We start from the raw sequence: 102,746 nt of genomic DNA, 5'->3' as shown, positions 1-102,746 counted from the left end.
GGAATAAGCCCGGCCGTGCACAGCGTCCTCGCTGTGTTGTTGCCTGTCAGCCCCGAAGGACCAGCAGGACTTTCAAAGGAACCGCGTCCCGGCCATGAAGGCCAGGGACGGGGTATTTTATAGTCTGGCGTTGACTTTTGGCACGCTGTTGAGTTCTCAAGGAACGGACGCTTCCTTTGGCCCCGTTTCCGGGCCCTCCGGGCGCTTCCCTTCGGTGTTCCACCACTCTATCAGGAGTTTTTCCGCTCCCTTACCGCTCGTTTCCGTGGCCACAATGGACACACGGGCACACAGAAGCGGATCCGGGAAAAGGATCATATCCGATAGGTGCCGCCCCTCGCCTTGCCAGCAGTTGACTGCGGGCCTCGGTCGTGGGCAGGGATCCGACAGTACAGCTCCCGGCGGGGCGAGGCAAATCGATTCCGGGACCGTCGCCCGCGCATAGGAGGGGCCTCGGTGGCTGCGCCGGGTGGCCCTCACGCGTGCGGAATCAGCAGTTCCTATGACATACGCTTCTGGCCAGCGCGCCGTCCAGGACAGGCAGTGACGGCGTGTGATGAATCTTCACCCCTGGGAGGCTTCCCATGACCACCGTGACGTCCCCTCTTGCCGGACGCGCCATCGGACTCGCGGCAGTGCCCGATCCGGTCTTCTCCGGCGCGATGGTGGGACCCGGTACCGCTATCGACCCCGTGCGTGAGCCTTCGGCCGCGGTCTCGCCCGTTGACGGCGTCATCGTCTCGCTCCACCCCCACGCGTTCGTCGTCGTCGACGCCGAGGGGCACGGCGTGCTGACGCACCTCGGCATCGACACCGTGCAGCTCAACGGCGAGGGCTTCGAGCTGCTCGTCAACAAGGGCGACACGGTCACGCGCGGCCAGGAGGTCGTGCGTTGGAACCCGGTCGCCGTCGAAGCGGCCGGCAAGTCGCCGATCTGCCCGGTCGTCGCGCTCGAGGCCACGGCCGACTCGCTCGGCGATGTGCGCGAGGACGGCGACGTCAAGGCGGGCGACCAGCTCTTCAGCTGGCAGTAGCCGGCCCCGTCCCTGAGGACAGACAGGGACGGCACGTACGACATCCACCGCGGCGGTCGAGCCGCCGCATCAACGGAGACGGGTGAAATGGAGACAACGCTGCGAGGCGTCGGCGTGAGCCACGGTGTGGCGATCGGCGAGGTGCGGCACATGGGCACGGCGGTGCTGGAGCCGCCGGCGAAGCAGATCCCGACGGACGAGGCGCCGCGCGAACAGGGCCGCGCCCGCCAGGCCGTGGAAGCTGTCGCCGCCGACCTCATCGCGCGCGGCAACCTGGCCGGTGGCGAGGCCCAGCACGTGCTCGAGGCCCAGGCCATGATGGCGCAGGACCCGGAGCTCATGGCGGATGTCGAGCGGCGCATCACCGTCGGCAGCACCGCCGAACGCGCGGTCTACGACGCCTTCGCCGCCTACCGCGCGCTGCTCGCCAACGCGGGTGAGTACCTGGCCGGCCGGGTGGCCGACCTCGACGACGTGCGGAACCGTATCGTCGCGCGCCTGCTGGGCGTTCCGATGCCGGGCGTGCCCGACAGTGACGAGCCGTATGTGCTGATCGCGCGGGACCTCGCACCCGCCGACACCGCGCTGCTCGACCCGACCCTGGTGCTCGGCTTCGTGACCGAGGAGGGCGGGCCGACCAGCCACAGCGCCATCCTGGCCCGGGCGCTGGGCGTGCCCGCGGTCGTCGCCCTGCCGGGCGCCGGTGAGCTGGCCGAGGGCACGGTCGTGGCCGTGGACGGCAGCACGGGTGACGTCTTCGTGGAGCCGAGCGACGAGAAGCGCGCGGAGCTGACGAAGGCCGCCGAGGCGCGGAAGGCCGCGCTGGCCGCTTCGTCCGGCCCGGGTGCGACGTCCGACGGGCACAAGGTGCCGCTGCTGGCGAACGTCGGCGGTCCGGCCGATGTGCCGGCCGCGGTCGAGGCGGGTGCGGAGGGCGTGGGCCTGTTCCGTACCGAGTTCCTCTTCCTGGACGACAGCCAGAAGGCGCCTTCCGAGGCCAAGCAGGTCGAGGCGTACCGCAAGGTCCTGGAGGCGTTCCCCGAGGGCCGCGTGGTCGTGCGGGTGCTGGACGCGGGCGCGGACAAGCCGCTCGACTTCCTGACGCCGGCCGACGAGCCGAACCCCGCCCTGGGTGTGCGTGGTCTGCGCACGCTGCTGGACCACCCCGAGGTGCTGCGGACGCAGCTCACCGCGCTGGCCAAGGCCGCCGAGGGGCTGCCCGTCTATCTCGAGGTCATGGCCCCGATGGTGGCGGACCGCGCGGACGCGAAGGCCTTCGCCGACGCGTGCCGTGAGGCGGGGCTGCGGGCCAAGTTCGGCGCGATGGTGGAGATTCCCTCCGCCGCGCTGCGGGCCCGCTCGATCCTGCAGGAGGTCGAGTTCCTGTCGCTGGGCACCAACGACCTGGCGCAGTACACCTTCGCCGCCGACCGGCAGGTCGGTGCGGTGTCGCGGCTCCAGGATCCCTGGCAGCCGGCGCTGCTCGACCTGGTCGCGGCCTCCGCCGAGGCCGCGAAGGCCGAGGGCAAGAGCTGCGGTGTCTGTGGTGAGGCCGCGGCCGACCCGCTGCTGGCCTGTGTGCTGACCGGTCTGGGTGTGACCAGCCTGTCCATGGGCGCCGCCTCCATTCCTTATGTGCGCGCGACCCTGGCCAAGCACACGCTCGCGCAGTGCGAGCGTGCCGCTGCCGCCGCCCGTGCGACGGACTCCGCCGAGGAGGCCCGTGTGGCCGCGCAGGCGGTGCTGTCCGGCGAGTGAGCCGGTGACGTGGTGACGCGTCGTCAGATGTGGGAGGTGCCCCGCCGGGTCGGCGGGGCACCTTTCGCGTTTCAGGCCGTGGGGCGCCCGTCTCCTTCCGTGGGCTCGGTGAGACGCAGGCCCGCGCGGTAGTCGACGCCGGGCTCGGGCGGCACCGGTTCGCCGGTCCGGGCGTCGGTGCAGTAGGCGGCGAAGACCTCCGCCTCGCTGAGCGGCCTGAGCCAGCCGTCGCGCAGGCTCCAGCCCCGGACGGTGTCGCGGCGGCCGGGCGCGGCGGTGCGCAGGACGACTCCGCCGGGCCGCTCCGTGGCGATGCCCGCTCCCAGGACCGTGCAGAACACGAGGGCGGCGGCTTCCCCGAGGCGTAGTTCGCCGTCGTCGCCGTGCTCCGCGTGGAGGACGGCGACGAGCGGGGTGGCGCCTTCGGCGGGGACGCTGCACACGAGGTGGTGCGCGCCGGGGCCGGCCGCCGCGATGAGCTGCCGCAGGGCCTGGGTGGCGCGGGCGAAGGCGGCCCGGCCGATGTCCTCCCCGCAGGAGGCGCAGTCACCGCGGGTGAGCAGTGACGAGGCGTACTCCCATGTGGCCTGCTGCTCGGCCTCGTTGACGAGCTGGGGCAGGAGTCTGCCGATCGGCTGGCCCTCATAGGTGACGCTGGTGCCCGCCGCCGCGACCTCCGCCGTATAGCGGGTGCGGCTGGCCGGGGTGTCGGGGTCGAGGCGGGCGTCCGCGCAGAACTCCTCGTAGTCGACGGGGTCGAAGAGGGTCACGGTGGTGTGCGTGCCCTGGGCGGCGAGTGACCGCAGCAGCCCCTCCATCTGCCGCAGATACGTCGCGTGGTCGTCGAACAGGAAGGATCCGTACCGCCTCATGGCGGCGAAGTCCTGCTCGTCTGCCAGCACGGCCACCGTGCTGGGCACTTCTCGGCGCAGTGCGCGCCGCGTCGCCGGTCGTCGGTTGCCGCCGTTCCTGGTGTTCGCCATGGTTCCCCCTCAGCGCGGACGATCAATGCTCACTCACCGTAACCGGTGGCACTGACAACGCCGTTGTGCCGCGGTCGCGCACCAGGTGACGCTGAGCGTGGCAGACGGCGGCGAGAGCGGCGCCGAGGCCGAGCCAGCCGGCCGGTCCGGTGGCGATGGCGCAGGTCATGGCCAGGGGGCCGACGCTGCGCTGGGCGGCTTGGGCGAGGCCGTGGACGCCGAGGTAGGCGCCTTGGGCGGTGGGTGGGGCGAGGGCTACGGACAGTTCCCAGGAGACGGTGGCGTGCAGCATCTCGGCAACGGTGAAGGCGGTCGCGGCAAGGGTGAGGGCGAGGATGGCGAGCCAGGGTGTCGCGACGACGGAGGCGGCGAGGGCGGCGCCCCCGGCGAGGAAGGCCGCGCCCAGTGGGAGGAGGGTGGCGCGTGCGGCGCGCGGGGTGTTGCCGAAGCGGGCGAGGGGGACCTGGAAGCAGACCACGAGCAGGTTGTTGAGGACGAGGAGGAGTGGTACGGCCTGGTGCGGTGCGGTGGTGGCGGTCACGGTCCACAGCGGGAGGCCGATCTTGAAGACGGAGTCGTCGAGGAAGAGCAGGGTCTCGCTGGCGGTGTAAGCGAGGTAACGGCGGTCGCGCCAGGGGTTGTTGGGGCTTATCGGGGCGGGTGCGGTTTCCGCGTCGGTCATGGCCTCCCGGGCCGGTGGGGCGGAGGGGATTGGCGGTTCGGCGCAGCGGAGGGTGAGGAGCGCGCAGAGGACGAAGGAGAGGGCGTCGCCGGTGAGCAGCCAGCTGTAGACGGTGGTGGTGCCCAGGGTGAGCGCGCCGGCCGCGACGAGGCCGCCGACGGCCCATCCGGTGTTGGAGACGGTGCGGTTGATGGCCTGGTAGCGGCTGCGCTCCTCCCCCGCGACGCGGGTCGCGTACAGCTTGGTCAGGACGGCGGAGGTCCGGTCGCCGAGGCTGCCGACGGTCGCGATGGCGAGCAGGAGGCGCAGGTCGGTGGTGGCGAGGAGGCCGAGTGAGGCGAGGGCGCGTACGGCTTGGACGACGGTCAGCAGGGAGCGCAGTGGTACACGGTCGGCCAGGAGGCCGCCGAGCGGAGGGCCCGCTATGCCGATGGCGCCCGACAGACCGACGAGGAGGCCGATCTCGGCGGCGTCGAGCCCCGCGACGAAGGTGAAGTAGAGGGCGGAGGTGGCCCCCCAGAGCCCCGAGCCCGCCTTGTCGGCGAAGGTGACCGCCATCATCCGGCGGCCGTCCGGTCCCCCCGGTATCCGCATGTGTTCCCCCTTGACCGAGCAATTGTATTGATACATAGTTAGATCTGTGGCAACACAATATGAGATCAGGGGTACGAACGCCAAGGAGATTTCCGCCTCCGTCGAACGGGGCGTCGCGGACGGGTCGTTGCCCCCGGGCAGCGCCCTGCCGCCCGTCCGGGCGCTGGCGGAACGGCTGGGGGTGAGTCCGGGCACGGTCGCGGCCAGCTACAAGGAGTTGCGCGGGCGCGGCATCGTCCTCACCCGCGGACGCGGCGGCACGGTGGTGGCCGAGGCCCCGGCGGTCGCCTCGCGGCGCCCGCCGAAGGTCCCGGCGGGCCTGCGTGACCTGGCCGGCGGCCATCCGGATCCGGTGTTCCTGCCCGACGCGGCGCCGTCCGTGTGGGTGTCGCCGGGCGCGCGTTCGCACCGCGCCTCGCCCCGGCTGCCGCGTCTGGAGGAACTGACGCGCGCGTGGTACGAACGCGACGGCGTGCCCAGTGGCGATGTCACCTTCGCGCACAGCGCGCTGGACTGCGTGGCCCGGCTGCTCTCCGTCGAGCTGCGGCCGGGGGACGCGGTGGCGATGGAGGATCCCGGCTACCACCACCTGCTGGACCTCGTGTCGGCCCTCGGGCTGCGGTCCGTGCCGGTCGCGGTGGACGACGAGGGCATCCGCCCCGACGCGCTACGGGCCGCGGTGCGCGCGGGTGTACGGGCGGTGATCTGCGGTCCGCGGTCGCAGAATCCGTACGGCGGGTGCTTCTCGGCACAGCGGCGGGACGCCCTCGTCGAGGTGCTCGCGGAGGCACCGGACGTGCTGGTGATCGAGAACGACCACGCGGCGGAGATCGCTGGGGTGCCGCTGCACAGCCTCACCGCGGGCGGCCTGACGCGCTGGGCTCAGGTCCGCACGGTCACCAAATACCTGGGGACGGACCTGCGGTGGGCGGCGATGGCGTGCGACGCGGTCACCTTGGCCCGGCACGACGGGCGGCTGCTGCTGACGTCGGGCTGGGTGAGTCACGCCTTGCAGGAGACGGTGGTGAGCCTGCTGACGGACCCCGCCGCCCAGGATCTCGTACGACAGGCGAACGCCGCCTACACGCTGCGGCGGCGGACGCTGCTGGACGAGCTGGCGCGGCACGGGATCGCGGCGCACGGAGCGAGCGGCCTGAACGTCTGGGTGCCGGTGCGGGACGAGGCGGCGGTGGTCAACGGGCTGCGGTCGTCGGGATGGTGGGTGGCCGCGGGGGCGCGCTTCCGGCTGGCGGCCGGGCCGGGGGTGCGGGTCACCGCGGCGGAGCTGCCCCCGTCGGAAGCCGGGCGGTTCGCGGCGGACTTCGCGGCGGCGCTGGGGGAACGGCAGGCGACGTACGGCGGGTGAGGCGGGTGGGCGGGTTTCCCCGCCCACCCCTTCCGTGGCCGGCGGTCAGGAGGGAGCGGATCCGCCCGTCACGCCCGCTCGCGGCCCAGCTTCTCGTAGAAGTGCAGCAGCGCGACGTTGTCGACCGAGCCGGGGTTGACCGCCTTCTCCAGGGGCGTGCCCTGGAGAAGGCGCTTGACGGGGACCTCTATCCGCTTGCCGGTGAGCGTGTGCGGGATGCCCGTGACCTCGATGACCTCATCGGGGACGTGACGCGGTGAGAGCTGCTCACGGATGGTGCGCTTGATGCGGCCGAGGAGTTCCTCGTCCAGCGTGGCGCCGGGTGCGAGGTGGACGAAGAGCGGCATCCAATAGCCGCCGTCGGGCCGTTCGACGCCGATGACGAGGGATTCGCGGATCTCGGGGAGCCGCTCGACGGCCTCGTAGATGTCCGAGGAGCCCATGCGGACGCCCTGGCGGTTGAGGGTGGAGTCGGAGCGGCCGTGGATGACGACGCTGCCGCGCGAGGTGAGGGTGATCCAGTCGCCGTGCCGCCAGACGCCGGGGAACATCTCGAAATAGCTGTCGCGGTAGCGGCTGCCGTCGGGGTCGTTCCAGAAGCGGACCGGCATGGACGGCATGGGGGCCGCGACGATCAGCTCGCCGACCTCGTCGACGACGGGCTCGCCGTGCGCGTCCCACGCCTGGAGGTCCGTGCCGAGGCAGGGGGCCTGGAGCTCGCCGATGTGCACCGGGAGGGTGGGCACGGCGCCGGCGAAGCAGCTGCACACGTCCGTGCCGCCGCTGACGGAGGCGATCCACATGTCGGCGGCGACCTCGTCGTGGAGCCAGCGGAAGCCGTCGGGGGGCAGCGGTGAGCCCGTGGTGGCCACGCATCTGACGCGGGAGAGGTCGAAGGTGCGGCCCGGGTGGACGTCGGCCTTGCGGCAGGCCATCACATAGGCGGCGGAGGTGCCGAAGAGCGTGGCTCCGGTGCGCTCGGCGACGCGCCACTGGGCGGCGGTGTCGGGGTGGCCGGGGCTGCCGTCGTAGAGCACGACGGTGGCGCCCACCAGGAGGCCGGAGACGAGGAAGTTCCACATCATCCAGCCGGTGGAGGTGTACCAGAAGAAGCGGTCGCCCGGGCCCAGGTCGCAGTGCAGGGCGAGCTGCTTGACGTGCTCGACGAGGATGCCGCCCTGGGACTGCACGATGGCCTTGGGCAGACCGGTGGTGCCCGACGAATAGAGCACCCACAGCGGGTGGTCGAAGGGGACCTGCTCGAAAACGGGCTCCACCGTGCCGGAGGTGAGGGCGTCCCACTCCAGCGCTCCCTCCGGAGCCGGGGTGCCCAGCAGCGGGATGTGCACCACGGCGCGCACCGTGGGCAGCCCCGCCCGCAGCTCGGTGACGGTGCCGGCCCGGTCGTGGCGCTTGCCGCCGTAGTGATAGCCGTCGACGGTGAACAGCACGACCGGCTCCACCTGCTGGAAGCGGTCGAGGACGCTGCGGGCCCCGAAGTCGGGGGCGCAGGAGGTCCAGACGCCGCCGACGGCCGCGGTGGCGAGCAGGGCGACGACGGCCTGCGGGATGTTGGGCACATACGCGCTGACGCGGTCACCGGGACGGACCCCGAGCCGGCGGAGCTCGGCGGCCAGCGAGCCCACCTGGGCGCGCAGCTCGGCCCAGGTCACCGGGCTCGGGTCGTGTGTCTCGTCGGTGTGCAGCAGGGCCGGCTCATGGGCGCGGGCGGGGTCCTCGGCGGTGCGCAGCGCGTGCTCGGCGTAGTTGAGCGTGGCGCCGGGGAACCATACGGCGCCGGGCATCGCGGGATCGGCGAGGACCCTCTCGTACGGGCTGGAGAAGCGCACGTCGCACCACTCGGTGACGGCCTGCCAGAAGCGCTCCAGCTCCGCCACCGACCAGCGGTGCAGGGCGGCATAGCTCGCGGCGGGGTCGCCCGGGGCGGGGGCGGGCGCGCCGTGGTGCTCGGCGGCCCAGCGGTGGAAGCGGGTGACCTGTGCGCGGGCGACGCGGTCCTCGCCGGGGCTCCAGAGGGGCTCCGGTCGGTCGGCGGGCTGCGGTGCGGTGGTCATCGTGGCTGCTCCCGGCTGTACGCGTCGTGGGCGTCGCCGCGCACGCCGTCTGGGTGCCGTGCGTGACGCGGCTGAGCAGGACGATGCCATGTGATCGACTCGGGCACCAGCCCTGTGGATAACCCGTGAGCGGACCCACTGGTGTCCGGTGGATCCCCCGGGGGTGAACGAGTGTTGAACGGAGCGCCGCCCCGAGGGCGGCGGTGGCAGGCTGAGCAGCATGGATGCGCGTGATCTGCGGCGGTTAGTGAATACGGTCGGGACGGCACGGGGCCTGCGGTCCCTGCGGTGGGCCTGGCGCAGGCGGTGGGCGGACGCGGCGGGTCTGCCCCGGCGGGGCGCGGAGCGGGCACGGGTGCCGGGGGCCGTGCAGGGGGCCGAGCCGCTGCCGGGCGGCGGGGTGGTGCGGTTCGCGCGGTCGTCGCTGCGGGTGCGGGTGGCCGTGGGCGGCGCGGTGTTCTGCGGCTGGGACGGCGCGGAGCCGGAGCCGTCGTACGCCTTGGCGGGACAGGTGCCGGAGGCGGACGAGCGCGCGGTGCTGGAGCCGGACACCGACGGCGGCTGGCGGGTGGTGTCCGAGCGGGTCCTGGTGGTGGTGGGGCGCCACGGCGCGGTGGAGGTGCGGACGCCGGGCGGGGTGGTGCTGCGGCGCGATCTGCCGCCGCGGTGGTGGGAACCGGTGGATGCGGCGGCCCGGGAGCCGGTGGAGGCGCGGTGGACGCAGCGGTCGGAAGTGGCGGCCGACGCGCGGTTCTTCGGTCTGGGGGGCAGGGCGGCGGGGCCCCGGCTGCGGGACGGCGCGTACCGCCTGTGGAACACCGACCCCGGCGGCGCCTTCGAGCCCGGTGACGATCCGCTGTACATCACGATGCCCGTGCAGTTGGTGGTCGCGGACGCGGGTACGCATCTGGCCTTCCACGACAACACCTGGGACGGCCGGGTGACGTTGCGCGAGGGCGAGGAGGGCGCGGGGTCGGGTCACGACCGGCCGGGGAGCTGCGAGGTGCGGATGGAGGGCGGTCCGCTGCGCTCCTGGGTGGTGGTGGGCACGCCCGCGCGCGTGCTGCACACCTGGTCCTCGCTGACGGGGTCCCCGGCCCTGCCGCCGGCCTGGGCGCTCGGCCCGCAGCACGCGCGCTGGGGGTTCGGCAGTGAGCGGGAGGTGCGCAGGGTCGTCGCGGGGTACCGGGAGCGCGGGCTGCCGCTGTCCGCGGTGCACCTGGACATCGATCACTATCAGGGGCATCGCGTCTTCACGGTGGACCGGCAGCGGTTCCCCGATCTGCCCGGTCTGGCGGCCGAGTTGCGGGAGCAGGGGGTGCGGCTGGTGTCCATCGTGGATCCCGCCGTGCGGGCCCGGCCGGGGGTCGCGGTGTACGACAGCGGCACGGCGGCCGGTGCGTTCGTGCGGGACGCGCGCGGGCGGGAGGTGCGCGGCGAGGTGTGGCCCGGTGAGTCCGTCTTCCCCGACTTCACCGATCCCGGGGTGCGCGAGTGGTGGGGCGGGCTGTACGCGGAGCGGCTGGCGCAGGGCTTCTCCGGGGTGTGGCACGACATGAACGAGCCGGTGTCGTTCGCGGCGTTCGGCGATCCGTCGCTGCCGCGTTCCGCCCGGCACTCGCTGGAGGGGCGGGGAGGTGACCACCGGGCGGCGCACAATGTGTACGGGCTGACCATGGCGCGCGCGGGTTACGAGGGGCTGCGCGGACTGCGGCCGGAGGAGCGTCCGTTCCTGTTCTCCCGGTCGGGCTGGGCGGGCATGCAGCGCTACGGCGGCACGTGGTCCGGTGATGTGGCGACGGGCTGGCCGGGGCTGCGCGCGTCACTGGCGCTGGTCCTGGGGCTGGGGCTGTGCGGAGTGCCGTATTCGGGCCCGGACGTCGGCGGTTTCACCGGTCATCCGTCGCCGGAGCTCTTCCTGCGCTGGTTCCAGCTGGGCGCGTATCTGCCGCTGTTCCGTACGCACGCGGCGCACGACGCGGGCCGCCGGGAGCCGTGGGAGTTCGGGACGGAGGTGCTGGAGCACGCGGGTGCGGCGCTGCGGGAGCGGATGCGGCTGTTGCCGTATTTCGTGACGCTCGCGCACCTGGCCCAGCGCACGGGCGCGCCGTATGTGCGGCCGGTGTGGTGGCGTTCACCGGAGGACCGTGCCCTGCGTGACTGCGAGGACGCGTTCCTGCTGGGTGATTCGCTGCTGGTGGCGCCGGTGCTGGAGCAGGGCACCGACCGGCGGGCGGTGCGGCTGCCGCGCGGGCGGTGGTACGACACGGCGACGGGACAGGCGCACGAGGGGCCGGGGCAGGTGCTGCTGGACGCTCCCCTGTCGCGCGTCCCGGTGCTGGCGCGGGCGGGTTCGGTGATCCCGGTGACCGGGGCGGACGGTGGGGTGGAGCTGGAGGTGTGGGCGCCGGCGGCCGGTCGTACGGGCGGCGGGGTGCTCGTGCCGGACACGGGCACGGGGTGGGCCGCGCCGTCGGTCGTGCGCTTCACGACGCGGCTGCGCGACGGTGTGGTCGAGGTGGAGCGGGAGGGGGCGGAGGATGTGGGCTATCCGGTGCGGGTGCGGGGTGAGACGGGCGGCGCTCTCCCCCGGCCCGCCCGTTCCCGGGACCGGAGTTCGGCGCCGGAGGCGCCGTAAGGGGCTTTCCGGGCCGCGCGGTCGCCCGGCCTTCCCCCGCGCTCCCGGCCCCTCGGCCATCCCGTGCGCGCACGGTCCCCCGGCCTTCCCGTACGCGCACGGTCCCTCGGCCTTCGCGTACGCTCCCGCGCTCCCGATCGGCTCACGGCGGCGGGGTGCGCAGCGGGCGGATGCCCCAGGGGCCCTTCCGCGCGCGCCCGCGCTCTGCTACCTGGAACGTCATGTCGAGATTCTCCGCGGCGCTGCGCGCCCTCGCCCTCCCTCTGGCCGGCCTCTTGGCGCTCTCCGCCGCCCCCGCCGCGCGCGCCCGGCCGGTGGAGGCCGGACCGCCCGCCGGTTTCGTGGCACTGTCCGACGTCGATCCGACGATCCTCCAGGAGGTGCGGTACGCCACCGCGCACAACTTCACCAGCCACCGTGTCGACGGCTACCGGCGCCCCGTGTGCCTCCTGACCCGCCAGGCCGCCCAGGCGCTGCACCGGGCGCAGCGCGCCCTGCTGCCGCGGGGTTACAGCCTCAAGGTGTACGACTGCTACCGGCCGCAGCGTGCGGTCGACGACTTCGTGGCCTGGGCGAAGGATCTCGCGGACGAGCGGATGAAGGGGGAGTTCTATCCCCGGGTGGACAAGTCGCGGCTTTTTGACGACGGTTACATCGCCGCGAAGTCCGGGCACAGCAGGGGCAGCACGATGGACCTGACGCTGGTGCGGCTGCCCGCCCGGCCGACGCGTCCGTACCGCCCGGGTGAACGGCTGGTGCCCTGTTACGCGCCGCAGGAGCGCAGGTTCCCCGACAACTCCGTCGACATGGGGACGGGGTTCGACTGCTTCGACACCCTCGCCCACACGCTGGATCCCAGGGTCGGTGGTGCGCGGCGCGATCACCGGCTGCTGTTGAAATCCACGATGGAGCGGGCCGGTTTCGTCAATCTGCCGGAGGAGTGGTGGCACTACACGCTCCGCGGGGAGCCGTTCCCTGACACCTATTTCGACTTCCCCGTGGGGTGACGGCGGCGCTTGACGCTCCCGTACGCCAGGTGAACACTGCCCGTTCGAGCAGTGTGGGCCAGCGCAGTCCTCCGAGGAGACGCCATGACGGGCTCGTACGTCGCCGCGATCGACCAGGGCACCACCTCCAGCCGCTGCATCGTCTTCGACCGGGACGGGTCGGTCGTGGCCGTGGACCGGCGTGAGCACCGGCAGATCTTTCCCCGGCCGGGCTGGGTGGAGCACGACGCGGCCGAGATCTGGGCGAAGGTGCGTGCCGTGGTCGCGGGCGCGCTCGCGGCGGCGGGTCTGCGGGCGGAGGAGCTGAGCGCGCTGGGCATCACCAACCAGCGGGAGACGACGGTCCTCTGGGACCGTTCGACGGGCAAGCCGGTGCACAACGCCCTCGTCTGGCAGGACACCCGGACGGCCGCGCTCTGCCACGACCTGGGCGGCGCGGACGGGCCCGACCGCTTCCGGGAGACGACCGGGCTGCCGCTGGCCAGCTATTTCTCCGGGCCCAAGGTGGCCTGGCTGCTGGAGCATGTGCCGGGACTGCGGCGGCGGGCGGAGAACGGGGAGATCGCGTTCGGCACCGTCGACTCCTGGCTGATCTGGAATCTGACCGGCGGCACGGACGGCGGGGCACACGTCACCGATGTGACGAACGCGGGGCGCACCCTGCTGATGGATCTCGGCACCCTTCAGTGGGATCCGGCGATCCTGGCCGAGCTGGGCATCCCGGAGGCGGTGCTGCCGGAGATCCGGTCCTCGGCCGAGGTGTACGGGAGGGCGGTGGGTCCGCTGGCCGGGGTGCCGGTCGCGTCGGCGCTGGGTGATCAGCAGGCGGCGCTGTTCGGGCAGACCTGCTACGAGGTGGGCGAGGCCAAGAACACGTACGGTACGGGCAGTTTCCTGCTGCTCAACACGGGCGAGCGGCCGGTGCCGTCGAAGAACGGGCTGCTGACAACGGTCGGTTATCAGCTCGGCGGGGAGGCGCCCGTCTATTGCCTGGAGGGGTCGATAGCGGTCACCGGCGCGCTGGTGCAGTGGTTCCGCGACCAGCTGGGCCTCATCCGCTCCGCCGACGAGATCGAGCCGCTGGCGGCGAGCGTGCGGGACAACGGCGGCGCGTACGTCGTGCCCGCCTTCTCCGGGCTGTACGCCCCGCACTGGCGCTCCGACGCCCGTGGTGTCATCACCGGGCTGACCCGCTACGTCACCAAGGCGCACCTGGCGCGGGCGGTGCTGGAGGCCACCAGCTGGCAGACCCGTGAGGTCGTGGACGCGATGTTCCAGGACTCCGGGGTGCCGATCACCTCGCTCAAGGTGGACGGCGGCATGACGGCCAACTGCCTGCTGATGCAGCACCAGGCCGATGTGCTGGGGGTGCCGGTGATCCGGCCCGTGGTCGCCGAGACGACGTGCCTGGGCGCCGCGTACGCCGCCGGGCTCGCCACCGGTGTGTGGGGCGGCCTGGACGAACTGCGGGCGCACTGGCGGCAGGACGCGCGGTGGACGCCCCGGATGGACGCGGCGGAGCGGGAGGGCGAGTACGGGCGCTGGCGCAGGGCCGTGGAGCGCAGCTTCGGGTGGCTCGACGAGGGTGCCCAGGGGGAGGGTGCCTAGATGATCAAGTCCGATGCCGGGGCATCCGTGCAGGGTGATGAGGTCAGCTGCGCGGCAGCTTGAGAAGGAAATGTTTCCCCAGGTCAGCGGCCCTTTCCCTGGAGGTGCTGGGCTGGGCTGGACGACTCCCGGGTTGACATGCAGGTAAATGCTTGCATGATGGTGGGTGTGAGCGATGAGATGGACAGGGTCTTCAAGGCTCTGTCCGATGCGACCCGCCGGCGCCTGCTGGACCGGCTGCGCGAGAACAACGGCCAGACTCTCAGCGAGCTGTGCGACGGCCTGGCGATGTCCCGCCAGGCGGCCACCCAGCACCTGGGCCTGCTGGAGGCCGCGAACCTCGTCAGCACGGTCAGAAGAGGCCGGGAGAAACTCCACTACCTCAACCCCGTACCGCTCCACGAGATCCAGGAGCGGTGGATCGACAAGTTCGAACGCCCGCGCCTGCGGGCTCTGAGCGCACTGAAACAGAAAGCCGAGCACGCCATGTCCGCCAAGCCGCAGTTCGTCTACACCACCTACATCGAAGCCACCCCGGACAAGGTCTGGGAAGCCCTGACCGACCCCGGGATGACCGCCGCCTACTGGGGCCACAGCAACGTCTCGGACTGGCAGCCGGGTTCCGCCTGGGAACACCGCCGCACCGACGGCTCCGGCGTCGCCGATGTGGCGGGCGCCATCGTCGAAGCCGTCCCGGCCAAGCGCCTCGTCATCACCTGGGCCGTCCCCGGCGAAGACCGCCCGAACGGTCCCTCCACGGTCACCTTCGACCTCAAGCCGCTCGGCGACACCGTCGTCCAGCTCACCGTCACCCACGAGAACCTGCGCGACGAGGCCGAGCGCCGCCAGGCCGCCGGCGGGTGGACGGCGGTGCTGTCCAACCTCAAGACCTATCTCGAGACGGGCAAGCCGCTGTCCTCGCCACTGTGGTCCTGATCCGCGCACGGGGCCGACCGCGCCCTCTCCCCACGCCCGCACAGCGACAACGCCGGCATGGACGTTCCGTCGACGGCACCCTCAAGGGCCAGGTGGGCCTCGAACAGCGCGGAGCGTCTCATTCCGTGACGCCGGTGGCGATGGCGTGTTCGACGACGGAGATCAGGACGTGCTTCACGGACTCGCGCTCGCGGGCGTCGCACATGACCACCGGCACGCCCGGGTCGAGGTCGAGCGCCTCGCGCACGTCGCTCTCGGGATAGCGGTCGGCGCCGTCGAAGCAGTTGACGGCGAGGGTGAAGGCGATGCCGCGCCGTTCGAAGTAGTCGACGGCCGCGAAGCAGTCGGCGAGGCGGCGGGTGTCGGCGAGGACGACGGCGCCCAGGGCGCCCTGGGCGAGCTCGGCCCACAGGAACCAGAAGCGGTCCTGGCCGGGTGTGCCGAAGAGGTAGAGGACCAGGTCCTCGCGGAGGGTGATCCGGCCGAAGTCCATGGCGACGGTGGTGGTGTGCTTGGCCTCGACTCCCGTGAGGTCGTCGACCGGGCGCCCGGCCTCCGTGAGCGCCTCCTCCGTGCGCAGGGGCCGGATCTCGCTGACCGCGCCGACCATGGTGGTCTTGCCGGCGCCGAAGCCGCCGGCGACGAGCAGCTTGAGGGCGAGCGGGGCGGTGGCGGTGCGGGCGGGCGTCATGGCGGCCTCCTTCGGGGGTGATCGTTCCGCATCGGTCGTGATCACGACAAGTTTTTTGGGCTCCCCCGATGGACGGCGCGCCCGCCGCCTTCGCCTGCGTCCCGGCGTCCCCGGCCGCCGCACGGTGTGCGGCGGCCGGGCCGTCACAGCGTGCGGAGGGCCTCGATGACGTCCCTGAGGACGGTCTCGTCGGGGAGCTCCGCCGGTGGTACCGGGCGGGTGACCCGGACGAATCCCGCCTCCAGCAGGTCACCGACGAGCACCCGCAGCACACCGACCGGCAGGTCGAGTCCGGCGGCCAGCTCCGCGACGGACTGCGGGCGCGTGCGCGAGAGTTCGACGATGTCGAGGTGCTCGGGCGAGAGCGTCCGGTCCGCGACGGCCTGCGCCGCGCCGGACGGCCCGGCCAGGGACTCGTCGGCGATGACCACCGCGATGAGGTCGAGTTCGCCGCCGTCCGCGCCGCGGGTCCGGCCGCGGGTCATGGCGTACGGGCGGACCACCGGGCCCGCCGCGTCGTCGTACCACCGCACCGCGGCGTGTGCGTCCGCGGCGGTGCGGTGGCCGTCGTCCCCGGTCATGCCGGCCGTCACCCGTCGGCGGCCACGCCGGTCCGCGGAGCCGTGGCCAGGTGCGCGCCCACGCGCTTGACGAGCAGCGTCATCTCATAGGCGACCAGGCCGATGTCGGAGTCGGCGTCGGCGAGCACGGCGAGGCAGCTGCCGTCGCCGGCGGCGGTGACGAACAGGAAGGCGTTGTCGAGCTCGACGACGGTCTGGCGGACCTGGCCGGCGTCGAAGTGCCGGCCCACGCCCTTGGCCAGGCTGTGGAAGCCGGAGGAGACGGCGGCGAGGTGCTCGGCGTCCTCGCGGGAGAGCCCCTGGGACTTGCCGGTGGGCAGGCCGTCGCCGGAGAGCACCAGCGCCTTGCGCACGGTGCCGACGCGCTCGACCAGGTCGTCGAGCAGCCAGTTCAGGTCGCCGGTGGCTGCCGGCCGCCGCTCGTGCGCGCCGGGCGGTGTGCCGTCGGTCCCGGTGGTGCGTATCGCGGCCTTCGGTGCGGTCATGGACCGTCCCCCTCGTGTGTGGTTCCTGGTGCTGTGGTTCTCGTGCCGGTTCCATGATCCTCCCGCCCGCGCTGCCAGCCGCGCTGGAGGGCCGCCATGCGGGCCCGTACCTCCTCGGCGTCGCGCTCCGCTTCCGCGGCGGCGCCGTGCGAGGGGGCGTCCCGCGGCCAGCGGACGGGGTCGTTCCGCAGCTGTGGGGCGAGGCTGGCCTGGCGTACGCGCCGGGGCAGCCCGCCGGTCGGGGTGCGCTCGTCGTCGGCGTCCGGGCCGCTGCCGCCGGTGCTCAGGGCGGGGGGTCTGCGGCGGGGCAGCGGCTGCGGTCCGTCGCCCGCCAGGTGGTGCTGTGCCTCGCCGTCGTCGGGCCCAGTGTCGAACGGGCAGAGCGGAAGCTCCGGTTCGGCCGTGGCGTGCCGGTGCCGTCCGGGCAGCGGGGCGGGGCCGGGCGCGGCGAGCGCCGAGAGCGGCGACAGGGGCGTCGTCGGCCGGTCCTTCGGCAGCTCCCGCGCCCCGGTGTCCTCGTCGTCCGGTGCCGCGCCCTTGCCCGCGGCGGTGAGCAGCGCGAGGGGGACGAGGACGACCGCGGTGGTGCCGCCGTACGGGGAGGGCTGGAGCGAGACCTTCACGCCGTGGCGACGGGCGAGCCTGCTCACGACGAACAGGCCGAGGCGGTCGGTGTCGGACAGCTCGAACTCGGGGGTCTCGGCGAGCCGGAGGTTGGCTTCGAGCATGAGGTCCGGTGCCATGCCGAGTCCGCGGTCGTGGATCTCGATCGTGAAGCCGTTGGGGACCCGCTCCCCCAGCACCTGGACGCCGGTGTGCGGCGGGGAGAAGACGGTGGCGTTCTCCAGGAGTTCGGCGAGGAGGTGGGTGAGGTCGCCGACGGCCGGGCCGTGCACGGCGAGGCGGGGCAGGCGGCGCACCTCGACGCGTTCGTACGCCTCGACCTCGGCGACCGCGGCCCGTACGACGTCCATCAGGGGCACCGGCCTGCGCCACTGCCGGGCGGGGGCGGCGCCCGAGAGGATGACGAGGCCCTCGGCGTGGCGGCGCATGCGGGTGGTCAGGTGGTCGAGGCGGAAGAGGTCGGCGAGTTCGCCGGTGTCCTCGGTGCGGCGCTCCATGGCGTCGAGCAGGGTCAGCTGGCGGTGCAGCAGCACCTGGCTGCGGCGGGCGAGGTTGACGAAGACGTCGGAGACGCCGCGGCGCATGTCGGCCTGTTTGACGGCCGCTTCGACGGCGGCGCGCTGGAGGGTGTTGAGCGCCTGGCCGACCTGGCCGAGTTCGTCGGGGCCGAAGTCGCGGCGGGGCACCTCGGCCTCCACGTCGATCTGTTCGCCCGCGGCGAGGCGGCGCATCACGGCGGGCAGCCGGACGCCCGACGCCTCGTGTGCCTCCTTGCGCAGGGCGCGCAGGTCCCGGACCAGGCCGCGGCCGACCTTGAGGGAGATGACGAGCGAGCAGACGAGGGCGGCGAGCCCGAGGACGCCCGCGGCCGCGGCCCTGACGAGGACGACGGTGGCGGCGGGCTGGACGCGGTCCGCGTAGCGGTCGATGGCCTGGGTGCCCATCCGGCCGAGCTCGTCGAGGACCGTCCCGGCGGCGGAGTTCCAGCGCTGGGGGTCGACGGCGTGCGGGGCGCGGTCCGCGCCCGCGAGGACGACGGCGTCCTCGGTGGAGCGCAGGGTCTCGGCGGTGCTGCCACGCCAGTAGTCCTCGTAGATCTTCTGGTCCGCGAGCGGCATGACGGCGAGGCTGGTGCTGTAGAGGACCTGGCGTTCGGCGACGCGGTCGGAGAAGGCGCGCAGGTCCTGGCGGCTCATGCCGCCGGCGGTGAGCGCGGAGGCGAGGAGGGCGTCCTCGCGGGAGAGGGCCTCGCGGGCGCGGGCGATGCCCACGAGCGCGCGGCCCTGCTTGTCGAGCTCGGCGTCCTGGAGGGCGCTGAGGGTGCTGAGGAACGCGTAGTAGGGCTCGACAAGTTCGTTGTACGCGAGGAAGGCGCCGTGCCGGCTGATGGTGTCGTCCTCGGCCCTGCGGCGCACGCTGTCGAGGTCGCCGAGGCTCTTCTCGATGGCGGTGAAGCGGGCCGCGGCCTGGGAGGTCAGTTCGCCGCGGACGTCGCCGTCGGCGCCGGAGCGCAGGGCGGCGACGGCCTTGTCGGTGGTGCGCTGCCGTGCGCGCAGGTCGGCGAGGGCGTCGGAGCGGCGGGGGTCGGCGAGGTGGACGAGGGTCTGGCGGCGTTCCTGCTGGAGGGCGCGGACCATGTCCTCCGCGGGGTAGCCGACCTTGCGCATGACGTCGGCGACGGTGAGCAGCTGGGCCGCCTCGCTGCCGGTGATCACGGTGGCGAAGGCCCAGAGGGCGGTCAGCGACACCATCGGCACGAGCAGCAGCGCCACGATCTTCCGGCGGATCGACTTCCCGCGAAAGCGCATGGCCTCCCCAACGTCAATCCCGGCGCCCCGGGGTGGTGTTCCGACAACAATGCGGCGTGAGCCTACTACTGCGTGGTACGGGTCTCGAAGGCCAGTGCGGGGGCCGAACCGCGGGTGTGGCGGCGGTGGGTCCCTTGTTGTCCGGTGATTCCAGGACTTTTCGGCCTGGCTGGATTGCCCTCCCCATGGGAACCTTTGGGCACCGTCGTTCGCTCTTCATGCGGGGACCGGTGTCAGCACGGGGGGCGGTTCGGGTGGCGTTATGCCCGGCCCCTCTCCTTTTGATCCCGTTCGGTCCCTCTGGTGAGCGTCTTTTGGCAGCAGCCCCACAAGGGCGGCCACTGGGGGAGGTGAGCGGTCATGGACCCGAATCGCGACATCCCGTCGCACCGGAGCCGCCCGCTGTGGGTCGAGGAGCCGGCGCGCCGGCCGCGGATGCCGGATCCGGTGCGCACGGCAGCGGTGCGCGCGGCCTTGATCGGCGCGGTGACGCTGGTGGAGGCGATGATCGCCGCGCTGTTCGCGCTGGCCGGTTCGTGGCTCGCGCTGCCCGCGCTGCTGTGTGTCCTGGCGAGCGTGGTGGCGGCGACATGGGCGGTGCTGGATGTGTGGGTCACGCGGCAGGTGTGGCGGCAGCGCCATGGTGTGGTGTCCGTGCCCAGCAGTTCGGCCCGTCCGGTGCGCCGGGCCCGCCGCCCCCGCTTCCCCTGATCGTCAACTGCCGGGTAGGTTCGGCAGTTGACGGGCGTACGCCGCCGGTCGGGGCGGCCGGGTCGAATGGGGGCGGCACGATGGTGGAGCGCGAGCAGGCGGTGCACCGCATTCCGGAAGTCCTCCGGGACAGCGGGTGGACCGTCTGCCTGGTCGGCGAGGAGCAGTCGGGCAAGCTGGCCCAGGTGACCGCGGGTCTGCGGCGCCGCCCGGACGGCTCGGGCTCCGGCAAGCTGATCACCTCCGGCTTCTCCTACTGGGGCCTGGAGTCGACCGTGGCCTGGGCCCACGCGTGCAACGACCTGTACTACCCGGTGATGCGCGAGAGCATCGCCTCCTTCAGCCGCCGCTGGCGCGGCATGGGTGAGCTGCTGCCGGAGGGTCCCCTGCACTATGTGAGCCTCGGTCCCGGCACGGGCCAGAAGGACCAGGCCCTGCTGCGGTCGCTCGACGGCCGCGGCCGGTGCGGCTGTTACATCCCGGTGGACGTGAGCGCCGAGATGCTGCGCCTCGCGCAGCGCGAGGCGCTCCAGCACCTGCATGTGCCGGTGGCCGATGTGCTGCCCGTGCAGCTGGATTTCTCCCTGCCCGCGAATCTCGACCGCCTGAGCACGCTGATCCGCCGCACGGTGGGCGAGGAACCGGTGGTCTATTCACTGCTGGGCAACACACTCGCCAATTTCGACAGCGACACCCAACTGCTGGCGCTGCTCGGCGAGAAGCTGCTGCGCCCGCAGGACCGCTTCCTGCTGGAGGTCGCGAGCACGGCCGGGCAGGACGAGCCCGCGGCCCGCGCGGCCGCCCAGGAGTACGAGAACAGCCCGCGCTTCCGGGAGTTCGTCACCAGCGCGCTGATGCAGTACACGGACCTCCAGATCGACCTCAACAGCATCACGTACGAGGGGCTCGTCGAGGACGACCGGGCGCTGCTGATCAAGGTGGTCTACCACAACCGCACAGGGGCGACGCTGGAGCTGACGCTGCCCGACCGCAGCACCGTGCCCTTCCCCGACCAGGACACCATCCGGCTGCTCCTCAGCCGGAAGTACACCCTGAGCGGCCTGGAGAAGATGCTGGTGGACGCGCGGCTGGCCAAGGTGGGCGAGACGCACGAGACCGGGCACACCGCCTTCGACCGGCCCGCGTTCGGAATGGCGCTGCTGCTGCTCCAGTCCGGTGACGCGCCCCGGCCCGGGCGGGCCACCGGGCCCAATCCGTTCGGCGACTGAAGCGGCCCGGCGACCACGGCAGGCTGAAAGCCCTTTGTTCCGGCCCCTCCTGGGATGCTCGATAGGACACCTGATGGGTATCGTCAGCCGGCTCAGCCGGCAGTTCTTCGCTGCCGCCACCATCGCCTGCCTGGTGACCGCGCTCGGCATCTGCGTCTGGTGGGTGTGTGTCGCCCGGGGCCAGGGCAGCCACTTCGAGCCGGCCACCTCCGGGCTCGCGCTGGTCGCGGCCATCACCGGGGTGTACGCGGAGCGGCGGGCCGCCGCCCGGGAGCGGCGCGCGCAGGCGCTCTACGCCCTCGCCGGCGAACTGGTGAAGAACACCGAACTGCTCGACGGCGAGGGCTTCGCGCCCCTGGACCCCGAGGCGCCCAAGGCCCGCGTCTATCCCCGGCTGGTGCAGTCCGCGACCGACGCCGCGCTGGTGTCCGGGGTGTTCTCCGAGCCGGGTCACGACGCGCTGATCGCCCTGCTCCACCACTGGCGGGACGCCGTGCACGACTTCAACCGGCGGCTGGATCTCACCGAGCTCCGCACCTACGTGGGGGCCGTGCCGCCCGAGGAGTTGCTGGCGATCGACGCGGCGATGCACCGGGAGGGCGGCCAGCTGGACAGGGTGCGGAGCTTACGGGTGCGCGTGGAGGCCCTGCTGCGGGAGCGGTACGGGGAGGGGGCGCGCTCGCTTCCCCCCTCCCCGTGACCGGGCTCCTCCCGCCCCGCCGGCCAAGCCGCCGGTCACGCCCCCGCCGGCACCTGCTCCTCCGCCGCCGGGCGGCGGTACATGCGGGTGGCCGTGATCTGCCCGTGCACCTGCTCCTCGTCCGGGTCCTGCTGCTGTGGCAGGCCAGGGCGCAGGTGTTCCTCCACGCTGATGTACTTCAGGCCCGCCCGGAGGTCCGCGTCGTTGCGCAGCCGGATGACCAGCGGGAACTCCGCCAGGGCCGTGGTGTCGAACAGGCCGGTGGTGTAGAGCAGCTGGACGCCCAGCGCGTCCGCGACGGCCCGCTGGAGCTCCAGCAGATAGGTGGCGTTGGCACGGCCGATCGGGTTGTCCAGGAACAGCGTGCCCGCGTACCGCTGCTTGTCGCGGCCGCGGTCGTTGCTGCGCAGGGCCGCCATGGTGCAGTACAGCGCGATGGCCGCGGTCAGCAGCTGTCCGCCGGAGAAGACGTCTCCCATCTGGCCGACCGACACCCGCTCGGCGCGCAGCACCGCGTCCGGCTTGAGGATCTCGACGGCGACGCCGCGCGGCTGCAGTGCGGCGGCGACGCCCCGCAGCAGCAGGGACATCCCGTCGCGCCGCAGGTCGGAGTTGCGCTTGACCGCGGAGCGGGTCGCCTCGTCGATGACCTCGCCGAGGCGCTCGGTGAGCGTGGCCTGGTCGGGGTCCTCGAAGCGGATGCGCAGGAACTCCTGGCCGGACCACTCCCCCAGGCCCTCGGGCAGCCGGGAGAGCCGCTGGGCGGAGCGCAGGGTGGTGAGCGAGGACTCCACGAGTCCGCGCAACCGGTCGACGATGCTGTCGCGGTTGCGCTCCAGCTGCTCAAGCTCGTCGGTCAGCACCCGCAGCCGGGGCGCGAACGCCTCGGCCCAGGCGGCCGCGTGCTCGGGCAGGGCCGCGGCGGGCAGCTCGCGGATCTGCTGGCGGGCGGGGGTGCGCACCTGCTCGTAGCGGGTGGAGTTGGCGTGCCGCACGAGGATGTCGCTCGCCTCGCGGACCGCGGCCTCGGCGGCCGAGAGCTCTCCGGCGCAGCCGCGCAGGGAGCGGCGGGCCTCGCCCGCGGCCTGCCGGGCCTCCTCCAGGGAGCCGGTGTACGGCTCGGGCTCCTCGGCGTCCTCCTCGGGGGTGTTGTCGCGCAGCAGGTCGCGCAGGAGGGCCGCGGTGTCGTCGAAGCCGGTGGCGGCGTCCTCGGCGGCGCGGTGGGCGCGCAGCAGGTCGCCGTGCGCCCGGCGGGCGGCCTCCAGCGCGTCGGTGCGCGCGGCGAGTTCGGCGGTGGCGGTGCGCAGCAGTTCCTTGGCCCGGTCGGCGTCGGCGGGCACGAGCTCCTCGGGGAGTTCGGTGTGCGCGTCGCCGTCGGCGGGCGCCAGGCGCTCGGCCTCGCCGCGGAGGCGGCCGAGCTGCTCGCTCGCGGTGGAGGCGCGGGTCTCCAGCATCTGGACGAGCTGTTCGGCGCGGGCGGCCGCGGCCTGGCGGGAGGGGCCGTCGGCGCCGTCGGTGCCCTCCAGGAGCTGGGCGGCGCGGGTGCGGACCTTGTTGGTGAGGCGGTCGAGTTCGGCGAGGGCGGCGCTCTCGTCGCTCTCGGCGCGGGCCTGTTCTGCGCGCAGGTCGGCGCCGACGCCGACCTTCTCGTAGAGCTGGGACGCGGCGCGGTACGCCTCGCGCAGGGCGGGCAGGGAGGCGGTGGGCGGCTCCACGGCGTCGGAGACGTCGTCGGGGGCGCCCGCGATCTCGGCGCGCTCGGCGCGCAGCGCGCGGGCGGTGCGGCGCGCGTCGTCGGCCGCGCGCTGGGCGGCGCGGCGGTCCTCGTCGGCGGCGCGGGCCCGGTCCACGTACGCGGCGGCGCGCTCCTCGGACTCGGCGGCCTCCTCGGCCAGTTCGCGCAGGCGCGTCTGCCAGGAGGCGCGCTCGCGGAGCCGGTAGGCGAGTCCGGCGAGGGCGTCGGCGACGCGGCGGGAGCGGGCGGCGACCTCCTGGCGTTCGTCGCGCACCCGGGCCGCCTCGGCGGCGCTCTCCTCGGCCTCGGCGCGGGCGGTGCGCAGCTCGGCCAGCCGCTCGTGGGCGGTGTCGGCGGCCGTACGGGCGCGCTCGGCCTCGGCGGCGAGCTCGGCGAGGCGGCCGGCCGGGCAGCCCGCGCGCCACGACGTCAGCCGGGCGGCGAGGGTGCGGTCACCGGCGAGGCGTGCCGCTATGGCGCGGATCTCCTCGTCCCGGGCCGTGGCGCGGGCGCGCAGCGCGTGGCGCTCGTCGTCGGCGGCGCGCTCGTCGTGCATGGCCGGGTTCGGCGGCACGAGGAAGACGCCGGAGCCGCCGGGGTCCTGGGCGTCGCGCGCGGGCGGCGGGGCGAGCAGGGCGGCGGCGGTGCCGACGGCGACGGCGGAGCGGGGCAGCAGTGAGGCGGCGCCGAGGACTTCGCGGGCCCGGGTGTGCGAGTCGGCGTCGGTGATGACGACGCCGTCGACGAGTTCGGGGCGGGCGGCGAGCACGGCGGCGTGGTCGGCCGGGTCGACGGCCTGGGCGAGGTAGCGCCAGCCGGGCAGGGCGGGGATGCCGTGCTCGCCCAGATACTCCACGGTGGCCAGCACGTCGGCGCTGGGGGGCAGCAGCCCGCCGTCGCCGAGCGCGCCCAGGATCCGGGCGTCGTCGGCGGCGGCGGTGCGCAGGTCGAACATCTGCCGTTCGGAGATGGCGACGCTCTCGTCGAGCATCTCGCGCAGGGCCTCGGCGTTGCGGTCCACCTCCTCGGCGGTGAGGGGGCCCGTCGCCTGGCGGCGCGCGCCGTCAAACGCGCCCGCGGCGGTTCCGCCGCCGGGGCCGGTGCCCTCGGCGGAGCGGCGCGGGGCGGGCGGGCGTTCGCCGCTGCCGCTCTCCTGTCCGGGGGCGGCGCCGCGCTGGCCCGGCACCTGGCCGGAGGCCATGGGCTCGGGCAGGCCCAGCAGTTCGATGAGCCGCTGCTCGGCGCCGAGGGCCTCGGCGGCGCGGCGCTCGGCGTCGTAGGCGGCTTCGGCGGCGGTGGCGGCGTCGGCGGCGCGGGCGGCGGCGAGTTCCGTGCCGGCCAGTGCGGCGGCCGCCTCCTTGGCCTGCTCGGCGGACTGCCGGGCGCTCTCGCGGGCCGCCTCGTAGGCCGCGACGGCCGGCTTCTCGGCGTCGCTCGCGGCGAGCGCGGCGCGGGCGGGGTCGGCGTCGGGGGCGGTGTCGTCGAGCCAGCCGGCGCGGACGGCCTCGGCGGTCTCCTGCTCGACCTCGGCCAGGCGCTGGCGCAGGTGACCGGCCTCGCTGCGGGCGCGCTGGGCCTCGGTGGCGGCGGCGGTGGCGTCGCGGTGGGCGGCCTCGCCGGCCTCCTGGAGCGCGGCGGAGCGCTCCTCCTCCTCGTTGGCGACCCGCTCGCCTTCGTCGGCGGCGCTGTTGAGGGCGCGTACGAGATCGGTGGCGGCCTGGGCGCGGGCGGCGAGGGCGGGGGCGGCGTCGCGCTCGGCCTCGCGGATGGCGGCGGCCACGCGCGCGGAGCGGTCGGCGGCGGCGCGGTGGCGCAGGACGGTCTCGGCGGCCTGCCACGCGGAGTGCAGGGTGCGGGCGTCGTTGAGCTCGCGGCGCTGGGCGGCGGCGGCCTTCTCGGCGGCGGCGAGCGCCAGGGAGGCGTGCCGGTAGGCGATCTCGGCGGCGACCAGGGAGCGGCGGCCGCGCTCGCTCTCGGCGTCGGTGACGGCGTGCGCGGCGGCGGCGACCTGTTCGGCCAGTTCGGCGGTGCGGCCGCGCTCCTCGGTGCCGCGCGCGGACAGCGTGCGGGCGAGGGCGCGGGTGCGGCGCTCGGCGCCCGCGTGCACGCCGCGGGCCTGGTCGCGTTTGACGGCGGCGTCGGCGATGCGGGAGAGCAGGTCGAGGGAGCCGGCGGTGAAGTCCCGTTCGGCGGTCAGCTCGGCCCTGCGGCCCAGCTTGTGGGCGAAGCCGTGCACGAGGTCGGCGAGGCCGTCGGTGTCGCGGGTGTCGGTGACGGCCCGCAGGAGCAGGTCGGTGAAGTCGGAGTCGTTCTTGACGGCGAAGAGGCCGGCGGCCTCGCCCTCGTCGGCGTTCATCTCGCGCTGGTAGCGGAAGAGTTCGGGGTCGAGGCCGAGCTCGCCGAGGTGTTCGTTCCAGCGCTCGTGGATCTCTTCCCAGACCACGTCGAGGTTGGGGTACGCCTTGCCGGCCTCGGTGAGGGCGTCGCGGAAGCCTTTCATCGTGCGGCGGCGGCCGCGGGCGCCGGAGGCGCCGTCGGCGGCGCGCAGGGCGGTGGACTCGGCGACGGGCAGCGAGTCGAGGCTGAGCCCCGGGCCGGGGCGGAAGGAGTACCACGCCTCGGCGAACTTCCGCGGGTCGCCCGAGACCTGGCGGCCGCGCCACTCGCTGACCTTGCCGACGACGACGGACTCGCCGGTGAGGACGTGCTGCCACTCCAGGGCGACGTGCCCGCAGTCGTCGGCGAGGAGGAACTTGCGCAGCACGCCGGAGCTGGCGCCGCCCAGGGTGTTGCGGTGGCCGGGCAGCATGACCGAGAAGATCAGCTTGAGGAGGACGGACTTGCCGCCGCCGTTCTCCAGGAAGAGCACGCCCGCGGGTGCGGGGCGGCGGGGCGGGCCGGTGGGCTCGTCCTCGAAGAACTCCGCCTGCGCGGGCGCGGGGTCGGGCACCGGGGCGCCGACTCCCCGCAGGTCCAGCACGGTGTCGGCGTAGCGCGCACCGGCGGGCCCGATGGAGTAGAGGCGGACCCGGGACAGCTCGTACATGGCGGACTCTCGTTGTCGTGACGGGCGGTTGGTCAGGAGGCTGCCGGCTAGCGCCGGGTGGTGTCCCCGTGCTCGAAGAACGGCAGGCCGGCGTCGGCCACCAGGTCGAGGGCGTCGGCGTCGTCCGGCGGCAGCAGGCTCGGGCTGCCGTCGCCGACGGGCACGATGCCCAGTTCCAGCAGCTCGGACATGGCGGCGGTGCCCGCCATGTCGCGGACCTGGAGCTGGTAGCGGGCCGTGGTGCGGTACGCGCCGCCGGCGTCGTCGCCGGTGCGCTGGAGGAAGCCGGAGTCGACGAGGAAGGCGACGGCCTTGGCGATGATGCCGGTGGTGGAGCCCGCGAGGCGGCGGGCGTCCTTGGTGGCGCCGGTGGCGCTGCGGCGGGCGTAGACGCGCCACGCGGCTTCCAGGCCGGGGGCGTCGCTGGTGGGGTCGGTGTTCTCGCCCTGTTCCGCGGCGCGTTCCTCCAGCCTGCGGCACGCCTGGCGGACGAAGGCGTCGATGCCGTTGACGGTGACACGGCCGATGTAGCCGTCGTCGGCGAGGTCCTCGGGGCGGGGGAAGGCCATGGCGGCGACCGCGAGGTGGGCGAGGCCGTGCAGGAAGCGGTCGGCGGAGTCGACGGTCGCGCGGCGGGCGTAGTCGCCCATCCGAACGGCGAAGACGGAGTCCTCGGCAGCGGTGACGGCCATGCCGGCGCGGGTGGAGACCTCCAGGACGACGAGCCCGAGGCCGGCGGCGACGGCGTCGGCGAGGCGCGCGAAGGCGGGGTCGTCGCGGTGGCGGCGCAGCAGCTCGGTGTATTCCGCGTCGCGGGCGGGCTGGAGCTTGGGCTGGAGCCCGAACGCGATCAGCCGGGCGGCGTCGGCCGCGTCGGCGGGGGTGACGCTGCCGCTGGGGGCGGGGGCCTCGCCGTCGGCGGCGGGCTCCGGCTGTGCCGCGTCGTCGATGTCGTACTCGGTCACGGTTGCTGCTCCTGTGAGTGCTGCTGCGGGTTGACGGCCGGCCGGGTGCGGCGGGGCGCTCCGGCGGACCCGCTCATGACGCCGCCTCGCGGTCCGCCGCCATGCCGGCCGCGTCGAGCAGGGCCTTGCCGACGATGAGGTCGGCGCCGCCGAACTCCGGGTCGTCGAGCTCCGTGCCGTCGTCGACGGCGAAGAGGAGGGTCGGCTCGCCTTGGCGGTAGGCGGTGCCGACGGGCGGGCTCGCGGCGTGGACGGCCAGGAGGGCGACGAGGTAGGGCAGTTCGGGGTCGGCGCGGCGCGCCTCGGCGAGCAGTCCGGACAGGCGGCGGGGTGCGTCGGCCGGCAGGTCGAGCAGTTCCATGGCGCTCGCGAGCTGCGCCTCGCTGAAGCGGCTGTCGTCGGGGGTGGTGATGAGGTCGGGTTCGGGCATCTCCGCGCCGAGGTGCTCGCGCTCCACGGGCGGGGTGAGCAGCAGCTCGACGAGGTCGCCGACGCGCACGGACGCGGGGGTGCGCAGGCCCGTGCCCTTGGCGAAGAAGGCGTCGGTCACCCGCCCGGCCTGTTCCACGGGGAGCGGCAGGAGGGGTGCGAGGAGCTGGCCGTAGAGGTCGAGTCCGGAGCCGGTGGCGGAGGGGGCGAACGCCTGCCGGTCCTGTTCGGCGCGGAAGAGGGGGCCGGCCTCCAGCAGCCTGGACTGGAGCTGGGTGTGGCGGCGGATGCAGTCCTTGACGATGTCGACGAGCTCGGCGGCGCGGCGCTTGTGCTCGGGGTCCTCCGCCTCGTCGCGTGCCTTGCGGATGTTGGTGAGGATCGCGTTCTCGTGGCGGTAGCGGTCGGCGACGTGGTCGAGCGCCTCGGCGATCATGTCGGGGACGGTGCGCAGCCAGTCGACGGCGCGGACGTTGCGCCGGGTGGCGTCAAGGGTCTTGCGGAGGGTCTCGGCGTACTGCACGGTGCGGTAGCGGGCCTGTTCGGCGGCGAGCTGGGCGTCGGCGAGGCGGCCCCGGCTGATGAGGACCTCCAGCTTCACCTCGGCGGCGATCTGGGCGCTGGTGACGTCGGTGTCGAGGGCTCCGACGAGGACGTTGACCGCTTCGTCGGTGGTGCGCAGGAAGACCGTGCCGCCGTGGCCGGGGACCTCTTCGATGAGCTTGAAGTCGTAGTCGCGGCGGACGTACGCGCCGTCGGCGCCGAAGGTGCCGTAGACGGCGCGGAAGCCCCGGTCGACGCTGCCGACGTTGATGAGGTTCTCCAGGACCCACCGGGCGACGCGCTCGTGCTCGGCCGCGGGGCGGCCGGGTGCCTGGGCGCCGACGCGCGGGAGCAGCCGGGACACTATCTGCTCGTGGTCGGCGCCGGTGTCGAAGTCCATGTTGAGCGTGACGAGGTCGATGGCGGCGAGCGCCACCTCGGCCATGGCGTAGCCGCCGTACTCCCCGGCCAGGTTGGCCTTGCGCGCGTCGAGGTCGTGCAGGGGCGCGGTGCAGGCGAGCGCGCGGAGCCTGCGGGCCAGGCCCTCGTCGGCGGCGGGGCCCGGGGCTGGGCGCGGGGGCCCGTTGAGCTGGGGCGGAACGGCCGCCGGGGCTGGAGAAGTCACGTCGCACAGAGTAGGCGGTCACACCGACAACGGACGAAACGGCACGGGTGAAATGCCCGTACCGTCCTAGTGTGTGATGCCGCCGGCCACGCGGATGTCCTGGTCGCGCCCGGCGGCGGTGATCGCGATCACACGCAGCGCCGCGGCTGTGGCGGCCACGGGGAGTGACGGCAGCGCCCGGTCGGTGACCTGTTCCGGCGCGTACGGCACGTGCACGAACCCGCCGCGCAGTCCCGGGTGTTCGGTCGCCGCGAGGTGCATCAGCCCGTAGAAGACGTGGTTGCAGACGAAGGTCCCGGCGGTGTGGGAGAGGGAGGCGGGCAGGCCCGCTTCGCGTACGGCGGCGACGCACGCCTTGACGGGGAGGGTGGCGAAGTAGGCGGCCGGGCCGCCCGGGACGACCGGTTCGTCGAGCGGCCGCGCGCCGGCGTTGTCGGGGATGCGGGCGTCGTCCAGGTTGACGGCGATACGTTCGACGGTGACGTCGGGGCGGCCGCCGGCCTGGCCGACGCAGAGCACGACGTCGGGGCCGGTGGCGGCGACGGCCGCGCGCAGGGCGTCGAGGGCGGAGCCGAAGACGCAGGGCAGTTGGGCGACGCTCAGTTCGACGCCCTCGGGCGGGTGCTCGGCGGCGGCCCGGACGGCCTGCCAGGACGGGTTGACGGCCTCTCCGCCGAAGGGTTCGAATCCGGTCAGCAGCACCCGGGTCATGGCCGCTCCTCCGCTGGGGTTCGTGGACATCGTCAGAAGGCGAACAGGGACATGATCACGATGTTGCAGCCGAGCAGGGCGACCGCGGTGGGGAGTTGAGCCTTGATGGGGCCGTACTGGTCCTTGAGTTCCAGCAGGGCGGCGGGTACGACGTTGTAGTTGGCGGCCATGGGCGTGACCAGGGTGCCGCAGAATCCGGCCAGCATGCCGATGGCGAGGACGGCGGGCGCGCTGCCGTGCTCCTGCACGACGAGGACCGGCCAGCCGACCGCGGCGGTCATGACGGGGAAGGCGGCGAAGCCGTTGCCCATGACGACGGTGAAGAGGAACATCCCCACGCAGTAGACGACGACCGCGAGGTAGAGGGAGTGGTCGGGGAGCACGGCCGTGGTGATCCTGCGGACCTGGTCGCCGACCCCGGCGACGGAGAAGATCGTGCCGAGGGTGGCGAGCAGCTGCGGCAGCAGCATGGCCCAGCCCATCGTCTCCAGGATGGAGCGCCCGGCGTGCACGGGGGTGGAGAGCTTCCTCTCGCCCAGCAGCGCCATGCCGACGGCGAGGGCGACGACCGCGCCGATCCCGAGGCCGAGGATCGTCTCACTGCCCTTCTGGAGGACGGGCTGCCCGCCCACGGAGAGCTTCTTGACGCCGACGGCGCAGATCAGGGCGACGACGGGGATGGTGAGCGCCGGGACGAAGAGCTTGCCGCCCAGGCGCCGCGCGCTCGCCGCCCGCTGCCCGGGGGTGGTCGTACGGGCCGTGCCGCGGCCGGTGAAGCCGAATCCGGCGAGGCAGACCATGGCGAGGACGGCGGCGCCCAGGGGTTCGGCGGGTGCCGACTTGTCGGCCACCCAGGTGCCGTAGACGAAGCCGAGGCCGAGGAGGCCCCAGAAGGCGGCGGTGCCATGGCGCCTGGGGTTGGTGCGGTCGCTGAGCATCTGGGCGGCCATCAGCAGGAAGATGGCGCCGACCAGCCAGTAGAACCACTCTGCCTTGATCACTTGACGGCTCCCGCCGGCTTGCCGGTCATCGTCGTGCGGGCGAGCGTGCGGTCCAGGCGCAGCAGCCGCCAGCCGTGGACGGCGAGGGCGCACAGGGCGGTGGGCACGGCCCACAGCGCGAGGTCGAGCGGTTCCAGGTGGGTGTGGTAGGTGGTGTTGACGAAGCCGGTGATCAGCAGGATCGAGCCGACGGCCAGGAAGACGTCCTCGCCGAAGAAGAGGCCGACGTTGTCGGCGCTGGCGGCGAAGGAGCGCACCTTCTCGCGGACCTTGTCCGGCAGCGGCCCGTGCAGGCGCTCGGCCGCGCCCTCCGCCATGGGGGCGGCGAGCGGGCGGACGGTCTGGGCCTGCCCGAAGACGCTGTTGAGACCGAGGGCGGCGGTGAGCTGGCGCATCAGGAGGTAGAGGGCGAGGAAGCGGCCGGTGGTGAGCGAGCCGAAGCGGGATATCAGGCCGCGGGCCTGTTCCTGGAGGCCGTGGCGCTCCAGGAGGCCGATGACCGGGAGGGTGATCACGAAGATCGTCACCGGGCGGCTGGAGGCGAATCCCTCGCCGAAGGCGGCGAGGACCCGCTGGGGCGACAGGCCGCCGAGAAGGCCGGTGGCGATGCCGGCGCCGCCGACCACCAGCAGGGGATTGCGTCTCGTGGCGAAGCCGATGACGACCACGAGGACGCCGAGGAGAACGATCATGCGCCCTGCCTTCCGGGTGCCCGGACCTCATTCGAACGAGTGAGGCAACTTGGCGAGGAGGCTAAGATATTGTTGAACAATCCTCAAGAGGCTTGACTCACGATTCCGCAACGCCCGCCGGTCCCGATCCGCCCTTGAACCCCGCGCCTCGCACGCCCCGGCTCCGCACCGCCCGTCACACCCGTCGAACCATGGGGGACGCCATGGCACTGTCCACCGCCCAGCGCGTGGCCGACACGCTCCGCGACCGCATCGAGGGCGGCGGCCTGCCGCCCGGCACCCAGCTGTCGGAGGAGGCGCTCGGCCGGGAGCTCGGGGTCTCGCGCAACACCCTGCGCGAGGCGTTCCGGCTGCTCGTCCACGAGAGCCTGGTCGTGCACCGGCTCAACCGCGGCGTCTTCGTACGGGTCCTGGAGCCCACCGACGTCACGGACATCTACCGCGTGCGCGCGGCCCTGGAAACCGCCGGGGTCCGGGCCGCCGCGAGCGCGGCCCCCGCCCTGCGCGCCGCGGTCACCGGCGCCGTCGCCCGGGGCGAGCGCGCCGCCGCCGCCGGCGACTGGCCCCAGGTGGCCTCGGCCGACCTCAGCTTCCACCGGGCGCTCGCCGCCCTCAGCGGCAGCGCCCGCATCGACTCCGCGATGGACCTGCTGCTCGCCGAACTGCGCCTGGCCTTCCACACGATGCCCTCGCCCCGCCGCTTCCACGAGCCGTTCCTGCTGCGCAACCGCTCGCTCGCGACGCTGCTGGAGAACGGCGACCACGGCCGCGCCGAGGCCGAGTTGACCACCTATCTGGATGACGCGTGCCGCCTCATCCTCGACACGATGCGGGAGGCCGCCTCATGACCGGACCGGAGCACGACACCGACCCCCGCCCCGTCCTCGACCTCAACGCCGACCTCGGCGAGGGCTTCGGGCGCTGGCAGCTGACCGACGACGAGGCCCTGTTGTCCGTCGTCACCAGCGCCAACGTCGCCTGCGGCTTCCACGCGGGTGACCCCTCCACCATGCGCCGGGTGTGCGAGCGCGCGGCCGAACTCGGCGTCCGCATCGGCGCCCAGGTCTCCTACCACGACCTCGCGGGCTTCGGGCGGCGCGCCATGGACGTGCCCCCGGACGAGCTCGCCGACGAGGTCACCTATCAGATCGGCGCGCTGCGCGTCTTCGCGCGGGCGGCCGGTTCGGACGTCAGCTATGTGAAGCCGCACGGCGCGCTCTACAACCGCACGGTCACCGACGCCGAACAGGCGCGGGCCGTCGCGGCGGGTGTGCTGCGGGCGGGCGGCGCCCTGCCCGTACTCGGCCTGCCCGGCTCGCGGTTGCACGAGGCGGCCGCGGAGGCCGGACTGCCGGTGGTCACCGAGGCGTTCGCCGACCGCGCGTACACCGCCGCCGGGTCGCTCGTCCCGCGGCGCACGCCCGGCGCCGTGGTCCTCGACCCCGAGGCGGTCGTCGCCCGGTCGGTGCGGATGGCCCGCTCGGCCACCGTCACCGCCCTCACCGGCGAGGACGTGACCGTACGGGCCCGCTCGCTGTGCCTGCACGGCGACACCCCCGGCGCCGCCGGCAACGCCCGCCGGGTCCGCGCCGCCCTGGAGGCCGCGGGCGTGCGGGTGGAGGCGTTCGCGTGAGCACGCCCGCCATGGAGCTGCGCGCCCTGCCCGTCGGGCGGCACGCGCTGCTCGTGGAGGTCGCCACCGGCGACGACGCCCAGGCGCTCCACGCCGAACTGCTGCGCCGCCGCGCCGCGGGCACCCTCCCGCCCGTACGCGAGATCGTCCCCGCGGCACGCACCGTCCTGCTGGACGGCCTGGCCGAGCCGCGGGCCCTCGCCGCGGACCTCGCGCGCTGGAGCGTGCCGCCGCTCGCGGCCGCCGAGGGCACCCCGGTGGTGCTGCCGGTCCGCTACGACGGCGAGGACCTCGCCGAGGTCGCGGCGCTGTGGGGCGTCGCGGAGCAGGAGGTCGCGGAGATCCACTCCGGCCTCGAATTCCGGGTGGCGTTCTACGGGTTCGCGCCCGGCTTCGGCTATCTGAGCGGGCTACCGGAGCGGCTGCGCGTGCCGCGCCGGGCCACCCCGCGCACGGCCGTCCCCGCCGGGTCCGTCGGCCTGGCCGGCACGTACACCGGCCTCTATCCGCGCTCCTCCCCCGGCGGCTGGCAGCTCATCGGCCGTACGGACGCGGTGCTGTGGGACGTCGCGCGCGAACCGGCGGCGCTGCTCTCGCCCGGCACGCGCGTGCGCTTCGAGGTGGTCGCGTGAGCGGCGCCCTCACCGTCGTCCGGCCCGGCGCCCTGACGACCGTCCAGGACCTCGGCAGACCCGGCCACGCGCACCTCGGCGTGGGACTCTCCGGCGCCCTCGACCGGCCCGCGCACCGGCTCGCCAACCGCCTCGTGGGCAATCCCCCGGAGTGCGCCACGCTGGAGACCACCGTCAACGGCTGCGCGGTGCGGCCGGACCGGGCGGTGACCGTGGCGGTGGCGGGCACGCCCTGCGCGGTGCGGGTCGACGGACGCCCGGTGGCGTGGGGCGCGGCCGTGCGGGTGCCCGCGGGCGCCGTCCTGGACGTCGGTCCCGCCGTCGGCGGGGTGCGCGCGTACGTGGCCTTCGGCGGCGGTGTGGCCGTGCCGCCCGTGCTCGGCAGCCGCTCCCGGGACCTGCTGTCGGGCCTCGGGCCCGAGCCCCTCACGGAGGGCGCGACGCTGCCCCTCGGCGCGCCCCAGGGGCCCTCCGAGGGCGCCGACGCGGTGCCCTGGGCCGGGCCGCCGTCCGGCGGGCTGGTCCTCCCGCTGGTACTCGGCCCGCGCGACGACTGGTTCACCGCCGACGCGCGGCGCACGCTCTCCGGCGGCGGTCACCGCGTCTCCCCTGCGAGCAACCGCATCGGCCTGCGGACGGAGGGGCCCGCCCTGGCCCGCGCCCGGGAGGGTGAACTCCCCAGCGAGGGGATGGTCCTCGGCGCCGTCCAGGTGCCGCCGGACGGGCGCCCGGTGGTCTTCCTCGCCGATCACCCGACGACCGGCGGCTATCCCGTCGTCGGCGTCGTCCCCGAGCCGGCGCTGGCCGCCGCGGCGCAGGCCGCGCCCGGCACGCCCGTGCGCTTCGTGCCCGTACGGGCCTGAGCACGGCCGGAGGGGCCGTCCGGCCCCCCGGCCGCCGTGGCCGCCCCGGTCGTGGCCGCGCCGGTCGTGGCCTCAGCCGTGGCCGCGTCAGTCCACGCCGCGGATGATGTGCGACTCCGCGTCGACCTCCTCGGTGGTGGTCTCGGGTGTCTCCCGCGGCGCGGCACGGCGGGCCCCCACGGTCTCCTCCCGGCCCTCCGACCGGCCCGGCACGTGGTCGCCCTGCGTCTTCAGCTGTTCCACGACGGCTTCCTTTCGCACGCTGTTCCCCTGGTCCACCCGAGGGCGCCACCGGCTCACGCGTCCGGAATGCGATGCCCGGGTTTCCCCAGCGTGACCTGTCGAAACAGAAGCCACCACATCGGATATAGCCAGATACGAACTACCCCCATTCGGGTGGCAAAAGGGGACATTGGCGATAAAATGCAGGGAGGTCCGAACTGACACTGAAAGAAGAAGGTGGCTGACGTGACCGCCCCAACCTCACCCCGGATCGAACACCACCCGGACATCCTGGCGCTCCGCGCCCACTCCGAGGAAACGACCAGCACCCCCGTCGCGCAGGGCGTCGAGGCCCTCGCCCTGCTGTGCGGCGTCTATCTCGCCGCCTCCCCATGGATCGCCGGCTTCAGCGGCGCGACGACCCTCGCCGTCAACAACCTCATCACCGGCGTCGCCTTCGCCTGCCTCGCCGGGGGCTTCGGACACGCCTACGAGCGTACCCACTCCATGAGTTGGGCCGGGCTCTGCATCGCGGCCTGGACGATCGTCTCGCCGTGGGTCGTCGCCGGGCACGCGTTCGCCACGCGCGCCGTCGTCAGCAACGTCATCGTGGGAGCGGTGGCCTGCGTCGTCGCACTGGCCCTGGCCGGCCTCGGGATGTCGCGCACGGCAGCGGCGCGGCCGGGACTGCGGCGACACTGAGCAGCGGGGCGGAAGCGCCGGGTGAGCACGCCCCCGTGCGGCCGCCCGCCCGCTCCGCCTCCGCTCTCGGTGTCCAGGCAGGACCAGGCCGATTCTTGTCGTCCGCGGACCCCGCCGCCCGCACCCCGGGTGACGGGGCCCTCCCACGCGCCCCCTCTACACCAGCTTCCCGGTCATCGCGAAACGGGCGTTCACCCCTGGGAATGAAAACCCGGCTGATCTTCGGAATTGATGACTCCGCCGGACGGGAACAGGCAATGCTCCCCTCTCCCCGGTCACTCCCATCTCAAGAGGTGCGCGCCATGACGACCGTACGAGCCGCCGTGTTCGAGCTGTTGCGGGCCCGCGGCGTGACGACCGTCTTCGGCAATCCCGGCTCGACCGAACTCCCCTTCCTCCAGGACTTCCCCGACGATTTCCGCTATGTCCTCGGTCTCCAGGAAGCCGTGGTCGTCGGCATGGCCGACGGGTTCGCGCAGGCCACCGGGACCACCGCGGTCGTCAATCTGCACACCGCCCCGGGCGTCGGCAATGCCATGGGCGCGATCATCAATGCCGCGGCCAACCACACCCCGATGGTGGTGACGGCCGGACAGCAGGTGCGGGCCATGGTGACCATGGAGGCGCTGCTGACCAACGTGGACGCGACGCTGCTGCCCAGGCCCGCCGTGAAGTGGGCGTACGAGCCGCCCCGCGCCCAGGACGTGCCCGCGGCCCTCGCCCGCGCCTTCCACCTGGCCGAAACCGCTCCCCGGGGCCCGGTGTTCCTGTCACTGCCGATGGACGATTTCGACGTCGAGCTCGACGCGGCGGAGGCCGAAGCCGCACGTCAGGCCGCGCGCCGCGGCGTCACCGACGCCACCGCGGCCGACGAGCCCGCGATCGAGGCGCTCGCCCGGCGGCTCGACGCGGCGGTCAACCCGGTGCTGGTGACGGGCGGTTCCGTCGACGCCGAGGGCGCGTGGGACGCGGCCGTCGCGCTCGCCGAGCGGCGGGGCCTGCCGGTGTGGGCCTCCCCCGTCGAGGGGAGGGCGGGCTTCCCGGAGGACCACCCGCACTACCGCGGCGTGCTGCCCCCGGCGCTGGCACCGCTGGCCAAGGCCCTGGAAGGGCACGACCTGGTCCTGGTGGCCGGGGCGCCCGTCTTCCGCTACTACCCCTATGTGGCCGGGCCGGTGCTGCCCGAGGGAGCCGAACTGGTGCTGCTCACCAGCGACCCCGGCGAGGCCGCCCGCGCCCCGGTGGGCGACGCGCTCGTCGCCGGCCTGCGCCCCACGCTGGAACGGCTGACGCGGCTCGTACGGAAGGCGGAAGGGCCCGCACCCGTGCCCCGGCGGGAACCCCCGGCGCAGGATCCCTCCGAGCCCATGTCAGCCGTCACCGCGCTCGCCGCCGTCGCGAGCGCCGCCCCGCCGGACACCCTGTGGGTCAACGAATCCCCCTCCAACCTCCAGGCGTTCCGCGAGCTGATCCGCGTGGGCAGGCCCGGCTCCTTCCTCACCACCACCGGCGGCGGGCTGGGTTTCGGCCTCGCCGCGGCCGTCGGCGCGCAGCTCGGGCGGCCGGAGCGGCCGGTGGTGGCGGTGGTCGGCGACGGCTCCGCGCAGTACGCCATCACCGCGCTGTGGACCGCGGCCGCCTGCCGGGCGCCGGTCACCTTCGTGATCCCCGCGAACGGCGAGTACGCGATCCTCAAGTGGTTCGGGCGCTTCGAGAACACCCCCGGCGTGCCCGGCCTGGATCTCCCCGGGCTCGATCTGTGCGCCCTCGCCCGCGGTTACGGCGTGACCGCGCACCGCGCGACGGACGCGGCGCACCTCGCCGGGCTGGTCGCCGCGGCCACGGCCGCCGACGACGGTCCCGTCCTGATCGAGGCGCCGGTCACCACCGTGCCGCCGACCCTGTGACCGCTCTCCCCCGCTCCGCCCGCCCCACCTGTGCCTGACCGTGCCCTGGAGTTGCCCATGACCGTATCCGTCGAGAAGCCGCTGCTCGCGGCGCTGGCCGAAGCGCTGCCCGAGGGCACCGTGCTGACCGGGGACGACGAACTCGCCCCGCACAGCCGGGACGCGGCGCCCTTCAGCGAGGCGGGCAGACCCGCGGTCCTGGTGCGCCCCGAGACCGTCGAGCAGGTCCAGCACGCGGTGCGCACGGCGCGGGCGTACGGCGTGCCGGTCGTCCCGCAGGGCGCGCGCACGGGGCTGGCCGGTGCCGCCAATGCCGTCGACGGCTGCCTGTTGCTGTCCATGGTCCGGATGAACCGCGTCCTGGAGATCGACCCGGCGAACCGGCTGGTGCGCTGCGAGCCCGGTGTCGTCACCGCGGACCTCGCGGCAGCGGTCGCCGGGCACGGCCTGTGCTATCCGCCGGACCCGGCCTCCTGGGAGCGCTGCACGATCGGCGGCAACATCGCCACCGGCGCGGGCGGGCTGTGCTGTGTGAAGTACGGGGTCACCGCCGACTACGTCCTCGGGCTGACGGTCGTCCTGGCCGACGGCGAGGTGCTGCGCGTCGGCCGGCGCACGGTCAAGGGTGTCGCCGGATACGACCTGACCCGGCTGTTCGTCGGCTCCGAGGGCACCCTGGGCGTCATCGTCGAGGCCACGCTGGCCCTGCGGCCGCCCCCGCCGCCCGCGCTGGCGCTGCTCGCGCGGTTCCCCTCGGCCACGCACGCGGGCGAGGCCGTGGCGGCGATCATCGGCGCGGGTCATGTCCCGTCCGCCCTGGAGCTCATGGACCGTACGACCACCGAGGCGGTCGCGGCGCTGGGCCACCCGCTGCTCAAGGGCGGCGCGGCGGCCACGCTGATCGTGGCGAGCGACGCGCCCGACGCCGCCGAGGCGGTGCGGGCGATGGCCGTGCTGTGCCGGGAGGCCGGGGCGCTGTCCGTCACAGCCGCCGCCGACGGCGAGCAGTCCCGCGAGGTCCTGGACGCCCGCCGGATGGTGCTGCCCGCGGTCAGTGCCCATGCGGGGCAACTGCCCGGTGATGTGACGGCGTTCATCGAGGACGTGGCGGTGCCGCGCGCCCGGCTGGCCGAACTGACCGACCGGATCGAGCACATCGCCGGCGAGTACGGCCTCTACATCTCCACCGTCGGCCACGCCGGTGACGGCAACCTCCACCCCACCGTCGTCTTCGACCGCTCCGACGCGGACGCCGTCCGGCGGGCGCGGGAGGCGTACGACGCGATCATGGCCGCCGGTCTCGAGCTGGGCGGCACCATCACCGGCGAGCACGGCGTCGGCACCCTCAAGCGCGACTGGCTCGCCCGTGAACTACCGCCCCGCAACCTGCGGTTGCAGCGGGACGTCAAACGGCTGCTCGACCCCGAGGGGCTGCTCAACCCGGGGAAGGTCCTCGCATGATCCACCTGTACAGCACCACGGACGCCGGCACGGAGCTCGGCACCGCGCTGCCCACCGCGTCCGCGGGCGAGAACCTGCGGCTCGCCGTCACCTATCTCCTGCCCAACTACCTCAAGGGCGTCTTCCGGGGCCGGCCCCGCGTCGCGGCGCTGGTGGCCCGGCTGGACGCCGGCCGGCACGCCGTGGACACCATGCGGCGGATGCGCCGCGCGCACGGCCGCGGACCGGTCATGGTGCGCGGCACCTCCGGGCCGACCCTGCTCGTCCTGGACGCGGAGGACGCGCGGCAGGTGCTGGCCGGGCCGGTGGAGGTGTACGCGGTGGACACCTGGGAGAAGGTGACCGGCTTCGCGGGGGTGCAGCCCGACGCGCTGGTCGCCTCGCACGGCGGGCAGCGCGCGGTCCGCAGGGCGTTCAACGACTCCGTCCTGGACGCGGGCTGCCCTGTGCACCGGCTCGCGGACCACTTCCTGCGGGTCGTCGGCGAGGAGGCCGCGGCCCTGCTCGGCCCGCGCGCGCTCGCCGGGCTCGACACCGCCGCGTTCCGGGAGCGGTTCGACCGCGTGGGGCGGCGCTGTTTCCTGGGCGAGGCCGCCGCGGACGACGAGGAGTTCTCGCTGCTGCTGGGCGAGCTGCTCGCCGAGGCCAACTGGATGGGTGCCCGGCGCTGGCGCGCGGCCCGCGCCCGGCGGGTCCGGCGGCGCATGATGCAGCGCCAGGCCCGCTATCTGGCCGAGGCCGACCCGCGCGCCCTGACCGGGCTGTTCGGCGGCGCGCCCCGGGGGCCGGAGACGGCGCCCGAGGCCCAGGTCTCGCACTGGTTCATGGCGCTGGCGGTGGTGCAGGCGGCCACCGTGCAGGCGCTGGCCCTGCTCGCCACGCACCCCCGGCACCACGAGCGCGCCCTGGCGGAGGTCGAGGCCGCCGACCGCAAGCACGGCCCCCGCACGGTGGCCGGCTTCTGCGACATGCCGTACGTACGCGCCTGCGTCCAGGACGCGGCGCGCCTGTGGGCGCCCGTGCCCAGCCTGATGCGGCGGACGACCGCCGAGACGCGCTGGCGGGGTGCGGTGGCACCGGGGGGAATCAACATCCTGGTGCCCGCCGGCTTCCACGCGCGCGACGGCGAACGGATCGACTACGCCCACCGGTTCGCGCCGGAGAAGTGGCTCGACGGCACGGCGGAGAACGACTGGGCGATCAGCCCGTTCAGCCGGGGCGAGGCACAGTGCAGCGGCACGGAGCTGGGGCTCCAGCTGGCCACCGGCTTCGTCGCGGAGCTGCTGCGCGGCGGCGAACTGGCCGTCTCCGGCGTCCGCCTGAGCCCGTCGCGTCCCCTGCCGCTCACCTTCGACACGACGCACCTGCGCATCGGCGTCCGCGCGGCGGCGCGCCCGGACGAGGAGAGGGAGGACGCGTGACGGCGGAGAACACGGTCCCGGCCGAGGAGCCGGAGGCCGTACCGGAGGCCGCTCCCGAGGCGCCCGGGACACCCACGCGGGAAGCGCCGGCGGTGCGGTCCCTCACGCCGGAGGCGCCCGAGGAGTCCCCCGCCCTCGACACCGCGGAGCTCGCCGCCCTCGCCCGGACGCTCAGTGAGGCCGCCGGGATCGTGCGGGAGGCCGGGCGGGCCGTGACCGCCGTGGCCACCGATCCCGCGCTGCTCAGGTCGGTGGGCCGGTCGCCGCGCAGCGGTGCCCGCGCGGTGGGCGCCCTGGCCCGTACGCTCGTCGACCCCGCCGGGCTCGGGTACGCGCCCGACGGCGGCGGGGTGGGCCGGGCGGCCTGGCTGGGCGGGGTGCTCACCAGCAGGCGGAGCCTGGCGCTGGACATGGCGGTGGCCGCGCTCAAGCTGCGGATCCGGCTGTGCGCGGTGCGGCACCGGGAGTTCGTGGAGGAGGGGCCGGTGCGGCGGCTGCTCATCGCCATCGACTCCGACCGGCAGCTGCTGGCCCTGCGCATCCTCCGGCAGAACGTCCGGGCGCAGGGCGCCCAGCGGGCCCTGGCCGCGCTCGCGCCCGCCCTCGCCGAGGTGATGGCGTGGAACGCGCTGGTGGACGAGAACCCCTTCAACGACAAGGCGGCCTGGTGCATCGTCACGGGCACGCGGGCCGACGGCGACCCGCTGCTCGGCCTCGGCATCAGGGCCTGGGCGCGGTGGGACCGGGGCGCGGGCCGGGCCGTGGCCATGCCGCCGGACCCGGAGTTCCTGGCGGGTCTCGACCTCGACGGCGGCATCAGCGGCCAGTTGCGGAACCTGGCCGCTCTCGGCAACGACGGCCGGACCCTCGTGCAGCGCGTCACCGGTCCCGACGGCATCACCCGCTATGTGGTGCTGCTGCCCGGCATGGCCTTCGGGCTGCCGCGCAACCCCACCCCGCAGGACCTGGTGGGGGCCGTCACCGCGGTGGGCCGCAACGACTCGCCGTACACGCGGGCCGTGCGCAAGGCTCTCGCGCTCACCGTGCCGGACGGCGCGGAGATCGCGCTGATCGGGCACAGCCAGGGCGGGGTGACGGCCATGAGCCTGGCCGAGCTCCCCCAGGTCACCGACCGCTGGCGGCTGACGCATGTCGTCGCCGTCGGCTCGCCGATCGACTTCAAGCGCCCGCGCGACCCGCGGACCCAGGTCGTCAGCATCGTCAACGAGCACGACGTGGTGCCCAGTCTGGAGGGCCGCAGCCCGGTGTCGGTCTTCCCGCTGCCCGCCGGCTGGCTGGAGATCACCTGGGCGGACCCCACGCACGACTTCCCGCAGTGCCACAACGTCGACGTGTACGCGCAGGGGCTGGACAAGGTGGTCCCGGAGGCGCGGGACCAGGTCGACGAGCTGCTCGCGCCGTACCGCGGCCGGGTGGAGGAGACCGTCGTCCTCCGGCTCCACGACCGCTGAACCCGCCGCCCGCACGGATTCCCCGCCCCCGGCCCCTTCTGATGGAGAGCTCTTTCGATGACGCCCGTCCCGCGCCCCCGCCGCGAGTGGCACTCCCTGCCGTTCCCGCTCGCGCTCCTGGAGATCAAGAGACAGCGGGAGCTGCTGCGCGCGCACAATCTCTACGACACCTACGGCGCGGGCGGCGAGCGGCCCCGCACGCCGAGCCCTGAGCTGCTGCCGTACCGCAGTTACGACGGTTCGGGCTATGACCCGGCCGACGTCGACATGGGCCGGGCGGGCACCCGCTTCGACCGCAACTGCCCGCTGCCGCAGACCTTCCCGGAGGACGAGGAGAAGGGGCTGTTCAGCCCCGGCCCGCGCGAGGTGAGCAGGCGGCTGCTGGCCCGCCGTTCGGGCTTCCGGCCGGCGCCCACGCTCAACATGCTGGCGGCGGCGTGGATCCAGTTCCAGAACCACGGCTGGTTCAGCCACGGCGACAACCGCGTGGACGAGCCGCTGGACGTCCCGCTCGCGGCGGACGACGACTGGCCGTCCTGCCCGATGCTCGTACGCCGTTCCCGTCCCGACCCGGTGCCGCACTCCGACCCGACGCGGCCGCCGACGTACGAGAACACCGTCAGCCACTGGTGGGACGGTTCGCAGATCTACGGTTCGAGCGAGGAGCGGTGCCGGGCCCTGCGGACCGGTGAGCGCGGCAAGCTGGCCGTGGTGGGCGGGCGGCTGCCCGACGAGGTGCGGCCGGGCCTGTCGGGCATCGACCTGACGGGTTTCAACGACAACTACTGGGTCGGGCTGTCGCTGCTGCACACGCTCTTCGCCAAGGAGCACAACGCGATCTGCGACCGGATCGCGGCCGCGCACCCCACCTGGGACGACGAGCGGCTCTTCCAGACGGCCCGGCTGGTCAACGCGGCGGTCATGGCGAAGATCCATACGGTGGAGTGGACCCCGGCGGTGATCGACCGGCCGGTGACCCGGGCGGCGATGCACATCAACTGGTACGGCGTGCTGCCCGCCCGGGTGCGCGGCCGCGTCAGGCGGTTCGGCAGGGGCGAGACGGTCTTCGGGATCCTGGGCTCGCCCACCGACCATCACACGGCCCCGTTCTCCATGACCGAGGAGTTCGTGACCTCGTACCGGCTGCATCCGCTGATCCGGGACGAGTACGCCATCCACTCGCACCGCACGGGCGCGCTGATCGAGCGCACGGACTTCGAGCCGCTCCAGGCGCTCGCGACGCGGAAGGCGGTGGACCGCTGGGGCTGGTCGGACCTGCTGTACTCCTTCGGCATCATGAACCCCGGCGACATCACCCTGCACAACCACCCGGACTGTCTGCGCGATCTCTCCCGGGTCTCCGGGGAGCGGGTCGACCTGGGCACGGTGGACATCCTGCGCGACCGCGAGCGCGGCGTGCCCCGCTACACCGCCTTCCGCGCGGCCCTGCACCGGCCGCCGGTGACCGACTTCGAGGAGCTGACCGGCGGGAACGTGGGGCTGGCGGCGGAGCTGCGCGAGGTCTACGACGGGCGGCTGGACCGCGTCGACACCATGGTCGGGATGTACGCCGAACCCCGGCCGCGCGGCTTCGCGTTCAGCGACACCGCGTTCCGGGTCTTCGTGCTGATGGCGTCCCGGCGGCTGAAGAGCGACCGCTTCTTCACCACGGACTACCGGCCGGAGGTCTACACCCCGGAGGGCCTGGAGTGGATCGACCGCACCGGGATGACCGACGTCCTGCTGCGCCACCACCCGGAACTGGCGCGCCCGTTGCACGGGGTGCGGAACGCGTTCGCGCCCTGGCGGATGCTGCGACCCGGAGGGATCAACTGATGGAGCGGAACGACTCGGCGGCGGCGCCCTGGTCGCGGCCCGTCCGCGCGGAGGCCACGCACCTGCTGGAGCAGGCGCGGCGGCTGCGCGCGGGCGCGCTGACGGTGTCCCTTCCCGACCCGGAGGGCGCGGCGCTGCGCAGGCAGATCCTCGGTCACGCGGTGCGCGCGGAGTCCGCGGCGCGGTCCCTGGAGCGGGCGGCGGACGCGCTGGCGGATCACGAGCGGGTGCTGTCCGCGCTGGAGCGCAGGCGCCGTGAGAACGGCGGGGCGACGCAGATCGAGTGACGCCCCGGGGCGTGGAACGCCGGACGGGCCGGATCTCTCCGGCCCGTCCGGCGTCAACGGGACCCGTGTCCCGGCCGTGTCACCCGGTCCGCGCGTACCAGCGGTCGCCGCGCGACTCCGCCAGCCCCTGGTCGGCGAAGCCGGTCACGTGTTTGAGGACCGTGCGCGCCTGATAGCCCACCGCCTCGGCCAGCTCCTCCAGGGACGCGCCCGCGGCGCCGTAGGTCCGCAGCCCCTCCCACGTACGGGCCATGTGCCTGCCGAGCTCGGGGACCACCACCGGGCGCGGCGGTGCCGTCGTGGCGCGGGGCCGCGGGGTGAGGTTGACCTTGCGATGCCGACGGCCTTTCTGGCGCTTGCTCATGGATGTACCACTGCTCCGTCCCGTAGAGGATCGTCTCCGTGACGACAACTCGGCGCGGCGGCGGGCGGTTACGGCCGTTCCACCGGGTGTGCGAGACATCACGCAGCGCGAGCGGTCCGACCACCCCCGGGGTGTGCCGGGACGGTATGTGACGCTTGGGGCGTGCGCATACTGATTGTCGAGGACGAGGTGGGGCTCGCCGATTCGCTCCGCCGGGGGCTGGCCGCGGAAGGTCACGTCGTGGACGCCGTCCACGACGGGCCGCGTGGCCTGGAGGCGGCGCTCGCCGGAGCGTACGACGTGATCGTGCTCGACGTGATGCTGCCGGGGCTGAACGGCTACGAGATCTGCGGCCGCCTGCGCAGGCTGGGCCAGTGGACACCGGTGCTGATGCTGACCGCCAAGGACGGGGAGTACGACGAGGCGGAGGGGCTCGACGCGGGGGCGGACGACTATCTGTCCAAGCCGTTCTCCTTCGTGGTGCTCAGCGCCCGGCTGCGCGCGCTCGGCCGCCGCGGGGGCGTGGAGCCGGTGCGCCTGCTGCGGGCCGGCGACCTTGTCCTGGACACGGCGGCGCGGGCCTGCCGGCGCGGGGAGCGGGAGATCGAGCTGACGGCGCGGGAGCAGTCCGTGCTGCGCTGCCTGATGCTGAGCGCCGGGCAGGTCGTGGCCAAGCGGGACATCCTCGACGAGGTCTGGGACTCCCCCGCCGACACCGACCCGAACATCGTCGAGGTGTACGTCTCCTCGCTGCGCAGGAAGATCGACGCTCCCTTCGGCCGCCGGGCGATCGTGACCGTGCACGGCGCGGGCTACCGGATCGCGCCCGACGGTGGCTGACGCCGGCCGCCGCTCCCGGCTGCTGCCCCGCACCGTCCGTGGCCGCGCCGCCGCCGCGGCCGCGCTGGCGATGGCGCTGGTCCTGGGGGTCGGCGGCAGCTGGCTCTACGCCGTGCTGCGCACCAATCTGCTGGACGACACCAACGGCCGCACCGAGCTCGCCGCCCGCGAGGTGGCCGCGCAGGCGGACGCGAGCAGGCTGCCCGCGCTGCTGGCGGCGCCCCGGGCGGGCGTCGACGTGGTCCTGGTCCTGGACGGGCGCGGCGAGGTGGTGGCCACGACCCGCCCGTCCGCGGGCCCGCTCGCGCGCGAGTTCCGGGCGCTGCGCCCGCCGCCGGGGCAGGACGTGGCGTCGCGTGTCCTGCCCGGTTCGCGGGCGATGGGCGGGGAGCGCGGTGACGTGGTGGTGGTGCGGGCCTCGTCGGGCGGACGGGAGCGCTACGTCTACGCGTTGACGGTCCTCAACGACGTGGACGGTGCCACGCACGCGATCGCCCTGGGCCTGCTCGCGGGTTCCCCGCCGCTGATCGCCCTGGCCGCGCTCATCGCGTGGGCGGTGACGGGGCTGGCGCTGCGGCCGGTGACGAGGATCCGTACGGAGCTGGCGGCGGTCACCCCGAGCGGGCTGGACCGGCGGGTGCCGGAGCCGGCGGCCGGCGACGAGGTGGCGCTGCTGGCCCGTACGGTCAACGCCACGCTGGACCGGCTGGAGCAGGCGGTGGGCCGGCAGCGGCAGTTCGTCGCCGACGCCTCGCACGAGCTGCGCAATCCCGTGGCGGCGGTGCGCTCGCAGTTGGAGGTGGCGCTGGCGGCCCCGGGTGGTCCGACACAGGAGTCGGTGCGGGCCGCGCTGGCGGAGACCGTGCGGCTGCAGCGGGTGGCCGCGGACCTGCTGCTCCTGGCGCGGCTGGACGCGCGGGTGCCCTCGGCCGGGGAGCCGGTGGACCTGGCCCTGCTGGCGGCCGAGGAGGCGGCGCGGCGGCCGTCCGGGCGGGTGCCGGTGGCGGTGCGGGCGGACGCTCCCGTGCCGATGCGCGGCCGCGCGGGGCAGTTGGAGCGGTTGCTGGCCAATCTCGTCGACAACGCGCTGCGGCACGCCGCGAGCGGGGTCACCGTGCGCGCGGCTCTCGCGCACGGCGGTGCGGTGGCCGTGCTGGAGGTGGCCGACGACGGTCCGGGCATCCCGGAGGACCGGCGGGAGCGGGTCTTCGAGCGCTTCGTGCGGCTGGACGCCGCGCGGGACCGGGAGAGCGGCGGCAGCGGGCTCGGGCTGGCCATCGCCCGCGAGATCGCGCACGCGCACGGCGGGACGCTGACGGCCGGTGAGCGGGCGGGCGGCGGCGCGCTGCTGGTGGCCCGCTTCCCGCTGGGCGGCTTGACCGATTCCTGAAGGTTCGCTCGGAACCTTCAGGTTTTCTTCAGCGCCCGCGGTCCAACATTGATCAGTGTGACCGTGGAATCCGTGCAACTCGAGGGCCAGGACGAACGGCCGGCGACGCCGGAGCGCCCGCTGGCGTCCCGGCGGCGCAACCGTGAGGCGCTGCTGCTCGGAATGGCCGTGCTCATCAGCTGCTTCGGCTATGTCTACGCCGGGCTGTCGGTCAACGGCTCCTTCCCGCGCGGCTTCCCGGGCTTCGCGGCGAGCATGGTGTGCCTGGCGGTGGTACCGCATCTGGCCGTGCGCCGGTGGGCGCCCTTCGCCGATCCGCTGATCCTGCCGGTGTCGGTGCTGCTGTCGGGGCTCGGGCTGGTGCTGCTCTTCCGGCTGGACTTCGCCTACAGCGCCCGCTTCAAGACGGCGGAGCCGACCGCGTCCGGACAGTTGCTGTGGACCGTGATCGGTGTGGCGGTGTGCGTGGGGGTGGTCCTGCTGCTGAAGGACCACCGGTGGCTCCAGCGCTACATCTATGTGCTGATGGCCGTCGCGCTGGTGCTGCTGATGGCGCCCGCGTTCTTCCCGGGCGACACCTATGGCGCGAAGCGGTGGATCTTCGTGGGGCCGCTGTCGTTCCAGCCGGGCGAGTTCGTCAAGACGATGATCGCGGTGTTCTTCGCCGGCTATCTGGTCATCCACCGGGACGCGCTGGCGCTCACCGGGCGGAAGGTGATGGGGGTGCGGCTGCCGCCGGGCCGGCAGCTCGGGCCGATCCTGGGCGTGTGGGTGCTGAGCCTGCTGGTGCTGGTCTTCGAGCGGGACCTGGGCACTTCGCTGATCTTCTTCGGGCTGTTCGTGGTGATGCTCTACACCGCGACCGAGCGCATCAGTTGGGTGCTGTTCGGGCTGGCGATGGCCGTGGTGGGGGCGACGGTGGTCGGTTCGACCGAGCCGCACGTCAAGGGCCGCATCGTCGCCTGGCTGCACCCCTTCGACATCTTCCTGCCCCTGGAGCGGCGGCCCAAGGGGCTGATCTCCAGTCAGCTCGCGGACGCGCTGTTCGGCTTCGGCAGCGGCGGGGTGACGGGCACGGGCCTGGGCCAGGGCCACCCGGAGCTGATCGGCTTCGCGGGGCGCAGCGACTTCATCCTCACCACGGTCGGGGAAGAGCTGGGGCTGGCCGGGACGATGGTGGTGCTGGTGCTGTACGGGCTGCTGGTGCAGCGCGGGCTGAGCGCGGCGCTGGCCTCGCGGGACCCGTTCGGCAAGCTGCTGGCGGTGGGGCTTTCGGCGGCCCTCGCCCTCCAGGTCTTCGTGGTGGCCGGGGGCGTCATGGGCCTCATCCCGCTGACCGGCAAGGCGCTTCCGTTCCTCGCCAAGGGCGGCTCGTCCCTGGTGGCGAACTGGCTGCTGGTGGCGGTGCTCCTCAGGATCAGTGACGCGGGCGGCCGGGCGCGCCAGGAGGCGGCGCCGGTGCCGCGGGCGCGCTCCTGAAACGGCGCGGAAGAGCGAGCGCTCAGCGGGGCCCCGACGCACCGTGGCCACTGCACGCAAAGGCATTTACCGTGAGGTTGGCAATGGCGCCACATCCCGTACGGGAAGGGGTACGCATGACCACCGCACATGTCGAGCCCGCCACCTATCCGTTCAACGAGGCTTCCGGTCTCGCCCTGTCCGAGCTGTACGAGCACGCGCGCGACGGTGAGGGGCTGCTGCGCGTGCGGATGGAGCACGGTGAGCCGGCCTGGCTCGTGACCCGTTACGCCGACGCCCGGCTCGTGCTCGGTGACCGGCGGTTCAGCCGGGCCGCGGCCGCGCACCACGACGAGCCACGCCGGACTCCGGGGCGGCGGGAGTCCGGGATCCTCAGCATGGATCCGCCGGACCACACCCGGCTGCGGACCCTGGTGTCGAAGGCGTTCACCGTGCACCGGGTCGAGAGGCTGCGGCCTGCCGTGCGTGAGCTGGCCGAGAGCCTGCTGGACCGGATGGTGGCGGCGGGGCCGCCCGCCGACCTGGTCGAGAGCTTCGCGCTGCCCCTGCCCGTCGGGGTGATCTGCCAACTGCTGGGCGTGCCGGCCGAGGACCAGGGGCGCTTCCGCGTCTGGAGCGACGCGGCGCTGTCGACGAGCGCGCTGAGCACGGAGGAGATGGCGGCGACCAGAGACGAGTTCCGCGCGTACATGGCGGAGCTGGTCGAGGCACACCGCGTACGGCCCGCGGACGATCTGATGACCGCGCTGATCGAGGCGCGGGACGTGGACGACCGGCTCACCGAGCTCGAACTGATCGATCTGATCGACGGTCTGCTCATCGCCGGTCACGAGACGACGGCGACCCAGATCCCCAACTTCCTGTGCACGCTGCTGGATCACCCGGGGCAGTTCGAGCGGCTGCGCGCGGAGCCGGAGCTCGTGCCCACGGCGGTCGAGGAGCTGATGCGCTTCGTGCCGCTGGGCGTGGGCGCGTCGTTCGCCCGCTATGCCACGGAGGACGTCGAGGTGGGCGGCACGCTGGTGCGCGAGGGCGAGCCGCTGCTGGTGGCGGTCGGCGCGGCCAACCGCGACGCTCTGCGCTTCACCACGCCCGAGTCCCTCAACCTCGGCCGCACGGGCAACCAGCACCTGGGCTTCGGGCACGGCGTGCACCACTGCCTGGGCGCCCCGCTGGCCCGGCTGGAGCTCCAGGAGGCGCTGCGGGCGCTGGTGTCGCGGGTGCCGGGCATCCGGGCGGCGGGCGACATCGAGTGGAAGACGGAGATGCTGGTCCGCGGGCCGCGCACGATGCCGGTGGGGTGGTGAGCGATGGTCTGGCAGGTGTCGGTGGACCGTGAGCGGTGCCTGGGCTCGGGCATCTGCGCGGCGCTCGTACCGGAGCTGTTCGAGATGTCCGAGGAGCGGTCGCGGGTGCGCCACGGTGAGACGGCGCCCGACGAGACGGTGCTGGACGCGGCGGAGTCCTGTCCCGCACTGGCGATCTCGGTGAGGGAGGGGGCGCGGACCTTGGGGCCGCGCCCTTAGCCACGGCCGGGGGCGGCGCCTCCCTACGAGGAGGCGTCCTCGAACGCCGTCCGGCGGCGGACCTGGTCCTCCTGGGCCAGACGGCGCAGCAGTTCGAGCATCGGGCCGGAGAGGGCCAGGACCACGACCGCCTGCTCGGCCAGGGTCGGGGAGTCCTCGAAGGCGGCCGCCCGCTCCAGGTCCAGCCGGGCGATGGAGCGGGCCAGTTCCGCGTAGGCGAGGAGGCGTTCGGGGCGGTAGTCCGCGTCGAGGCGCCGGAGCTCCCGGAGGACCGTGGTCAGGCCGCTGATGTGCGGCGAGGTGCCGGGGATGTGCCAGTCCATCGCCGTGATCAGACCGGAGACGTCCGCGGCCGCGGCGGCCTCGGCCGCCGCCGCCGCGGCCGCGCCCCCGGCCGGGGCCTGGGCGACGGGCACGGGCAGGGCGTAGCTGATCGCCTTGAGGGTGCCGTCGGCGCTGTCGGCCCGGTCGACCGCGGCCAGGACCTCGCGGGTGGCGGCGATGGAGAGGCCGCCCAGGGTGGTCAGGGCCTTGATCAGCCGCAGCCGCTGGACGTGCTCGTCCCCGTACTCGGCCAGCGTGGCGGCTGTCGCCCGGCCGGCCGGCAGCAGACCTTCCCGACGGAAGTATTTGATGCTGGCGACCGGCACGCCGGTCGTGCGGCTGAGCTCCGAGATCTTCATGCGGCTTCCTCGTCGGTGAAGTGGCCGGGCACCCCGCGGTCGCGATCAGACACCCCTATCCGATACTGTCACTATCCAGCACTGGATACCTCCAGTATCTAGTAACTCTGTGTGATCGAACCGGAGCGTTCATGTCTTCCCCTCCGCCCTCCTCCGCGCTCCGCAGTCCGCGGCTGTGGATCGGCTCGGGCCTCATCCTCGCGGTGATCGCCGCGCTGTTCTCCCTCCTCTATGTCGGCGGCAACGTCAGCCCCAAGAGTCACCTGCGCGACCTGCCCGTCGCCCTGGTGAACGAGGACAAGGGTGCCGACGTCGCCAAGGGCAAGCACCTCAACGCCGGTGACCAGGTCATCTCCGGGATCAAGAAGTCCGCGGAAGGCAACGACAGCTTCGACTGGCAGGTGCTCGGCAAGGCCGAGGCCGACAAGCGGCTCGGCCAGGGCAAGCTGTTCGGCGCGATCGTCGTGCCGGAGAACTTCACCGCCTCGCTGACCGGGCTGCTCAGCCCGCAGCAGACGAAGGCCGTCCGGCCGACGATCACGGTGCTGACCAACCAGTCGGCCGGCAGCTTCGGCTCCTCCATGGCCAGCACGGCGACGCAGAAGGCCACCCACGGCGCCTCCGCCCAGCTCGGCAAGGAGCTCCTCAAGCAGGCGAACGCCCAGGGCGGCAAGCTCGCCCCGGCCGCCCAGCTGATGCTCGCCGACCCGGTGAACGTCGAGGTCACCGACGGGCACCCGCTCGGCACCCACAGCGCCATGGGCCTGAGCGCCTTCTACTACGCCCTGGTCCTGGTCGTCTGCGGCATGCTCGGCGCCAACGCGCTCGTCTCGCAGGTCGACACCTTCCTCGGCTACGCGCACACCGACTTCGGCCCCATCCGCCAGCGCAACCCGCTGCGCCACACGAGCCGGGTGCGCACCCTGGCCATCGACTCCGTCCTCATGGTCGGCCTCTCCGTGCTGATGGGTTCCCTGGTGGAGCTCGCCACGGTCGGCATCCTCGGCATGGACGCCTCCCACCTCGGCCTGCTGTGGGTCTACTCCGTGGCCACCGTCGCCGTCGTCGGCATCGGCGCCCTGGCCCTGCTGCGCGCCTTCGGCCTCCCGGGCATGCTGCTCTCGACGATCGTCTTCGTCGCGATGGCCGTCCCGTCCTCGGGTGCGACGGTGCCGCTGCAGGCGCTGCCCGACTTCTTCCGGCTGCTCTCGGAGTTCGAGCCGCTGCGCCAGATCACCGGCGGCCTGCGCTCGATCCTCTACTACGACGCCCAGGCCGACGCCGGCCTGACGCGCGCGTGGGTCTCCATGGGCATCGCCCTCGTCGTCGCCGCGCTCTTCGGCTTCGGCGTGACGCGCTTCTACGACCGCAAGGGTCTGCACCGGGAGCCGCCGTCCGCGAAGTCCGTCGATGTGGAGCCGGAGCCCGCGAAGGTCTGACCGCTTCCCCCGCGAAAACGGAACGTGCCCACCCCCCTTCAGCGGGGGTGGGCACGTTCCGTTTTCGCGCGACGGAGCCGCCGCGATGCGACGGCCCGGCGGCGGACCCGAGCGGCCCGGCGCGATCGCGGCACACTCCGCCCCTCAGGCACCGCCACCGGCGGCCTGCCCGTACGTGCCCGGGTCCCACGGCCCGTCGCTCAGCGGAAGGCCCAGTTCAGCAGCGGCGCGCACGAGCGGTTCCGGCCCGGTGACCAGCCCGGCCTGCCCCGCGGCGCGCACCACTCTGCGGCAGACCGCCCCGCTCTCCTCCAGCAACGGCACAAGTCCGGCGTGATCCCAGAGGCTGCCCCACGGGTCAAGGTTCAGGTCAACCGTCCCGGAGGCCACGGCCAGCATTCCCCGGAATCCGCCATGCAGGCTCTCATGAGAAGCGCTCCCGGCGATCTTCCCGAGCACGCCGTCCAGCCCGATCTCCCGCCAGCGCCGCAGCGATGCGTACGTGACGGTGGCGTCCGCCAACCGGCCGGTCCCCGAACAGCGCAGACGTTCTCCGTCCGGCCCCCACGCGCCCTGCCCCGCCACCGCCCGCCATACCGCGCCGTCGTGCGGGGTCACGACGACACCGACCACGGGACGCGAGGCGTCGAGCAGCCCGACGATGACCGCGTACTCACTTGAACTCCGCAGGTAGCAAGCGGTGTTGTCCAAGGGGTCCACGACCCAGCAGCGCGGCCCGTTCCCGACCGGCCCGGATTCCTCCCCCAGGAACCGGTCCGCGGCGAACTCTTCCAGGATGACCGACCGGATCGCGCGTTCGGAGGCAACGTCGGCCTCGCTGACGGGAGAACCGTCCGCCTTGTACCGGACCTGCGCGTCAGCGCGATGACGGCGCAGGACATCCGCCGCGGCCTCGGCCGCGGCAACGGCCACTTGAAGCGACTTCTCCCCATTCATTTCGCCCAGCCCTTCGCGGCAGCCGACAGCCGACAGCGCCGACCAGCCTACGGACGCGTGGCACCGGCAGCGGCGCGGCCGACGACCGCCGCGGGACCGCCTGCGCTCGTATCGGGCCCCTTATCCTCACCGGCGCCGGGACGAGGGACAAGCAGAACAGGTGTACATGGGACCTTCTGGGTACATTCCGGGCGCCCGGGCCAACCCCCTGCGCCCGGTCCCAGCGAAAGGGCACCCTGAATGCCGGAATTCCCCTTCCACCGACTCCGAAGCACCCTGCTCGGCACCGTACTTCTGGCCATGCTCAGCGCCCTCGTCGTGACCGTACCCGGACAGGCGAAAGCACCGGAGAGACCCGTCGTCGCCACCGACCACGGGCAGGTCCGCGGCGTGGCGCACGGCACGTACGACACCTTCGACGGCATCCCCTTCGCCGCTCCCCCCACCGGCGCGCGGCGCTGGCAACTGCCCGCCGCGGCGGCGAAGTGGAAGGGCGTACGCGACGCGGGCGCGCCCCGCTCGCGCTGCGCGCAGCTGTCGCCGGACGAGCCCGGCAAGGTGCTCGGCTCGGAGGACTGCCTCTATCTGAACGTCACCGCGCCCAAGGGCCGCGCGGCGGGCCGGGGCCGGCCCGTCATGGTCTGGGTGCACGGCGGCGGCTTCACCTCGGGCGGCGGCAGCGACTACGCCGCGCAGCGGCCCGCGGTACGCGGCGACGCCGTGGTGGTGACCGTCAACTACCGGCTGAGCGTGTTCGGTTTCTTCGGCCACCCGGCACTGGGCGGCGCGCCCGACTACGGCCTCGCCGACCAACAGGCCGCCCTGCGCTGGGTGCGGGCCAACGCGGCCCGCTTCGGCGGCGACCCGCGCGACGTCACCCTCTTCGGGGAGTCGGCGGGCGCGCTCAGCACCTGCGCCCACCTGATCTCACCCACGTCGGCGGGACTCTTCCACAAGGCCGTGATCCAGAGCGGCTCGTGCATGACCTCGATGCCCGCCGGAGCCACCGCACCCGGCAGCCCCGCCTACAGCCCGTGGGCGCCGCAGAGCCGGGTGCAGGACGCGGGCGCCACGGCCGCCCGCTCGCTCGGCTGTCTGGTGCCCGGAGCCGAGGCGCTGCGCTGTCTGCGCGCGCTGCCGGCGGCGAAGCTGGTGACCCCGGAGCTGACGCAGAAGTTCTCGTTCGTCTCCTACGGGAACGCGCTGCTGCCCGAACGGCCCGAACGGGCGCTGGAGAGCGGCCGCTTCCACCGGGTGCCGGTCGTCCAGGGCAGCAACCACGACGAGATGCGCCTCTTCGTCGCCCTGTCGCTGGCCGACCACCCCATCCCGGACGCGAACGTCTACCGGGCCCGGCTGCAGGGCTCCTTCGGCAACGCGGCGGCGGCAGTCGAGGAGCTCTACCCGGCGGCGAAGTACCCCTCGCCCGCGCTCGCCTGGTCCGCGGCGCTCACCGACCGCGCGTGGACGTGCACGACCCTGCGGGCCGACCGGGCGCTGGCCGCGCGCGTACCCACGTACGGCTACGAGTTCAGCGACCCGAACCCGCCGGTGATCCCTGGGTTCCCGAAGGTGAAGGACTTCCCGTACGCGGCCGCGCACGCCTTCGAGCTGCCGTACCTCTTCGACATCCCGGTCGAGCCGGCCTTCACGGCGGCGCAGCTGGAGCTGTCGGAGCGGATGGTCGGCTACTGGGCCCGCTTCGCGCACACGTCCCGCCCGGACCTCCCGGGCGCGCCGCGGTGGCCGGCCTTCCGGAACGACGCGCCGCTGGTGCTGAGCCTGGCTCCGGGTGCCGACGGGATCCGGGTGGTGGACGCGGGCGCCGAGCACCACTGCGCCTTCTGGGACGCGCACCAGGCGTGATCCCCCGCCGCGGGGCACGATGAGGGCATGCTCCTGGCCGAGATCGCCCGTGTGTCCGCGGCCGTCGCCGCGACGAGCTCGCGGTCGGAGAAGACCGGCCTGCTGGCCGGTCTCTTCCGGACGGCCGGACCCGAGGAGGCGCCGGTCGCCCTGACCTATCTGGCGGGGCGGCTGCCGCAGGGCAGGGTCGGGATCGGCTGGAGCGTGCTGCGCGACGCGCCGCCGCCCGCCGCGGCGCCTTCCTTGACCGTCCGGGACGTGGACCGGGCGGTCGAGGCGTTCGCGGCGGTGGCGGGCAAGGGCGCGAAGGCCGAGCGGAAGCGGCTCGTCGACGCGCTGATGGGCGCGGCCACGGCGGAGGAGCAGCGGTTCCTGCGCGGGTTGCTCGGCGGTGAGCTGCGGCAGGGCGCGCTGGACGCGCTCGCCGTCGAGGGGCTCGCGGCCGCCGCGGGTGCGCCGCCCGAGAACGTACGCCGGGCGGTGATGCTCGGCGGCGGCTCCCCGGCGGCCGTGGCCCGGGAGCTGCTGGCCCGCGGCCCGGCGGCGCTGGCCGACTTCCGCCTGGAGGTGGGGCGGCCGGTGCAGCCGATGCTGGCGCAGACGGCCAAGGACGTCGACGAGGCCCTGGACCGGCTCGGGCCGTGCGCGGTGGAGGAGAAGCTGGACGGCATCCGGGTGCAGGTGCACCGGGACGGCGACGGCGTACGGATCTTCACCCGCGCCCTGGAGGAGATCACCGAGCGGCTGCCGGAGCTGGCCCGGGTGGCGCGGGAGCTGCCGGCCGGGCGGGCCGTGCTCGACGGCGAGATCATCGCCCTGGACGACGCGGGACGGCCGCGCCCCTTCCAGGAGATCGCGGGCCGGGTCGGCTCCCGGCTGGACGTGGCGGGCGCGGCGCTCACCGTCCCCCTCTCCCCCGTCTTCTTCGACCTGCTGGCCGTGGACGGCCGCGACCTGCTGGCCCTGCCGGTCTCCGAGCGCCACGCGGAGCTGGCCAGGGTGGTGCCGGAGCCGTTGCGCGTACGGCGGCTGGTCGTCGCGGACCCTTCCGACGACGGTGCGCGGGCGGCGGCCCGGGACTTCGCGGCGGCGGTCCTGCGGCGCGGCCACGAGGGCGTGGTGGTCAAGGCGCTCGGCGCCCCGTACAGCGCGGGCCGCCGCGGCGCCTCCTGGCTGAAGGTGAAGCCCGTCCACACACTCGACCTGGTGGTCCTGGCCGCCGAGTGGGGCCACGGCCGCCGCACCGGCAAGCTCTCCAACCTCCACCTGGGCGCCCGGCTGCCGGACGGCTCGTTCGCGATGCTCGGCAAGACCTTCAAGGGCCTCACCGACGCCCTCCTGACCTGGCAGACCGAGCGCCTGCGCGAGCTGGCGGTCAGCGACGACGGCTTCGTGGTCCGCGTCCGCCCGGAGCTGGTCGTGGAGATCGCCTACGACGGCATCCAGCGCTCGCCCCGCTACCCGGCGGGCATCACCCTGCGTTTCGCCCGCGTGGTGCGCTACCGCGAGGACAAGAGGGCGTGGGAGGCGGACACGGTGGAGGGGGTGCGGGCGGCGCACGCGGTGGTCGAGTCCCCTGAGCCTTGACCTCACTTGCCCGCCCCAAAGGAGAGAGTGCCGGAGCCCACGGCCCCGGCACTCCCCGAAAGCTTGCGCCTTCCCTAACCCTGCTTCAGCTCCCGAGCCGTGTTCTCCCACTCCTCGAACACCGCCACGCTCCCGAAGATGGTCTGGATGGATGCGCCGATCTTCCGGCTCGGCTTCCGCAGCCGCCGACTGGTCATGCTGAGCATCTCGATCACAGGCCCGATCTCTTCCGCACCCGTCGCGGCGCCCCGGATATCCTGGGACGTCTCGATCACCTGGTCGAGCAACTCGTTCACTTCCTCCGGCAACTCGCTCCGCGGCGTCTTGCGTGCCCACTGGAAGAACACGCTGAGGGCGTCGAAAACGGCGTTCATCCGCTCGGCGAAGCGTCGGGCTGCCGCTTCCAGATCGTCGGACGGTCCTTCGATGGCCTTGGCGAAGCGATTCATAGCCGCCAGTTGGGCACTCATAGGAACCCCCGGCAAGGTCGCCCGGAGCATGTCCTCGCCCATCAGCTCGGCCATGGCCCCGAGGTCCTGGAACGCCGATTCCACTTCCGCCAAGTCAACCGGGATCGCCTCCATCTCCGTCACGGCGGAGACCATCAGCTCGAACAGTCCAGGGGCATCTTGCTCCGTGGCGACCACGTCCGCGCTTTCGGCAGTTGGAGAAGGCGCGGACAGCAGGACGCGTGCGGGCAGCATGAGGGGACCCGCTCCGGCGAGCCCTTCGGCGAGTGCTGCCGCCAGCCCCTGCCGTGCTTCGACCGATCCGAGAGGAAGAGCCGGGAACTCGATGGTCGGGAGTGCTCCCGCGCCGAAGGGCACGGTGCCGGTCTCGCCGAGGTGCACGGCGTACCGGCCGATCGCGTGCCGGATGCCGAGCCCGTAGACGGTCTCAGGGCTGCCCCCGGTGAGGTCGGCGACGACGATGTCCTCTTCGATGAGGTGGCGGATCAACCGCTCGGACAGCAGACCGGCGCCTGCGACGTCGTCGGCCCGGATCAGGGTCAGGCCGAACTGCTCGCAGACGGGCCGCACGACGTCCTCGTAGAACATTGCGGACCGTTGCCGGATTTCATGGGCTGTTCCGTCGGCGGGCGTACGGGCGTTGCCCAGCGGCCCGATCGCAAAGCATGTGGGCATGTCAGATCTCCTTCGGAAAGACTTGGCTTGCCGAGATGTTCATGTCCGGCCAGAACCGGAGCGGCATCAGTCGAAAAGCGTCAACGCCACGCCGTCAGCAAGGTCGTCGGCATAGACGGGCCGCTCCTCGATGCCCAGTGCGCGCATGAGGTTCACGGTGAGAACCCGATGGCGGTGACCGACACGAACGGTCTCGCACGGAAATTTGCCGAGGCCGACCAGTCGGTAAGCAGTGCCCAGGCACATGCCGAACGCCCTGGCGGCGGTCCTCAGATCCACACTGACCGGAAGGTCGAAGATCTCCCGAAAAGTCAGGGGAGTCACGTCACACTCCCTCATCCGCGCCTCCTCGCGGTCCGCAGCGAAAGCGCTCCGACTCGGCGTCCCCTCCGGAGCTGGTGTGTGTCGGCGACGGTGTCGGTCAGTCCCCATTCCTGCGCCAGAGCGCCGATGCGCACGCCTTCGGCCCGGTCCGCCGGAACGGTGATCCGCAGGGCTGCGGCGAGGCCGTCATGCCTGTCGGGACCGTCGAACACCATCTGCCAGGTGCCGTCCGGCTCGTATCGCGTCCCGGCGACGGCGTCCACGTCCTCCACGGCCACCTCGACACGGGCACGGCGTGCGGCGTTCCACGCCTTCGTGCACGCGGAGCGCAGCAGCGCAGACCCTGGGTCCGCAGTATCCGGTCCGATCACCTGCAGTGTTTCGAGGTAGGCCGTGACCAGTTCCGCTTCGGCGTCCTCGCGATCCACCCCGAGCCGGTCCGCGATCCTGAACGAGGTACGCCGCAACCCGGGAAGGGCCAGCCACACCGCGCTCAGCCGCCAGCCGCGCGGAGCCGGGTCGCTCTGCGCCAGAGCGACCACCTGGCGCCACAATCCCGTCCGCACGGCAGAGTCCGCCGCGCGGTCGTACAGCATTGGGCGCACCTCTGCCAGTGAGAGCGAGGGGCCCCTCCTCTCCGGTCCGCCGTCGAGCCGCAGGTCGGATACCGGATCTGTACCCGTGAAATTCCGCTCGATGGAGTCGAAGAGCCTGGGCCGAGAAGGTAATGCCATCGTCATCCTCCTGATCACTCGCTCTCCCGAGCCGGGCTCTTGCCGCGCCACTCGGTCAGGGATCGCTCCGCGAGCTGCCGACCGGGCATGGCGTCTCCGCCGCGTTCGATGGACAGGAGCAGGCGCAGAAATCCCGGTTGGCGAGCGTCGACAAGCCGGGCGAACAGTTCCTCCACCGCCCCATCCGGCTGCGGTGCGTCTTCCGTCTCCCGGCACCAGACCAGCAGCGTGTCCCGCATCGAGTGGTACGTCGTCGCCTCGTTGAGCGCATGCCAGACGAGTTCCGCGACGCGCGTGGCCGCTTCCCCGCCGAGGAGCAATTGACCGCCGAACCACGACCAGTCGCGTTCGACGAGCAAAGGAAAGGCAATGGCTGCCAACAGGTCCGCGACATCCTCGTTCTGCGTCCAGGCCGCCAGGTGGCGCACGATCGTCTCCTTGACCGTGGGATCCCCCGCCTCGAACCGCTGCACCAGGACTTCCGAGACGCTCAAGGTCACTGCCATGTCATCGGCGTCGTCGCCCGGCTTGTCCACAAGACTGCGCAGCAAGGCCAATGCCTGCTCGGCCCCGAGGTCGCCCGTGCCCGAACGGCAAGCGTGAACAACAGTGGCGCGTAGCGCTACTTCAGGCGCGTTGCTCCACTCCTGGAGCAACGCGTACGCCTTGTCGGCGACTGTGGCATCGAGTACCGCTGCGCCGAGAGCCCGGGCCGCGACGTCGACGCCCGGCTGCCGGGAGGACAGGGCGAGTTCCCGGATCAGACCGAAGGTCTGCCCCCGGGTCCGTACGGCCATCTCCGTCACGGCACGCCCGGCACATTCGAGCCCCTCTTCGTCGTGCCCCGTCTTCCCCAACCAGTCGTGCAGCAGAGGCAGCAAGCCGGTGTGTTCACGGCACACGAGATCCCAGACGGCCTCGCGCAGCGCCGGCCACAAGAAAGTGACGGTCTCCCCCGGGCTGCCACCCCCACGGGCTTCGCAACGTGCCCCGGCGCTACGCAGGATGTCCCGCAGCGACCGCTGCCGGGCAAGGCCGTGCCCTCGCTTGCCGGCCGGGTCCGGGAGGTTGTCGGGTTCCGGTGACAGCTGGTTTCCTGCTAGCGCGAGAAGATCCGCGGCCCGCTCGACGATGGTGGCCCGGTCCAGACCTCCGTAGACGCAGACCGACAACAAGTGGGCCAAGACTTCCGGATCTCCCTCCGCCCGAGCCAGGACTTCTGGTGCTTCCGTCGAGGCCAGGCGGGACAACACCTCGGAATGATCGACTGCACCTCCGACCCCCAGGCAGGCCACCGTCCGTGCCGCCTGTGCCGCACATCCGGGTGGCAGTTCGGGGGGCAGGATTTCGGAGAGGAATTCCGGCCCCAGCGGCTCCAGCAACCGGGCTCGAACTTCCATATCGGGACAGATATCCGCGAAGTGAGCGGAGAAGACGTCGCCCGGATCAGGCGGCTCGTGGTGTACCACCTGGGCCCCGAAGTCCCGCTCCAGCGCCCTGACAAGGCCCGGCGATTCCGGCAACACGATGATCAGCCGTGCCCCCGCTGTTGCCAGGAGCCCTTCCAGGTGGGAGAAGTCCCAGGGCTTGAGCGCGAAGGGGTCGCCGGGCTCCATGACCAGGTAGCCGTGCACCCCTTGGGACCGGGGACGCCAGCGGGCCAGATCCACCGCTCCGTCCACCTGGACGAGCGCAGGATCGTCGAACCCATGGGCCAGCAGATTGAGCGCCAGCGTGAATCGCCCGGTACCCGGCATTCCGACGAGCAACAGGATGCCTGAGCCGAGTGCGGCGAGCCCCTCCTCGAACGCAGCGGGGGCGATGAAACGGCGTCGGGCGTCTTGGAGTTCCTTGGCTCGCACAGGCCCCTGGCGCATCCGGGTCGGTGGCCCGTCCCCGGCAGTTGAGGATGCGTACTGCGCATTACGCTGATCACCATGCACCACACCAGTGTTGAGCGTGCTGTGCGGGCCGGCCAGCACCAGCATCCGCTGGTCTCTGATCAGTTCGGGGAGAAGTGAGGCCAGGGGGTCGTCGGCAGAACCTGTTTCAGATCCCATCGTCCGCTCCCCGGACATAATCACCAGCAACCTTGACGTCGGTCACATGCTGTCCGCCGTGGACGCAACCGGTGTTGATGATGCCCCGGTCAGCACTCAGCGCCATGGTGCGCGAGGCCCCGGACGTCGTCTGCCCATCAGCAGGGGCCTCGGTACGCTGCGGGGGTCCGAGCAGTTCGCTCAGTCGGCCGAGGACCTCCGAGCCGGGGGCGCACTCCGCCCGGCGCAACATCTCAAGGAGCGCTTCTCCTCCGTGGTGCTCCCCCGCCGACTCGTCGGCCCGGCCGGGCAACGGGTGAGTCATGTCGCGGTCCAGGGGAACGACGGTCGGTCGCCCACGGCGGGTGTCCCCTGCGTGTTCCACCGCGGTCTTGTCGTGTTCTCGCATGGCTTCCTCCGGGAGAGGGCCGGTCGGGCCACATGAACCGCCCGGCACATTTCCTTGGTGATCCGAGACTCCCGCTCTGCCGGGGTCATCACCGCTCCCGCAGTGCACAAAAAAGGTGACCTCGGCCACCGAAGACGCAATCGAAAAAGGAACGGGCGACCGAACATGTGTCGGTCGCCCGTTCCTCTCATGGAAAAGGCTGGATTCACCAGCCTGTGGAACGTCACATCCCTCTTCAGACGCCGGGAACCCGGCGTCCCAGCGAGGCGATACGGTCACGCAAGAGTTCTGAGATCTCCTTTCGTTCCTGTTCAGTCAGCGTGCCGAGCAACGAAGCCATTTCCTCCTGCCAGTCGGCCCCCGGCGCCAGCAGGCTCTGGTGCCCCACGGCCCAGTCCAACACCTGGCTGACCTGGTCCGGGTGCCTGAGCAGCCAAAGTGCCGCCAGAGAGACCGGACCGTTGTGCAGTGCCTGGAGACAGAACTCGTACTCACCACGGCGGTTGGCCGTCCATGAATACCGGACGGCGTCACCTTCCGCCTGGCCGAGATGGAGCTCTTCGCCGGTCTCCCGGAGGCGTACGTCGAAGACCTGATAGCTCAGACCCGCCTCTGCCAGCCCTTGTCGCGTGCCCAGGTGTTGCATCACCTCCGGCGCCCCGAGGCCGCTGCCCGCGACGGCCTGCGCCTCCACGAGGTGACGCAGCGCCCGTGTGAGGTGAGTGCGGACCGCTTCCCATCCGTAGACGATCCGGGAGCGCACGACCCGCACCGGATCATGCACCCACCAGGACACCCACAAGTCCACCGATTCCGCGCCGTATACCGTGGGGAGTGCCACTGCCTGAGTGCCCATGCGCTCCGTCAGGTCCACGTGGAAGGCATCCACGTAGGTACCGCGGAGCCCAGGTGCACCCGCCTCGTCGGAAATCGGTACATCCGCCCCCGGCTCGCCCTGATCTCCCCGCCGGCCCAGGACGAAGTACCTGCCTTCGGTGTCCTTCAGCACCAGAGCCCGCTCCCTGGTGGCCGACCAGCGGTGGCTCAGAATTTCGCGCCAAGGAGCTCTCGTAGCGCGAACGAAGAGACGCTCATCCAGATCGTCGCTCATGCCGCCCCTCTCTCCGTCCCCGATTCGTAGAACACCCCGTCATGAGCGGAGCGATGCCCTGCCGCCCCGTTGCGCCATCCGCGCAGTGCCTGACGGGCGATGTCACGGCCCGCCAGCCCTTCCGTATCGCTCCGGTCCACTTCGACGAAGAGTCTCAGCGCACCGTGCTCCATGGGGCTGGCCAGCGCGGCGAACAGATCCTCCACCGCCCGTGCCAGGCCCTCATCCCACCGCCCGCCGTCGCACCACCGGAGCAGAGCCCAGCACGTCGCGTCGAAAGTGACATCGGAGTTCAGGGCTGTGCGAATCATGTCGATGATCTGCCGACCGCATTCGGTCCGGCCCGCGAGTTCCTGCTGGAACCACCGTGGGTCCTGGAGGAGCTGGGGGAAAAGCACCAGCAGCGACTCGGCACCCTGCCGCTCATCAGCCAGCCACTCGACCAGTTGCTCGAACACCAGTCGCTCGTTGCCTGCCTGGAACAGTCGAGATATCGCGGCCCGTACCGCGAAGCGGACAGCGGAACCCCTGGCTTCCTTATCGACCCCGGCGACGAGTGTGCGCAGCAGGCTCAGAGCGAAATCCGGTCGGGACAGACCGAAATCCGCACCGCAGGCCAGCGCCACCGTGGCCCGGAGGTTCGAGTCCCGTGCCCTGCTCCAACCGCTGAGCCGATAGCGCACCTCGGCCACCAGCACGGGATCCTCCGCGGCGATGCCCAGCGCATGGGCAGCGATGAGGTGGCTGGTGGTGCGTTCCGATTCGGCCAGGGCCTTGATGTGCCGCAGCGCCCTGCGCCCTCCGCCCCAGGCGGTGGCCATGCCCATCACCCGGCCTACCGGCTGGGTCAGCTCGCTGTTCCGGTCGACTTCGCGCAGCCAGCTCACGAGCAGTTCGGACAGCTGGCCGTACTCCCGCCACACGTGCCTGAGCACCGCCTCGGCCTGCCGGTGCCTGACAAAGGTGACCGGCTCCACCACGTGGGCGTAGGCCCCTTCCGCACGGATCTTCCGTGGCTCCCGTTGGGCTCTCACAGCATGCAGCAACTCCTGCAGGGGGCGGCGGAAGACGAAGTCGGGGTTGGGCCGTGGCTCTCGCCCAACGTTCTCCCCGCCCGTCGGCGCCACAACCGACGCGAGTCGCCCCGCCGCCAACTCCAGCAACCTGTCCGACTCTTCGCGGACGATCCTGTGGTCCAGCCCCTCGAATACGCAGGCGGCCAGGAGGAAGGCCAGGGCGTCCGGGTCGTCCCGCAACCTTCCGATGAGCTCCGGCACTTCCTCCTCGGCCCGATAGCTGAGCCGGTCCTGAATGCTTCCCAGCACATCGGGGTTGCCGTCGGCCGACACCACAGCCGACACCAGCTCGGCCACCTCCGCAGGTACCAGCCCCGGAGCCAGCAGTTCTTGCAGGAGCCCGGATTCCAGTGCGCCCAGCAGTCGGGAGCGCTCGGAACCGTCGGGTACCAGGGCCTCGAAGCGCTTATCGAAAACCCGACGGGGGGAGGGCGGTTCACAGCGGACGAGCCGCACGTGGAGGTCGTGTTCGAGTCCGCGCAGGAGATGAGGGTCGTCCGGCAGGACGATCACCATGCACGCTCCGGCCTTGTCCAGGAGGGATCGGAGGTTGCCGAGCATGCCCGGCTTCAGCGGATGGGACGGGAAGAGGCCGTCCATGAGGTAGCCGCGGGCGTCGGGGTGCGTGGGCCGCCATCTGTCCAGCTCCGTCACGCTGTCCAGGGCCCGTAACGACGTCGTGCCCCCGCAGCACCGCCGCAGCAAGTTGAGCGCCAGCGTGCGGCGGCCCGAGCCCGGAGTGCCCGTCAGAAAGAGCAGGCCCTTCTTCAGCTCGTCGTAGGCAACCGGGAAGCAGTCCGGTTCCACGAACCCGAAGGCCGCGTCCTCCACCTCGGTTCGCGGGATCGGGCCTTCATGGACTCTGGTCGTACGGCCCTTCGCCTGCTCCCCGTCCGAGCCGTTCCTCACACGCTGATCTCCGTGGACGGATCCGGCATTGACGTTTCCGTACGGAGCGAAGACAACGGACCACGGGTTCCCGGAACCCGCTGCCATGGCCTTGAGAAGCTCATTGACCTCCTCATCGGGGTCCGCGTCGAGCGGACTGGGCTGAGGAGGGTGCTCGTCAGCTGGTTCAGCTCGGCCCGGCAGAGATTCTCCGTCCGTTCCGTCCGCCGCGGTCACGAGCGGCCCTGGTTTTTGTCACCATGCACCCGGTCCCCTTGGAAGCCCCGGACACGGCCGGCTTTGTTCCCACCTACGTGGTCCCCGGCGATGTGCTGATTGCTCACACTCTGACCACCGTGCACCGTACCGGTATTGATATTGCCGTTCGGCGCCTTGTTCGTCATCCGCCCGCCTTCGGATCCGCCACGCCGACTCACCGAGTGGCCGTCCTTTTCGGCCTGTTCGTCTACCGCAGAGCCAAGAATGTGGCGATCGTGCAGTGGTCCCGAGGGTAGCGGCACGTAGATCCAGGCCCGTTGGGCGAACTGCTTGCCTTCGACGGTCGCCGGCACCTCGATGAAGTGATCCAGATGACGCCCTGTGTAACCACTGGCGACGACGTCCTCGTAACAGCGGTCCGACAGAATGGCCGCCACATGCGTGATGTTCTCCTTGGAGGAGGCCAGCACCGCCTTGACGGGGCGGGAGTCGAGCAGGCGGTGCGTGTCGTTGCGCGCCGTCCCATTGCCCCCGAATTCGTCATCGGTGTCAGGCAGCGGACCGATGTGCAGACTGACTCGGAGCCTGATCGGCACGACTCCGAGGGAATGGACGTTGAAGTCGGTCAGCACTTCCTGGAGGGTGAGCAGCCAGGGATGGACAACGAAGGGCATCAACGACGGGTCGAATCCCAGCACATAGCCGTCACCGGTGGACGCGGGGAACTTGCGCTCGTTCCACAGCTCGGCCAAACCCGCCCTCTCCAGCGAGGTCCTGATCAAGTCGGGCACTGCCCGGCTGATCACCTCATGCTCGATGGCCGGGTGACCGGTGAAGCCTTTGGCGTCCACGGCGACGATTCCGCGGTACGGAGGAAGGAGGCGGCTGCGGGTGTAGGGCGCCGCGGTGGCCCTGGGCAGTTCGGCACCGTGATCGTGCATCGTCAAACTCCTCTGTGAAGATCCGTCCGGGCTCGAAACCGGCCCGGACGGACGGGGACGCGCTGGGAGCGCTGTGCCCTTCGAGCTTCACGGAAGTGCGGGGAGCGTTCCGCTCCCACAGTGCAGAAGAACGGTGACGGGCATCACAGCCTAATCACTCAGTGGCGCGCCCCCGGACCACACATCGCAGATAGACCTCATCGGCGACCTCGATGCGCGTCCGCTCAGCGCGCACCCGTTCCGTCCCGAACCGCTTCAGCACCCCACTGACGGAGTTCCGTCCGACTCCCAGATGCTGCGCCAGCTCTTCCCTGGTGATGGAGAACGAGCGCGCGCCGGAGATCTCGACAAGGCGGAGAAGTGCCAGCGCGAGCCGCCGACCGATGTCGCCCTCGCACGCCTGGGTCTGCTCACGGACCCGGCTCACCGCATACTCGGCAAGCTGACTCGCCAGATTGTGCCGTTTGACGAAGTCCCGGAATTCCTCTGCGGGAACCACAGAAACTTCACATTCGCTAATTGCGCGAACGTGGGCCAGTCGCCCCCCACCATCCTGCACGGCCATCTCACCCAGCACCTCACCCGGCCCTCGGAAGGCCAGCAGCCGATCCCTGCCGCCGGATTCACCGCGAACCACCTTCACCATGCCGCGGATCAGCGCAAGCACATGCGTTCCAGAGTCACCCTGCCGTAACAGGGTCGCACCCGCCGAGTGTCTCTTTCGTGGGAAGCACGTCAGCCCCTCCCACGCCTCGCCCGGCACGAGATCACGAAGGATACGCGCCGGCGAGACATAATTCTCTTCGCTCATGCGATCACGCTAGATGAATTCTGTGAGCTTCGAGGCGGAATACTTTGTTCCCTTCCTGGCAATCTCCTATTCGCATGCGACAGAACCCAAATTCTGGACAGCCGGGGCGCCGGGGAAGGCCAGTGCGCGATCAGTGTGAGTGCAGGAGTCAGGGCCGCCCGGACCCGCCAATCGCTATAGTGGTCGGAGACCGCCCTTGACCTGCGTAAAGCAGGCAGGGAGCAGACACCTCAGGAGTTTCTCCATGCTTCGCACCATGTTCAAGTCCAAGATCCACCGCGCCACGGTCACCCACGCCGATCTGCACTACGTCGGGTCCGTGACCATCGACGCCGATCTCATGGACGCCGCCGATCTACTGCCCGGCGAGCTCGTGCACATCGTCGACATCGACAACGGCGCGCGCCTGGAGACGTATGTGATCGAGGGCGAGCGCGGGTCCGGGGTGATCGGGATCAACGGGGCCGCCGCGCATCTCGTGCACCCCGGGGATCTCGTCATCCTCATCAGCTACGCGCAGGTCGAGGACGCGGAGGCCCGCGCCCTCGTGCCCAGCGTCGTGCATGTCGACGCCGACAACCGGATCGTCACCCTGGGCACGGACCCGTCGGTCCCGGCCCCCGGCACCGAGCGCAGCCCGCACGCGGTGGGCACGGGCGGGAGCTGAGGGCCGGGAGCCGGGGGCGGCCTCCTCGCGGTGGTCCCGTGCCCGCGCGGCCGGAGGCGGGCCTCCGCACGACCGCCCTATGCGGCCGGCTTCTGCAGCCAGCCCGCCTCGGTGGTCCAGAACATCTGGCGCGCTCCGAGGTAGTCGCGGGCGAAGCCGGTGAATCGTTCGCGGGTGTACGGCTTGCCGGTCTTGGGGTCCTTGGCGTTGATGTCGGGTTCCTGGACGGCCATCGCGACGAGGGGAAGGGCGGCCTTGTACGCGTGGAGGAACTTGTAGGAGTTCTCCATCTGGTACGGGCGGTCCGGCAGGGTGTCCGGGCCGCCGATGCCGATCTTCTTGTCCCTGGCGAGGTCGAACATTTCCTTCATGCGCTTGTGGTCGTCGTCGTCCGGCAGGAAGTTGACGTACTGGATGAACTGCGTCTTGGCGAAGACCTTCTTGCCGAAGCGCATGTTGTCGATCTCGGCGTCGATGTAGGACTTCGAGGTGTACTTGGTCTGATCCGTCTTGGTGTCCACCTCGACCGCGGTCTCCGGAAGGTTCACCCCGGCGAGCTTGCCGTCGAACTTCTTCGCCATCGCCTTCAGCATGGCCTGGAAGTCCGTTCGCACGCCCTTGTTCCACTGCGCGACCATGGCCCCGTGGGTGGTGGGGTTGTCGGGGTTCTCATCGATCGTCGGCGCGACCCCGCTCTCGTCCTTCACATACTGGGGGACGTTGGCGTCCTTCATGGCTACGTCGAAGAACCGGTCCTGAACCTGGACGAACAGCTGCTTGTGGCGTTGCTGGAGATACGTCAGGGCATGGTCCAGTCGCGACCACTTGTACTCCCCCTTCTTCCCCTCAAGGGCCTTCCAGGGCACCACCACCTGCACGCCGCCGATGTCCTTACGGTCAATCATGGCCTTGACCTTCGGATTCTGGCCGGACGTGGCATCCTCGAAATCGCCGAGCGACATGTACAGATTGTCCGTCACCTTGCCGTGGGAAACGGCGGGGGCGGGAGCCGCGGCGGCGACCCCCGCGGTGGCCGTCAGGGCGACGGCCGTGAGGACAACAGATCCGACTGCACCACGTGACATCATCATGAGCGGGACGCTATGGGAACGTTCTTAGCGAAATATAAGAGCGTCCCTCCAACTGGTGCGGGCGGCCCGGGCGGTCGGTTCACCATGGGGCAGTGGCCACGTCGCCGTGCCCCTCGCGGGGACCGTCTCACCTCATACGCCGGGGCCGGCCGACGGGTGGTGTCATGCCGGGTCCAGCTGGTCGGCGGCCAGCACCCACAGGTCACCGGTGCCGCAGGAGATACGGCGGCCGGTTCCCGGTGGCGGCTGTGTCAGCGCGGTGCGGCGCAGCCGCCAGCGTGTTCCGTCGATCGTCGCGACCGGGCCCTGCACCCGGGGATGGTGACCGGCGATGTTCCACGCACGCACCTGTGTGTGGATGTGCGTGGCCGGTTCGGACCAGTCCACCGTGGCGTAGTCGTCCGAGAAGAATCCGGCCCAGGTGGCCTCGCGCCGTGGCTGGGGTTCGCCGGCGTCCCCGTCCGCGAGCCGCCGCAGCACGTGCGGCAGCATCGCCGAAGCGGCCTCCAGCACTCGTGAGTTGACGCCGGTGAACGACCACATCCGGTCGTCCAGAGGGATGGTGGTGCGGGCCAGTACGGCTCCGCTGTCCAGCTGGGCGTCCATGCGGTGCCAGGTCACGCCGATCTCGCGTTCGCCGTTGCGCACGGCCCATCCCACGGGGTTCGGCCCCCGGTAGGAGGGCAGGTCGGAGGGGTGGCAGTTGATCGTTCCCAGGCGGGGGGCGGACACCGCGGCGGCGGGCAGCTTCCTCGGGTAGCCGTAGCTGACGGCTGCGTCCGGGGCGTAGGCGCGGAGGAGTGTGGTGATCGATTCCGGGCCGGCGGGGACGGCCAGGTCCACTCCCGGTGGCAGGTCGTGCTCGCCGAGCACGTGCCCGGGCCAGTCGGCGGGGCGCCGGTAGCCGATCACCACCGGGACCTGGTGGCCGAGCGCGCGCAGCGCTTCGACCAGTGGCGGAGCGGTCTGTGGCAGCGCTGCCACGACAGCGATGCGCAAGGCGGGGACGGTCTCCACAGCGGGGTCGGCCGTGGCAGCGGGGTCGCTCGCGGAGGTCATCGGGCGACCTCGGCGGTGCGCAGCGAACGCGGCTGCGGATCGGTCCAGTTCGTCTCGATCCAGGCCAAGCAGGTGGGCCGGTCGGCGCGGGGGTGCACCTCGTGCCAGCCGGCCGGGATGGTCAGGTGAGCGGGCCAGAGGCTGTGCTGGTCCTCGTCGTTGGCGAGCACGAGGAAGGTGCCGTCGGGGTCGTCGAAGGGGTTCACGGGGCTCCTCGGTGGCGGCGGCGCGGATGGCCGCCACCTTGTTCTGTGGTCGGTCGGGGAAAGCCGTGGAGGGGCGGCTGGGTAGGCGCCGGTCCGGTCCCGCCCCGGCAGCGGGGCGGGACCGGTGGCGTCAGGTGTTCGCGGGTGCGAGTGCGGCGGCCAGGGCGGCCGGGGTGGCTCGTCGCATCACCTGGGCCAGGGTGGCGGCGGGGTTGAGGTGGTCCCGCAGGCGCTGGAGCAGGCGGGCGGCGAGGAGGGAGTGCCCGCCGAGGTGGAAGAAGTTGTCGTCCACGCCCACCCGCTCCAGGCCCAGGACGTCGGCGAACGCCTCGGTCACCACGCGTTCGGCCGCGGTGCGCGGTGCCCGCGTCCCGGTCGGCTCGCGCCGGGGTGCGGGCAGGGCCCGGTGGTCCACCTTGCCGTTGACCGTCAGCGGCATCCGCTCCAGCACCACCACCCGGGCGGGCAGCATGAAGTCCGGCAGCACCCGGGCCAGCGTCTCCCGCAACGCGGCGCCTTCCAGGGGCGCGGCGGCCTCCGTGGAGCCGACGGCGTAGCCGGTCAGCTCCTTGCCGCCGCGTCCGTCCGGACCGGCCACCACGGCGGCCTGGACCACACCGGGCAGGGCGGCCAGGGCGGCCCGCACTTCGCCGGGCTCGATCCGGTGTCCGCGGATCTTGACCTGGTCGTCGTTGCGGCCAATGAACTCCAGCGTGCCGTCCGGGAGTCGGCGCGCAAGATCGCCGGTGCGGTACATCCGCGTGCCGGGCGGCCCCCAGGGGTCGGCGACGAACCGGCCGGCGGTCAGGCCCGGTCGGCCCAGGTAGCCCCGCGCCAGTTGGTCACCCGCCAGGTAGAGCTCTCCGGTCAGCCCGTCGGGGACCGGCCGCAGACCGCTGTCGAGCAGCAGCACGCGCGAGCCGGGCACGGGGGTGCCGATGCCGGGCCGGGCGGGCCAGTCGGCCGGCTCTCCGGTGACCTCCCCCGCGGTCACCACGTGCGTCTCGGCCGGGCCGTAGTGGTTGTGCAGGCGCTTGCCGCCGCGTGCGCACAGCTCGCGCAGCTGCGGCCCGATGACGAGCGCCTCGCCGGCCTGCACCAGGTGTCGCAGGTCGGGCAGCAGCTCGCGCTGTCCGTCGGCGAACTCGCACAGGGCCGCCAGTACGGGGGTGGGGGCGAAGAGTTCGGTCACCCGGTGGGTCCGCAGCCAGGCGGTCCAGGCCGCGGCGTCGGCGCGGGTGTCCGCGTCCGGCACGGCCAGTGTCCGTCCGGTGCACAGTGCGGTGAGGACTTCCTGGGTGGCGACGTCGAAGGCCATCGAGGTGAACTGGGCGGTCACGGCGTCCGGTTCGGCCGGGAAGCGCTGCTCGTGCCAGTCCACCAGCCGGTCCAGGGCGGCGCCGGGCATCACCACCGCCTTGGGCACGCCCTGTGTCCCGGAGGTGTGCACCACGTACGCCGGGTGGCCGGGCAGCCGCGCCGGGCGGACCGGGCCACCGGCGGGCAGCGGCTCGGGGGACACGTGGTGCGGCTCCAGCCGCAGCCGGGGCACCTCGGCGGGGATCTGGGCCAGTGCCCGGTCGAACTCCTCGTGCTGGACGAGCAGCGCGGGGCGGCCCTCGGCGGCCAGTGCCGCGACCCGTGGTGCGGGGTGGCGCGGGTCGAGCCACAGGTAGGCGGCACCGGCCTTGAGGACGGCGAGCATCGCCGCCACCGCGTCCCGGCCGCGTCGCAGGCACAGGGCCACGACGTCCTCGGGCCCTGCGCCCCGGGCGGTCAGCTCGATGGCCAGGCGGTCGGAGGCCGCGTCCAGGCCCTGGTAGTCCAGCACCCCGGCGCCGTCCACCACGGCCGCCCGCCCGGGAGCCGCCCGCACCCGCGCCGCGAACCGCTGGAGCACGGGCACGGGCGCCGGCAGGGGCTGCGGCGTATCCGGGCGGGCCGCGGCGGCGGGGCCGAACGGGTGCGTGGCAGGCACGGACAGGTCCGCGGCCAGCGCGTCCAGTGCTTCCAGCAGTCGGGCACCGATCTCCCGCGCGCCGTCTTCGGTCAGCCGTCCCGGCTGGTACTGGACCCGGACGGTGGTCCGCTCGCCGGGTGAGACCAGCAGGCACAGCGGGTAGTGCGTGCCGTTCTCCACCCGGCTGGACGTCACCCGCACGTCGGTGCCCCACGCCGTGGCGAAGGCGTCGGTGTACGTCTCCAGCACGACGACGGTGTCGAAGAGTTCGCGCAGTCCGGCGGACCGGGTGATCTCGGCCAGGCCCAGGTGCTGGTGGGGCATCATGTCGGTTCGCTGGCCCTGGAGGGCCGTCAGCAGGCCACCGCGGTCGCCGACGGCGGCGGTGTCCACCCGTACGGGCACCGCGTTGTTCATCAGGCCGACCATGGACTCGACGTCGGGCAGGTGCGGGGGGCGGTCGGCGACGACCGTGCCGAACACCACGTCGGTGCGGCCGGTCAGCTGGGCCAGTACCAGTGCCCAGGCGCCCAGGACCAGGGTGTTGAGGGACAGCGCCCGCTCACGCGCCCGCGCCCGCAGCGCGGCCGTACGCTCGGCGGGCAGCTCGAGCAGCACGGTGTGCGGGCGGCCCTGGTGTTCGCCGTCCGGGGAGGTCAGCAGCGTCGGCTCGTTGACGCCGTTGAGCATGGCGCGCCAGCTCTTGGCCGCCAACGTGGCGTCCTGGGCGGCGACATGGCGGTGGTAGGCGAGCGCGGACGGCCGCGCGGCGGGCGTCGGCACCGCGCCTGAGGCGGCCTGTCCGTACAGCTCGGCCAGGTCGGCGAGGGCCACCTGCATCGACCAGCCGTCCATGAGGATGTGGTGGTAGCTCAGCAGCAGCCGGGAGCGCCGCTCGTCCAGACGCAGCAGCACGGTCCGCAGCAGCGGTGCCACGGCCAGGTCGAACGGCTCGTCCCGGTCCCGGCGGGTCTCCTCCTCGGCGGCCCGCTCCCGCTCCGCCTCCGGGAGGTGGGTGAGGTCGGTCTCCCTCAGCGGGATCTCGGCCGTCCCGGGCACGGTCTGCACCGCACTGCCCTGGCAGTCCCACCGGAACCGGGCCCGCAGTGCCGGGTGTTGGGCGGTGAGCGCGGACAGCGCCGCGCGCAGTGCGGCCGTCTCCACCGGCCCTTCGAGGTCGAGTACGGTCTGGACGTGGTACGGGTCGCCTGCGCCCTCGCCGCGGTGGGCGTGATAGAGCAGTCCCTCCTGGAGCGGGGAGCAGGGCCACCGCTCACCCTCGCGCTGCGCCGGCACGGTCGGCGCCGCGACGCGCCTGCCCGTGCCCGTCTCCGCCGCGCGGGCCAGCGCGGCCAGGACGTCGGCCCACTCCGTGGCCAGCTGCTCGATGTCACGGCTGTCCACCAGCCGCGCCGACCAGCGCCAGACGGCGGTGAGCAGGGGTTCCCCGGTGCGTTCGTCGACGACGGCGTTGATCTCCAGCGGGTGGGACAACGGCTGGCGGCCGGCCCGGTGGATGCCCAGCACGGGTGCCTCGGCGGCGTAGGGCCACGGTTCCCGGCCGGGAACGGCGTACCGGCCCAGGTAGTTGAACAGCACCGGCCGGCCCGGCGCGCGGGAGAGCAGACCGGCGGCTTGCGGGTGCAGATAGCGCAGCAGCCCGTACGACGCGCGGTCCCGCGGTACTCGCTGCCACTGCTCCCGGACGGCACGCACGGCGTCGGCCAGCGCCGCGCCCTCGCCGCCGGGATCCGCCGCGGGGCGGACCGCCTGCTGGGGGCACTCCAGCCGGGCCGGGAACATGCAGGTGAACCAGCCGACCGTGGCGGAGACGTCGGTGGAGGATTCGGCCTCCACGGTGTCCCGGCCGTGGCCTTCGGTGTCCAGGACCAGCGTCCCCGGACCGCCGCACCGGGCCGTGGCCACCGTCAGCGCGGCCAGCAGCAGTTCCTGTGTGGTGGCGCCGAAGTACGCGGGGGCGGTGGTGAGCAGGGTCCGGCCGACCTCGGCGGGCAGGACCGACTCGAGGGTGCGGGAGGTGCCGATGGTGTCCAGTTCCGGGTCCAGCGGTCCGCGCGCGGGCCAGGGTGTGGCGGCCGGGGCGGTCGCTGCCTGCCAGTGCGGCAGGGTCGCCAGCACCTCGGCACTGCCGGCCCGGGCGTTGTGCTCCCGCACCCAGCGGCGGTAGGCGGTGGCCGATCCCCAGGCGCCCAGCGAGCGCGGCTCCTCGGCAGCCCGCGCCAGATCCTGCGTGAGCACCTGCCAGGAGACCCCGTCGACCACGAGGTGATGGGCGGCCAGCAGCAGGCGCCCCGGCCGTGCCGGGCCCGCGTCCCACCACACCGCGCGCAGCATCCGCCCGGCGGGCAGGTCCAGCGACCGCATGGCGTTCTCCACCGCCGCCTGGACCGCGTCTTCCGACGGGACGTCAGGCTGCTCCCGTACGTCCACCACCTCCAGGAGCCCGGCCGCGTCCACCTCTCCCGGCGGCAGCACCTCCGGCTGCCACACGGCCTGAGCGGAGGGGTCCGGCAGCCGGGTGCGCAGGGCGTCGTGCCGGTCGAGCACCGTCTGAAGGGCCGCTGTGAGCACCCCGCGCTCAAGCCCTGGGGGCGTCTGGACCAGGACTGTCTGGACGAATTCGGCCACGCCCTCGCCCTGTTCGCGCAGCCACAGCGCGATGGGCGGCAGCTCCAGCCGGCCGGTGGCCGACCGGTGCCACAGGTCCGCGGCCGGAGCGGCCGCCTGAGCGGCTCCGGCCAGGGCACCGGGGGTCCGCAGCCGGAAGACGTCCTGCGAGCTGACCGCCATGTTCTCCCGCCGCGCCCGGCTGACCAGGCGCATCGCGGTGATGCTGTCGCCGCCGAGCGCGAAGAAGTCGTCGTCGGTACCCGCCCCGGGCAGGCCGAGCACCTCCGCGAACGCCGCGCACAGCGCGCGTTCGGCCGGCGTGCGGGGCACACCCGCACCCCCGCTCGCCGCCACAGGCGCGGGCAGAGCCGCCCGGTCGACCTTGCCGTTCACGGTCAACGGAATCGCGTCGATCAGGATGACGGCCGTGGGCAGCAGGTACTCGGGCAGCACCCGGCTCAGTTGCGCGCGCAAGTCCTCCCCGGTGACGCCGGGTTGTCCGCGTTCGGGAACCGCGTAGCCGAGCAGCCGGCCGTCCCGTGCCACCACGACCGCCTGGGCCACCCCGGGCAGCGCCGCCAGGGCTGCGCGTGCCTCGCCCGGCTCGACCCGGTGGCCACGGATCTTGACCTGGTCGTCGTCCCGTGCCAGGTACTCCAGCGCGCCGTCGGGCCCTCGCACGGCCAGGTCACCGGTGCGGTACATCCGGGTGCCGGCCGGGCCGTACGGGTCAGCGACGAACCGTTCGGCGGTCAGCGCGGCCCGGCCCAGGTATCCCTGGGCGACCTGCTCCCCGGCCACGTAGATCTCGCCGGGCTCACCGGCGGCGACGTCGGCCAGGTCCGGGCCGAGCAGCCGCACGGTGGCCCCGGTCAGCCCGGTGCCGATCGGCACCCGCTCCCCGCTCAGCGGCTGGCCGGGAGGCAGCGGGTGGAGCGTCGCGAAGGTGGTGGTCTCGGTCGGACCGTAGGCGTTCCCGAGCACCAACTGCGGGCAGGCGGCCCGGATCCGGGCGAACGCCTGCGGGCTGGCCGCCTCGCCGCCGGTGACCACTGTGTGCAGGCCGCGCAGGGCTCCCGGGTCGTCGGCTGCGATCTGGTTGAACCACGCGGTGGTGAGGAAGATCCCGGTGACACCGTGCGCCGCTACCAGGGCGGCCAGCCGGTGCGCGTCCACCCGGTCCTCGGCCGGCACCACCACAGTGCCGCCGCGGGTGAGTGGCAGCCACAGGTCGTGGCTCAGCGCGTCGAACCCCAGGGCGGAGACCAGGGCGGTGACCCGATGTCCTGGCCCGTCCCAGCGCGGGTCGGCGGCGAACCGGGCCAGGTTGCGGTGGGTGAGCCGCACGCCCTTGGGGCGGCCGGTCGACCCCGAGGTGTAGAACACGCAGGCCAGACGGTCGAGTTCGGCATCCGGTCCGGTCACAGCCAGGACGGGTGTCGCGTCGTGGGCAGCGCCGGGAGAAGCGGGCACGGCAACCCTCGGCAGACCGCCCGGGTGAGCGGATGCCTCAGCGGGGACGAGCACTGCCACGCATCCCGCGTCGGCCTCGATGGCCGCCAGCCGCTCGGCCGGCGTACGCGGATCCAGAACCACCGCGGCGCCACCGGCCTCGAAGACCGCGAGCAGCGAGGCGACCAGCCGCGCCGAGCGCGGCAGCCGCAGCGAGACCGTCACCCCCGGGCCGACACCGGCCTCACGCAGCCGAGCTGCCAGTTCTCCTGCCCAGAAGCAGAGTTCGCGGTACGGCCGGCTCCGGCCGTGCTCTTCCACGAGCGCGGGGCCATCCGGGTCGCGGAGAGCCGCAGATGCCACGGCCCGGTGTACAGGAAGAAGAGCATCGGCATCGCCGACGGGGCACGGCGGTGCCCCTGCCCCCGCTGAAAGGATCATGCCGATATCCAAGCGGCGCCGCGGCACCACACCGTCACCCGTAACCCGGATGGAGCAATCGAACCACCCGATCGAGAAGGCGACCTCTCCCGCCGGAACAGCCCCAGCCGCCTTACCGAGCAAGGAAGGTGACAAACTATCAGGAAATGCCCCTATCCCCCTTCAGCTCGCCCGGCATCGGCCACCTCACCGTCGATCTGACCGCCTTTCCGGGGATCGTCGATGGCCGGCGCCGTCACCTGCTCGCCCTGCGGCGCTACGGCTGGGCGACCACCCCTGGCATCGCCGCTGTGCGGCATCGCGGCAGGCCTTCCTGATCGACGTGCCCACCGGGGACCGCCGTGATCGCCCTCGGGCGGGCGTTCTCGGCCAACGCCCTGAAGACACGCTCTCCGGTCGTCCTGAGCGGCCGGGCTGAGCGTCAAGTGTCAAGGGAAGTGCCGGGCGGAGACCGTCGCGGCCGGCGGCCTCCGGTCAGCCGGCGGCGAGGAGCTCCAGCGTGTCGATCACCCGGTTCGAGAAGCCCCACTCGTTGTCGTACCACGCGACCACCTTGACGTGGCGGCCGTCGACACGGGTGAGGGCCGAGTCGAAGATCGACGAGGCGGGGTTGCCCGTGATGTCGGACGACACGAGCGGGTCGTCCGAATACTCGAGGACGCCGGCGAGCGGCCCCTGTGCCGCGGCGCGGTACGCGGCCAGCACGTCGTCGCGCGTCACGTCGCGGGCGACAACCGTATTGAGCTCGACGATCGAACCCACCGGCACCGGTACGCGGATCGAGTCGCCCGACAGCTTGCCGTCGAGGTTCGGCAGCACCAGGCCGATCGCCTTGGCGGCGCCGGTCGTGGTCGGCACGATGTTGACGCCGGCGGCCCGGGCGCGACGGGGGTCGCGGTGCGGGCCGTCCTGCAAGTTCTGCTCCTGCGTGTAGGCGTGCACCGTCGTCATGAACCCGTGCTCGATACCGGCGAGTTCGTCGAGGACGGCCGCCAGCGGCGCGAGCGCGTTGGTGGTGCAGGAGGCGTTCGAGACGACCGTGTGCGCGGCCGGGTCGTAGGCGTCGGTGTTGACCCCGAACGCGAGCGTGACGTCCGCGCCGTCCGACGGCGCGCTGACGAGCACCTTCCGCGCGCCCGCGTCGAGGTGGGCGCGGGCAGAGGTGGCCGAGGTGAAGCGGCCGGTGGCTTCCAGGACGATGTCGACACCGAGTTCTGCCCACGGCAGCCGCGCCGGTTCGCGCTCGGCCAGCACCGTGATCCGGCGGCCGTCGACGACGAGGGCGTCCCCGTCGACGGTCACCGGACGCCCGAGCCGGCCGGCCGTGCTGTCGTAGGCGAGCAGCCGGGCCAGCGTGGCGGGCTCCGTCAGGTCGTTGAGGGCGACGATCTCCAGGGCGCTGTCGCGCTCCAGCAGCGCGCGCAGCACATTGCGTCCGATGCGGCCGAATCCGTTGATGGCGATGCGAGTCATGAGTGAGGTCCTTTCCCTTCGCCACCAGGCTCGCCCGCCGCTCGCACCGCCGACAGTGGCGGGATCGCCATGGTTCACAAGGATCTCGCCATGGATCCCGCCACGGTGCTATGCGCCCCGGGTGAAGGTGCGCCGGTACTCGCTCGGTGTGGTGCCCAGGATGCGCTGGAAGTGCAGGCGCAGGTTCGCACCGGTACCGAGGCCGACATCGGCGGCGATCTGCTCGACACTGCGCTCGGAGCGCTCCAGCAGTTCACGGGCCAGGTCGACGCGGGCGCGCATCACCCACTGCATCGGCGTACAGCCGGTCTCCTCGACGAAGCGCCGCGAGAACGTACGCGGCGAGACCTCGGCCCGCCGCGCCAGTATGTCGAGCGTGAGGGGCTCGCCGAGCCGGTGCAGCGCCCACTCGCGGGTGGCGCCGAAACGCTCGCCGAGCGGCTCGGGGACACTGCGCGGCACGTACTGTGCCTGGCCACCGCTGCGGTAGGGAGCCGCGACCAGCCGGCGGGCCGCGTGGTTGGACGCGGCCACCCCGAGATCGCCGCGCAGGATGTGCAGGCACAGATCGATGCCGGAGGCGGCACCGGCCGAGGTGAGCACGCTGCCCTCGTCGACGAACAGCACGTTCTCGTCGACCTGGACGAGCGGATACCTGGCCATGAGCGCCCGCGTGTAGTGCCAATGCGTCGTGGCACGCCGGCCGTCGAGCAGACCCGTGGCGGCGAGCGCGAAGGCCCCCGTCGAGATGGCGGCGAGCCGCGCGCCCCGGCCATGGGCGGCGATCAGCGCGTCGACGACGGCCCGCGGCGGGTCGTCGCGGTCCGGGAACCGGTAGCCGGGGACGAAGACGATGTCGGCCCACGCGAGCGCGTCGAGGCCGTGGGCGACGGAGTACGACAGCCCGTCGCCGCCGGTCACGAGACCGGGCGTCGCCCCGCACACCCGCACCTCGTACGGCATGCTCGCCCGGGCCGTGAACACCTGCGCCGGAATTCCGACATCGAGCGGCTTCGCACCTTCGAGCACGAGGACGGCAACGCGATGCGGGCGAGAGGCTGGCACAGGAAGAGATTACGCGGGGCGCGACGTCGAAACGCCCACCGCGTGGGCCGGGCAGACGACAGGGAAAGCCCCGACAAGGCGGGCCGACGCATTGCTCCGCGTACGCCGCCGAGGCCGGTGACGACTTCGCACCGCCGGATTTTTGGATGTCCCGGCGCCGTCATATCGTTCACGAGGGGCGGCCGCGGAACCGGTGCCGCCGCTCGGGAGGCCCCGGGCAGAAGACCTGAGCAAAGGAACGGCATTGGACCTGGACCCCGACCACTCCTCGGCGCGTGGCGACCAGGAAACCCTGCGACGCGTACTGCTGACCGCACTGGAGCAGGCGGGCCTGCCGGGCCCGCCGCGTGAGCTGCCCCTGCCGCTGCACCCGGCCGCCGCGGAGGTGGCCCGCCGGCTGAACACGGCGGACGCGACCACCGGTCCGGCCGAATGGCCGGTGGAACTCCCCGGCTCCTGGCAGCCCGCCGAACGGGCCACCTTCGCCGCGGGCGTCCGGCTGCTGGCCGCGGTATGGCCACACATGCTCGACGAACTCCGGGCGACGGTCTCCCAAGTGACCCTGCTCGACACCCTGCCGACCGATGCCGCCGCACTCGGCGTCGCCGCGCTCGACCGCCGGTCCCTCACCCCGACCCCCGCCGGCCTCCCGGGCTCGGTCAGGCTGGCCGAGGCCCTGGTGTACGAGGGCACGCGCTGCCGCGGCGCGGCGGAGGCGGCAGCGCGTGGAACGGCGGCAGCCGAGCCGTCCCACCGGACGGTGGCCCTGGCGCGCTGCGTCCTGCTGTACGAACGCCTGCTGAGCGCGGGCCCGGCCGCGGAGCCGGCGATGGAGGAACGGTACGGGCGGTTGCGCGCGGAGTTGGGGGCGACGGCGGGAGGCGGCGACCTGCTGGGTTGACCGCCCCCACAGGCCGGATATGGCCGGTGTGGATGCCATTGCCGGTCTCGGCAAGACCAGTCGGCGGAACTCCCGAAGAACAGGAGGAGCCCGAGCGCGCACAGGACATAAAGGAAACTTCTGCGTTCCACTCGTCCGCTTCTGGATAAAAACACCCACAACATTGCAGGGCGCAAAGAGTGAGCTCCGCGCGAGCGGAGGTGAGCTCTCGGTGGGCCCTCACCAGCTCCCCCACGACTGCTCTCGTGACGCGCCAGCCTGGCGGTTCAAGCAATCACAGGCCGGCCTGTCACTCGTACCGGTATTTCAGCGAGTCCGCCTCCGCCCGCTCGATGTCAGCGATCGTCAGCTCCGGCATCCTCAGCTGAGCCAGTGTCACCTCGGCCGAGGTCGGCTGGGCGTCCGCCGACAGCCACTGCTCCGGCTTCCAGGCCGCGCCGCGCAGGAGCGCCTTGGGGCAGTGCGGGTAGACCTCCTCGATCCCGAGCACCAGCGCACTGGCCGGCGGCTTGCCCACGGCGGTCAGCTGTGACAGCAGCTCCGGGCGGGTGGAGACGCAGGCCCGGCCGTTCACCCTGAGCGTCGTGGTGCGGCCCGGGATGACGAACAGCAGCCCGGCTCGTCCGGTGGCAACGACGTTCCGCAGGGTGTCCAGGCGCTTGTTGCCGGTCGCGTCAGGTATCGCCACCGTCCGTGCGTCCAGGACGGCGACGAACCCGGCGGGACCGCCGCGCGGGGAGACGTCACAGTTGCCCTCGGCGTCCGCGCTGGCGATCAGGACCAGTGATGAGCAGGCGATCAACTGCCGTGTCTGTCCGGTGAGTTCGGTCATCTGCTTCCGCACGGCCGCGTCACTGGGGGCATCGTAGGCCCGGCGCAGCGCCTCCTGGTCGCGCACGGCGTCGAGGCGGAGCGAGTCGAAAGCACTGCTGGCAAGGTGTGTCGTCATGCCTCCGACCCTAGTCCGCGGTCCTGGAAACGGTCTTGGCCGGTGAGCGCGGGGACATATGGACAGCCACGCGAAGACTCCGGCCATCCGGGCGACGCCCGCGGATGGGGCCCAGCGGCTGGAGTCCCTTTTCGCTGCCCACCGGGACACAGTCGGCCTGGATCCTGCGCTGGAGTTCTACTCGCCGCGCAGGTCTCGGTGGGCGACCTATGACGGTTCGTCAGCCTTCAGGCAGTGTGCCCGATGCAGGCTGGGCGAACGTTGGCCGGGAAGCCGGTGCCGTCATCGTGGCCGGCTCCATACGCTGTGCGCTGTCACGAGGAACAGCGGCCGCCGACGGGCGGCCCCGGCGACAGTGCGTACCGCACCGCGCGATTGCCTCTTCATAGAAGGATGGAGCCGACGTGGCGCTCCTCGACCTGCAGATGCTGCCCCTGGGCAAGCCTGACTATCTCGCTGGAAATCAGGCCAAAGCAACCAGTCATGCGAGTCTCTTTCTCTGTCCCAGCATGATGACCGTGATCTTCTGCTGACGACCAGTGGCCTTCCTGCGCCCGCACAAGTGCCGAAGGCCACCGCCCGCGACGAGGGCGGACAGCGGGAAGGGCTCTGGTCGACCGAGCGTGATCGGTTCATGAGGGTCAGCGGACGGCGGATGCCGTACGCCGACAGCCTGTCCAGCCCTGTTCCGCGCGCTCATAGGGGTGGGGCCTCGACCTCGAGCCACCGGTGCCGGCGCGCGCCCCGGTACTCCAGGACGTGCCAGCCGAGGTCCTGCAGGGCGCGGGCGCAGCGCTGGAGCCCTTCGTGCTGCTGGTAGAGGGCACCGCTGCCGGGCGGTCCGGTCCATTCGACGCGGACGATCCGGTTCTCACGGCGCAGGCGGTACCCGGTGGCGGTGCGCCGGCCGTCGGCGTCCAGCGCGGATGCGGGAATCCCGGCGTCCTCCAGGGCGAGGGCGATCGCCCGCAGCGGCTGGAGACGCTCCCATGGCGCGGGGGCGGTCACCGCGTGGCCTGCCGGCGGGTTCGTGATCTCACGGATCTGCCGAAGCCCCGCCATGGCCTGCCGCACGGTGGCCGCACGGTCCTCGGCACAGGCACCCGCGCCGAGACCGGAAGAGCATTCGTCTCCGGTGAGCACAGGGAAGCCTGCCGGGGCGTCCGTCACCTTGTCCCCCCTCTGCTTCGCGGCGGTAAGCCCGGAGGCCGGGCGTTCCCGCGGTCCCTGGCCCCCATGATGCCGCCCGGGGCCGACATCAGCGGGCGGACCGGTCCTGCCGCTGGGGGCGTGTGCGCAGTTCGGCGGTGATGACGGGGGCGGGTGTCGACACCGTCGCCCGCCTCCGGGTGTCCGGCCTCTTGCCCGTCAGGGCAGGCGGCGCAGGAAGATGTCGCCGACCTCGTTGGTGTCGCCGGGGACGAGGTTTTGCGCCCAGCTGTCGAAGACCACGCGGTGACCGGACCGGTCGACCGAAACGCCACCCGAGCCGGCGTCGCCCTCGGCTCCCCCGTCGGAGACGTCCAGCCGCTCGATGACGCCGGTGCGCAGATCCCGCATGTAGACGCCCCGCCAGCCTGGGGAGCCCGGATTCATGCTGCCGGGGACCGAGGTGAAGAACACCCGGCGGCCGTCCGGGCTCATGACCGGGTCGTTGCAGTCGCCATCGGTCGGGGAGCCGTCCCGGGCGAGGTTGACCCGCCGGATGGATCCCGTCCGCAGGTCCGTGACGTAACAGTCCCAGCGGCCGGTGTCATGGTCGCGGCCCGGAGCGATGCCGGGCGTCCCGGAAGAGAAGGCCGCGTACCGCCCGTCGGGGGTGAGGCTCGACTTGAGCACGGTGTCGGCCGCCTTGCCGTCCCGGGTCCGGGCCGCGGGCACGGTGCGTCCGGTGCGCAGGTCGTGGACGTAGAAGCTGCCCGTACGCCAGGAGTGGAGCCTTGCCGCCCCCAGGTTGTCGGCCAAAGAGTCGAAGCCGATCCGGCTGCCGTCGGCACTGATCACCGGCCCGGAGGACAGTGAGTTCGCCCGGCTGCCGTCGGAGGCGACGCTCACCCGCCGGGTGGTGCGCTTCCAGCGGTCGCGCACGTACACGTCCTCCTGGCGCGGGCCTCCGCCGGGGACCAGGTCCGTGCGGTCGGAGGAGAAGGCGACATAGCGGCCGTCGGCGCTGATCGCGGGGGATGTCGCCCAGCCCTTCCGGTTCCCCTCCCCCAGGAGGGGCTCGGTCCGTCCCGTCAGCCGGTCGCGGACGTAGATGTGCTGGTCCGTGACGTGACCGGGGCCGTTCTGCTCGGCGGTGGAGGAGAAGGCGACGTACCGGCCGGTGGCGCTGAGCGAGAACGAGTACACCCAAAGCAGGTCGGGATCGGGGTCGTTCGCCACGTTGGCCTGCTCGACGGCCCGGGTCCGCAGGTCCTTGAGGTAGAGCTTCCGGGTGTTCGGCGCGCCGGGCAGCAGCGTGCGGGCGCGGGAGAGGAAGGCGACGTAGTGGCCGTCGGCGCTGATCGCCGGCTCGGACGACGTGCCGTCACCCTGGGTGCCGTCCGCGGCGACGCTCACGCGCTCGATGCGCGGATGGTGGGGCCGTGCGGGGGTGTCCGCCGAGGCGGCGGGTACGGCCGTCGCACAGGCCCCTAATGCGGCGGCGAGCACAGCGATTCGTCTGAGGCGCATGCTTTCCCTCCACGGTGCCGCTCCGGTACGAACCAGGGCAGCCAATCCCGCGGGGCGCGGGCAGTCAACAGGGAAGGAGCGCCTCCGGCCATGGATACGGCCGTTGAGGGAGCGGACCCGGGCGGTGACCACCGGTGCGCCGGCCGGGCAGCGTGCTCGGGCCCTACGAAGCCTCCTCGGCGGCCTGGCCGGGACGAGCCGCGGACTCGGTCCTGTCGCGACGGACGGGGAGGAATGCCCTCGTTGAGGCCGGGCGGGGTCATCGCGTGTCGTCGCCGTCAGGTGCGTGCGGTCGACGCAGCCCCTGGAGGAGGAGTTCGACCAGCCGGCGGGGGTCGTAGCGGGGGTCGCCGTCCCGTCCGACGCAGAGGTTGCCGATGCCGCGCATGAGTTCGTAGGGCTGGATGCCGGGCCTGATGTCACCGGCGTCGGTCGCGGCGTCGAGCAGTTGGGCGCAGACGGGCATCAGGCGGTCGAGGAAGTGGGTGTGCAGCGCGGCGAAGCGGTCGTCGTCGGATTGCAGGGCGTCGGCGAGTCCGTGCTTGGTGACCAGGAAGTCGACGAACAGGTCGATCCACTGGCGCAGCGCGTCGAACGGGGAGGCCGCGTCGGCCAGGAGGCTCGGGCCGGCCTCGGCACATGCCTCGATCTGGTGGCGGTAGACGGCGGTGACGAGGTCCGCCCGGGTCGGGAAGTGGCGGTAGAGCGTCCCGAGTCCGACGCCCGCCCGGGCCGCGATCTCCCGGATCGGCGCATCGACCCCCGAGGTCACGAACACCTCCGCGGCGGCGTCGAGCAGCGTCCGCTGGTTGCGCATCGCGTCCGCCCTCTTGCTCCTGGCGGACGCCCCTCCCGGCCGGCCTGTAGTGGGCAACGCGCTCTCCTTCCGCGGCCGTTGACGAAACGGATCGCTGTTCCGTATTTTAAGTGGAACAGTGATCCGCTTTCAGCTTAGCCGAAGGCGGGCGCTCCGCCTTACCCGCCGCCGGCCACACGCGACCGGCGGCAGGGCCATCGAAAGGCACACTCATCATGAGTAATCCCGCTTACGCGGCCGACACTCTCGGCTCGCCCGCGCCCGTGCTCTCGGTCAGCCCGTTGGTGCTGCCGGCTCCCGGCCGTGCCGTGGACCTGCAGGTGCGCGTCTCCGCTCCGGTGACCGGGAGCGGACTGCCGGTCATCCTCCTCTCGCACGGCCTCGGCTTCTCGAACAACCTCTCCTCGCTGAACGGCTACGCCCCTCTCGCGAACTTCTGGGCCGCACACGGCTTCGTCGTGATCCAGCCGACCCATCTGGACTCCAGGACCCTGAGCCTGGATCCCGGCACGCCCGGAGCTGGAGCGCACTGGCGCACCCGGGCCGAGGACATGAAGCGCATCCTCGACCAGCTCGACGCGGTCGAGGCCGCCGTCCCGCACCTGCCCGGGCGCCTCGACCGGAGCCGGGTCGCCGTGGCCGGGCACTCGATGGGCGGGCACACCGCGAGCCTGCTGCTGGGCGCCCGGCTCACCGATCCGCACGACGGAACCGAGGCCGACCTGGCCGAGCCCCGGATCACGGCAGGTGTACTGCTCGCCGCGCCCGGCCGAGGCGGTGACGCCCTCACCGAGTTCACCGCCGAGAACTACTCGTTCTTCCTGACCACGGACTTCTCCACGATGACGACGCCCACGCTCGTGGTCGCCGGTGACAAGGACGACTCCGCGTTCCTCACGGTCGCCGGCCCGGCCTGGCACACCGATCCGTACGCGCTCTCCCCGGGCCCCAAGTCGCTGCTCACGCTGTTCGGCGCGGAGCACGGGCTCGGCGGGGTCTCCGGATACGACGTCGCCGAGACCACGGACGAGAACCCCGAGCGGGTCGCCGCACTCGCGCGGCTCACCTGGGCCTACCTGCGCAGCGAGCTCTACCCCGGGGACACCGCCTGGCAGGCCGCGCGTGACGCGCTGACCGCCGGCCCCGACCCGCTCGGACGGGTCGAATCCAAGTAGGCCGGGCAGGCGCCGCCTCCGTGCCGGACCGGCGGAACGCGAGGGCCTGCGGCGCCCTCCCCTCCGAGGCGGATTACCTCTCCATGCCACACGCGGAAATCTATCTCGGCGAGAGTAGACATTGGGCGGCAGCGTGGATATGGTTTCTCTCGTAACCCAGAGAAGTCCGAAGGGCCGGGCAGAGACGAACTGCCGGGCAGCAGTACACGCAGTTGCAGTGCGCAGGACGGTGCGGTGGTGGAGTTCCGGAGCCAGAGCGGTTGCAGGACGGCGACGGGACTGACGACCGGACCGGGTGGCCCGTAGTCATCAGGGGCCGCCAAGGCAGTACCGCAGTATCCGCAGGTGGAAGTACCCAGCAGTGAAGCAGTGAGCAGCACCTCGGTGAAGGCGTCGGCTGCGGGCGCGCGCACCGGGAAGTCCGGCAGTGGGGTTCCAAGCCAGAGCAGACGCAGGACGGGCGACGGGGCTGGCTGCCGGAACGTGGCGCTGGGACAGGCCACAGCACGACAAGCGGTTCGCAGTACGCCGCTTGACAAGCAGTTGATCACCAGAGGAAAGAACGGAGGAACCAGGCGCCATCAGGATCGCCCGGACGCCACGCGGGTCCGGGTACCGCAGGACATCGATAGTGAGGTGGTCTCCGGTCAAGCAACCGCGATCCCCGCAGCCCCGACGCCGTTCCGGTCGGGCGGGCGGAAAGAGAGAGCCGGCGCAGGATCAAGGCCGGCAGATGGTGTAGCAGTTCCTTCGGGGCCCGGGTGCCGTCTGGCACCCGGGCCCCTCCACGCGTTCCGCAGAGAGAGGTTCCATGACAGCAGACGACTCCTACGAGCGACTCGATGACGACGACTACCCCGCCTACACCATGGGCCGGGCCGCCGACATACTCGGCACCACCCAGGGCTTCCTGCGCGCGATCGGCGAGGCCCGCCTGATCACCCCGCTGCGCTCCCCCGGTGGGCACCGGCGCTACTCCCGCTACCAGCTGCGCATCGCCGCCCGCGCCCGCGAACTCGTCGACCAGGGCACCCCCATCGAGGCGGCCTGCCGCATCGTCATCCTCGAAGACCAGCTCGCGGAAGCCCAGCGCATCAACGCCGAACACCGCAAGGCGGCTGGGCCCTCGGACCCCGCGGCGTCCACCTGAACGGGCTGAGGCACCCCGCCACCACGGAGAACGATCCGCCTCCCGGCAGGGGACACCGGCAGAGCCCTGCTCCTGATCGTCCTCGTCGAGCCCCAGCCCGGCGGCGTCCGGATCCCGACGCCCGGTAGACCCGCCGACAGGCCCGCTCACGAAACCGCAGACGGGCCGCCTATGAGACCTGTTGGGGCCAACAGGTCTCATAGGCGGCCCGTCGTCGCGGTGACGAGGACGGGCCGCCGGGCCTGGGGAAGAGCAAGGAGGCTCTGGGCAACGTGAGCCTGGAGACGATGCTCACCGAGATCGGCAAACTGCTCGCGGTCCGGGCGGTCGGGCTGCCGGCGAACCTGTTCGTCCACCTCGCACCGAAGGTGGTGGCCGGCTGGCGAGCGCGGGCCACGGTGGAGTCTCCCTCCCATCTGCGGACGCGCCCGCTGTCGTCGCGGAGCGGTGGGAAGCAGGCAGGAGGCAACCAGACGCTTCCCTCTCTCCCGCAATCGTCATGTCGTGAGATCGGCACTGGCCGGCTGAACGGCTTCCTCGGGTCGCCGTTCCCGAGCGTCCCGCCCACCCGCGCGGTCCATCTCGCGCCACTCCGGCCGCAGCCCGGTCAGGTTCGTGGTGAGGAAGTACGCGGTCCCGCCCGCGAGCAGCACGGGCGCAAGTCCGACGGAGGCCACCACGGCCCCAGCGATCAGTCCGCCGAGAGGGATACCGGCCCAGGCCAGTGAGTCACCGAGCGCGCTGACTCGGCCCAGCATCCGGCGCGGCACCCGCTCGAAGAGGACGGCCCCCAGCACCGGGTTCACGAATCCCGCCCCGAACCCACTGACGGCGAACACCGCCAGGACCGCTCCCATCGGCGCCCCGGAGGCGAGAATCAGGAATCTCGGCGCCCCGGCCAGCAGGAACCCGGTGAAGAACACCGCCCGGCGTCGCAACCGGTGCGCGGCCAACGCAGCGATCAGACTCCCCGCGGCGGCCGTGGCTCCCATCACACTTCCCATCAGGCCGATCGCAGCCGGGCCGTTGCCGGACTCTTTGGCCCAGACGGGCATGAGTACCGTGGCGAACCCCCGCCCGCTTCAAACAAGTGCCCGCCGAGTCCCGGCCCTCCGCTGATATACCGGTCTTGATCCGAACGGTTCCCTTTCCGCCCGCTCGTAGGCGGCGAGGGAGTTGGAGTGGCGAGGAGTTGCTCGTGCGTCGAAGTGGCAGGGGAAGCACTCATGGGTGCGTACAGGCAGACGGACCCGAGAGCGCTGGGGAGCGGTGACGGTGGTGATGCGGGCATTTCCGCTGGTGGGCGGGGCGGTTGAGATACGGGGTGCGCTGGATCTGGAGAGGACGCGGGCGGGGGTGATGCCCCGCCGGCTGCCCGCGTGGACCAAGGAGCAGTATCAGGATCCATCCGTCTACGGGGTGACGTTGATGCCTTCCGGGGTGCGGCTGGTGTTCCGCACCGATGCGCGCGCGTTGGAGTTCGAGGTACTCACCTCCACGGGGCAGCTCGACGGCGACCCCCGGCCCCGCCCGACCGGGATGCTGGAACTGCTGGTGGACGGTACTCATGTCGCGCGCCGGCAAGCACCGTTGGGCAATGTGATGCGGATGGCGGGCCCCCGGGCCGCGCAGCAGCTGGTCCCGGGGGAGCCGGGGACCGTACGGTTCGCGGGGCTGCCGGCCGGCATGAAGAACGTCGAGCTGTGGCTGCCGCAGCAGACCCCCACGGAACTGGTGGCATTCCGCGCCGACGGCGAGGTGCTGGCACCGCTGCCGGACGGCCGGCGCCGCTGGGTGCACCACGGCAGTTCCATCAGCCACTGCCTCGAAGCCGACGGCCCGACCGGCACCTGGCCGGTGGTGGCGGCTGCGCTCGGGGGCGTGGAGGTGATCAACCTCAGCCAGGCGGGCAACGACATGCTGGACCCCTATGTCGCCCGGACGATACGCGATATGCCCGCCGACTTGATCAGCCTCAAGGTGGGCATCAACATCGTGGCTCTGGGCACCTTCCGGCTACGGACGTTCGGCCCGGCGGTGCACGGATTCCTGGACACGATCCGGGACGGTCATCCGGAGGTCCCGCTGCTGCTGGTGTCCCCGGTGAGCTGTCCGGCACTCGACACGGCCCCCGGCCCGACCACGATGGGCCCGGATGGGAAGATCACAGCCCTGGGCGACCCGGCCGATGTGGCCCGTGGGGCATTGTCGCTGGAGGTGGTCCGTGACGAACTGGCCCGGATCGTGGCGGCCCGGCGAGCACGCGACCCCCACCTGCACTATCTCGACGGACGCGAACTGCTCGGCCCGGACGAGGTGGGCGACCTTCCCGACGGCCTGCACCCCACCGCCGCCGCATACCGGCGGATGGGCAAACGCTTCGCCGCGTACGCCTTCGCCGACGACGGCCCGTTCCGCTGAGACCTTCGCCTGTGTGGTGAGGCGGACGTTGCCCGGGCATGGGGCGGGGTGCGTGGAGCGGGATCGTTCAGGACGGGCAGGGGGAGCTCGCGAAGCCGCTCATCCCGCCGGGCCGGGTGCGCCCATAGTGCTGCTCCGCAGAAGTTCGTCGAGGGGTGTTGATCAGGCCGCCTTGAGCGGGGTGCCTTCGTAGGTCCACCGGTAGGGCCCGGCGGTGTCATGGTGGCCGATTACGTAGGCTTTCAGCTTCTCGATCAGGTCCTGGCGGCCGGCGAAGTCGCCGTGTCGCAGGACCCGGCGGATCAGGGCGGAGAAGAACAGTCCGACCTGGCTGAGCCAGGAGGCGTGCGGTGAGGTCCAGCACACGTGCGCCGGCCACGCCTTGGTGTGCTTGGCGGTGTGCGCGGAACCGCCGTTGGCGGACCCTTCCACCGCCGCGAGCGCGCTCCGGGCCCGCAGCACCGCCCGCACCTCGGACTTCCGAAGCCACCGTCCTGCTGACCGATCGCTCTTCCGTTGTCACAGCCTGCAAGATCCAGTAAGGTCACCCGACGTGAACACCGGACCGGCACTACGCCACACACAGATCGGCTATCCGGTGGAGGGCTGATCGCACGGTGGGTGCGGAGAAGGCACCCCATCGGTTCGGCACGCGGACCTCCCGATGCTTGTGCATTGCGAGTCCGTTCTTCGTGTCGAGCAACAGCGAGGTCAGCCGAATGACAGTCACGTTCAACCACACCATCATCGCCGCCAAGGATCGCAACGAGTCGGCTCAGTTCTTCCGAGAACTGCTGGAACTTCCGGAAGCACCGTCATGGGGCCCGTTCACCAACATCCAACTCAACGATGGTGTGCTGCTTCAGTTCGCCGAGCCGCCGGTGGAGATCCAGATGCAGCACTATGCCCTTCTGATCGACGATGAGCTGTTCGACCGGACGTATCGGCGGCTGTGCGATCGCGGCATTGAGCACTGGTCCGATCCGCAGATGCGAAGCCCCGACAAGATCAACCATGAGCACGGCGGCCGAGGGGTGTACTTCAAGGACCCTGCCGGTCACTTGATTGAGCTGATCACACGCCCCTACCTGTAACCGCTGCTCAACACCCCTCGACGGACGTCCGCGGAGCAGCACTGGGCAGCGGGACACCGAAGCCGACGGGGATGGCCTTGCTGTACAGGTTGTGCGGCCGTGGTCAGACGTTGGTGTCGTTGATCCTTTTCGTGGCCTCGGAGAGGGGTTCCAGGCCGTGCTCGGCCCTCCTCTGATCGACTCCGTCCGGGTCGCGGATGGGGAACGGCTCGTAACCTCCACCGGGTGCCGGCCGGTGCTGGGTGCCGAACCACTGCTCGCCCCCGTCGGCATGGACAGCGACGCGGTCCTCCAGGAACGCCAGGTGCCGCGGCTCGGCGTCCCCCGACGTCACCGCCTCGGCCAGCAGCTCGATCCACGCCCGCTGAAGGTCCGGCTGCCGGTCGGCGTGCTGGGTCAGCAGCCACGCGGCGTCGGCGCCGTCCTCGCCACACAGCGCGCGGCCCGGCCAGCCGACCCGGTCGATGACCTGCCGCAGCCAGGCGGTGTTGCCCTCGTCGGCCTCCGCCCACCGGGCCGCCGTCTCCTCGCTGATCGTACGGGGCAGGTGGTGCCGGAACTCCTGGTCCGCGTCGCGGCGTCGCAGCAGTTCCCGGCGCAGGGCCTCGTCCCGCACGGGACGAGGCCGTCGCTCCGCCACGACGCCCGGCACGGCATCAAGCAGGGTGCTGCCGAGGACCCGGGTGTTCGCGGGGGCGTCCAGAGCCTTCAGTCCGGCGGCGCTGACCCACCGGAACGGGTGCTCCCGGGGACTTCCCGGCCCGTAGGGGCGGTCGACCACGGCGACGTGGATGTGGTCGACGTGCCGGTGCCGCTTCGGGTGGTGGCCGTCCGGACCCGCGGGCATGACCACGGTCCACCACGCCGGCCGGCTCTCGGTGGCGTGAACCGGCCGAGCCGGGAAGCGCGGGTAGCCGCGTGGCAGGCCGTGCCCGGCCGACGGCAGGAGCCGTGGGCGGTAGCCGGTCTCCTCGACGGTCTCGCGCAGCGCCGCTTGCTCAGGAGTCTCTCCAGGCTCAAGGTGTCCGCCACTGACCATCCATCGGCCGTGGTGCGGGTGTTCGATCACCCCGAGCCGCCACAGGGAGCCGAACCGGGCGAGCAGGTACACGCTGGCTGTCTCGTGCGACACATCCACTGCGGCAGCCTCCCACTCTCCGCCCGAGCCGAACAGGCCGCCCGGTGGCCTGAGCTGAAACGGGCAGCCTCCCTGTCGGCACCGGCGTGCTCAGGCCGTACCGAGCGGGTTGAGCACGGCGAACCGCCAGCAGCCGTCGGCGTCCCGGCGCGCGACGTTGGCCGTGGTGCCGGCCGAAGCGACGCGCCGGCCGTCAGGGGCGGTGACTTCGAGGGTCCAGTCGGTGACGAGCAGCGCGGACTCGGCGCCGACCAGAGCGTGCCGTGACTTGTTGGTGAGCCGGCCGCGGGCGGCGACGGTGCCGCCGATCTCCTGACGCAGCGCCTGGTCACCGGTGATGACCGCGCCGGTGACGGTACGCATGGCGGCCCCGGGGGCGAACAAGGCCAGTACGCCACCGACATCACCGCGGTTGAGGGCGGCCTCGAACGCGACGGGCAGCTGTGCGGGATCAGTGAGAGCGGTCTTCACAGTGGTGGGTCCTTCCTGGGTCGGAACAGTGGTGTCCGGTCGCGCTGCCGGCCTTGAGGCCCGGCGGCGTGCGGCGCTGTCTCCACGATCCGTGCCAGGGGCTTCCCGCGGCGAGGTAGGGTCGGGACCCACCATGGTTGAAGTTGGACAACGCGACGTCGTCGACATCCCCTACCGCAATCCTGACCGCCCCCTGCTGGGCATCGAGGTCCTGACATTCGACGCCCTACGCCGCAGGATGAGGCGGACGGTGGCCCGCGCCGCGAGTCGGCCGGACTTCCACCAGCTGCTTCTCGTACGGGGCGGCACGGGAACCGCGATGGTCGATTTCGTCCCTCAGCCCTGCGCACCGCGCACACTGCTGCATGTGCGGCCCGGGCAGGTGCAGCGGTTCCCGGCCGGTCCGACGGGCCGCCTCGCCGAACTGGACGCCGTACTGGTGCTCTTCACCGCCACGTTCCCGCCACCCCTGCCCTTGGCCGCGCCCCTTCTCGACGGATTCGGCCCGGCCGGGTGGGCGTTGTCCCCGGGCGACTACGAGGCCCTCGAGAGGACCCTGGCCGAGATCACGGCTGAATACCACGCAGTGGAGAAGCATCGGGAAGACCCGGACGCCGACCTCACCGTTCAACTGCTGCGCCAACTCCTCGGCACACTGCTGCTGCGCCTGGCACGGCTGCCGCACCCGGACCACGCCGCCTCGCGGCCCGCGGGCGGCGAGGTCTTCCGCGCCTTCCGGTACGAGCTGGAGCGTTCGTTCGCCGCCACCCGCTCCGTGCAGAGCTATGCCGCCCGGATCGGCTACTCGGCACGGACTCTGACCCGGGCGTGCCAGGCCGCGACCGGCCGTACCGCCAAGCAACTCATCGACGCCCGCGTGGCCTTGGAGGCGCAACGGCTGCTGGTGCACACCGACCTTCCCGTCGCCGCGATCGGCCGGGCGCTCGGATTCTCCGAGCCCACCAACTTCGGGAAGTTCCTCGTCCGCGAGACCGGCCACACACCCGGCGGCTTCCGCACGCGTCAGCGCTGAGCGGGGCCGGGCGGGGAGCGCCCGGCGCACCGGGCGGCGCTGGGCCGGAGGGGGCTCAAGGAGCAAGGCTCAGCAGATACACCGTCCCCTCTCCGCAGGTCGCGGCATCATGAAGCACGGTAAGGATCTCGGATGCCCTCTTCACACCGGGGGCAGCCCGTCACATTCGAGGTGCTCGTCCGGAAACCTGGCCGGGCCCGCTCCTGACGGCGCCGGACAAGGGCCCCTGGGGGCCGCCCGGGGGCAGGGGCGGGCCGCCCGGCTGCGGATTTGCATCGGTCCGGGGGCGGTATGCGACAGTGGGCCCTCCGGTGCGCCAGGCGCTCCGCCATACGCGCGCGGCGGCCGCCGGAATTCCCACATCTCCCATCACCGAACGACGGTTCCGGCCCTGCCCTGCGCGGATCCGGACCATCCGCCCGCCCTTCCGCCCTCCTCCACAGAGGAATCCCTCCCCAGAGAACCATGCAGGCGACGACCCTTCCTCCCCGGACCACGGACCTGTTCGCCCAGGGCCTGGAGCTGCAGACCGGCTCGGCCCTGCTCCGCTTCGGCGCCGCGCGGCCACGCCCGGCCGACCGGGTCAGCTGGTCCGGCGACGGTGCGGTGGCCTGGCTCGACGAGCCGCGCGGCCACCTGTGGAGCGTCGGCGAACCGACCGCCGCAGCCGGCCTCACCCTCCGCGCTGCGCACCAACTCGCCGGATGCGTAGCAGAGTTCACCGGACCACGGGGCACCGACGTACTGCTCGGCCGCCATCTCCCGGTGACCGACCCGGTCGCCTGGGTCTTCCGGTGGACGCTCGACGAGCCGCCGCTCCATCCAGCGGAGGAGCGGGTGGCCGAGCTGGACGAGACGCACCACGGCGAACTGCTCGCCTTCCTCGGCGAGCACAGCCCGGCCCACTCGACCGGGCCCGGCTCCTCGGACGTCAGCCTCTGGGCGGGGATCCGTGACGCGGACGGGCGGCTGGTGGCGTGCGGCGCCATGAGCAGCCTGCGGGACAGTGGCGCACCGCTGATGGCGTCCGTCGCGACCGACGCGGCCCTGCGCGGCCAGGGGCTCGGCGCGGCGCTCACCTCGTGGCTGACCCGGTACGCCGTCCGCCGGTACGGCTTCTGCACGCTGTGGCAGCTTGCCGACAACACCCCTGCGGACCGGCTCTACACCCGCCTGGGCTACCGCAACGAGGACCCCTGCGTGTCCGCGCGGTTCAGCACCCACTGACCGGCCCGCGCTCGGCGGCCCGCCCCGGCCCCGGCATACGGGCGCAGCGGTTCAACCGTTGGTACGCACGGTGGTGGCCGCACCGGCAGGGGCCAGGCCCCCAGCTGAGGCTGGTCGCGGTGGTGGTCGTAGATGACGAGGCCGGGCGATGCCCACCCTCGCAGCAGCCTCCTCAAACCCCTCAGCTGCCGTTCGGCCGCCCACCCGGACGGCAAACAGGAACATCGCCATGCTTCATGGCGCCATGACCTGCGGAAAGGAGAGTGGCACAGCGGGTGGTGAGGACCCGGACGCCCGGGTTCCCCGGTGGCGGACATGCCTCTGACGCACTGTAAGCGCGTGTCGACCGGACGGGTGTGCGCGAGATCCGGCCATTCCCGCCAACTGGTGGAAGTCGGCAGCCCGCTCCGCTCTAACCTGGCGCCCGGTGTGATCATCCGGAATCCCTGCGTTGCGGGGTGCCGACAGGTGAGGACGCGGTCTTTCATGAGCGATGCGAGCAGGTTCGTCCAGGCGGACGAGGCCACCCAGAGGACCTATCAGCAGACCGGGTTCGATCCCGCTTCCTCGGACACCCAGCTGTCCTACACCTCGCACCGGGTCGCCAAGCCGGCGTACAACACCTATGAGCCGGGCTCATACGAAGTCGCCTGCTACTACTCCGACTTCGCCCAGTACGACGCCCGGCTCCAGGATGACTACAACCCGGCTCACCTCGGCCGCGGTGCGGACCTGGCGCAGTTGCACGCCCACCCCACCGCCTATGACACGGTCATCGTGCACTCGGCCGCCATCACGGGCGACCAAGGTGAGAAGGCATCCTTCATCGCCCAGTCGGCCCAGCAGCTGGGGCGCAAGCGCGGCGAGGTGACCTTCCTCGACTCCTGGGGTGCTCTCCAGTCATTCCGCAACGTCGGCGCCAAGGGCTTCGAGGACGTCCAGCTCCCCGGGGACTTCCAGCAGGACAAGGTCCTCGGGCTGCTCGGCGGCCTGCGCGAGCTGGCCAAGCGCAGCGTGGCGGCGGGGCGCGAGCTGAAGATCGCGCTGAACGTGGGCGGCTGGACGACGAGTGAACCCTTCCACGGGCTTGCCAAGGATCCGGCGCAGCGGCAGGTGTTCGCCGCCAGCGTCGTGGACCTCTTCGGGAGGTTCCCGATGTTCACCGCCGTCCACTTGGACTGGGAGTACCCCGGCGCCCCGGGGAACGACACCCCGTACGGGCCGGAGGACGCGGCCAACTTCGCGCTCCTTGTCGCCGATGTCCGCCGTGCGCTGAATGAGGCCGGGCGGGAGGACACGGGCATCGGCATCGCGCTCAGCGCGGACGTGGACATCCTCGCCAAGACGGGCGTGGCCGCCCTCGTGGAGGCGGGCGCCGACCGGCTGAACCTGCACGCCACGGACTTCTTCGGCGCGCCTTGGGCACCGGCCCTGGGCCACCAGGGCGCTCTGCACGGCGACCCCGACAACCCCGAGGCCAAGTCCGTCGACCGCACCGTCACGTACCTGCTGGGTCAGGGCATCGAACCCCGCCTCATTCACGTCGGCTACGCGACCTCCAGCCACAACGCCCGCCAGGCCACCCTCACCAGCGCCTCGCCCCTCGCCGGCACCTACGGGCGCGACGCCCGCACTCCGATCGTCGGCAGCTTCGAGTCCGGGGTCAGCGAGTGGCCGGACCTCCTCGCCAACTACCTCGACCTCGAAACCGGCCAGGGCCGTAACGGCTTCACCCTCCACACCGACTCCGTCGCCGACGCCGACTTCCTCTACAACGACAAGACCCGCGTCTTCATCTCCCTCGACACCCCGCGCACGGTCCGCGCCAAGGCCCGCTACGTCGCCGAACACGGCCTCGGCGGCCTGTTCGCCTGGACCGGCGACACCGACAACGGCCTCCTTCTCAACGCCGCCCGCGAAGGACTCGGCCAGACCCCCACCCAGCAGACCATCGACATGAACACCCTCTACACCACCGGCAACGACGCCCTCTGACCACGCGCCTGTCCCCTGACGACACCCCTCGCCAGGGGACAACCCCGCCACACCCACCCGTACCACCGTGCCCGGACACAACTCGTCTCGGTCATGTCCTGCCCCAGCCCCCGCTACCACGGCGACAAGGGCGAGTGAACGCGTCCTTCCGTACCGCCGAGCCTTCAAGAACGTGGCGGACGCACCCATGTCGATGCTCATGCTCTTCACCCCGGGCGCCCCGCGCGAGGAGTTCTCCGAAAAGGTCGCGGAGATGGCGCAGCGCGGCAGCGAAGAACGCAAGGAGTTCCGGGTGCGGCACGACAGCTACTTCGAGGAGGACTTCGGGGCGGGGTCGGTGTAGTGGGCCGCAGGATACTGGCTTCAGTCGTTCGGGTTGGCGGAGCAGCACAGCGGCCTGTCCCTCGGCGTACCGAGACCGATGTGACGAGCCGTTGTCATCAGCGCGTCCGGTAGTAGGCATCAATGGGGGCGCGTGCCTCGTCGAAGAGAGCGGGGCCGTCCTGCGTCACTGACGGCCAGGCGCCCGACTGCGGGTTGAGTGCGACGAGTTGCTCGGTGGAGAGCGCGTGGACGACCCGGCCGATGCCGGAGCGGACGATGGCGCCGGCGCACATGCCGCACGGCTGACAGCTGGTGTACATCGTGGTACGGGCGGCCGTGTCCGCGTCCAGCTCACGGGCCGCCCACCGGGCCAGCTTCAACTCCGGGTGGGCCGTGATGTCGTCGTCCCGCCGGACCGTGTTGTGTGCCTCGGCGAGGACCGACCCGTCCGGGCCGACCAGCAGCGAGCCGTACGGCGCGTCGCCCAGTTCCACGGCGCGCGCCGCGATACCGATGGCGCACCGCAGCAGCGCCTCGTCAGCAGGGGTGATCATGACGCCTTCCGCCATCGCTCGGCCACCGCCGTGAGTGCCCGCCACGCGGCCTCCGGCCGGCGGGTCTCGGCCGGATCCCCGTGGTACGGGTCGAGCACCACCGTCTCGGCACCGAGCTCACGAAGCTCCCGCAGATCACCGACGATCTGCTCCAGATCCCCGACACCGGCGGGCCGTTCGGTCTCCTCGACCGGAGCGTCGGTCAGCCGCAGCGCGATACGGGGCGCGAACCCCGGCACATCGTTGTCCGTGAGAACCGACCGCATCCGCGCCACCGGAAGCCGCAGCGGATGCCAGGCGTCGCCGAACCTGACCGTCCGCCGGATGGCCGCCGCGCTGTGGCCGCCGATCCACACCGAGGGCGCGGCACCGCCCTCCGCCTTCCATGCCTCCCGCACGACACCCAGGCACTCGTCGGTCAGCCGGCCCCGCGCGGCGAACGGCACCCCGAGCGCGTCGAACTCCTGCCGCGCCCACCCGACCCCCACGCCGAGCACGAACCGCCCGCCGCTGAGCCGTTGCAGGCTGCTCGCCATCCGCGCCACCAGCAGCGGATGCCGGTACGGCAGCACCAGCACGGTCGTGCCCAGGCGCAGCCCGTCACCGCTGATTCCGGCCAGCCAGGACAGGGTGGTGAACGGGTCGTGGAACGGCTCCGGATACCGCTCCGCCACATCCGGGGTGACGGCCACATGGTCCGACACCATCAGCAGGTCGAACCCGGCCCCCTCCACGACCCGCGCCCATTCGCGCAGCACGCCGGGGTCGGTTCCGGGCCCGAAGTTCGGTACGTTGAGGCCAAGTTGCATGCCCCGAGGCTATTCCGGTGATCATGCCGCAGGGAACCGAATTCTCCCGGCACTCACCGCCGCCCACCATGAATCTCCCGGTAATATCCCGCCATGACCGTGAATCTCGATGACACCGACTGGGCGATCATCGCGCAACTCCAGCAGGAGGCCCGCATATCCCTCAGCGAACTGGGGCGCCGCATCAGCCTCAGCGCGTCGGCCACCACCGAGCGCGTGCGGAACCTGGAGTCGCTGGGCGTCATCACCGGCTACCACGCCACCGTGGACCTGGCCAAGGTCGGCTACCCGGTGCTCGCCGTGGTCCGTCTGAAGTACCCCGGCAACCGCCACCAGCCGCTGCACCACCTCCTCGCCGAGCGCCGCGAGATCCTGGAGTGCCTGCGCACCACGGGCGACGACTGCTACACCCTGAAGGTGGCCGCGGCCTCCATGGAGCACTTGGAGACACTCGTGGACGAGCTGGCCGGCTTCGGCAGCACGACCACGAGCGTCGTCTACAGCCGGACCCTGCCGCTTCGCGGACCCGGTCGGCCCGGCCAGGAGCCGGCCCGGCACCGCGTTCCCGCGGATCGGTAGCGGAGCTCCCTCGCGAGGAGTATGCCGACCGTCGGCCGCGGACCGGGCGGACGCGGATCGTCCTGCGGCGACAGCGGCCAGGGTCGCTCTCCCTCCCCCACATCGACGGTGGAGCAGGGCGGAGAGCCGGCACCCGGGTTCGATGAAGCCCCGCCAACTTGATTTCTGCTGGTCAAGGGGGGCCGGTGCGATGCTACCGAAGGGTCCTTGGGCTGGTGGCGGGCGGTAGTCCGTCGTCTTGATCGTTGGGCGGGAGTCACGGGCGGTCTGTCCGTTTCCAGGTCAGGGGCTGAGCGGGTTCGCAGGCTCGTGGGATGACCGAGCTCAGCGCAGTCGCCGAACGCGTCGCCGCTCGCCGGGCGTCACGTGACGAGGAGGAGAAGCTCCTGGTCGAACGCCTTGAGAAGGTCGGCGGGGAGCGCGAGGGTCTCGTTGCGGCGATGCGTGTGGGGGAGCGCCTGCACGCTCAGCCGGAGGCGGAGAGGGCCGCCACGCAAGCGGTGCCCGCGCATGGATGTTGCGGGACACCATGCTGCTGCCGGGTCGATCAAGACTCTGGCCTGACCTCTGCGGATTAGGTATCGAGATATCGTGGTGTGTCGGATTGTTCGGCGAGAGAGGTGGCGCATGGCCGCGACGGCGGGGTTGGGTTCGGGGGATCTGGTCGAGGTGTTCAAGGCCCTTGGCAACCCGGCCCGTTTGCAGATCATGCAGTGGCTCAAGGATCCCGACGCGCACTTCGACGCGTATGAGCCGATCGCGGACCGTCAGGCGGTCGGCGTGTGCGTCACGCACATCCAGGCGAAGTCGGGGCTCGCCCAGTCGACCGTCTCCAGTTACATGAGCACGCTCGAACGGGCCGGACTCGTACATCCGACACGGGTGGGCAAGTGGACGCACTACCGGCGCGATGAAGGGCGGCTGGCGCAGTTGGCGCGGGCGATCGGCACCACGCTCTGATCGCGCGATCGGCGCCACAATCCCATTGACGCATCGCGATACGTCGATATGATTTCTTCATGTCGCCCTTCGACGCTGCTCCCACCGCCCTGATCGTTCACGCTCACCCCGAGCCTCACTCGTTCAGCACCGCCCAGATGACCACCGCGGCCCAGGCCTTGCGCGCCGCCGGATACCGGGTCGACGTCCTCGACCTCTACTCCGACGCATGGGCCCCGGTCCTCACCCGCGAGGAATTCGCGCCGGTGGAAGGCCACTTCAAGCCACAGGCCGAGCAGCGGCGCGCGGTCAAGGACGGGACACTCGACGCGGCCGTCAAGGCCCATCTCGATCGGCTGCTCGCCGCTGATCTGCTCGTCCTGTCGTTCCCGCTGTGGTGGTTCTCGCTCCCCGCCATCCTCAAGGGATGGGTGGACCGGGTCTTCGTGAGGGGCGGGGTCTTCGGCGGGGACTACGGACTCTTCGACGAGGCGGCGCTCGCCGGGAAGCGGGCGATGCTGTTGTTCACGACCGGTGGGTCGAGCGAGTCGTTCCAGCCTGGTGGCGCCTTCGGCTCGATGGACGACTTCTTGTTCCATATCCACCGCGGAATGCTGGAGTTCGTCGGCTACCAGGCCCTCGCCCCTGTGGTCACCTATGGACCGGCGGGCATGACCGACGAGGAGCGGATCGCGGCGCTGGACGCGGTCAGGGAGAGGTTCGCGCACATCGCAGCTGATGTGCAGACCACCGTGGGTTGACCTCTACGTCGTCGCTGCCCCTGCTCCTACCCCTGCCCACGCCGGCCCGTCAGATCACCCCGGGCCGCCGCACAAGAAGCCCTGCCGCCTTGAAGTTGCAGGTCAGTGAGGTGGTGTGACCGTTGAGGGGCTTGCTCGCGCAGTTCGCGGTGCCGTCGATCAGAATGACCTCGCCACCCCGTTTGGCGATCTTCTTCAGGGCGCGGTCCAGGCGCGGGGCGCGGGCGAGCGGACAGACCGCCGCGACTCCCGCCCGACGATCAAGACGATGGGCTACCGCCCGCCACCAGCCCAAGGACCCTTAACCCTTCGGCAGCATCACACCAGCCCCCTGACCAGCAGACATCAAGTTGGCGGGGCTTCGATGATGCAGCGTCAGCTCGCGGCCCGCTCCGGAGGGAAGTCGGTGCCGAGAGTGACCTCCCGCCAGTCGTCGAAGGTGGTTCTGAGGGAGTCGAGCTTGGCGGTGGCGATGTCGTAGGCCGCCTTGCCCAGCAGCAGGCGCAGCGGCGGCTGTCCGGCCATCGTGGCGTCGATGATGGCCTGGGCGGCGCGGGCCGGGTCCCCGGGCTGATGGCCGAAGGTGGCCAGCGTGCCGGCGCGCCGTGTGCCCGCGGTGGGGGCGTAGTCGTCGATGGTGGTGGCGGACTGGCGCATGGAGGGCCCGGGCCAGTTGGTGCGGAATGCGGCGGGTTCGACGATCGTCACCTTGATGCCCAAAGGCGCGACTTCGGCGGCGAGTGACTCGGAAAGACCTTCCACGGCGAACTTGGTGGCGTGGTAGTAGCCGGTGGCGCCGAAGCCGGCCAGGCCGCCGAGTGAGGAGATGTTCACGATGTGGCCGGAGCGGCGTGCGCGCATGCCCGGCAGGACGGCTCTGATGGTGTCGGCCAAGCCGAAGACGTTGGTGTCGAACAGGGCACGGATCTCGTCGTCCTCGCCCTCTTCGACGGCGGCGAGGTAGCCGTAGCCGGCGTTGTTGACCAGGACGTCGATCTTCCCGAATGCGGTCTGCGCCTGGGCGACAGCCGCCGCTGTCTGCTGGGGGTCGGTGACGTCCAGCGGCAGGGGGAGAGCGCGGTCGCCATGCCCGCGGATCACGTCGGCGACCGTGCGCGGGTCGCGGGCGGTGACCGCTGCCTGCCATCCGCGCTCCAGCACCGCGGTGGCCAGTGCCCGGCCGAGGCCGGAGGAGCAGCCGGTGATGAACCAGACCGGCACGTCAGGGGAGCTCATGCGGGGTGTGCCCTTCGGTTGGAATGTCGGCGGAGCCGGTGAGGGTGAAGCTGCCGAGCAGGGCCAGTGACCGCTCGGCGGCGGTGCCGGGTTCGGCCCGGTAGACGACGAGGTGCTGGCCGGGGGCGCTGTTGACGGAGAAGGTCTCGAAGCCCAGGGCGAGGTCGCCGGCCAGCGGGTGGCGGAAGTGTTTCGTCGAGGACGTCTTGGCCCGTACCTCGTGACGTGCCCACATGCGCGCGAAGTCCGGGCTGCGCGCGGACAGTTGGCTTGTCAGCTCCCGCAGCCGCTGATCGCCCGGATCGGGGTTGGCGGCTCGCAGCGCGGCCACGCACCCCTGCGCGATGACGGCCCAGTCGCGGTAGAAGTCCCGGGCGGCCGGGTTGAGGAACATCGCTGTGATCAGACTGGACTCGCTGCCGAGCCACGAGAAGAGAGCCTCGCCGAGGGAGTTGACGGCCAGCAGGTCGAGGTACCGGCCGTAGACCAGAGCCGGTGTGTCCGCCCATATATCCAGCAGGGCCACCAGTTGCGGGCCCGCGTACTCCCGGGCGGGCCCGGAGCTCCGGGGCCGCGGCGGATCGACCAGCGCGCGCAGGTAGGCGGCCTCCTCGTCCTTCAACAGCAGGGCGGCCGCCAGGGCCCGCAGGACCTGGGGTGAGGGGTTGCGTTCGCGTCCCTGCTCCAACCGCACGTAATAGTCGGTGCTCACCCCGGCGAGGACCGCGATCTCCTCGCGTCGCAGACCGGGAGTACGGCGCGCCCCCGCGGGCATCCCATGGTCCTCGGGACGCACCAGCGCGCGCCGGGCCCGTAGGAACTCACTCAGCCGGTTCGTGTGCATGGCCACCAACGTAGAGGCAGGCGGCAGGACGAGGGTGGCCGTGTCACACCCACCCGGTGGGCCTGCTCAGCAGTTGCCGGAGGCCGGGCCGGCCGGATACGACAGCATCGGGGCCCGTCGGCACCTCCGGTCCTCACATACGCGCGGGGAGTGGCCTTGCCAGGCACAGGTCCTCACGCCGTTTCACCGGCCGGCCCCGTGGACCTGCTGTAGAGGGGGTCGGTGAGATCCGACCGTACGTCGCACGCCACCGCGGGCCGCACCATCGGTCGCGAGCGCTGGGCGACGGCGGTGAAGGACAGATCGATCTGAGGGATCCCGTAGGAGATAAGCTTCGTGACGGAGGTGCCGTAGGCGACGCCCCACACCTTGCCCCACAGGAGCGCGCCCGCGCACATCGGACGCGGCTCGGCGGTGGTGACCACCACGTGCGAGGCGAGGTCCAGGCCCGCCTCGGCGGCCTTGCGCAGCAGGTTGACCTCGGCGTGTGCCGTGGGGTCGCCGGAGATGTCCGTGGTGCAGCGGGCCCCGGCCACGACGGCCCCGCTGCCGGTGCCGAGCAGGACGGCCCCGTAGGGCCGGCGGGCCCGGCGGGCCTGGTCCACGGCGGCGGGCATCGCGCGTTCCACCGCGTCCGCGAGATCCGCGGGCCAGTCCCCGCTCCGGTGCCGCGGACGGGCACCCAAGCCGGGCGCATCCGGATCTTGGCCGACAAGAAGTCCGGCAAGAACGCCGAACGCCAAGAACTCTGGACGGCCCGGGACTACCTCCGCGCAGGCGCCGCCCTCCGCGCCTTTCGACTCGATCGCGTCGCGTGCCCTTGCCTGTTCGGCGGCGGGCGCCGGTGCCGTGCTGCGCCCGGCCGGCTGGGGAGTCGGGGCGGACCGGCTTCTGCCGCATGCCGGGCTCGAAGCCGCCGCCCTGGATCATGAAGCCGTTGATCCCCCGGTGGAAGACCGTGCCGTTGTCATGTCCCTTCCTTCTCCGCACTTCACTGTTGGGAGGAGTGCGTGCCATGGAAACTTCGTTGCTGCCCGAGGGCGTCACCTGGATCATGTCGCCATGGAGAGACGACCGAGCACACAGACCGACAGTGCTCCTGCAGCCGCGGGTGTGCGTGTGGACTGGTGGGCTGTTCCCCACGGTGTGCGAAGCGCAGTGGAGGCACGCCTGGGGGCGCCTGTCCAAAGCGCCGTTACCCAGGCCGGGGGCTTCTCGCCTGGGGTTGCCGCTCGCATGCGCCTGGTCGATGGTCGGCGGGTGTTCGTGAAGGCCGTGGGTCCTGAGCCCAACCCCGACACCCCTGACCTCCACCGGTCCGAGGCACGGATCACCGCTGCCATGCCGATCGCAGCACCTGTGCCACAGCTGCTCATGACCCTGGATCTCGAAGGCTGGGTCGTTTTGGTCTTCGAAGACGTGGACGGGAGGATGCCGGCCCAGCCATGGCAGTTGGACGAGCTCCACCGGGTTCTTGCCGCGGCTGACGAGCTGTCCGTGCTGCTCGATCCTTCGCCGATCGCGGCACCAACGGTTGCTGACCGATTCGGTGAGAAGTTCCAAGGCTGGCGTCGTCTTTCCGCCGCTTCCGCCGATGGGACAGTCGACCTGGCCTGGCTCGATCCCTGGGCACGACGCAACCTGGAACGCCTCGTCGACCAGGAAGCTGCATGGATCGCAGCTGCAGCCGGTAGCGCCTTGATCCACGGTGATCTGCGGGCGGACAACATCCTGCTGACCGGCAACCGCGTCATGGTCGTCGACTGGCCGTGGGCCGCAGTCGGAGCTTCGTGGTTCGACGTCGTAGCGATGGGTCCGAGTGTGATCATGCAGGGCGCCCCGGATGCTGTGAGTCTTCTTGATCAGCACCTGTTCGCTCGTGGTGCCGACCCGGAAGATGTCACCACCGTGCTCATCGCTGTGGCTGGATACTTCCTTCATCAGTCCGTCCAAGCCCCGCCGCCGGGGCTGCCGACATTGCGGGACTTTCAGCGTGGTCAGGGTCAAGCTGCACTCCATTGGGTGCGTGAGCGGACGCATTGGCGATAGAGCCCCGGGAAAGCCCGAGGTCAAGTTCCTGTTGAATC

General features: G+C 72.3%; 89 protein-coding genes and 4 pseudogenes. 46 read left to right on the top strand and 47 right to left on the bottom strand.

Annotation, left to right across the window (positions count from 1 at the left end; all coding sequences use genetic code 11):
- Positions 1–584: 584 nt before the first annotated feature.
- Together ACH427_RS23250 and ptsP are read left to right on the top strand one after the other, a co-directional pair.
- On the top strand, positions 585–1,034 hold the full coding sequence (locus ACH427_RS23250; protein WP_398872041.1) for a PTS glucose transporter subunit IIA: 450 nt from the start codon (positions 585–587) through the stop codon (positions 1,032–1,034).
- A gap of 87 nt (positions 1,035–1,121) precedes the next feature.
- Complete coding sequence (gene ptsP / locus ACH427_RS23245; protein WP_398872039.1) at positions 1,122–2,792, top strand: phosphoenolpyruvate--protein phosphotransferase; 1,671 nt, start codon at positions 1,122–1,124, stop codon at positions 2,790–2,792.
- A gap of 71 nt (positions 2,793–2,863) precedes the next feature.
- Here the strand turns inward: ptsP and ACH427_RS23240 are convergent, their stop codons facing one another.
- Together ACH427_RS23240 and ACH427_RS23235 are read right to left on the bottom strand one after the other, a co-directional pair.
- Positions 2,864–3,775, bottom strand: coding sequence for a hypothetical protein (locus ACH427_RS23240; protein WP_398872037.1), 912 nt, complete (start codon positions 3,773–3,775; stop codon positions 2,864–2,866).
- A 22-nt stretch (positions 3,776–3,797) separates the two neighbouring features.
- The gene (locus tag ACH427_RS23235; protein WP_398872035.1) at positions 3,798–5,051 is read right to left on the bottom strand and encodes an MFS transporter; all 1,254 of its coding nucleotides are present in this window, start codon (positions 5,049–5,051) and stop codon (positions 3,798–3,800) included.
- A gap of 46 nt (positions 5,052–5,097) precedes the next feature.
- Between ACH427_RS23235 and ACH427_RS23230 the strand changes: the two genes are divergently transcribed.
- Positions 5,098–6,417, top strand: coding sequence for an aminotransferase class I/II-fold pyridoxal phosphate-dependent enzyme (locus ACH427_RS23230; protein WP_398872033.1), 1,320 nt, complete (start codon positions 5,098–5,100; stop codon positions 6,415–6,417).
- A 68-nt stretch (positions 6,418–6,485) separates the two neighbouring features.
- Here the strand turns inward: ACH427_RS23230 and ACH427_RS23225 are convergent, their stop codons facing one another.
- Entirely contained in the window at positions 6,486–8,492 is a 2,007-nt protein-coding gene (locus ACH427_RS23225; RefSeq protein ID WP_398872031.1) for an acetoacetate--CoA ligase, read from the bottom strand.
- A gap of 220 nt (positions 8,493–8,712) precedes the next feature.
- On the opposite strand from ACH427_RS23225, the gene ACH427_RS23220 reads away from it, so the two are divergent.
- From ACH427_RS23220 to ACH427_RS23205, 4 genes are all read left to right on the top strand, one after another.
- Positions 8,713–11,130, top strand: coding sequence for a glycoside hydrolase family 31 protein (locus ACH427_RS23220; RefSeq protein ID WP_398872029.1), 2,418 nt, complete (start codon positions 8,713–8,715; stop codon positions 11,128–11,130).
- A 221-nt stretch (positions 11,131–11,351) separates the two neighbouring features.
- Complete coding sequence (locus ACH427_RS23215; protein ID WP_398872027.1) at positions 11,352–12,137, top strand: M15 family metallopeptidase; 786 nt, start codon at positions 11,352–11,354, stop codon at positions 12,135–12,137.
- An 84-nt stretch (positions 12,138–12,221) separates the two neighbouring features.
- Positions 12,222–13,745, top strand: coding sequence for a glycerol kinase GlpK (glpK, locus tag ACH427_RS23210; RefSeq protein ID WP_398872026.1), 1,524 nt, complete (start codon positions 12,222–12,224; stop codon positions 13,743–13,745).
- A gap of 180 nt (positions 13,746–13,925) precedes the next feature.
- Positions 13,926–14,681: an ArsR/SmtB family transcription factor gene (locus tag ACH427_RS23205; protein WP_398872057.1), complete on the top strand. Its 756-nt coding sequence runs from the start codon at positions 13,926–13,928 to the stop codon at positions 14,679–14,681.
- Positions 14,682–14,799: 118 nt separating this feature from the next.
- On the opposite strand, the gene ACH427_RS23200 is transcribed toward ACH427_RS23205, so the two are convergent.
- The 4 genes from ACH427_RS23200 to ACH427_RS23185 form a co-directional block, all read right to left on the bottom strand.
- Entirely contained in the window at positions 14,800–15,372 is a 573-nt protein-coding gene (locus ACH427_RS23200; protein ID WP_398872024.1) for a GTP-binding protein, read from the bottom strand.
- A gap of 143 nt (positions 15,373–15,515) precedes the next feature.
- Positions 15,516–15,953, bottom strand: a complete 438-nt coding sequence (locus ACH427_RS23195) for a DUF742 domain-containing protein (RefSeq protein WP_398872022.1) — start codon at positions 15,951–15,953, stop codon at positions 15,516–15,518.
- An 8-nt stretch (positions 15,954–15,961) separates the two neighbouring features.
- Entirely contained in the window at positions 15,962–16,438 is a 477-nt protein-coding gene (locus ACH427_RS23190; protein WP_398872020.1) for a roadblock/LC7 domain-containing protein, read from the bottom strand.
- Positions 16,435–18,870, bottom strand: a complete 2,436-nt coding sequence (locus ACH427_RS23185; protein WP_398872018.1) for a nitrate- and nitrite sensing domain-containing protein — start codon at positions 18,868–18,870, stop codon at positions 16,435–16,437. The genes ACH427_RS23190 and ACH427_RS23185 overlap by 4 nt, the downstream gene beginning before the upstream one ends.
- Before the next feature lie 360 nt (positions 18,871–19,230).
- On the opposite strand from ACH427_RS23185, the pseudogene ACH427_RS23180 reads away from it, so the two are divergent.
- From ACH427_RS23180 to ACH427_RS23170, 3 genes and pseudogenes are all read left to right on the top strand, one after another.
- A pseudogene (locus tag ACH427_RS23180) lies at positions 19,231–19,566 on the top strand (hypothetical protein); the annotation flags it as partial.
- Between the two features lie 95 nt (positions 19,567–19,661).
- Positions 19,662–20,810 carry an L-histidine N(alpha)-methyltransferase gene (locus ACH427_RS23175; protein WP_398872016.1) on the top strand — a complete coding sequence of 383 codons (1,149 nt, stop codon included), beginning with the start codon at positions 19,662–19,664 and terminating at the stop codon, positions 20,808–20,810.
- 73 nt (positions 20,811–20,883) lie between these two features.
- Entirely contained in the window at positions 20,884–21,510 is a 627-nt protein-coding gene (locus ACH427_RS23170) for a hypothetical protein (protein WP_398872014.1), read from the top strand.
- Positions 21,511–21,545: 35 nt separating this feature from the next.
- Here the strand turns inward: ACH427_RS23170 and ACH427_RS23165 are convergent, their stop codons facing one another.
- The 6 genes from ACH427_RS23165 to ACH427_RS23140 form a co-directional block, all read right to left on the bottom strand.
- A complete protein-coding gene (locus ACH427_RS23165; RefSeq protein WP_398872012.1) occupies positions 21,546–26,291 on the bottom strand; it encodes a hypothetical protein in 4,746 nt (1,581 codons plus the stop codon).
- A 47-nt stretch (positions 26,292–26,338) separates the two neighbouring features.
- Positions 26,339–27,256 (bottom strand): hypothetical protein, encoded by a 918-nt coding sequence (locus tag ACH427_RS23160; RefSeq protein WP_398872010.1) that lies wholly within the window; start codon positions 27,254–27,256, stop codon positions 26,339–26,341.
- A 73-nt stretch (positions 27,257–27,329) separates the two neighbouring features.
- Positions 27,330–28,853 (bottom strand): hypothetical protein, encoded by a 1,524-nt coding sequence (locus ACH427_RS23155; RefSeq protein ID WP_398872008.1) that lies wholly within the window; start codon positions 28,851–28,853, stop codon positions 27,330–27,332.
- A 66-nt stretch (positions 28,854–28,919) separates the two neighbouring features.
- Entirely contained in the window at positions 28,920–29,564 is a 645-nt protein-coding gene (gene pcp, locus ACH427_RS23150) for a pyroglutamyl-peptidase I (protein ID WP_398872006.1), read from the bottom strand.
- A 32-nt stretch (positions 29,565–29,596) separates the two neighbouring features.
- Complete coding sequence (locus ACH427_RS23145) at positions 29,597–30,565, bottom strand: DUF979 domain-containing protein (RefSeq protein ID WP_398872004.1); 969 nt, start codon at positions 30,563–30,565, stop codon at positions 29,597–29,599.
- The gene (locus tag ACH427_RS23140; RefSeq protein WP_398872002.1) at positions 30,562–31,257 is read right to left on the bottom strand and encodes a DUF969 domain-containing protein; all 696 of its coding nucleotides are present in this window, start codon (positions 31,255–31,257) and stop codon (positions 30,562–30,564) included. Before ACH427_RS23140 ends, ACH427_RS23145 begins: the two co-directional genes overlap by 4 nt.
- 203 nt (positions 31,258–31,460) lie before the next feature.
- On the opposite strand from ACH427_RS23140, the gene ACH427_RS23135 reads away from it, so the two are divergent.
- The 4 genes from ACH427_RS23135 to ACH427_RS23120 are packed head-to-tail and all read left to right on the top strand — an operon-like array spanning position 31,461 to position 34,385.
- Positions 31,461–32,105 (top strand): GntR family transcriptional regulator, encoded by a 645-nt coding sequence (locus tag ACH427_RS23135; protein WP_398872000.1) that lies wholly within the window; start codon positions 31,461–31,463, stop codon positions 32,103–32,105.
- Positions 32,102–32,890, top strand: a complete 789-nt coding sequence (locus tag ACH427_RS23130; protein ID WP_398871998.1) for a LamB/YcsF family protein — start codon at positions 32,102–32,104, stop codon at positions 32,888–32,890. The genes ACH427_RS23135 and ACH427_RS23130 overlap by 4 nt, the downstream gene beginning before the upstream one ends.
- Before the next feature lie 11 nt (positions 32,891–32,901).
- Entirely contained in the window at positions 32,902–33,522 is a 621-nt protein-coding gene (pxpB, locus tag ACH427_RS23125) for a 5-oxoprolinase subunit PxpB (protein ID WP_398872055.1), read from the top strand.
- Positions 33,519–34,385, top strand: a complete 867-nt coding sequence (locus ACH427_RS23120) for a biotin-dependent carboxyltransferase family protein (RefSeq protein WP_398871996.1) — start codon at positions 33,519–33,521, stop codon at positions 34,383–34,385. The genes pxpB and ACH427_RS23120 overlap by 4 nt, the downstream gene beginning before the upstream one ends.
- A gap of 87 nt (positions 34,386–34,472) precedes the next feature.
- Here ACH427_RS23120 and ACH427_RS23115 read toward each other — a convergent pair whose 3' ends face one another.
- Positions 34,473–34,628, bottom strand: a complete 156-nt coding sequence (locus ACH427_RS23115; protein ID WP_398871994.1) for a hypothetical protein — start codon at positions 34,626–34,628, stop codon at positions 34,473–34,475.
- 225 nt (positions 34,629–34,853) lie between these two features.
- On the opposite strand from ACH427_RS23115, the gene ACH427_RS23110 reads away from it, so the two are divergent.
- The 7 genes from ACH427_RS23110 (at position 34,854) to ACH427_RS23080 (ending at position 43,693) form a co-directional block, all read left to right on the top strand.
- Positions 34,854–35,309 (top strand): SPW repeat protein, encoded by a 456-nt coding sequence (locus tag ACH427_RS23110; RefSeq protein WP_398871992.1) that lies wholly within the window; start codon positions 34,854–34,856, stop codon positions 35,307–35,309.
- Between the two features lie 302 nt (positions 35,310–35,611).
- Positions 35,612–37,216 carry a benzoylformate decarboxylase gene (gene mdlC, locus ACH427_RS23105; RefSeq protein WP_398871989.1) on the top strand — a complete coding sequence of 535 codons (1,605 nt, stop codon included), beginning with the start codon at positions 35,612–35,614 and terminating at the stop codon, positions 37,214–37,216.
- Between the two features lie 57 nt (positions 37,217–37,273).
- Positions 37,274–38,677 carry an FAD-binding oxidoreductase gene (locus ACH427_RS23100; RefSeq protein ID WP_398871988.1) on the top strand — a complete coding sequence of 468 codons (1,404 nt, stop codon included), beginning with the start codon at positions 37,274–37,276 and terminating at the stop codon, positions 38,675–38,677.
- Positions 38,674–40,098 carry a cytochrome P450 gene (locus ACH427_RS23095; RefSeq protein WP_398871986.1) on the top strand — a complete coding sequence of 475 codons (1,425 nt, stop codon included), beginning with the start codon at positions 38,674–38,676 and terminating at the stop codon, positions 40,096–40,098. The genes ACH427_RS23100 and ACH427_RS23095 overlap by 4 nt, the downstream gene beginning before the upstream one ends.
- Complete coding sequence (locus ACH427_RS23090; protein WP_398871984.1) at positions 40,095–41,570, top strand: hypothetical protein; 1,476 nt, start codon at positions 40,095–40,097, stop codon at positions 41,568–41,570. The genes ACH427_RS23095 and ACH427_RS23090 overlap by 4 nt, the downstream gene beginning before the upstream one ends.
- 57 nt (positions 41,571–41,627) lie before the next feature.
- Positions 41,628–43,406, top strand: a complete 1,779-nt coding sequence (locus ACH427_RS23085; protein WP_398871982.1) for a peroxidase family protein — start codon at positions 41,628–41,630, stop codon at positions 43,404–43,406.
- Positions 43,406–43,693, top strand: a complete 288-nt coding sequence (locus ACH427_RS23080; RefSeq protein ID WP_398871980.1) for a hypothetical protein — start codon at positions 43,406–43,408, stop codon at positions 43,691–43,693. Before ACH427_RS23085 ends, ACH427_RS23080 begins: the two co-directional genes overlap by 1 nt.
- A 79-nt stretch (positions 43,694–43,772) precedes the next feature.
- Here ACH427_RS23080 and ACH427_RS23075 read toward each other — a convergent pair whose 3' ends face one another.
- Positions 43,773–44,057: a hypothetical protein gene (locus tag ACH427_RS23075; protein WP_398871978.1), complete on the bottom strand. Its 285-nt coding sequence runs from the start codon at positions 44,055–44,057 to the stop codon at positions 43,773–43,775.
- A gap of 162 nt (positions 44,058–44,219) precedes the next feature.
- On the opposite strand from ACH427_RS23075, the gene ACH427_RS23070 reads away from it, so the two are divergent.
- From ACH427_RS23070 to ACH427_RS23050, 5 genes are all read left to right on the top strand, one after another.
- Positions 44,220–44,897, top strand: coding sequence for a response regulator transcription factor (locus tag ACH427_RS23070; protein ID WP_398871976.1), 678 nt, complete (start codon positions 44,220–44,222; stop codon positions 44,895–44,897).
- Positions 44,890–46,287, top strand: a complete 1,398-nt coding sequence (locus ACH427_RS23065) for a sensor histidine kinase (RefSeq protein ID WP_398871974.1) — start codon at positions 44,890–44,892, stop codon at positions 46,285–46,287. The genes ACH427_RS23070 and ACH427_RS23065 overlap by 8 nt, the downstream gene beginning before the upstream one ends.
- A 162-nt stretch (positions 46,288–46,449) precedes the next feature.
- Positions 46,450–47,766: an FtsW/RodA/SpoVE family cell cycle protein gene (locus ACH427_RS23060; RefSeq protein WP_398872053.1), complete on the top strand. Its 1,317-nt coding sequence runs from the start codon at positions 46,450–46,452 to the stop codon at positions 47,764–47,766.
- A gap of 116 nt (positions 47,767–47,882) precedes the next feature.
- Positions 47,883–49,073 (top strand): cytochrome P450, encoded by a 1,191-nt coding sequence (locus ACH427_RS23055; RefSeq protein ID WP_398871972.1) that lies wholly within the window; start codon positions 47,883–47,885, stop codon positions 49,071–49,073.
- 3 nt (positions 49,074–49,076) lie between these two features.
- Positions 49,077–49,292, top strand: coding sequence for a ferredoxin (locus ACH427_RS23050; RefSeq protein WP_398871970.1), 216 nt, complete (start codon positions 49,077–49,079; stop codon positions 49,290–49,292).
- A 23-nt stretch (positions 49,293–49,315) separates the two neighbouring features.
- On the opposite strand, the gene ACH427_RS23045 is transcribed toward ACH427_RS23050, so the two are convergent.
- The gene (locus ACH427_RS23045) at positions 49,316–49,975 is read right to left on the bottom strand and encodes a MerR family transcriptional regulator (protein ID WP_398871968.1); all 660 of its coding nucleotides are present in this window, start codon (positions 49,973–49,975) and stop codon (positions 49,316–49,318) included.
- Between the two features lie 131 nt (positions 49,976–50,106).
- Between ACH427_RS23045 and ACH427_RS23040 the strand changes: the two genes are divergently transcribed.
- Complete coding sequence (locus tag ACH427_RS23040) at positions 50,107–51,414, top strand: YhgE/Pip domain-containing protein (RefSeq protein ID WP_398871966.1); 1,308 nt, start codon at positions 50,107–50,109, stop codon at positions 51,412–51,414.
- 144 nt (positions 51,415–51,558) lie between these two features.
- Here the strand turns inward: ACH427_RS23040 and ACH427_RS23035 are convergent, their stop codons facing one another.
- Positions 51,559–52,347: an inositol monophosphatase family protein gene (locus ACH427_RS23035; protein WP_398871964.1), complete on the bottom strand. Its 789-nt coding sequence runs from the start codon at positions 52,345–52,347 to the stop codon at positions 51,559–51,561.
- 264 nt (positions 52,348–52,611) lie between these two features.
- Between ACH427_RS23035 and ACH427_RS23030 the strand changes: the two genes are divergently transcribed.
- Positions 52,612–54,237, top strand: a complete 1,626-nt coding sequence (locus ACH427_RS23030) for a carboxylesterase/lipase family protein (protein ID WP_398871962.1) — start codon at positions 52,612–52,614, stop codon at positions 54,235–54,237.
- 27 nt (positions 54,238–54,264) lie between these two features.
- The gene (locus ACH427_RS23025; RefSeq protein ID WP_398871960.1) at positions 54,265–55,824 is read left to right on the top strand and encodes an ATP-dependent DNA ligase; all 1,560 of its coding nucleotides are present in this window, start codon (positions 54,265–54,267) and stop codon (positions 55,822–55,824) included.
- Positions 55,825–55,898: 74 nt separating this feature from the next.
- Here the strand turns inward: ACH427_RS23025 and ACH427_RS23020 are convergent, their stop codons facing one another.
- The 9 genes from ACH427_RS23020 to ACH427_RS22980 form a co-directional block, all read right to left on the bottom strand.
- Positions 55,899–56,882, bottom strand: a complete 984-nt coding sequence (locus tag ACH427_RS23020; RefSeq protein WP_398871958.1) for a hypothetical protein — start codon at positions 56,880–56,882, stop codon at positions 55,899–55,901.
- Between the two features lie 153 nt (positions 56,883–57,035).
- Positions 57,036–57,308, bottom strand: a complete 273-nt coding sequence (locus ACH427_RS23015; RefSeq protein ID WP_398871956.1) for a DNA-binding protein — start codon at positions 57,306–57,308, stop codon at positions 57,036–57,038.
- Positions 57,305–57,889 carry a hypothetical protein gene (locus ACH427_RS23010; RefSeq protein ID WP_398871954.1) on the bottom strand — a complete coding sequence of 195 codons (585 nt, stop codon included), beginning with the start codon at positions 57,887–57,889 and terminating at the stop codon, positions 57,305–57,307. The genes ACH427_RS23015 and ACH427_RS23010 overlap by 4 nt, the downstream gene beginning before the upstream one ends.
- A 152-nt stretch (positions 57,890–58,041) precedes the next feature.
- Positions 58,042–60,015 carry a hypothetical protein gene (locus ACH427_RS23005; protein WP_398871952.1) on the bottom strand — a complete coding sequence of 658 codons (1,974 nt, stop codon included), beginning with the start codon at positions 60,013–60,015 and terminating at the stop codon, positions 58,042–58,044.
- A gap of 61 nt (positions 60,016–60,076) precedes the next feature.
- On the bottom strand, positions 60,077–60,391 hold the full coding sequence (locus ACH427_RS23000; RefSeq protein WP_398871950.1) for a hypothetical protein: 315 nt from the start codon (positions 60,389–60,391) through the stop codon (positions 60,077–60,079).
- Positions 60,392–60,710: 319 nt separating this feature from the next.
- Positions 60,711–61,586, bottom strand: a complete 876-nt coding sequence (locus ACH427_RS22995; RefSeq protein ID WP_398871948.1) for a hypothetical protein — start codon at positions 61,584–61,586, stop codon at positions 60,711–60,713.
- Positions 61,583–63,571, bottom strand: coding sequence for a hypothetical protein (locus tag ACH427_RS22990; protein ID WP_398871946.1), 1,989 nt, complete (start codon positions 63,569–63,571; stop codon positions 61,583–61,585). The genes ACH427_RS22995 and ACH427_RS22990 overlap by 4 nt, the downstream gene beginning before the upstream one ends.
- Before the next feature lie 212 nt (positions 63,572–63,783).
- Positions 63,784–64,710, bottom strand: a complete 927-nt coding sequence (locus ACH427_RS22985; protein ID WP_398871944.1) for a hypothetical protein — start codon at positions 64,708–64,710, stop codon at positions 63,784–63,786.
- Positions 64,711–64,864: 154 nt separating this feature from the next.
- Positions 64,865–65,521 carry a Crp/Fnr family transcriptional regulator gene (locus ACH427_RS22980; RefSeq protein ID WP_398871942.1) on the bottom strand — a complete coding sequence of 219 codons (657 nt, stop codon included), beginning with the start codon at positions 65,519–65,521 and terminating at the stop codon, positions 64,865–64,867.
- A 244-nt stretch (positions 65,522–65,765) separates the two neighbouring features.
- Here ACH427_RS22980 and panD point away from each other — a divergent pair, with 244 nt between their 5' ends.
- Complete coding sequence (gene panD, locus ACH427_RS22975) at positions 65,766–66,188, top strand: aspartate 1-decarboxylase (RefSeq protein WP_398871940.1); 423 nt, start codon at positions 65,766–65,768, stop codon at positions 66,186–66,188.
- Positions 66,189–66,265: 77 nt separating this feature from the next.
- On the opposite strand, the gene ACH427_RS22970 is transcribed toward panD, so the two are convergent.
- The 4 genes from ACH427_RS22970 to ACH427_RS22955 form a co-directional block, all read right to left on the bottom strand.
- Entirely contained in the window at positions 66,266–67,279 is a 1,014-nt protein-coding gene (locus tag ACH427_RS22970; protein WP_398871938.1) for a hypothetical protein, read from the bottom strand.
- A 162-nt stretch (positions 67,280–67,441) separates the two neighbouring features.
- Complete coding sequence (locus tag ACH427_RS22965; RefSeq protein ID WP_398871936.1) at positions 67,442–68,338, bottom strand: methionyl-tRNA formyltransferase; 897 nt, start codon at positions 68,336–68,338, stop codon at positions 67,442–67,444.
- The gene (locus ACH427_RS22960; protein WP_398871934.1) at positions 68,335–68,544 is read right to left on the bottom strand and encodes an MbtH family protein; all 210 of its coding nucleotides are present in this window, start codon (positions 68,542–68,544) and stop codon (positions 68,335–68,337) included. Before ACH427_RS22960 ends, ACH427_RS22965 begins: the two co-directional genes overlap by 4 nt.
- Before the next feature lie 130 nt (positions 68,545–68,674).
- Positions 68,675–74,950 carry an amino acid adenylation domain-containing protein gene (locus ACH427_RS22955; protein WP_398871932.1) on the bottom strand — a complete coding sequence of 2,092 codons (6,276 nt, stop codon included), beginning with the start codon at positions 74,948–74,950 and terminating at the stop codon, positions 68,675–68,677.
- A 206-nt stretch (positions 74,951–75,156) separates the two neighbouring features.
- Here ACH427_RS22955 and ACH427_RS22950 point away from each other — a divergent pair, with 206 nt between their 5' ends.
- Complete coding sequence (locus ACH427_RS22950; RefSeq protein ID WP_398871930.1) at positions 75,157–75,345, top strand: hypothetical protein; 189 nt, start codon at positions 75,157–75,159, stop codon at positions 75,343–75,345.
- A 157-nt stretch (positions 75,346–75,502) separates the two neighbouring features.
- On the opposite strand, the gene gap is transcribed toward ACH427_RS22950, so the two are convergent.
- Entirely contained in the window at positions 75,503–76,501 is a 999-nt protein-coding gene (gap, locus tag ACH427_RS22945; RefSeq protein ID WP_398871928.1) for a type I glyceraldehyde-3-phosphate dehydrogenase, read from the bottom strand.
- Between the two features lie 108 nt (positions 76,502–76,609).
- On the bottom strand, positions 76,610–77,566 hold the full coding sequence (locus ACH427_RS22940) for a GlxA family transcriptional regulator (protein ID WP_398871926.1): 957 nt from the start codon (positions 77,564–77,566) through the stop codon (positions 76,610–76,612).
- Positions 77,567–77,810: 244 nt separating this feature from the next.
- Here ACH427_RS22940 and ACH427_RS22935 point away from each other — a divergent pair, with 244 nt between their 5' ends.
- Positions 77,811–78,467 (top strand): hypothetical protein, encoded by a 657-nt coding sequence (locus tag ACH427_RS22935; protein WP_398871924.1) that lies wholly within the window; start codon positions 77,811–77,813, stop codon positions 78,465–78,467.
- Positions 78,468–78,756: 289 nt separating this feature from the next.
- On the opposite strand, the gene ACH427_RS22930 is transcribed toward ACH427_RS22935, so the two are convergent.
- On the bottom strand, positions 78,757–79,416 hold the full coding sequence (locus ACH427_RS22930) for an MSMEG_1061 family FMN-dependent PPOX-type flavoprotein (protein WP_398871922.1): 660 nt from the start codon (positions 79,414–79,416) through the stop codon (positions 78,757–78,759).
- A gap of 404 nt (positions 79,417–79,820) precedes the next feature.
- On the opposite strand from ACH427_RS22930, the gene ACH427_RS22925 reads away from it, so the two are divergent.
- Positions 79,821–79,949, top strand: coding sequence for a SapB/AmfS family lanthipeptide (locus ACH427_RS22925; RefSeq protein ID WP_398871920.1), 129 nt, complete (start codon positions 79,821–79,823; stop codon positions 79,947–79,949).
- Positions 79,950–80,112: 163 nt separating this feature from the next.
- On the opposite strand, the gene ACH427_RS22920 is transcribed toward ACH427_RS22925, so the two are convergent.
- The 3 genes from ACH427_RS22920 to ACH427_RS22910 form a co-directional block, all read right to left on the bottom strand.
- Positions 80,113–80,586, bottom strand: a complete 474-nt coding sequence (locus ACH427_RS22920) for a hypothetical protein (protein WP_398871918.1) — start codon at positions 80,584–80,586, stop codon at positions 80,113–80,115.
- Positions 80,587–80,784: 198 nt separating this feature from the next.
- Positions 80,785–82,092: a hypothetical protein gene (locus ACH427_RS22915; protein ID WP_398871916.1), complete on the bottom strand. Its 1,308-nt coding sequence runs from the start codon at positions 82,090–82,092 to the stop codon at positions 80,785–80,787.
- 259 nt (positions 82,093–82,351) lie between these two features.
- Positions 82,352–82,909, bottom strand: coding sequence for a TetR/AcrR family transcriptional regulator (locus ACH427_RS22910; RefSeq protein ID WP_398872051.1), 558 nt, complete (start codon positions 82,907–82,909; stop codon positions 82,352–82,354).
- A 215-nt stretch (positions 82,910–83,124) separates the two neighbouring features.
- Between ACH427_RS22910 and ACH427_RS22905 the strand changes: the two genes are divergently transcribed.
- Positions 83,125–84,084, top strand: a complete 960-nt coding sequence (locus tag ACH427_RS22905; protein ID WP_398871914.1) for an alpha/beta hydrolase family protein — start codon at positions 83,125–83,127, stop codon at positions 84,082–84,084.
- Positions 84,085–84,895: 811 nt separating this feature from the next.
- Entirely contained in the window at positions 84,896–85,234 is a 339-nt protein-coding gene (locus ACH427_RS22900) for a MerR family transcriptional regulator (RefSeq protein ID WP_398871912.1), read from the top strand.
- Between the two features lie 497 nt (positions 85,235–85,731).
- Here the strand turns inward: ACH427_RS22900 and ACH427_RS22895 are convergent.
- Positions 85,732–86,301 (bottom strand): annotated as a pseudogene (locus tag ACH427_RS22895) (MFS transporter); the annotation flags it as partial.
- A gap of 214 nt (positions 86,302–86,515) precedes the next feature.
- On the opposite strand from ACH427_RS22895, the gene ACH427_RS22890 reads away from it, so the two are divergent.
- Both ACH427_RS22890 and ACH427_RS22885 read left to right on the top strand, forming a co-directional pair.
- Positions 86,516–87,655: a GDSL-type esterase/lipase family protein gene (locus tag ACH427_RS22890; protein ID WP_398872049.1), complete on the top strand. Its 1,140-nt coding sequence runs from the start codon at positions 86,516–86,518 to the stop codon at positions 87,653–87,655.
- A 38-nt stretch (positions 87,656–87,693) separates the two neighbouring features.
- Positions 87,694–87,780: pseudogene (locus tag ACH427_RS22885) on the top strand (IS5/IS1182 family transposase); the annotation flags it as partial.
- Positions 87,781–87,817: 37 nt separating this feature from the next.
- On the opposite strand, the gene ACH427_RS22880 reads toward ACH427_RS22885, so the two are convergent.
- Positions 87,818–88,117, bottom strand: coding sequence for a hypothetical protein (locus ACH427_RS22880; protein ID WP_398871910.1), 300 nt, complete (start codon positions 88,115–88,117; stop codon positions 87,818–87,820).
- 257 nt (positions 88,118–88,374) lie between these two features.
- Here ACH427_RS22880 and ACH427_RS22875 point away from each other — a divergent pair, with 257 nt between their 5' ends.
- A complete protein-coding gene (locus ACH427_RS22875; RefSeq protein ID WP_398871908.1) occupies positions 88,375–88,749 on the top strand; it encodes a VOC family protein in 375 nt (124 codons plus the stop codon).
- 103 nt (positions 88,750–88,852) lie between these two features.
- Here the strand turns inward: ACH427_RS22875 and ACH427_RS22870 are convergent, their stop codons facing one another.
- Both ACH427_RS22870 and ACH427_RS22865 read right to left on the bottom strand, forming a co-directional pair.
- Positions 88,853–89,860 carry a DUF6624 domain-containing protein gene (locus ACH427_RS22870; RefSeq protein ID WP_398871906.1) on the bottom strand — a complete coding sequence of 336 codons (1,008 nt, stop codon included), beginning with the start codon at positions 89,858–89,860 and terminating at the stop codon, positions 88,853–88,855.
- A 117-nt stretch (positions 89,861–89,977) separates the two neighbouring features.
- Positions 89,978–90,358 carry a YybH family protein gene (locus tag ACH427_RS22865; RefSeq protein WP_398871904.1) on the bottom strand — a complete coding sequence of 127 codons (381 nt, stop codon included), beginning with the start codon at positions 90,356–90,358 and terminating at the stop codon, positions 89,978–89,980.
- A gap of 133 nt (positions 90,359–90,491) precedes the next feature.
- Between ACH427_RS22865 and ACH427_RS22860 the strand changes: the two genes are divergently transcribed.
- The 4 genes and pseudogenes from ACH427_RS22860 to ACH427_RS22845 form a co-directional block, all read left to right on the top strand.
- On the top strand, positions 90,492–91,391 hold the full coding sequence (locus tag ACH427_RS22860) for a helix-turn-helix domain-containing protein (RefSeq protein WP_398871902.1): 900 nt from the start codon (positions 90,492–90,494) through the stop codon (positions 91,389–91,391).
- Between the two features lie 465 nt (positions 91,392–91,856).
- A complete protein-coding gene (locus ACH427_RS22855; protein WP_398871900.1) occupies positions 91,857–92,618 on the top strand; it encodes a GNAT family N-acetyltransferase in 762 nt (253 codons plus the stop codon).
- A gap of 486 nt (positions 92,619–93,104) precedes the next feature.
- Positions 93,105–94,613, top strand: coding sequence for a glycosyl hydrolase family 18 protein (locus ACH427_RS22850; RefSeq protein WP_398871898.1), 1,509 nt, complete (start codon positions 93,105–93,107; stop codon positions 94,611–94,613).
- A gap of 160 nt (positions 94,614–94,773) precedes the next feature.
- Positions 94,774–94,956 (top strand): annotated as a pseudogene (locus tag ACH427_RS22845) (hypothetical protein); the annotation flags it as partial.
- 97 nt (positions 94,957–95,053) lie between these two features.
- Here ACH427_RS22845 and ACH427_RS22840 read toward each other — a convergent pair.
- Complete coding sequence (locus tag ACH427_RS22840; RefSeq protein WP_398871896.1) at positions 95,054–95,491, bottom strand: nucleoside deaminase; 438 nt, start codon at positions 95,489–95,491, stop codon at positions 95,054–95,056.
- Positions 95,488–96,300, bottom strand: a complete 813-nt coding sequence (locus ACH427_RS22835; RefSeq protein WP_398871894.1) for an LLM class flavin-dependent oxidoreductase — start codon at positions 96,298–96,300, stop codon at positions 95,488–95,490. Before ACH427_RS22835 ends, ACH427_RS22840 begins: the two co-directional genes overlap by 4 nt.
- Positions 96,301–96,393: 93 nt before the next feature.
- Between ACH427_RS22835 and ACH427_RS22830 the strand changes: the two genes are divergently transcribed.
- Entirely contained in the window at positions 96,394–96,879 is a 486-nt protein-coding gene (locus ACH427_RS22830) for an Lrp/AsnC family transcriptional regulator (RefSeq protein WP_398871892.1), read from the top strand.
- Positions 96,880–97,241: 362 nt separating this feature from the next.
- Here ACH427_RS22830 and ACH427_RS22825 read toward each other — a convergent pair whose 3' ends face one another.
- Positions 97,242–97,391 (bottom strand): hypothetical protein, encoded by a 150-nt coding sequence (locus ACH427_RS22825; RefSeq protein WP_398871890.1) that lies wholly within the window; start codon positions 97,389–97,391, stop codon positions 97,242–97,244.
- Between the two features lie 115 nt (positions 97,392–97,506).
- On the opposite strand from ACH427_RS22825, the gene ACH427_RS22820 reads away from it, so the two are divergent.
- Both ACH427_RS22820 and ACH427_RS22815 read left to right on the top strand, forming a co-directional pair.
- Positions 97,507–97,839 (top strand): ArsR/SmtB family transcription factor, encoded by a 333-nt coding sequence (locus ACH427_RS22820; protein WP_398871888.1) that lies wholly within the window; start codon positions 97,507–97,509, stop codon positions 97,837–97,839.
- A gap of 59 nt (positions 97,840–97,898) precedes the next feature.
- Entirely contained in the window at positions 97,899–98,579 is a 681-nt protein-coding gene (locus tag ACH427_RS22815; protein WP_398871886.1) for an NAD(P)H-dependent oxidoreductase, read from the top strand.
- Positions 98,580–98,628: 49 nt separating this feature from the next.
- Here the strand turns inward: ACH427_RS22815 and ACH427_RS22810 are convergent, their stop codons facing one another.
- The 4 genes from ACH427_RS22810 to ACH427_RS22795 all read right to left on the bottom strand — a co-directional run bounded on the left by ACH427_RS22810 (position 98,629) and on the right by ACH427_RS22795 (position 101,276).
- Positions 98,629–98,874 (bottom strand): hypothetical protein, encoded by a 246-nt coding sequence (locus ACH427_RS22810; protein WP_398871884.1) that lies wholly within the window; start codon positions 98,872–98,874, stop codon positions 98,629–98,631.
- Between the two features lie 80 nt (positions 98,875–98,954).
- On the bottom strand, positions 98,955–99,815 hold the full coding sequence (locus tag ACH427_RS22805) for an oxidoreductase (protein WP_398871882.1): 861 nt from the start codon (positions 99,813–99,815) through the stop codon (positions 98,955–98,957).
- A complete protein-coding gene (locus ACH427_RS22800) occupies positions 99,802–100,659 on the bottom strand; it encodes a helix-turn-helix domain-containing protein (RefSeq protein ID WP_398871880.1) in 858 nt (285 codons plus the stop codon). Before ACH427_RS22800 ends, ACH427_RS22805 begins: the two co-directional genes overlap by 14 nt.
- Positions 100,660–100,832: 173 nt before the next feature.
- Positions 100,833–101,276: a nucleoside deaminase gene (locus ACH427_RS22795; RefSeq protein WP_398871878.1), complete on the bottom strand. Its 444-nt coding sequence runs from the start codon at positions 101,274–101,276 to the stop codon at positions 100,833–100,835.
- Positions 101,277–101,895: 619 nt separating this feature from the next.
- Between ACH427_RS22795 and ACH427_RS22790 the strand changes: the two genes are divergently transcribed.
- Positions 101,896–102,708, top strand: coding sequence for a phosphotransferase (locus ACH427_RS22790; protein ID WP_398871876.1), 813 nt, complete (start codon positions 101,896–101,898; stop codon positions 102,706–102,708).
- The last annotated feature ends 38 nt before the right edge of the window (positions 102,709–102,746 follow it).

Source organism: Streptomyces sp. NPDC020379 (assembly GCF_044387105.1).
Taxonomy (GTDB): Bacteria; Actinomycetota; Actinomycetes; order Streptomycetales; family Streptomycetaceae; genus Streptomyces.
This window is presented reverse-complemented; position numbering and strand designations above follow the sequence as displayed.

What these genes read in the sequence shown, in the direction of transcription:
- ACH427_RS23140 (WP_398872002.1), bottom strand. Translation starts at nt 31,257, where the DNA reads ATGATCGTTCTCCTCGGCGTCCTCGTGGTCGTCATCGGCTTCGCCACG.
- ACH427_RS22795 (WP_398871878.1), bottom strand. Translation starts at nt 101,276, where the DNA reads ATGCCCGCCGCCGTGGACCAGGCCCGCCGGGCCCGCCGGCCCTACGGG.
- ACH427_RS22900 (WP_398871912.1), top strand. Translation starts at nt 84,896, where the DNA reads ATGACAGCAGACGACTCCTACGAGCGACTCGATGACGACGACTACCCC.
- pcp (WP_398872006.1), bottom strand. Translation starts at nt 29,564, where the DNA reads ATGACCCGGGTGCTGCTGACCGGATTCGAACCCTTCGGCGGAGAGGCC.
- ACH427_RS22890 (WP_398872049.1), top strand. Translation starts at nt 86,516, where the DNA reads ATGCGGGCATTTCCGCTGGTGGGCGGGGCGGTTGAGATACGGGGTGCG.
- ACH427_RS23075 (WP_398871978.1), bottom strand. Translation starts at nt 44,057, where the DNA reads ATGAGCAAGCGCCAGAAAGGCCGTCGGCATCGCAAGGTCAACCTCACC.
- ACH427_RS22970 (WP_398871938.1), bottom strand. Translation starts at nt 67,279, where the DNA reads ATGATGATGTCACGTGGTGCAGTCGGATCTGTTGTCCTCACGGCCGTC.
- ACH427_RS23235 (WP_398872035.1), bottom strand. Translation starts at nt 5,051, where the DNA reads ATGCGGATACCGGGGGGACCGGACGGCCGCCGGATGATGGCGGTCACC.
- ACH427_RS23240 (WP_398872037.1), bottom strand. Translation starts at nt 3,775, where the DNA reads ATGGCGAACACCAGGAACGGCGGCAACCGACGACCGGCGACGCGGCGC.
- ACH427_RS23205 (WP_398872057.1), top strand. Translation starts at nt 13,926, where the DNA reads ATGGACAGGGTCTTCAAGGCTCTGTCCGATGCGACCCGCCGGCGCCTG.
- ACH427_RS23015 (WP_398871956.1), bottom strand. Translation starts at nt 57,308, where the DNA reads ATGAGGGAGTGTGACGTGACTCCCCTGACTTTTCGGGAGATCTTCGAC.
- ACH427_RS23250 (WP_398872041.1), top strand. Translation starts at nt 585, where the DNA reads ATGACCACCGTGACGTCCCCTCTTGCCGGACGCGCCATCGGACTCGCG.
- ACH427_RS22965 (WP_398871936.1), bottom strand. Translation starts at nt 68,338, where the DNA reads ATGACCTCCGCGAGCGACCCCGCTGCCACGGCCGACCCCGCTGTGGAG.
- ACH427_RS22835 (WP_398871894.1), bottom strand. Translation starts at nt 96,300, where the DNA reads ATGCAACTTGGCCTCAACGTACCGAACTTCGGGCCCGGAACCGACCCC.
- ACH427_RS23045 (WP_398871968.1), bottom strand. Translation starts at nt 49,975, where the DNA reads ATGAAGATCTCGGAGCTCAGCCGCACGACCGGCGTGCCGGTCGCCAGC.
- ACH427_RS22985 (WP_398871944.1), bottom strand. Translation starts at nt 64,710, where the DNA reads ATGCACGATCACGGTGCCGAACTGCCCAGGGCCACCGCGGCGCCCTAC.
- gap (WP_398871928.1), bottom strand. Translation starts at nt 76,501, where the DNA reads ATGACTCGCATCGCCATCAACGGATTCGGCCGCATCGGACGCAATGTG.
- ACH427_RS23095 (WP_398871986.1), top strand. Translation starts at nt 38,674, where the DNA reads ATGATCCACCTGTACAGCACCACGGACGCCGGCACGGAGCTCGGCACC.
- glpK (WP_398872026.1), top strand. Translation starts at nt 12,222, where the DNA reads ATGACGGGCTCGTACGTCGCCGCGATCGACCAGGGCACCACCTCCAGC.
- ACH427_RS23080 (WP_398871980.1), top strand. Translation starts at nt 43,406, where the DNA reads ATGGAGCGGAACGACTCGGCGGCGGCGCCCTGGTCGCGGCCCGTCCGC.
- ACH427_RS23175 (WP_398872016.1), top strand. Translation starts at nt 19,662, where the DNA reads ATGGTGGAGCGCGAGCAGGCGGTGCACCGCATTCCGGAAGTCCTCCGG.
- ACH427_RS22790 (WP_398871876.1), top strand. Translation starts at nt 101,896, where the DNA reads ATGCGCCTGGTCGATGGTCGGCGGGTGTTCGTGAAGGCCGTGGGTCCT.
- ACH427_RS23200 (WP_398872024.1), bottom strand. Translation starts at nt 15,372, where the DNA reads ATGACGCCCGCCCGCACCGCCACCGCCCCGCTCGCCCTCAAGCTGCTC.
- ACH427_RS22905 (WP_398871914.1), top strand. Translation starts at nt 83,125, where the DNA reads ATGAGTAATCCCGCTTACGCGGCCGACACTCTCGGCTCGCCCGCGCCC.
- ACH427_RS23025 (WP_398871960.1), top strand. Translation starts at nt 54,265, where the DNA reads ATGCTCCTGGCCGAGATCGCCCGTGTGTCCGCGGCCGTCGCCGCGACG.
- ACH427_RS23135 (WP_398872000.1), top strand. Translation starts at nt 31,461, where the DNA reads ATGGCACTGTCCACCGCCCAGCGCGTGGCCGACACGCTCCGCGACCGC.
- ACH427_RS23085 (WP_398871982.1), top strand. Translation starts at nt 41,628, where the DNA reads ATGACGCCCGTCCCGCGCCCCCGCCGCGAGTGGCACTCCCTGCCGTTC.
- panD (WP_398871940.1), top strand. Translation starts at nt 65,766, where the DNA reads ATGCTTCGCACCATGTTCAAGTCCAAGATCCACCGCGCCACGGTCACC.
- pxpB (WP_398872055.1), top strand. Translation starts at nt 32,902, where the DNA reads ATGGAGCTGCGCGCCCTGCCCGTCGGGCGGCACGCGCTGCTCGTGGAG.
- ACH427_RS22805 (WP_398871882.1), bottom strand. Translation starts at nt 99,815, where the DNA reads ATGAGCTCCCCTGACGTGCCGGTCTGGTTCATCACCGGCTGCTCCTCC.
- ACH427_RS22840 (WP_398871896.1), bottom strand. Translation starts at nt 95,491, where the DNA reads ATGATCACCCCTGCTGACGAGGCGCTGCTGCGGTGCGCCATCGGTATC.
- ACH427_RS22915 (WP_398871916.1), bottom strand. Translation starts at nt 82,092, where the DNA reads ATGCGCCTCAGACGAATCGCTGTGCTCGCCGCCGCATTAGGGGCCTGT.
- ACH427_RS22825 (WP_398871890.1), bottom strand. Translation starts at nt 97,391, where the DNA reads ATGCGCGGGCACCGCTTGCGTGGCGGCCCTCTCCGCCTCCGGCTGAGC.
- ACH427_RS22850 (WP_398871898.1), top strand. Translation starts at nt 93,105, where the DNA reads ATGAGCGATGCGAGCAGGTTCGTCCAGGCGGACGAGGCCACCCAGAGG.
- ACH427_RS23195 (WP_398872022.1), bottom strand. Translation starts at nt 15,953, where the DNA reads ATGACCGGGGACGACGGCCACCGCACCGCCGCGGACGCACACGCCGCG.
- ACH427_RS23190 (WP_398872020.1), bottom strand. Translation starts at nt 16,438, where the DNA reads ATGACCGCACCGAAGGCCGCGATACGCACCACCGGGACCGACGGCACA.
- ACH427_RS23215 (WP_398872027.1), top strand. Translation starts at nt 11,352, where the DNA reads ATGTCGAGATTCTCCGCGGCGCTGCGCGCCCTCGCCCTCCCTCTGGCC.
- ACH427_RS23060 (WP_398872053.1), top strand. Translation starts at nt 46,450, where the DNA reads ATGGCCGTGCTCATCAGCTGCTTCGGCTATGTCTACGCCGGGCTGTCG.
- ACH427_RS23055 (WP_398871972.1), top strand. Translation starts at nt 47,883, where the DNA reads ATGACCACCGCACATGTCGAGCCCGCCACCTATCCGTTCAACGAGGCT.
- ACH427_RS22910 (WP_398872051.1), bottom strand. Translation starts at nt 82,909, where the DNA reads ATGCGCAACCAGCGGACGCTGCTCGACGCCGCCGCGGAGGTGTTCGTG.
- ACH427_RS23165 (WP_398872012.1), bottom strand. Translation starts at nt 26,291, where the DNA reads ATGTACGAGCTGTCCCGGGTCCGCCTCTACTCCATCGGGCCCGCCGGT.
- ACH427_RS23000 (WP_398871950.1), bottom strand. Translation starts at nt 60,391, where the DNA reads ATGACTCACCCGTTGCCCGGCCGGGCCGACGAGTCGGCGGGGGAGCAC.
- ACH427_RS23185 (WP_398872018.1), bottom strand. Translation starts at nt 18,870, where the DNA reads ATGCGCTTTCGCGGGAAGTCGATCCGCCGGAAGATCGTGGCGCTGCTG.
- ACH427_RS22815 (WP_398871886.1), top strand. Translation starts at nt 97,899, where the DNA reads ATGTCGCCCTTCGACGCTGCTCCCACCGCCCTGATCGTTCACGCTCAC.
- ACH427_RS23170 (WP_398872014.1), top strand. Translation starts at nt 20,884, where the DNA reads ATGGGTATCGTCAGCCGGCTCAGCCGGCAGTTCTTCGCTGCCGCCACC.
- ACH427_RS22800 (WP_398871880.1), bottom strand. Translation starts at nt 100,659, where the DNA reads ATGCACACGAACCGGCTGAGTGAGTTCCTACGGGCCCGGCGCGCGCTG.
- ACH427_RS22980 (WP_398871942.1), bottom strand. Translation starts at nt 65,521, where the DNA reads ATGAGCGAAGAGAATTATGTCTCGCCGGCGCGTATCCTTCGTGATCTC.
- ACH427_RS22820 (WP_398871888.1), top strand. Translation starts at nt 97,507, where the DNA reads ATGGCCGCGACGGCGGGGTTGGGTTCGGGGGATCTGGTCGAGGTGTTC.
- ACH427_RS23220 (WP_398872029.1), top strand. Translation starts at nt 8,713, where the DNA reads ATGGATGCGCGTGATCTGCGGCGGTTAGTGAATACGGTCGGGACGGCA.
- ACH427_RS22855 (WP_398871900.1), top strand. Translation starts at nt 91,857, where the DNA reads ATGCAGGCGACGACCCTTCCTCCCCGGACCACGGACCTGTTCGCCCAG.
- ptsP (WP_398872039.1), top strand. Translation starts at nt 1,122, where the DNA reads ATGGAGACAACGCTGCGAGGCGTCGGCGTGAGCCACGGTGTGGCGATC.
- ACH427_RS23005 (WP_398871952.1), bottom strand. Translation starts at nt 60,015, where the DNA reads ATGCTGGTGCTGGCCGGCCCGCACAGCACGCTCAACACTGGTGTGGTG.
- ACH427_RS22860 (WP_398871902.1), top strand. Translation starts at nt 90,492, where the DNA reads ATGGTTGAAGTTGGACAACGCGACGTCGTCGACATCCCCTACCGCAAT.
- ACH427_RS22930 (WP_398871922.1), bottom strand. Translation starts at nt 79,416, where the DNA reads ATGACGACACACCTTGCCAGCAGTGCTTTCGACTCGCTCCGCCTCGAC.
- ACH427_RS23100 (WP_398871988.1), top strand. Translation starts at nt 37,274, where the DNA reads ATGACCGTATCCGTCGAGAAGCCGCTGCTCGCGGCGCTGGCCGAAGCG.
- ACH427_RS23050 (WP_398871970.1), top strand. Translation starts at nt 49,077, where the DNA reads ATGGTCTGGCAGGTGTCGGTGGACCGTGAGCGGTGCCTGGGCTCGGGC.
- ACH427_RS23040 (WP_398871966.1), top strand. Translation starts at nt 50,107, where the DNA reads ATGTCTTCCCCTCCGCCCTCCTCCGCGCTCCGCAGTCCGCGGCTGTGG.
- mdlC (WP_398871989.1), top strand. Translation starts at nt 35,612, where the DNA reads ATGACGACCGTACGAGCCGCCGTGTTCGAGCTGTTGCGGGCCCGCGGC.
- ACH427_RS22995 (WP_398871948.1), bottom strand. Translation starts at nt 61,586, where the DNA reads ATGAGCGACGATCTGGATGAGCGTCTCTTCGTTCGCGCTACGAGAGCT.
- ACH427_RS23010 (WP_398871954.1), bottom strand. Translation starts at nt 57,889, where the DNA reads ATGCTGTACGACCGCGCGGCGGACTCTGCCGTGCGGACGGGATTGTGG.
- ACH427_RS23130 (WP_398871998.1), top strand. Translation starts at nt 32,102, where the DNA reads ATGACCGGACCGGAGCACGACACCGACCCCCGCCCCGTCCTCGACCTC.
- ACH427_RS22875 (WP_398871908.1), top strand. Translation starts at nt 88,375, where the DNA reads ATGACAGTCACGTTCAACCACACCATCATCGCCGCCAAGGATCGCAAC.
- ACH427_RS22830 (WP_398871892.1), top strand. Translation starts at nt 96,394, where the DNA reads ATGACCGTGAATCTCGATGACACCGACTGGGCGATCATCGCGCAACTC.
- ACH427_RS23030 (WP_398871962.1), top strand. Translation starts at nt 52,612, where the DNA reads ATGCCGGAATTCCCCTTCCACCGACTCCGAAGCACCCTGCTCGGCACC.
- ACH427_RS23225 (WP_398872031.1), bottom strand. Translation starts at nt 8,492, where the DNA reads ATGACCACCGCACCGCAGCCCGCCGACCGACCGGAGCCCCTCTGGAGC.
- ACH427_RS23020 (WP_398871958.1), bottom strand. Translation starts at nt 56,882, where the DNA reads ATGTTCTACGAGGACGTCGTGCGGCCCGTCTGCGAGCAGTTCGGCCTG.